Origin of the sequence: Sphingobacterium phlebotomi, assembly GCF_008180195.1 — a bacterium.
Classification (GTDB): Bacteria; Bacteroidota; Bacteroidia; order Sphingobacteriales; family Sphingobacteriaceae; genus Sphingobacterium; species Sphingobacterium phlebotomi.
Genome location: NZ_VTAV01000010.1, coordinates 70,172 through 165,426 on the forward strand (window position 1 = coordinate 70,172; position 95,255 = coordinate 165,426).

The 95,255-nt window shown below is 41.9% G+C and carries 84 protein-coding genes (1 of these 84 cut by a window edge); 53 read left to right on the forward strand and 31 right to left on the reverse strand.

Annotation, left to right across the window (positions count from 1 at the left end):
• The 4 genes in view from FXV77_RS14095 to FXV77_RS14110 are tightly spaced (at most 9 nt apart) and all read left to right on the forward strand, a layout consistent with a single transcriptional unit that may run on beyond the window.
• On the forward strand, positions 1-206 hold the 3' portion of the coding sequence (locus FXV77_RS14095; RefSeq protein ID WP_394344149.1) for a DUF2089 family protein. It extends 67 nt beyond the left edge of the window; only the last 206 of its 273 coding nucleotides appear in the window; its start codon lies beyond the left edge, outside the window; the stop codon is at positions 204-206.
• On the forward strand, positions 196-675 hold the full coding sequence (locus FXV77_RS14100; RefSeq protein ID WP_148919870.1) for a hypothetical protein: 480 nt from the start codon (positions 196-198) through the stop codon (positions 673-675). The genes FXV77_RS14095 and FXV77_RS14100 overlap by 11 nt, the downstream gene beginning before the upstream one ends.
• Positions 676-684: 9 nt before the next feature.
• Entirely contained in the window at positions 685-1,269 is a 585-nt protein-coding gene (locus FXV77_RS14105; RefSeq protein WP_148919871.1) for a YIP1 family protein, read from the forward strand.
• Positions 1,266-2,618 carry an alpha/beta hydrolase family protein gene (locus FXV77_RS14110; RefSeq protein ID WP_148919872.1) on the forward strand — a complete coding sequence of 451 codons (1,353 nt, stop codon included), beginning with the start codon at positions 1,266-1,268 and terminating at the stop codon, positions 2,616-2,618. Before FXV77_RS14105 ends, FXV77_RS14110 begins: the two co-directional genes overlap by 4 nt.
• 23 nt (positions 2,619-2,641) lie before the next feature.
• On the opposite strand, the gene FXV77_RS14115 is transcribed toward FXV77_RS14110, so the two are convergent.
• Both FXV77_RS14115 and FXV77_RS14120 read right to left on the reverse strand, forming a co-directional pair.
• Positions 2,642-3,352 (reverse strand): SDR family NAD(P)-dependent oxidoreductase, encoded by a 711-nt coding sequence (locus tag FXV77_RS14115; RefSeq protein ID WP_148919873.1) that lies wholly within the window; start codon positions 3,350-3,352, stop codon positions 2,642-2,644.
• A gap of 5 nt (positions 3,353-3,357) precedes the next feature.
• Entirely contained in the window at positions 3,358-4,272 is a 915-nt protein-coding gene (locus tag FXV77_RS14120; RefSeq protein WP_148919874.1) for a lysylphosphatidylglycerol synthase transmembrane domain-containing protein, read from the reverse strand.
• Positions 4,273-4,488: 216 nt separating this feature from the next.
• Between FXV77_RS14120 and FXV77_RS22560 the strand changes: the two genes are divergently transcribed.
• The 4 genes from FXV77_RS22560 (at position 4,489) to FXV77_RS14135 (ending at position 7,496) form a co-directional block, all read left to right on the forward strand.
• Positions 4,489-4,623, forward strand: coding sequence for a hypothetical protein (locus FXV77_RS22560; protein ID WP_262713629.1), 135 nt, complete (start codon positions 4,489-4,491; stop codon positions 4,621-4,623).
• 64 nt (positions 4,624-4,687) lie between these two features.
• Positions 4,688-5,242 carry a hypothetical protein gene (locus FXV77_RS14125; protein ID WP_148919875.1) on the forward strand — a complete coding sequence of 185 codons (555 nt, stop codon included), beginning with the start codon at positions 4,688-4,690 and terminating at the stop codon, positions 5,240-5,242.
• Positions 5,243-5,297: 55 nt separating this feature from the next.
• Positions 5,298-6,449 carry a GDP-mannose 4,6-dehydratase gene (gene gmd, locus FXV77_RS14130; RefSeq protein ID WP_148919876.1) on the forward strand — a complete coding sequence of 384 codons (1,152 nt, stop codon included), beginning with the start codon at positions 5,298-5,300 and terminating at the stop codon, positions 6,447-6,449.
• A gap of 93 nt (positions 6,450-6,542) precedes the next feature.
• The gene (locus tag FXV77_RS14135) at positions 6,543-7,496 is read left to right on the forward strand and encodes an ATG16 family protein (RefSeq protein ID WP_246162474.1); all 954 of its coding nucleotides are present in this window, start codon (positions 6,543-6,545) and stop codon (positions 7,494-7,496) included.
• A gap of 41 nt (positions 7,497-7,537) precedes the next feature.
• Here the strand turns inward: FXV77_RS14135 and FXV77_RS14140 are convergent, their stop codons facing one another.
• From FXV77_RS14140 to FXV77_RS14160, 5 genes are all read right to left on the reverse strand, one after another.
• A complete protein-coding gene (locus tag FXV77_RS14140) occupies positions 7,538-11,239 on the reverse strand; it encodes an ATP-binding protein (protein WP_187444135.1) in 3,702 nt (1,233 codons plus the stop codon).
• Positions 11,240-11,385: 146 nt separating this feature from the next.
• Complete coding sequence (locus tag FXV77_RS14145; RefSeq protein ID WP_187444136.1) at positions 11,386-12,165, reverse strand: succinate dehydrogenase/fumarate reductase iron-sulfur subunit; 780 nt, start codon at positions 12,163-12,165, stop codon at positions 11,386-11,388.
• A gap of 20 nt (positions 12,166-12,185) precedes the next feature.
• On the reverse strand, positions 12,186-14,120 hold the full coding sequence (locus FXV77_RS14150) for a fumarate reductase/succinate dehydrogenase flavoprotein subunit (RefSeq protein WP_148919879.1): 1,935 nt from the start codon (positions 14,118-14,120) through the stop codon (positions 12,186-12,188).
• 47 nt (positions 14,121-14,167) lie between these two features.
• A complete protein-coding gene (locus FXV77_RS14155) occupies positions 14,168-14,941 on the reverse strand; it encodes a succinate dehydrogenase cytochrome b subunit (protein WP_148919880.1) in 774 nt (257 codons plus the stop codon).
• A 173-nt stretch (positions 14,942-15,114) separates the two neighbouring features.
• Positions 15,115-15,690, reverse strand: coding sequence for an outer membrane beta-barrel protein (locus FXV77_RS14160; protein WP_148919881.1), 576 nt, complete (start codon positions 15,688-15,690; stop codon positions 15,115-15,117).
• A gap of 63 nt (positions 15,691-15,753) precedes the next feature.
• Between FXV77_RS14160 and FXV77_RS14165 the strand changes: the two genes are divergently transcribed.
• The 4 genes from FXV77_RS14165 (at position 15,754) to FXV77_RS14180 (ending at position 17,514) form a co-directional block, all read left to right on the forward strand.
• Positions 15,754-15,969, forward strand: a complete 216-nt coding sequence (locus FXV77_RS14165) for a CsbD family protein (RefSeq protein WP_148919882.1) — start codon at positions 15,754-15,756, stop codon at positions 15,967-15,969.
• 2 nt (positions 15,970-15,971) lie between these two features.
• A complete protein-coding gene (locus FXV77_RS14170; RefSeq protein ID WP_148919883.1) occupies positions 15,972-16,310 on the forward strand; it encodes a tRNA-binding protein in 339 nt (112 codons plus the stop codon).
• A 27-nt stretch (positions 16,311-16,337) separates the two neighbouring features.
• A complete protein-coding gene (locus FXV77_RS14175; protein WP_148919884.1) occupies positions 16,338-16,808 on the forward strand; it encodes a nucleoside deaminase in 471 nt (156 codons plus the stop codon).
• 97 nt (positions 16,809-16,905) lie between these two features.
• Positions 16,906-17,514: a superoxide dismutase gene (locus tag FXV77_RS14180; protein ID WP_148919885.1), complete on the forward strand. Its 609-nt coding sequence runs from the start codon at positions 16,906-16,908 to the stop codon at positions 17,512-17,514.
• Between the two features lie 42 nt (positions 17,515-17,556).
• Here the strand turns inward: FXV77_RS14180 and recA are convergent, their stop codons facing one another.
• The 4 genes from recA to FXV77_RS14200 all read right to left on the reverse strand — a co-directional run bounded on the left by recA (position 17,557) and on the right by FXV77_RS14200 (position 21,270).
• A complete protein-coding gene (gene recA, locus FXV77_RS14185) occupies positions 17,557-18,582 on the reverse strand; it encodes a recombinase RecA (protein WP_148919886.1) in 1,026 nt (341 codons plus the stop codon).
• Between the two features lie 77 nt (positions 18,583-18,659).
• Positions 18,660-19,334 (reverse strand): endonuclease III, encoded by a 675-nt coding sequence (gene nth / locus FXV77_RS14190; RefSeq protein WP_148919887.1) that lies wholly within the window; start codon positions 19,332-19,334, stop codon positions 18,660-18,662.
• A 55-nt stretch (positions 19,335-19,389) separates the two neighbouring features.
• Complete coding sequence (locus FXV77_RS14195; protein ID WP_148919888.1) at positions 19,390-19,572, reverse strand: hypothetical protein; 183 nt, start codon at positions 19,570-19,572, stop codon at positions 19,390-19,392.
• A 72-nt stretch (positions 19,573-19,644) separates the two neighbouring features.
• A complete protein-coding gene (locus FXV77_RS14200; protein WP_148919889.1) occupies positions 19,645-21,270 on the reverse strand; it encodes a S8 family peptidase in 1,626 nt (541 codons plus the stop codon).
• Positions 21,271-21,383: 113 nt separating this feature from the next.
• Here FXV77_RS14200 and FXV77_RS14205 point away from each other — a divergent pair, with 113 nt between their 5' ends.
• Positions 21,384-23,534 (forward strand): S9 family peptidase, encoded by a 2,151-nt coding sequence (locus tag FXV77_RS14205; protein WP_148919890.1) that lies wholly within the window; start codon positions 21,384-21,386, stop codon positions 23,532-23,534.
• Here FXV77_RS14205 and FXV77_RS14210 read toward each other — a convergent pair.
• Positions 23,524-23,700, reverse strand: a complete 177-nt coding sequence (locus FXV77_RS14210) for a hypothetical protein (RefSeq protein WP_246162475.1) — start codon at positions 23,698-23,700, stop codon at positions 23,524-23,526. The genes FXV77_RS14205 and FXV77_RS14210 overlap by 11 nt on opposite strands.
• A 218-nt stretch (positions 23,701-23,918) precedes the next feature.
• On the opposite strand from FXV77_RS14210, the gene FXV77_RS14215 reads away from it, so the two are divergent.
• The 9 genes from FXV77_RS14215 to argC all read left to right on the forward strand — a co-directional run bounded on the left by FXV77_RS14215 (position 23,919) and on the right by argC (position 36,504).
• Positions 23,919-24,521, forward strand: a complete 603-nt coding sequence (locus FXV77_RS14215; protein WP_148919892.1) for an RNA polymerase sigma factor — start codon at positions 23,919-23,921, stop codon at positions 24,519-24,521.
• Between the two features lie 71 nt (positions 24,522-24,592).
• A complete protein-coding gene (locus FXV77_RS14220) occupies positions 24,593-25,681 on the forward strand; it encodes a FecR family protein (protein ID WP_148919893.1) in 1,089 nt (362 codons plus the stop codon).
• 81 nt (positions 25,682-25,762) lie between these two features.
• Positions 25,763-29,116, forward strand: a complete 3,354-nt coding sequence (locus tag FXV77_RS14225; RefSeq protein ID WP_148919894.1) for a TonB-dependent receptor — start codon at positions 25,763-25,765, stop codon at positions 29,114-29,116.
• Positions 29,117-29,125: 9 nt separating this feature from the next.
• Positions 29,126-30,709, forward strand: coding sequence for a RagB/SusD family nutrient uptake outer membrane protein (locus tag FXV77_RS14230; protein WP_148919895.1), 1,584 nt, complete (start codon positions 29,126-29,128; stop codon positions 30,707-30,709).
• A gap of 23 nt (positions 30,710-30,732) precedes the next feature.
• Positions 30,733-31,752 carry a DUF6528 family protein gene (locus FXV77_RS14235; protein WP_148919896.1) on the forward strand — a complete coding sequence of 340 codons (1,020 nt, stop codon included), beginning with the start codon at positions 30,733-30,735 and terminating at the stop codon, positions 31,750-31,752.
• A gap of 2 nt (positions 31,753-31,754) precedes the next feature.
• A complete protein-coding gene (locus FXV77_RS14240; RefSeq protein WP_148919897.1) occupies positions 31,755-32,960 on the forward strand; it encodes an FISUMP domain-containing protein in 1,206 nt (401 codons plus the stop codon).
• Between the two features lie 482 nt (positions 32,961-33,442).
• A complete protein-coding gene (locus FXV77_RS14245; protein WP_148919952.1) occupies positions 33,443-34,159 on the forward strand; it encodes a GNAT family N-acetyltransferase in 717 nt (238 codons plus the stop codon).
• A gap of 141 nt (positions 34,160-34,300) precedes the next feature.
• Positions 34,301-35,494, forward strand: coding sequence for an argininosuccinate synthase (gene argG / locus FXV77_RS14250; protein WP_148919898.1), 1,194 nt, complete (start codon positions 34,301-34,303; stop codon positions 35,492-35,494).
• The gene (gene argC, locus FXV77_RS14255) at positions 35,491-36,504 is read left to right on the forward strand and encodes an N-acetyl-gamma-glutamyl-phosphate reductase (RefSeq protein ID WP_148919899.1); all 1,014 of its coding nucleotides are present in this window, start codon (positions 35,491-35,493) and stop codon (positions 36,502-36,504) included. Before argG ends, argC begins: the two co-directional genes overlap by 4 nt.
• A 197-nt stretch (positions 36,505-36,701) precedes the next feature.
• Here argC and FXV77_RS14260 read toward each other — a convergent pair whose 3' ends face one another.
• Complete coding sequence (locus tag FXV77_RS14260) at positions 36,702-37,667, reverse strand: GntR family transcriptional regulator (protein WP_148919900.1); 966 nt, start codon at positions 37,665-37,667, stop codon at positions 36,702-36,704.
• A 264-nt stretch (positions 37,668-37,931) separates the two neighbouring features.
• Here FXV77_RS14260 and FXV77_RS14265 point away from each other — a divergent pair, with 264 nt between their 5' ends.
• Together FXV77_RS14265 and FXV77_RS14270 are read left to right on the forward strand one after the other, a co-directional pair.
• A complete protein-coding gene (locus FXV77_RS14265; RefSeq protein ID WP_148919901.1) occupies positions 37,932-38,507 on the forward strand; it encodes an RNA polymerase sigma factor in 576 nt (191 codons plus the stop codon).
• Positions 38,497-39,252: a hypothetical protein gene (locus FXV77_RS14270; protein ID WP_148919902.1), complete on the forward strand. Its 756-nt coding sequence runs from the start codon at positions 38,497-38,499 to the stop codon at positions 39,250-39,252. Before FXV77_RS14265 ends, FXV77_RS14270 begins: the two co-directional genes overlap by 11 nt.
• Here the strand turns inward: FXV77_RS14270 and FXV77_RS14275 are convergent.
• Complete coding sequence (locus FXV77_RS14275) at positions 39,249-42,269, reverse strand: CHAT domain-containing protein (protein ID WP_187444138.1); 3,021 nt, start codon at positions 42,267-42,269, stop codon at positions 39,249-39,251. The genes FXV77_RS14270 and FXV77_RS14275 overlap by 4 nt on opposite strands.
• 274 nt (positions 42,270-42,543) lie before the next feature.
• Here FXV77_RS14275 and FXV77_RS14280 point away from each other — a divergent pair, with 274 nt between their 5' ends.
• The 8 genes from FXV77_RS14280 (at position 42,544) to FXV77_RS14315 (ending at position 49,685) form a co-directional block, all read left to right on the forward strand.
• On the forward strand, positions 42,544-43,926 hold the full coding sequence (locus FXV77_RS14280) for an OmpA family protein (RefSeq protein ID WP_148919904.1): 1,383 nt from the start codon (positions 42,544-42,546) through the stop codon (positions 43,924-43,926).
• 6 nt (positions 43,927-43,932) lie between these two features.
• Complete coding sequence (locus FXV77_RS14285; RefSeq protein WP_148919905.1) at positions 43,933-44,388, forward strand: lipocalin-like domain-containing protein; 456 nt, start codon at positions 43,933-43,935, stop codon at positions 44,386-44,388.
• 1 nt (position 44,389) lies between these two features.
• Positions 44,390-45,088 (forward strand): hypothetical protein, encoded by a 699-nt coding sequence (locus FXV77_RS14290; protein WP_148919906.1) that lies wholly within the window; start codon positions 44,390-44,392, stop codon positions 45,086-45,088.
• Between the two features lie 46 nt (positions 45,089-45,134).
• Positions 45,135-45,911, forward strand: a complete 777-nt coding sequence (locus tag FXV77_RS14295) for a hypothetical protein (RefSeq protein WP_148919907.1) — start codon at positions 45,135-45,137, stop codon at positions 45,909-45,911.
• A 39-nt stretch (positions 45,912-45,950) separates the two neighbouring features.
• Positions 45,951-46,913, forward strand: a complete 963-nt coding sequence (locus FXV77_RS14300; protein WP_148919908.1) for a hypothetical protein — start codon at positions 45,951-45,953, stop codon at positions 46,911-46,913.
• A gap of 127 nt (positions 46,914-47,040) precedes the next feature.
• Complete coding sequence (locus FXV77_RS14305; protein ID WP_148919909.1) at positions 47,041-48,159, forward strand: DUF4252 domain-containing protein; 1,119 nt, start codon at positions 47,041-47,043, stop codon at positions 48,157-48,159.
• A 5-nt stretch (positions 48,160-48,164) separates the two neighbouring features.
• Positions 48,165-49,073, forward strand: coding sequence for a collagen-like domain-containing protein (locus FXV77_RS14310; RefSeq protein ID WP_148919910.1), 909 nt, complete (start codon positions 48,165-48,167; stop codon positions 49,071-49,073).
• 45 nt (positions 49,074-49,118) lie between these two features.
• A complete protein-coding gene (locus FXV77_RS14315) occupies positions 49,119-49,685 on the forward strand; it encodes a hypothetical protein (RefSeq protein WP_148919911.1) in 567 nt (188 codons plus the stop codon).
• 246 nt (positions 49,686-49,931) lie between these two features.
• Here the strand turns inward: FXV77_RS14315 and FXV77_RS14320 are convergent, their stop codons facing one another.
• Positions 49,932-50,426 (reverse strand): helix-turn-helix domain-containing protein, encoded by a 495-nt coding sequence (locus tag FXV77_RS14320; RefSeq protein WP_148919912.1) that lies wholly within the window; start codon positions 50,424-50,426, stop codon positions 49,932-49,934.
• 765 nt (positions 50,427-51,191) lie between these two features.
• Between FXV77_RS14320 and FXV77_RS14325 the strand changes: the two genes are divergently transcribed.
• The 4 genes from FXV77_RS14325 to FXV77_RS14340 are packed head-to-tail and all read left to right on the forward strand — an operon-like array spanning position 51,192 to position 56,875.
• Positions 51,192-52,277: a TlpA family protein disulfide reductase gene (locus FXV77_RS14325; protein ID WP_148919913.1), complete on the forward strand. Its 1,086-nt coding sequence runs from the start codon at positions 51,192-51,194 to the stop codon at positions 52,275-52,277.
• On the forward strand, positions 52,274-55,486 hold the full coding sequence (locus tag FXV77_RS14330; RefSeq protein ID WP_148919914.1) for a SusC/RagA family TonB-linked outer membrane protein: 3,213 nt from the start codon (positions 52,274-52,276) through the stop codon (positions 55,484-55,486). The genes FXV77_RS14325 and FXV77_RS14330 overlap by 4 nt, the downstream gene beginning before the upstream one ends.
• A gap of 10 nt (positions 55,487-55,496) precedes the next feature.
• Positions 55,497-56,516, forward strand: a complete 1,020-nt coding sequence (locus tag FXV77_RS14335) for a RagB/SusD family nutrient uptake outer membrane protein (RefSeq protein WP_148919915.1) — start codon at positions 55,497-55,499, stop codon at positions 56,514-56,516.
• Positions 56,513-56,875, forward strand: a complete 363-nt coding sequence (locus FXV77_RS14340) for a RagB/SusD family nutrient uptake outer membrane protein (RefSeq protein WP_187444139.1) — start codon at positions 56,513-56,515, stop codon at positions 56,873-56,875. Before FXV77_RS14335 ends, FXV77_RS14340 begins: the two co-directional genes overlap by 4 nt.
• Before the next feature lie 40 nt (positions 56,876-56,915).
• Here the strand turns inward: FXV77_RS14340 and FXV77_RS14345 are convergent, their stop codons facing one another.
• Positions 56,916-57,335 (reverse strand): hypothetical protein, encoded by a 420-nt coding sequence (locus FXV77_RS14345; protein ID WP_148919917.1) that lies wholly within the window; start codon positions 57,333-57,335, stop codon positions 56,916-56,918.
• A 376-nt stretch (positions 57,336-57,711) separates the two neighbouring features.
• On the opposite strand from FXV77_RS14345, the gene FXV77_RS14350 reads away from it, so the two are divergent.
• Positions 57,712-58,005 carry a VOC family protein gene (locus FXV77_RS14350; protein WP_246162476.1) on the forward strand — a complete coding sequence of 98 codons (294 nt, stop codon included), beginning with the start codon at positions 57,712-57,714 and terminating at the stop codon, positions 58,003-58,005.
• Here the strand turns inward: FXV77_RS14350 and FXV77_RS14355 are convergent.
• The gene (locus FXV77_RS14355) at positions 58,000-59,022 is read right to left on the reverse strand and encodes a helix-turn-helix transcriptional regulator (RefSeq protein WP_148919918.1); all 1,023 of its coding nucleotides are present in this window, start codon (positions 59,020-59,022) and stop codon (positions 58,000-58,002) included. The genes FXV77_RS14350 and FXV77_RS14355 overlap by 6 nt on opposite strands.
• Positions 59,023-59,181: 159 nt before the next feature.
• Between FXV77_RS14355 and FXV77_RS22165 the strand changes: the two genes are divergently transcribed.
• Complete coding sequence (locus FXV77_RS22165; protein WP_187444140.1) at positions 59,182-59,349, forward strand: hypothetical protein; 168 nt, start codon at positions 59,182-59,184, stop codon at positions 59,347-59,349.
• 66 nt (positions 59,350-59,415) lie between these two features.
• Positions 59,416-59,640 (forward strand): helix-turn-helix domain-containing protein, encoded by a 225-nt coding sequence (locus FXV77_RS14360; RefSeq protein ID WP_148919919.1) that lies wholly within the window; start codon positions 59,416-59,418, stop codon positions 59,638-59,640.
• A 99-nt stretch (positions 59,641-59,739) separates the two neighbouring features.
• On the opposite strand, the gene FXV77_RS22170 is transcribed toward FXV77_RS14360, so the two are convergent.
• On the reverse strand, positions 59,740-59,892 hold the full coding sequence (locus tag FXV77_RS22170; RefSeq protein WP_187444141.1) for a hypothetical protein: 153 nt from the start codon (positions 59,890-59,892) through the stop codon (positions 59,740-59,742).
• Between the two features lie 64 nt (positions 59,893-59,956).
• Between FXV77_RS22170 and FXV77_RS14365 the strand changes: the two genes are divergently transcribed.
• The 9 genes from FXV77_RS14365 (at position 59,957) to FXV77_RS14405 (ending at position 75,342) form a co-directional block, all read left to right on the forward strand.
• A complete protein-coding gene (locus FXV77_RS14365) occupies positions 59,957-60,241 on the forward strand; it encodes a hypothetical protein (RefSeq protein ID WP_148919920.1) in 285 nt (94 codons plus the stop codon).
• Positions 60,242-60,363: 122 nt separating this feature from the next.
• Positions 60,364-61,929 carry a DUF4832 domain-containing protein gene (locus tag FXV77_RS14370; protein WP_148919921.1) on the forward strand — a complete coding sequence of 522 codons (1,566 nt, stop codon included), beginning with the start codon at positions 60,364-60,366 and terminating at the stop codon, positions 61,927-61,929.
• Positions 61,930-61,975: 46 nt separating this feature from the next.
• Positions 61,976-65,041 (forward strand): SusC/RagA family TonB-linked outer membrane protein, encoded by a 3,066-nt coding sequence (locus FXV77_RS14375; protein WP_148919922.1) that lies wholly within the window; start codon positions 61,976-61,978, stop codon positions 65,039-65,041.
• 11 nt (positions 65,042-65,052) lie between these two features.
• A complete protein-coding gene (locus FXV77_RS14380; RefSeq protein WP_148919923.1) occupies positions 65,053-66,774 on the forward strand; it encodes a RagB/SusD family nutrient uptake outer membrane protein in 1,722 nt (573 codons plus the stop codon).
• Between the two features lie 37 nt (positions 66,775-66,811).
• Positions 66,812-68,449, forward strand: a complete 1,638-nt coding sequence (locus FXV77_RS14385; RefSeq protein WP_187444143.1) for a SusE domain-containing protein — start codon at positions 66,812-66,814, stop codon at positions 68,447-68,449.
• Between the two features lie 42 nt (positions 68,450-68,491).
• On the forward strand, positions 68,492-70,096 hold the full coding sequence (locus tag FXV77_RS14390) for a DUF4832 domain-containing protein (RefSeq protein WP_222867799.1): 1,605 nt from the start codon (positions 68,492-68,494) through the stop codon (positions 70,094-70,096).
• Positions 70,097-70,135: 39 nt separating this feature from the next.
• Positions 70,136-71,338 (forward strand): glycoside hydrolase family protein, encoded by a 1,203-nt coding sequence (locus FXV77_RS14395; protein ID WP_148919926.1) that lies wholly within the window; start codon positions 70,136-70,138, stop codon positions 71,336-71,338.
• Between the two features lie 30 nt (positions 71,339-71,368).
• Positions 71,369-73,648, forward strand: a complete 2,280-nt coding sequence (locus FXV77_RS14400; RefSeq protein ID WP_148919927.1) for an FAD-dependent oxidoreductase — start codon at positions 71,369-71,371, stop codon at positions 73,646-73,648.
• 8 nt (positions 73,649-73,656) lie between these two features.
• Positions 73,657-75,342, forward strand: coding sequence for a sodium:solute symporter family protein (locus FXV77_RS14405; protein ID WP_148919928.1), 1,686 nt, complete (start codon positions 73,657-73,659; stop codon positions 75,340-75,342).
• Between the two features lie 33 nt (positions 75,343-75,375).
• Here the strand turns inward: FXV77_RS14405 and FXV77_RS14410 are convergent, their stop codons facing one another.
• From FXV77_RS14410 to rbfA, 8 genes are all read right to left on the reverse strand, one after another.
• Positions 75,376-76,194, reverse strand: coding sequence for a hypothetical protein (locus tag FXV77_RS14410; protein WP_148919929.1), 819 nt, complete (start codon positions 76,192-76,194; stop codon positions 75,376-75,378).
• A 71-nt stretch (positions 76,195-76,265) separates the two neighbouring features.
• On the reverse strand, positions 76,266-77,576 hold the full coding sequence (gene hemL / locus FXV77_RS14415) for a glutamate-1-semialdehyde 2,1-aminomutase (protein WP_246162477.1): 1,311 nt from the start codon (positions 77,574-77,576) through the stop codon (positions 76,266-76,268).
• Positions 77,577-77,578: 2 nt separating this feature from the next.
• Positions 77,579-78,556 carry a porphobilinogen synthase gene (gene hemB / locus FXV77_RS14420; protein WP_148919931.1) on the reverse strand — a complete coding sequence of 326 codons (978 nt, stop codon included), beginning with the start codon at positions 78,554-78,556 and terminating at the stop codon, positions 77,579-77,581.
• Positions 78,557-78,581: 25 nt separating this feature from the next.
• Positions 78,582-80,174 (reverse strand): hydroxymethylbilane synthase, encoded by a 1,593-nt coding sequence (gene hemC, locus FXV77_RS14425; protein WP_148919932.1) that lies wholly within the window; start codon positions 80,172-80,174, stop codon positions 78,582-78,584.
• A gap of 110 nt (positions 80,175-80,284) precedes the next feature.
• Complete coding sequence (gene hemA, locus FXV77_RS14430; RefSeq protein ID WP_148919933.1) at positions 80,285-81,526, reverse strand: glutamyl-tRNA reductase; 1,242 nt, start codon at positions 81,524-81,526, stop codon at positions 80,285-80,287.
• 241 nt (positions 81,527-81,767) lie between these two features.
• Positions 81,768-82,415 (reverse strand): hypothetical protein, encoded by a 648-nt coding sequence (locus FXV77_RS14435; RefSeq protein WP_148919934.1) that lies wholly within the window; start codon positions 82,413-82,415, stop codon positions 81,768-81,770.
• A gap of 4 nt (positions 82,416-82,419) precedes the next feature.
• Complete coding sequence (gene aat / locus FXV77_RS14440) at positions 82,420-83,097, reverse strand: leucyl/phenylalanyl-tRNA--protein transferase (protein ID WP_148919935.1); 678 nt, start codon at positions 83,095-83,097, stop codon at positions 82,420-82,422.
• 24 nt (positions 83,098-83,121) lie between these two features.
• The gene (gene rbfA, locus FXV77_RS14445; protein ID WP_148919936.1) at positions 83,122-83,493 is read right to left on the reverse strand and encodes a 30S ribosome-binding factor RbfA; all 372 of its coding nucleotides are present in this window, start codon (positions 83,491-83,493) and stop codon (positions 83,122-83,124) included.
• A gap of 483 nt (positions 83,494-83,976) precedes the next feature.
• On the opposite strand from rbfA, the gene argH reads away from it, so the two are divergent.
• Complete coding sequence (argH, locus tag FXV77_RS14450; RefSeq protein ID WP_148919937.1) at positions 83,977-85,308, forward strand: argininosuccinate lyase; 1,332 nt, start codon at positions 83,977-83,979, stop codon at positions 85,306-85,308.
• Between the two features lie 13 nt (positions 85,309-85,321).
• Here argH and FXV77_RS14455 read toward each other — a convergent pair whose 3' ends face one another.
• Positions 85,322-86,392 carry an aldose epimerase family protein gene (locus tag FXV77_RS14455; protein WP_148919938.1) on the reverse strand — a complete coding sequence of 357 codons (1,071 nt, stop codon included), beginning with the start codon at positions 86,390-86,392 and terminating at the stop codon, positions 85,322-85,324.
• 114 nt (positions 86,393-86,506) lie between these two features.
• Here FXV77_RS14455 and FXV77_RS14460 point away from each other — a divergent pair, with 114 nt between their 5' ends.
• Together FXV77_RS14460 and FXV77_RS14465 are read left to right on the forward strand one after the other, a co-directional pair.
• On the forward strand, positions 86,507-87,853 hold the full coding sequence (locus tag FXV77_RS14460; RefSeq protein ID WP_148919939.1) for a deoxyguanosinetriphosphate triphosphohydrolase: 1,347 nt from the start codon (positions 86,507-86,509) through the stop codon (positions 87,851-87,853).
• Between the two features lie 39 nt (positions 87,854-87,892).
• Positions 87,893-90,004: a type IA DNA topoisomerase gene (locus tag FXV77_RS14465; protein ID WP_148919940.1), complete on the forward strand. Its 2,112-nt coding sequence runs from the start codon at positions 87,893-87,895 to the stop codon at positions 90,002-90,004.
• A gap of 118 nt (positions 90,005-90,122) precedes the next feature.
• Here FXV77_RS14465 and FXV77_RS14470 read toward each other — a convergent pair whose 3' ends face one another.
• The 4 genes from FXV77_RS14470 to dctA all read right to left on the reverse strand — a co-directional run bounded on the left by FXV77_RS14470 (position 90,123) and on the right by dctA (position 93,255).
• Positions 90,123-90,500, reverse strand: coding sequence for a hypothetical protein (locus tag FXV77_RS14470; protein WP_148919941.1), 378 nt, complete (start codon positions 90,498-90,500; stop codon positions 90,123-90,125).
• Positions 90,501-90,504: 4 nt separating this feature from the next.
• Entirely contained in the window at positions 90,505-90,870 is a 366-nt protein-coding gene (locus FXV77_RS14475; protein WP_148919942.1) for a hypothetical protein, read from the reverse strand.
• 2 nt (positions 90,871-90,872) lie between these two features.
• Complete coding sequence (locus FXV77_RS14480) at positions 90,873-91,379, reverse strand: GbsR/MarR family transcriptional regulator (protein WP_148919943.1); 507 nt, start codon at positions 91,377-91,379, stop codon at positions 90,873-90,875.
• Between the two features lie 622 nt (positions 91,380-92,001).
• On the reverse strand, positions 92,002-93,255 hold the full coding sequence (gene dctA, locus FXV77_RS14485; protein WP_148919944.1) for a C4-dicarboxylate transporter DctA: 1,254 nt from the start codon (positions 93,253-93,255) through the stop codon (positions 92,002-92,004).
• Positions 93,256-93,349: 94 nt separating this feature from the next.
• Here dctA and FXV77_RS14490 point away from each other — a divergent pair, with 94 nt between their 5' ends.
• Positions 93,350-94,333, forward strand: coding sequence for a hypothetical protein (locus FXV77_RS14490; RefSeq protein ID WP_148919945.1), 984 nt, complete (start codon positions 93,350-93,352; stop codon positions 94,331-94,333).
• 39 nt (positions 94,334-94,372) lie between these two features.
• The gene (locus tag FXV77_RS14495) at positions 94,373-94,789 is read left to right on the forward strand and encodes an energy transducer TonB (RefSeq protein WP_148919946.1); all 417 of its coding nucleotides are present in this window, start codon (positions 94,373-94,375) and stop codon (positions 94,787-94,789) included.
• Positions 94,790-95,255: the final 466 nt, after the last annotated feature.

Below are 95,255 nucleotides of genomic sequence, written 5' to 3' on the forward strand. Positions count from 1 at the left end.
ATTGTGAAACGGAAGTTTCCGGTAAATATCATTTGCCAGTGCTCATGCGGTTGAGTGTTGAAGAACAGGAATTTGTCTTACAGTTCTTAATAAATTCGGGAAGTCTGAAGGAAATGGCTAATCAAATGGAGAAGAGTTACCCGACGGTGCGGAACAAGCTGGATGATTTGATAAACAGGATAAAAATGCTGAAAAATGAAGAATAATCTAATCTACAGGGAAAGTCAAAGCTTTATAACTTGGTGGCTATGTCTATTATACTTGCTTATTTTGGGGGCAGGTGTCTACACAGCATGGAGTAATTCAAATCACGGGAAAATAGGAGAATTTTCCATAGGAGCCTTGATTGGTCTGGCAGTATTTGCTATCGTCTTTTTGACGAGACTTCGATCGCGTATAGATGAAGAAGGTATACATATCCGTTTTTTTCCATTTATATGGAAAGAAAAAACATGGCGTTGGGATGAGATAGGGGATGCGTACGTGAAGCGATATAGTCCCTGGGAATACGGTGGTTGGGGTTATCGGTTCGGTAGGGGAGGGACGGCTTTTACGACTAAGGGTTCACACGGAATTCAACTTGTGATTCGAAGAAACGGAGCTAAAACGCTCATTGGGACACAAAAGCCGGAAGAGGTAAACGAAATATTAAAATTATACCTTCAAATTAATTAAGGATAAAATATGAAGTATAATATGGAACGGCTGTTCTTAAACCCATTTGAAGATTACTCGGAGAAAAATCTATTATGGATAGGTATAGTTGGTTTTGTACTCGGGATAATAATTTCTTATTTTGGAAAAATTGTGTTTGATGGTATTATTCAAATACACATGGGCGTAACAAATATAACCGCTATTATATTAGGAAATCTGTCGAATATGGGGATTTTGACGTTAGGACTGTTCATGCTCGCGAAGGTTCTGTATAAAAAAACTCGTTTTGTTGATATATTAAACAATGTGCTGATAGCTAGAATACCAATGTTATTAGCCGGTTTGTTGGTTGTTTGGATGACAAAGCTAGTTCCAATGGGAAAGACAGCAGAAATTAATCTCGCTATGTCATTAGATCAGTCGGATATGATGTGGATAGCCCTTTTAGCTATTTTCCTCCTGTTCATGATAATTTATTTTTTCTATCTCCTCGTCATTGGAGTTCGGCATTCTATCAATAGTAAGAAATTTGGGCATGGTTTTTTGATAGTAATTGCGGTGTTCGTATTGGACAGCATGGCGTTATTGGTATATAGAGGATTTTTTATATGAAATATTATATTTTTTTAATTTTATTGCTTCAATCCTGTTTTGGGTATGGTCAAAAATTTGTGGGAACTTGGCAAGGGGAACTAAAAGTACAGGGTGTTGCCCTACCGCTCATTTTCCGTTTGGAGAAGACCTCGGCATGGAAAGGAACGATGGAGAGCCCGGCGCAGGGCGATGCTAAAATTCCCCTTAGCAAAGTTGTTGTAAACAATGATTCGATAACGATTGAGGTATCGTCGATACGTTTAACTTACAAAGGCAGATTATTCGAAACTAAAAAAATGGAGGGTACTATTTTCCAAAATGGAATGGAATTTCCGATGCAACTGTCGAAAGCGGACAATACCCTAACCAAACGACGAAGGCCACAACTTCCTGCGCCACCGTATAGTTATGATACACTAGATGTTACTTTTTACAGTGAATACGATAACGTTAAACTGGCGGGAACTATAACGACGCCTCGAGAAGGCGAGAAGCTGCCTGCTGTTGTGTTGGTCACCGGAAGCGGCCCGCAGGATAGAGACGAGACGATGATGGAGCATAAGCCATTTAAAGTAATAGCTGATTATCTAACAAAGCACGGTATTATCGTTTTACGGTATGATGAGCGCGGGGTAGGTGCATCTACGGGAAATTATCCGAAAAGTACGATCGGTGATTTTAGCCGTGACGTTATTGCTGCGATAGGCTTTCTACAAAAACAGGAAAAGGTAGACCTTGCGCGAGTAGGAGTTATCGGGCATAGTGAAGGAGCACTTATTGCAGAACTGATAGCCGGTGAATCTTCCGCAGATGTTGGTTTTATAGGACTGTTAGGGGCTCCTGCGATTCCCATTGATTCGTTAATGGTATTGCAGGCCTACGAGATTGGAAAACTTATGGGGATGTCTGATGCAGAACTCCGTGAAGCGAAAGAAGTGAATCGTCGGAATTTTGCGACGGTAAAGAGCGACTTGGGTGATGAGCATGCTTACCGCCAGATTTTAGAGAACATGTCATCACCATTGCCTGATCTTTCTGATAACCAAAAAAACGAAATAAAAATGATGGTATTACCGGCCTACCGGTACTTTATGCGTATTGATCCCATTCCATTCATAAAAAGAATTCATGTTCCGGTGTTTGCAGCCTTTGGAACAAAAGATGTGCAAGTACCTTTTGCACCTAATCTAGAGAGTTTGACTGACCACCTGCCCAGAAATGAAAAACAATTTCTAAAAGCATATGATGGATTGAATCACCTCTTCCAAAAAGCCGAAACAGGTTCGGTTTCCGAATATATCGATCTCGAAGAAACTTTTAATGAACAGGTGCTTTCTGATTTAGCCCAATGGATAAATGACCTGTAGAGACGCATAGCTAACATATGTCTTTATGGTGTCGTATTCGCGACAGGCAATACTTTTCCATTATAGTATTTATGGCCGTTTTGAGCAAAATCAGCAATATACCGTCCCATTTCAAAGGCGAGGGTACCCGCTTCTAAACTAGGGAAAGCCTCTTCAAACATCTCAGTTTGTGAAGAACCCAATGCCAAACAATTGACCTTAATACCCTGTTCTTTAAATTCTTCTGCAAGGCATTCGGTTAATGTAGCCAATGCCCCTTTGCTTGTTGAATAAGCGGAAAGTCCTGCAAATTTGGAAGAACCTTGGAAACCACCCATACTTCCTATATTGACAATGTGTCCTCCGTTTTTCATTAACGGAGCAATATGCTTAATCATATTGATGTGTCCCAACAGATTGGTCTGTAGAACCTGGGCAAATTCTTCCAGTGAAGTATCAAGAAACGGTTTGTTAATTAGTATTCCCGCATTATTGACCAAGATATCTACTGATTCGAATTTCGATTGTATAAACGGGATTAAAGAATCCGGATAATTGTCGTACACAATGTCAAATTGGGCAGGATAGAGCTTCCCACCCTCCGGGTTGAGCGAAGTGGAAATTTCATGAAGTTTGCGTAGCTTATCGGCCGAGCGAGCTAATGCAATAACCTTGTTTTCTTTGTTTGCGGTGAGATCTAAAACTGCTTCGAACCCAATTCCGCTACTTGCTCCCGTAATAATGATATTTGCCATAATATTTATTCTTCGTTTTCTAATTCTTGTTCCACTTCCTCTGCCGAAGGTAATTTATTGATGCCGAGACGTTGAGGTCTTAAAATATAATAAATACCCGAAGATGCCACCAACAGTGAAATCATTAAGAAAATTAAACTGACCAACACGGCAAGGTGTGGGTCGAGTTGAAAATACGTTGCTCCAAAAGCCGCGAGTGATTCGCGTAAACCTGCTCCTCCAAGGATCGAAGGTACAATAGCAACCAGTGATGAGGTCAGAAAAATCAATAGATACGGAGAAAATTTACCATCAAATCCTAACGCATACAGGATAGCAATAGCACTCAAGGTTTGAAAGCTTTGTACCGCCAGTGCTTTGGTATGTGTAATGATGAATTTCGATAAAAACTCTTTGAAGAATAGTTGTAAAAAATAGATGTAAGTCACCGTCCCTACCACAAGCACGCCAAATGTGAGGCTATTCGGTATAGCAAGGCGAGGCATAAACATAATAAGACATCCCGTAATAATGCCTAATGCCCACAAACCGCTTAACCGATCAAAAAATACTGCGGTCAATACTCTTCTTCCCCTAACGGCATAATGCTTTTTTAGAAAATATATTTTGTAGCCATCCCCTCCAATACCTCCCGGTAAAAAGAAATTATAGAGCAGACCAACTTGATAGAGTCTTAAATTATAGTGTTCACTGATATGTAGTCCAATTACTTTTAAAAAACTGTTTAATCGAGATGACGCGATCAGTTGCGATGTGGCATAAGACAATAAAGCCAGTAAAAGGTATAGTGGGTTGCATTTTTCCAATGCACTCTTCAGTTCGGTGAAAGATATTTTTTGAGATACCCAATAGATAGCCGCTACTGTAATGAGTATCTTAAAGATGTTTTTAACGTACGTCCAGAATTTACTTTTCTTCATGTTACAAGCTATGGGCAAGGATAATGTATGATCTGTATATCATCATAAGATAGACAAAATGCGTGTATAGAACAAAACAAGATATAAACATACAAAGACACCGGTCAATGAAAAGAGCCAATTATATTCTATTTTCGTATATTTATCTCTTAATACAAGTATTAAAAGTGTGGTAAATACCAAAAGTAATAAGACCGGAGCTATAACCGCCCAGCGATGTGGAAAGAAAACCTGCTGCGACATGACCTCGGTATTCGTGAAATAGACGATTATAGGAAATGCGATCAGGATAATAGTAATCCGCAGGACGGCCTTTGCAACTATTTTGCTTATGGTATGATTTTTGGATAAATTCATTCAATGCAAAGTTATATCTTTGCGAAGATACTCAATTAAGAAAACTAATTTTTACATTATGCGAAAACATATCTTATCCGTATGCACAATCTTTACACTGGTAATGCTAATGGCCTCATGTGGAGCCCAACGGAAATCCTCGGCCGTGGGTAGTTCATCTCTAGGCAATGACGGTCCCTCTGCTCGTGAGTGGCGAAATGGGCTAAAGGGTAAATGGGTGTTAAATTCGGTAGACCGGGAGGATATTCCCGCAGCTTACACCATTAAGAACATTTTTGATGAGGCACCGGTTGATTGTTTCATTGGTAGTGTGTGGACTCTTCCAGGGGGAAACAATCAAGGAAGTATTGTTTTCAACGCTTCAGGAACATTATGTGCCGATGGTGCCGTGCGCAACGTAGTATGGTCTGTGTATGATATTCCGAATGATAACTTACATCCACAATTCCAATTTAAGAAAATATACTCGGGAGAGAAAGCCAGAAATGTAACGACAGGTTATCGTTTGGATCTTTCTTATTCCGACGGGCAGTCATTGGTAATGCGTATGCCTATCCCATTGGATAATGGAACAGGTAATCTTGTGTTTAATTTCTCGCGTGTACAAGACTAAGAAGTGACCGGTAACGAGTATCGATTACTCTTCACTCGTTACTTCTAACTAAAATATGGATACAAATAAAACCAAAATAGCCTTAATTACCGGTATTACAGGCCAAGACGGAGCTTACTTAGCTGAATTTCTATTAAAAAAAGGCTACGTTGTACATGGCTTGAAGAGACGTTCTTCTCTATTCAATACCGACCGTATTGATCATCTTTATCAAGATCCGCACGCGAGCAAACGTAATTTTATTCTGCATTATGGTGATTTAACGGATTCTAGTAATTTGATCCGTATTATTCAAGAAATTCAGCCGGATGAAATATATAATTTAGCTGCGCAATCACATGTTAAAGTGAGTTTCGATACGCCGGAATATACCGCTAATGCAGACGGTATCGGCGCCCTCCGGATTTTGGATGCGGTTCGTTTATTAGGATTGACAAAAAAAACAAGGATATACCAAGCATCTACATCGGAGCTGTATGGTTTAGTACAAGAAGTTCCGCAGAGCGAAAAAACTCCATTTTATCCACGTAGCCCTTATGCGGTTGCAAAGTTATATGGTTATTGGATTACCGTAAACTACCGAGAAGCATACAATATGTTTGCCTGCAACGGTATTTTGTTTAACCACGAAAGTCCGGTGCGCGGAGAAACGTTTGTCACACGCAAAATAACGCGGGCAGTTGCTAAGATAGCGCTGGGCTTGCAGGATAAGTTATTTTTGGGTAATCTGTCGGCACAGCGAGATTGGGGGCATGCTAAAGACTATGTGGAAGCGATGTGGTTGATTTTGCAGCAGGCGCAACCAGAAGATTATGTGATTGCAACAGGTGTAACGACTACGGTTAGGGATTTCGTGCGTATGGCATTTGCAGAAGTCGGAATAGAGGTGGAATTTAGTGGTAAAGATGTTATGGAAAAAGGTGTAATCATTGACTGTGACGAAGAAATATTGAACCGGTTGAATATTCCCGTAGAACACATAAAATTGGGGCAAACTGTTGTGAAAGTTGATTCGCAGTATTTTCGCCCTACCGAGGTAGATTTGCTAGTTGGCGATCCATCCAAAGCAAAAAATAAACTTGGCTGGACCCCCCAATATACCTTGCCCATGTTGGTGAAAGAGATGGTAGAGAGTGATTTGCAATTGATGCGTAAAGAAGAATACTTGAAAAAAGGAGGGTTCACGATTCTGAATTATTTTGAATAGGTGCATGTTATGTTGGAACTTTAATTGGAATAGTTTTTGTTACGCTAATGGATAGATAACAATGATTTTACGGCATTTTATGTGAAAAAGAGGATGTACAAACAACAAGATATGGATAAAGCGGATGTGCTTGACACAGCCAAAAGATATCCGGAAGAGCCGTCTAAAAGAAGTAATTCTAAGATTTATTTTTTCATTATAGCGATTACAGCACTACTTGGAACTAACGTTTATTTTTATGTAAAATTCAAGTCATCGGGAGAGAAACTTTATACGATGGCTATTCAAAAACAGGATTTACAGATTGAGATAGATCGTATCGAGGCGGAATTGGATAATCTTGTTGCGTTAAAAATCGCGGGAGTAGATTCAGTGATGCAAGCTTCCGAATTGCGCGCAAGAAGTGCCATCAGTGAATTGCGGACTAAACTTGAAAATCAAACCATTTCAGAAGAAGATATGCTATTAGCAACTAGAGAGGTTTCCCGATTAAAGGGAGATGTATCTGAACTGCGCCTTGCACTTAACGAATTAAAAGCTAGAAATGAGATTCTTCAGAAAGAAAACCAAACGCTGACCAGACAAGTATCTACAACAGATAAACGAGTGACCGCTCTTTCAGAAGAGAATACGGAGTTAAAAGATAAAGTCAGTGTTGCCTCTGCTTTAAAAGTTTCCAATATCCAAGTGAATGGTATTTCTGTATCGAAAAGAGGGAAAATCGAGACAGAATCTCGATCCCGTAGAGTCGATCAATTGCAGGTTCTTTTTTCTGTAGCGGATAATTCCCTGACACCAAAAGGCAATAAAGAAGTGTTCGTACGTGTTATCGACCCTTCGGGTAATTTATTCGGTGACGCTAGTAACATGTTTTATGTGCATGGGGAGAAATTACAATATACATTCAAGGAAACAATTAACTTCACTAACAATGGTGAGGAATATCAATTTCTTTGGTCACAAGATAAATTTAAAAAGGGAGCTTATACGGTATTGCTTTATAACGACAATGCCATCATGGGTCGTGCTAGTGCAGTGCTGAAATAAAGATGGCGTAAGAGGGGTGAGCGTAACGAGTATAAAGAGAATCACTTCTTATAAATAGGTAACGTTAAAACAAACGTTGTTCCGATATTCGTTTGAGTCATAAATTCAATTTTTCCTCCGATTCCTGTTACCGTCTGTTTTACAAAAGCTAACCCCAATCCCGTTCCAGAACTTTTCGTGGTGAAATTAGGCTTAAATATTTTGGGAATAACCTCTTGCGGAATACCAAAACCATTGTCTTGAATCAGAATTTCTACCGAATCTGAATCGGTATAACGCAAAATGATATTAATTTTGATTTTTTTTCTGCCTAAACTCGCTTCAATAGCATTTTTAAATAGATTGTTAAACGTCCGCAAGAATTGGTCACGGTCGCCGAGCACAAATACCGATTTATCCGGTGTTTCATTAAGTAAAATGATGGAGGTATTGCTTGTATTGCTAAAGAGGTTGATAGCCTTTCGGATTTTTTCAATAAGATCGATTTTCACAAGGCTTGTTTCCGGCAATTTCGCAAAAGCGGAAAACTCCGTTGCGATTTTGGATAGAATGTCAATCTGTTCGATAATAGACGTAGATATACGTTGAAAACGCTCTTCAAAACGATTATCATTTTCTTGATAAGAACGGATCAGCTGCTGGATACCTAGTTTCATCGGCGTGAGTGGGTTTTTAATCTCATGTGCTACCTGTTTTGCCATTTCGCGCCACGCCGTTTCCCGTTCTACGTCTCGCAATTGTTTGGCACTCTCTTCCAGTTTAATCAGCATGTGATTATATTCCTTAATGAGCATCCCGATTTCGTCATTTCTATCCCAATACAGTGGCTCATTGATCTTGTTGGATAATTGCGTCTCTGCCAACTTCATCCGCACAATATCCAAAGGTTTGGTTATTTTCCGAGACAGTGTTACAGCAATAAAGCCAAATAGAATAATAATGAATGTATAGATATTTAAAATAGTATTTAGCAACAAATTCTTATTGTTCGCCGCATCTTTCTCCGTGGTATAGTAAGGTATATTTAAGTAAGCAGCTGTGGTGTAATCTTCATATTTGATGGTAGCGTATACAGAAGAGAACCAAAAATTGGAAATATGTTCCCGTTCATACGCTTCAGATTTCCGCAGCACCGCTAGTTTATTCAACGCTGCAGGATTTATAAATTCTGATATAAGTTTGAGGTCAAAAATACGTTGCTGTGAGGAGTAAAGTAGCTTCCCGGACCTATCGTATAAGTTGAAATTTGTCATAGTAGAAGGGGCCATTTCTTTGAGCATCTCCACGATTTTCTCATTAAATCCTTCACGGCTTTGGCTACTGGCCATATAGTTTTCAATCTTTTTGGTGATTTCGGCGATTTCCTTTAATCGGTTATTGGTTGTTGTTTCTTCCAGCTGCCTGTTTAAACTTATAAAGGCAATAGCTCCTGATATCAATGTTCCTAATAAGACCGATGCACTAACCAATGCTTGAATACGCGTACTGTACTGGATATTATTGAGTAGGATACGAAAATGGTATTGAATCCTATTCCATCGAAAAGATATACTAAAAAAAGTCTTGATAAGATAGTTAGCAAAATTAAATAAACCAAACGAGATCAGTAGAAGGATGAAGATAATAGATGCTAATGCCAGATATTCCCAAAAGGATACCTTTTGCGTACTCAGAACAATGGTCGTATATTGATCGGGTTTATACGCCAGATGGTAATAATGACCATTCTCCTCCAATGGTATGTATTCCCTTAGTTTATTCGGAATGCTTAAATCGTTTTCGGTATAGTTGTAGTTACCGTATTGTGTAACCAGATTATTCCCCTTATATAATGCATAAGAGTTGTCCTCAAAGGAATTAAATTGCCAGGTTGTTGCATTGTTGTCTGCTAATACCTCCGGATAAGGAAGTGAAGTGCTGTAAGATAGATTTTTAAGATTTATATAAATATGGTGAAACTTGTCGGGATTATCCTCGTAAGGAATCGAAAGGTGAGTGAAATATTCATGCGTTCCCAGCTCGCTACGTAGGCGGTAGAAGTTCGTCGTGAAGGGGATTTTGATGGCACTCTTGATGACATTTTCGCGATATTCTGCAGGTTTGTTCACCGTATAGTTCGCTAGAGGTACTCCTTCGTTGTTGTAAAAGAAAGCTTGAAATTCAAATCTTGACAAATAACCACTCATATATCTTGTTTTGATATAGTCCGTGATATAAGGAATATCGGGAACACTATCATGCAGACTAAAGAGCTTACTCAATCGATAATCATTTATAATATTCTTTTCCAGATCAATAAAAAGCGAAACCGCATTTACATCATCCTCTGCCAAGAGATGAGCGATCGCCTGTTCCATTCTGTTCGTTTTTTTTATCTCATTGTAATGGTTGTAGGAGATGACCGATATGGCGGAAAATAATAATATCGTTAAAATAAAAGTAGAGAGTTGGTAGGGTGACGAAAAATGGTATGCTTTGTATGTCCGGAGAAAAACTAAGATACCAAAGAGAATACCGAAGAGAATATTAAAACCAACAAGAGCTGTAGCAATAAGGGCGAAAACCAAGCAAATCAATTCGATATTCAGTATGGCAGTGATATTATTTAATAATTGACGTACCATTTGCACGACCCGATCAATATATAACACTAATGTGAGCAGATTGATGCAGAATAACAGGATACACAGCCAGCCGTAGAAGCCAAGGTTTAGTATTTTCGTAAAGTCATTTTCATAGACGGGGGAATTTGTAATAAGTGTTCCCAGGAAATAGTAGATGATCTGACCGAAGAAATATATCGAGAAAATACCGATAATGGAAGCGGCAATAGCATAGTTTTTTTTTGTCAAAAAAGCAGGAACTTGAAGATACTTTTGAATGGCCATAATAAAACACATAAACCAAAACATGGCGCATGTGGTTACTAAAAAGGACCAAATGTTTGGCAAAAATTGGTTATAGGCGTAATGTTTAGGGTCAAATAGTTCTAAATTGGAATGGATGAACAGCCAGTTAGATTTTAGGTCTATGTATCGTACGGCAATCAATATACTTGCAAATAAGATAATCCCTAACCATGTTTTCCCTTTTTTAGCAAAATAGACAGCGATACTATTGGTTAATATAATCAAACACACGAGCGCAGCCACCCAACAAAAGAATTGTAAGTTGATGTACAGATTATCTTTCTTCCCTTCAATTAATTTGATTGAAAATAGATAACCACCATCTTTGCTATAAATATTACGTATGTTTTTATTATCGTCATACCCTGCGATTTCAAGATTTTTGACTCCGATAGTAGAAAGAAAATTATTTTTCAAAAATTGATTTGTATTTTCGAAATTCCGCTTAATAGGAACTAAAGCGAGCACCGAAATTCCATTGGTGAGCTCTTTTTTCTTTGCTAAAAATGAACGATTTTCCGTTTGAATGACAGAAGTGTTTTTGCGTAACCCGACATCACTGAAAGGGACGTAGATATACGTAGACCAGTGAACAATCTGGTTGTCGTTGTATATATAAAAATAAATGTGTTCTTTGGCGAGCTCTGTCGTGATGTTTGCGAGCTGCACGGGATATTTGTCAGCATGCTGAAATGTTTTGGTGATGAGACTGTCGCTCAAAATCTCATCAATTCTATCTTCGTACCAATGGATTTTTCGGGTAAGCTTTTTCTCATCCAACTCGAGCATGTCTTCGTCCGTGATGGTGAAGTGTATGGTGAGCGCTGTCCCCATCAGGGAAAGCGTTAAAACCAAAAGCAAAAACCGAATCTTAGTAAGCATCTCCATTCTTCTCCGTACGATGGATGTAAATATAAAAAAAAGTCCCCGTTATGCGCGCATAACGGGGACACCTTGTTTTTTCTATTATTAGGATATGCCTAAGAATGGGTGTGAACATCTTCTTCACGGAAGAATTTTGCCGTGAAATATTCGCGATTCATCCGAGCTATATTAGATAATTTGATACCTTTAGGACACTCCGCTTCACAGGCGCCTGTATTCGTACAGCTGCCAAAACCTTCCGCATCCATTTGGTCAATCATGGCTTGCGCTCTTTCATAACGCTCTGTTTGTCCTTGCGGTAATAATGCAAATTGGGAAATCTTTGCCGATACGAATAGCATGGCGGAAGCATTTTTACATGCTGCGACACAAGCACCACAGCCAATACATGTTGCTGACTCAAATGCTTCATCAGCAATACGTTTTGGGATAGGAATAACATTCGCATCTGGAACACCACCGGTATTAACATTCACATAACCACCCGCTTGTTGGATGCGATCAAAAGACGTACGGTCAACGGCTAAATCTTTTAATACAGGGAATGCCGCCGCTCTCCACGGTTCGATTACGATAGTCTGTCCGTCGTGGAAAGAACGCATGTGTAACTGACAGGTGGTGATGCCGTATTTAGGACCGTGTGGGCGGCCGTTAATAACCAACGAGCACATCCCGCAAATACCTTCACGACAGTCATGATCAAAATATATAGGGTCTTCTCCCTTGCGTGTAAGGTCTTCGTTTACCACATCAAGCATTTCCAAGAAAGACATGTCATCTGCTATATCTTTCGCTTGAATGGTAACGAATTTCCCTTTGGATTTATCATTTTTCTGACGCCAAACTTTCAGCGTTAAATTCATATGTTGTGCCATGATAATATTACCTCCGTCTACTATTTATAACTTCTTTGTGTTAACTTAACGTTTTCGAAAACTAACTCTTCCTTGTGCAAAACTTCCGGTTGGTTTTCTCCTTTGAATTCCCAGGCCGCAACATACGTGAAGTTTTCATCGTCGCGTTTAGCCTCTCCTTCTTCCGTTTGTGATTCCAGACGGAAGTGTCCTCCACAGGATTCGCTGCGGTTCAATGCATCATCTACCATCAACTCACCTAATTCCAGGAAGTCTGCTACACGCCCTGCTTTTTCCAAAGACATGTTCAGTTCTTCGTTGTCACCTAACACTTTCACGTCAGACCAAAATTCTTTTTTCAGTTCCTGAATCAGGCCTTTGGCCTTTGTCAAGCCTTCCGCCGTGCGCGCCATACCGCAGTATTCCCACATGATATTTCCCAGTTTCTTGTGAATATCATCTACGGTTTTGGAACCTTTCAAGCTTAGTAAGGCGTTGATTTTATCTTCCACCTCTTTGCGTGTTTGTTCGAAAGCAAGGTTGTTTTTATCAACCGGAGCAAAACTTCCCAAATTTGCCAGATAGTCGCCTACTGTATAAGGAATAACAAAATATCCATCGGATAGTCCTTGCATGAGTGCAGATGCACCTAAACGGTTAGCGCCGTGATCCGAGAAATTACATTCGCCCAGCGCATACAAGCCCGGTACGGTAGTCATCAAATTGTAATCAACCCAGACTCCTCCCATTGTATAGTGCACCGCAGGGTATATACGCATCGGTTGCTCGTATGGATTTTCATCTGTAATTTGGTAATACATATCGAACAAGTTACCGTATTTAGCTTCCACCGTATCTTTACCTAGACGTTTGATAGCATCCGCAAAATCCAAGAATACAGCCACACCAGATTTCCCCACCCCACGACTATCATCTACCATTTCTTTCGCATTACGAGATGCCACATCACGAGGTACCAAGTTACCGAAAGAAGGATATTTTCTTTCCAAGAAGTAATCCCGATCCTCTTCTTTTATATCTACAGGCTTTAACTGCCCTTGACGTAATTTTTCAGCAAGTTCTTGTGTCTTCGGAACCCAGACCCGCCCGTCGTTACGAAGCGATTCTGACATCAATGTTAACTTAGATTGATGATCGCCGGTTACCGGGATACAAGTAGGGTGGATCTGTGTATAACATGGATTGGCGAAGAAAGCACCGCGTTTGTGCGCTCTCCAAGCAGCGGTGACGTTACAACCCATGGCATTGGTGGAAAGGAAGAAGACGTTTCCATAACCGCCTGTACATAATAATACCGCATGTCCTTCGTGGGCTTCTATTTTACCTGTTACCATGTCACGCGTGATGATACCGCGTGCGTGCCCGTCGATTTTTACCAAATCCAACATCTCATGGCGTGTATAAGAAGTTACTTTTCCCTTTCTGATCTGACGGTTTAATGCAGAATAGGCACCTAACAACAACTGTTGTCCTGTTTGTCCACGTGCATAAAACGTACGGGATACTTGTGCTCCTCCAAAAGAACGGTTATCCAATAGCCCGCCATATTCGCGTGCAAAAGGAACACCCTGTGCAACACATTGGTCAATGATATTTACCGAGACTTCCGCTAAACGGTATACATTGGCTTCACGTGCTCGGTAGTCTCCTCCTTTAATGGTGTCGTAGAATAAACGAAAAACAGAGTCACCATCATTTTGATAGTTTTTAGCGGCATTTATACCTCCTTGTGCAGCAATAGAGTGTGCACGGCGCGGAGAATCTTGATAACAAAATGTTTTGACGTTATAACCAAGTTCCGCTAATGAAGCAGCAGCTGAAGCTCCCGCCAAACCGGTACCTACCACGATGATCGTGAATTTACGTTTGTTGGCTGGATTAACCAGCTTCATGTTGAATTTATGTTTTGACCATTTCTCGGCTAAAGGGCCTACAGGTACTTTAGAATCTAACATATTTTAAATAATTTATATTTAACAGATATGGATATATCCTACAAATATTATTTAACGAAATAAAAATATAATGGCATCAATGCAAAACCAATAGGAATGATGATACCAAACACCCAAACACCTAAAAACTCGATAATAGGTACGTATTTCTTATGAGAAACACCTAACGTTTGGAAAGCCGACTTGAATCCGTGAATTAAGTGAAAAGACAAAGCCGCCATGGCTAGGACATAGAAGATGACTATGCCAATATTCTGGAAAGCAAAGTCAACTTGCTTGTAGAGATCACGTGCTTTTATGATTTCCACATTGTTTTCAACTGTAACTTGATAATCGTTGAATTCCGCGGCTTGTATCTCCTGTACCGTGGTTTCGCCTGTTGCCAGATCTGTGCGGTATTCTACATACGGAACTTGATCATTATGGTATTTCCACCAGAAGTTGTACATGTGTGTTGCTAAGAAAACCAAGATAATTGTCCCTAAGATCCCCATGTTACGGGAATTCCACTTGCTATTTGCGGAACCATTGAATTGTGCGTAACCAACTGGACGAGCAGCCTTGTTTTTCATCGTTAAGACTAAGGCATAAATAGCATGTAAAATGATAGAAGCATAAAGTAAGTATGATACTACTTTAATAGGGGTGAAATGGGTCATGAAATACGCATATTGGTTGAAAGCGTATCCCGCATCGTTTTTAAATAGTTGCAAGTTACCAATCAAGTGAACGACCAAGAACGTACATAAAAAAATCCCCGTCAAGCTCATGATTAGTTTTCTTCCGAGCGAAGAATTTAAAACTGGCTTTGAATTACTCATTATCCTAGATGTTTATATATTATTTTCGCAAATCTATTTATTTGCTAACACAAATATGACAAAGTTGTAGGGAAAACAAATAATTTAGAACGTTTCTAAGCAATAAAACGAGAGACAGCCCGTTACGACTGTCTCTCGTTTTATAAAAAATACTATTCGCTTTTTCTGTCAGTTTACAGAAAGGAGAAGCCAACACCTATCGTCCACATTCTTATTTTCTGATTACCGGTTGCGTTCAGGTTGCTCAACCCATGTTCATAGCGAAGATCGACTGTAAAGCTGCTAATGTCGGCACCAATACCGCCGATGATACCGGTGGAGCTTTTCTTATAGTTTGTCCATTCTGCCGGCTTCGTGAAGCTTATGTCTTCGTTTTGCCCAAAAGAGAATACGGGACCCGCTTGGATACGGGCGCCTATGGGACCAAGTCCAACCCTAGTTCCTAATAAAATAGGCACATCAAAGCTTTTGAAGGTGGCATCACCACTTTGATCTCCGGTTTCGATGCCTACTTTTTTGCTGGCATAATAAGCTTCAGGTTGTACATGGAATCCGGCTATTCCCACACGGCCCCAGGCACCCAATTGGAAACCTGTTTTCGTATCTGAATTAAGAAATCTACCTTCCGAACTTAAACTAGAAAAGCCAAGGCCGGCTTTTAATCCTACTTTAAATGTTGGGAATAGTTGTGCTTGTGAGATGCCGATAGCAGCAATCAAACAAATTAAAGTAAGTATAGATTTTTTCATGTGAAAAATATTTGTTTATTTTAATACACTACAATAATAACGTATTTATTTCAATATTTATATATGAGCATACTAAAAATAACTGCTTCGGACTGGGAAGTTTTGAAGATAAAATTAAGTCGAAAATACAATCACCTCACAGATGATGATTTACTTTATACACCTGGGGAAGAGGATGCCTTAGTGGCTCGTCTAGCGAAAAGACTTCGACGCGATAAGGAATATATTACATTTACGTTGGCAAAAGAATTGTCAAATTTGGAATCAAATCGTTTGTAGGAATGGCAGACTTGATTACATGGGGGGATTTTGAAAAAGTGGATTTACGCGCCGGAACCATATTAGAAGTGGAGGATTTTCCGAAGGCACGTAAACCAGCCTATCAATTGCATATAGACTTTGGAGAATTGGGTGTATTGAAATCTAGCGCACAGATTACAGTACATTATAAAAAAGAGGATTTGATAGGGCGGCAAATCATGGCGGTCGTCAATTTTCCAAAAAAACAGATTGCCAACTTTATGTCGGAATGTTTGGTCACGGGATTTCCGGATGAGAATGGAAATATCGTCTTGAGTTCGATAGAAAGACAGGTGCCAAATGGAACGAAATTAATGTAGATGGGGAAAACTGTAAATGGATGCTAAATGAAAATATATAATTTTGAGCCTACGGACTTCGATCCCATAGCAACGGATGAAGCTTACATGCGGGAAGCATTAAAGCTGGCGCAAAAAGCTTTTGAAGAGCAAGAAATTCCTATTGGGGCTATAATCGTTAGCCAAGGTAAGATTATAGGAAAGGGGTATAACCTCACCGAACGATTGAATGATGTGACAGCTCACGCAGAAATGCAGGCATTTACAGCGGCTTCAAATTATATGGGAGGAAAATACTTAAAAGATTGCACGTTATATGTTACTGTAGAACCTTGCGTGATGTGTGCGGGAGCTTCTTATTGGACGCAAATAACCAAAATCGTCTATGGAGCATCGGACGAAAAAAGGGGTGCTTCCCGATATGGTAATCTTTATCATCCTAAGACAATGGTGACATCCGGTGTGCTGGCTGCGGAATGCACCGATTTGATAAAATCATTTTTTCGTAATAAAAGATAAAGAAAAGAAGATTTTGGAGGTTAATTAAAACCTAAGCCAAGTTGAAATTGTTATATTCGTGTTCTTATTTAATAATAATCAAAAAAACAGAAATATTATGGCATTTGAATTAGAAGCTTTACCATACGCAAGCAATGCGTTGGAACCGCACATTGACAAAGAAACCATGGAAATCCACCATGACCGTCACCACCAAGCCTATGTAGACAATTTAAACAAAGCGATTGCAGGGACAGATGCTGAAAATCTATCGTTAGAAGAAATTAACAAAAACATCTCTAAATATCCTGCTGCTGTTCGCAATAATGGTGGAGGGCATTTTAACCATAAACTTTTTTGGACTGTTTTGAGTGCGAATGGCGGTGGTGAACCTACAGGTGAGTTAGCAGAAGCTATTGACAAAACTTTTGGCTCATTTTCAGAATTGAAAACACAATTGCAAAATGCAGGTGCTACTCGTTTTGGCTCCGGTTGGGCTTGGTTAGTAGTAAAATCAGATGGACAACTTGCTGTGACATCGACTCCAAATCAAGATAACCCGTTAATGGATGTAGCAGAAGTACAGGGCACACCTATTTTGGGTATCGATGTATGGGAACATGCATACTATTTGAAATATCAAAATAAGCGCCCTGCTTATCTTGACGCAATCTTCAACGTTATCGATTGGGATGCCGTTGCGAAACGCTATCAAGAAGCAAAGTAAGGGTTGAAAAAGAAAAACCTGAGACATTGTCTCAGGTTTTTTTTATTCTTCTGTTGCAGCGGCGTGTTCATCCAGATCACTTCCACCGACTTCTGCTCTGATTTTAGCTTCTAGTTCGTCACTTAAATCGGGGTTGTCCAGTAGTAAGCTCTTTACAGCGTCACGTCCTTGGCCTAATTTGGTATCGCCGTAGCTAAACCATGAGCCAGACTTTTTGACGATACCATATTCCACACCGAGGTCAATGATTTCGCCCACCTTGGAGATTCCTTCGCCGAACATAATGTCAAACTCTGCCAGACGAAACGGTGGTGCTACTTTATTTTTTACAATTTTTACTTTAACACGGTTACCGGCTACTTCATCGCTATCTTTAATTTGGGAAGTTCTACGAATATCCAGGCGAACGGAAGCATAGAATTTTAGCGCATTTCCACCTGTGGTTGTTTCTGGATTTCCAAACATAACACCAATTTTCTCCCGCAACTGGTTAATAAAGATACAACAACAGTTGGTTTTAGAGATTGTACCCGTCAATTTCCGTAAAGCCTGTGACATCAAACGTGCTTGGAGTCCCATTTTGGAATCACCCATTTCCCCTTCAATTTCTCCTTTAGGTACCAGCGCCGCGACAGAGTCGATAACGATAACGTCTATAGCACCGGAGCGAATAAGGTTGTCCGCAATCTCTAAAGCTTGCTCGCCATTGTCAGGTTGGGAGATAAGTAGATTTTCTACGTCCACCCCCAGCTTTTGTGCGTAGTACTTATCAAAAGCGTGTTCCGCATCGATGATCGCTGCTATTCCTCCTTTTTTCTGTGCTTCGGCAACAATATGGGTAGCGAGTGTCGTTTTACCTGATGATTCTGGGCCATAAATTTCGACGATACGTCCTTTGGGTACGCCTCCAATACCTAATGCTATATCCAAACCAAGCGATCCCGTAGAAATAGCTTCAATACGTTCTACTGCCGAATCTCCCAGTTTCATAATCGTTCCTTTACCGTACGATTTCTCCAATTTATCTAAAGTCAGCTGTAAAGCTTTTAATTTATCTGAGTTGCTCATATTTTTAGTATTATCTAGTCAAAAGTAAAATTAAAATTTATAATTACAAAATTAATATACTAATATTTTTAGTTTATTTATTGGTTGGTTGTTTTGGACTTCGTTGTCGTTTTGGTATAATGTGTTTCAAAATATTTGCAGAAATACGTAATCGGGCATACCTCACATTTTGGTCGCCTTGCCACACAAATATATCGTCCATGGAGGATCAACCAATGATGTGCGATGGCAATTGTATCCTCTGGGAGATATTTGACCAATTGCTTTTCCACAGCTAATGGTGTCGTTGCACGGCTTGTTAACCCTAAACGATTGCTCACACGAAATACGTGTGTGTCCACCGCCATTGCAGGCTTGTTGTATACGACTGAAGAAATGACATTGGCGGTTTTTCTTCCTACGCCAGGCAATTTGATGAGATCTTCCACTTTTTCGGGTACTTCGCCATGAAACTCTTCGATCAATTTTTTTGCCATCCCCACCAAGTGCTTTGCCTTGTTATTCGGATAACTAACCGAACGGATATAGGTAAATACTTCATCCGGAGTGCTGGCAGCTAATGACGGAGCGTCCGGAAAATGTTCGAAGAGACTCGGAGTTACTTGATTGATACGCTTGTCCGTACACTGTGCGGATAAAATGACCGCAACCAGAAGTTCATATGGATTACTATAGTTTAATTCCGTTTGCGCATCAGGGCTGTGTGTCGAAAAATACCGCACAAATTCCCGATACCGTTCTTTTTTTAGCATGAACAAAGATATTCAAAAAAACAAAGTCTCTAAATTTATTAGAGACTTTGCCATTTTACTTTCTTAAGCTGCGAGAATAGTTCAATATATTCTCGATGGTTTTGGGGCTTGGGTCTTTTGCCAATTCTTGTAAATTGGATTTTAGATTTTGTTCAAATGTTTCATCAACTATCTCGACCATGCTCACCCTCTCCTCGCTTAATTCAGTATCATGTTCCTTTGTAAAGAATTCTACCATAAGCGTTTTGTTTATCTAAGTACATATTAAACGCAAGATAGAAGTTTATAGTATATGAAATTTAACATTTTTTCACTTTTTTTCTCGAATATGGCGTTCTGCCTCTTCAATAGCTGCTTTCGCGTTCACAATTCCGCCAGACACACTAATTTCATCCAAATAAACTTTTTTGGTAGATCCGTCTACTTTTATCCTTACTTTTTCGTCTACCTTTGTTACCGAATTCAAAATAATGTCTTTGACCTCTTTCGCTGTTAATTCGGGGTAGTAAGAGCGCAATAATGCCGCTAATCCGGATACCACCGGAGCGGCCATACTTGTTCCGTTTTGTTCTTTATATTCAGATTCGGGCATAGTGGAGTTAATTTTGACGCCGGGCGCAAATACGTCTACTGAACGATAGCCAAAATTGGAGAACTCCGCCAATAAATCGCTTTCGAGACCGGATGATGTAGCTCCTACTGTAATCCAGTTGGAAGCTTCACCTAGTATAGCATCAAGGCTATCCGTATAATACTTCATTGGGTAGTTTTTGATGATATCAATGTCTTTTGCGTCATTACCTGCGGCATGTACAAGGAGTACATCTTTTTCCTCGGCGTATTTTACAGCCTCATCAACGGTCTTTTTGTTAAATACATATCCCTTCCCGAAACTCATATTGATCACTTTTGCACCGTTGTCTACCGCGTAGCGTATGCCGTTTGCAACGTCCTTATCCCGTTCATCCCCATCGGGAACCATACGCACACCCATAATCTGTACGTTATCTGCAACGCCATCAATTCCGATTCCATTGTGTCGTTTAGCACCGATAATACCTGCAACATGGGTGCCATGATCAGCATCCGGACCTTTAATATCAGCATTCCCATAAAAACGTTCATCTGCATCTTCATAGTTGTCGCCGACAATATGGCGTGAATCGTACGTTTTGTTTAGGTGATAGTCCACTTGCGCTCGATAGTATTCAACACCTTCTTCCAATTCTTTATAAAAATCTTCAAAGTTTTTGTCATCACTGAGTTCTCTTTTTGTCATGCGAATAGCCAGCTTCTGACGGTCTGTCTTCGGTTTATATGCATCAATATCGGCTTTGGTCATGTCCTTGATGTCCTTACCGATACTTTTCGTGATGGCATCGATTTCTTCTTTTAGCCTCCCGTAGTTTAGGTTCCCAAAATTTGCTTGGTCAAGCTTGCTGGTATATTCGCTTATCATACGCTGGTAAGCCACAAATTCCCGACGCTCTACTTCACTAAGTGGTGTTGAGGGTAACACAGATATATACTTGGGCTCATAAAGACGAATTAGTCGCGTCATCTCTAAATTATCGTAGTGTACGTTTTCGCCATTGGTGTTTCCCATAAAGTTCCATCCATGGACATCGTCAATATAGCCGTTGCCATCATCATCTTCACTATTTCCGGCGATTTCTTTGGAGTTCGTCCACATGACATCTTTCAGATCTTCGTGCATATAATCTATCCCACCATCTAACACACCTACGACGACCGGTGTTGATTTTCTGCCTGTCAAAAGCTCATACGCTTTTTCGGTACTGATTCCGCGTACACCGTCTGTTTCGTAATCAAGATTATACCAATTAGGGGGATTCGTGGCTTTTGATTGTGCATTTCCCCATAATGGAAGTATGCTGATACCTAATAAAGCAACAAGTTTCGATGTTCTAGTCATATATTTCTGTTTCGTCAAGAGACAAATATAAGGGAACTCTAGAGTTGATGTTGTTAAAAAAATATAAATCCATATTCTTTTTACATTAACTTTATGATCAAAACTTGTTTTTTATGCATAAAAACTGGAACTATATGATTATTATTGGGGCTATGACAATAGCTTGTTCTGATAAAACGACTACAAATATGGTGACTTGGCCAGATGTTACGGCCCCGGTTGCAGAGAAGAAAGTACATGAGCGTATCATCCATAACGATACCATCGTGGACAATTATTATTGGATGAACGACTATTTTAAGAAAGGCCGGGATTCTGCTGAAGTTATTGCATATCTGGAAGCTGAAAATAGCTATACCGCAGCGATGATGAAAGACACCGAAAAGTTGCAGGAGACGCTTTTTCACGAAATGAAAGGAAGGATAAAGGAGAAGGATGAGTCCGTTCCCTATTTTAAGAATGGTTACTATTATTATAGCCGTACAGACGAAGGCAAACAATACTATAAATTCTGTCGGAAGAAGGGAAGTTTGGATGCTCCAGAGGAAGTACTGCTCGATGTGGATGATATGGCGGAGGGATATGCCTATTATGCTGCAGGAGGCTTTTCGATAAGTCCGGACAATAAGTTGCTTTCCTTTGGGGTGGATACGGTATCCAGAAGAGAATACACGATTTATGTGAAGAATCTGGAAACCGGTGCGTTATTGCCGGACAAGATCGATCGTACAACGGGTGGCGCCACTTGGGCGAATGACAATAAAACGCTCTTCTATACAGCAAAAAATCCAGTGACATTGCTAAGCGAGAAAATCCGACGGTATACGCTGGGCTCCGGATCTGCAGGTGATGTCGTTGTATATGAGGAGAAAGATAATACGAACTATATCGGCGTAGGAAAATCTAAAAACGGCAAACATATTATGATCTATTCGGGCGGAACATTATCGTCCGAAGTTCGCACGCTGGATGCAGATAACCCGAATGATACTTTTGAGGTGTTCCAACCTCGGATGAAAGAGGTTCTATATTCGGTGACCGCGTTAAACGACAAGTTCTTGATTCTGACCAATGATGGAGCCAAAAACTTCAAAGTGATGGAATGTCCATTGGACAGGACCGCCAAAGAACATTGGAAGGAATTTATTCCACATCGGGAAGATGTACTCGTTTCCGATATTGATGAATTTAAGGATTACATCGTGATTTCGGAGCGCAAAAATGGTTTAACACAGATGGCGGTACGTTCCTTAAAAGATGGAAGCCAGCATTATCTCGATTTTGGTGAGGCGGCGTATACCGTGTATCCAAGTACGAACGTCGAATATGATACCGATATGGTACGTTATGGTTATACGTCGCTTGTAACCCCATCTTCAACGTATGACTACCACATGAATACCAAAGAAAAGACGCTGCGGAAACAACAGGAAGTCGTGGGGGGCTATGATGTCGAAAACTATGTAACCGAGCGTTTATTTGCCACAGCGGCTGATGGTACGCAGGTTCCCATCTCATTAGTGTACAAAAAGGGTTTCCCTAAAAATGGGAAATCACCCTTGCTACTTTATGGATATGGTTCGTATGGGATGTCCATGGATCCTACATTTAATTCTTCAAGACTGAGCCTTTTGGATCGTGGTTTTGTATATGCTATTGCACATATACGTGGCGGAGAGGAGATGGGTAGGCAGTGGTATGAGGACGGTAAAATGATGAACAAGCAGAATACTTTTAGGGATTTTATCGATTGTGCCAAATATTTGATTTCCGAAAGGTATACCAGTTCCGATCATCTGTATGCACAGGGCGGTAGTGCGGGCGGTTTGTTAATGGGTGCTGTTATCAACATGGCCCCCGAATTATGGAATGGTGTTATTGCCCAAGTTCCTTTTGTCGATGTCGTGAATACGATGTTGGATGAGACGATTCCGTTGACCACAAATGAGTATGATGAATGGGGGAATCCGAATGATAAAGCTGCGTATGAATATATGAAGTCTTATTCACCGTATGAAAATATGGAAGCAAAAGAATATCCGAACCTATTGGTTACAACAGGGCTTCATGATAGTCAGGTGCAATATTTCGAGCCTGCAAAATGGGTGGCAAAATTACGTGAAATTAAAAAAGGTAATCAGGTTGTATTATTTAAAACAGATATGGAATATGGACATGGCGGAGCTTCTGGCCGGTTTGATTATCTGAAAGATGTCGCATTGAACTATGCTTTTCTTTTTAAATTGGAAGGGATTAGGGAGTAGAATTCTCCCGTTCAATCTCCCGGGCATCAATCTGATGCTGTTTGTAATTTTCTATTGCCACTTTGCTTGCCTTTTGGGAAACGATAATGCCGACTATAGCGATGACCGTTACAACGGCAAGCCCCCAGGCATATTTCTTTTTATCTTGTTTGACTAACCAATACATGAGGAAGATATAGGGGATTGCAAAAAAGATATAGAATATAATACTTGGACCAACCATCTTTAATAGAAATTTAAATCGATACAAAAGTAGGTAAAAAAAAGATAACCTAAAATTCATATTGTGTTATTCGAAGATTTGCCATATTTTCGCTAGGTTTGCTAACAAAGAATTATAAACATTAGCTCCTGAGGTTCTCATTTATCTTATCGGGAGAAACTATGAAAGCATCATACAGCAATACGAATGGATACTCAGATAAGGAACTTGTTATAAGGTTCCGAAATGCAGATACGTCAGCATTCCGTTGTTTTTATGAGCGGTACTATGATGTTATGTACTTAGCCGCATACCATTTGTTGCGCGACGAAGAAGATGCGCAAGACGCTGTACAGGAATTATTTAGTAATATCTGGCAACATGCAGACCGACTCGATCCAGACGGGAATATCAAAGGGTATTTGTATACTGTACTTCGTAACCGCATCATGACTTATATGAGCCGCAGCAAATATCTGGATGAATATATTAATTCATACATAGCTTATGAAAAACAAGAGATCTGTGTTACGGAAGAATCCGTTTTAGTCAGGGAGCTGGAACAACTACTTGAAGAGAAGATTAATCAATTACCACCTAAAATGAGGGAAGTTTATAGGCTCTCCAGCTACGAACATTTAAGCAATAAAGAAATTGCGCATCGCATGGATATTGCTGAGGGTACAGTAAAGCAACATAAGCATCAAGCTACGCAGATTTTACGACGAAAACTTCAGCATCTTGTAGGGTTTTGGTATTTTATTGTTGGTTTTTTTATAAATTGACTATAACTTTCTTTGTCGCTACTTGTATTAAAAGAAATGAGAACCTTGGAGAGAGCTGAATTGTCGTACCCATGCAAGAATCTGAAGAAATAAGAAAACTGTTTGAACGCTACCGTGACGGTAAGTGTACGCCGGATGAGGAGAAAAGACTGCATGCGTGGTTTAATCATTACGCTATGCAGGAAGCTTCAGGGTTGGACGAATTGCAAGAGGCACATGAAACGAATGCCTCTAATATACGAACACTGCGCCGACAGTGGTTGCGTTATGCAGCAGTTTTTCTATTTGTGGGCTTATCGGTTGCCGCTTGGTTTATAAAGGATGATATCGTTCAAACCACGACACCCGAAATGGCTGCTACACCGACTGAGGATATATTACCCGGAGGAAATAAAGCCATCTTAAAACTAGCTGATGGTCGTGCGATTTCGTTAAATGAAGATCAAGCGGAGATAGCTATTCGAGATGGTAGGATTGTATATGCGGCTACAGATATGATTGTGACCGACACGGAAGAAGATAATACAATGGAGTTGCGGACTCCAAACGGGGGTACTTATGCATTGACACTCTCCGATGGTACAAAAGTTTGGTTAAATGCTGCTTCAAGTTTAAAATATCCAATGAAATTTAGTGCTGAAAAGCGACAGGTAAAGGTAGAAGGAGAAGCCTTTTTTGATGTTGTCCATGATAGTAAACGCCCATTTACGGTGCTAAGTAGTGGACAGGAAATTGAAGTTCTCGGAACAGCATTTAATGTGTCTGCTTATGCTGACGATGGAGACGTTAAAACGACGTTGGTAGAAGGGGCAGTTCGATTGATAGCACAAGAAAGCGGGGCATATATTCAACTTCGCCCAAATGAACAAGCTATTTTGAAGGATGGAAAACTAAAAACAAGACGTGTGGATACACAACGTTTCACTGCGTGGAAAAATGGTGATTTTTATTTCCATGAAACACCACTTGAAGATATGATGAAAGAGCTATCGCGTTGGTATGATGTAGAGGTGACGTACGAGCAGACCGTTCCACAAGAGTTCTTCAATGGAGGCATGTCACGCAGTGTATCATTGAATACCGTCTTAGAATTTCTTCGCATTTCTGAAATTCCCTACGAAATAGAAGGTAGGACGATGAAAATTTATACCAAAAAATAATCTCCACACTATAACTTTCAGTTTACTCATTAGTATTATAGGTATATACGTTTGATTTTACATTTAAAACGAAAATAAACCATGTTGCTAAAAGAGTATCAGCGCGTACTACCCATTATGAAATTAACAGCTATTTTAATGTTGATAGGCTGTTTGCACTTGAGTGCAGCGTCCTTCTCACAGACGATAACCGTTGAAGCGAAAAAAACGGAATTACAGGAACTTTTCCTTTCCATTCAGAAACAAACGGGATATCAGGTTATCTACAATAAACGATTTCTACAGCATATTGAACCGATTAGTGTTTCAGCAAGTCGTATGCCATTGAAAAATTTTCTAGAATTGATTCTAAATCCACAGGGGCTGACCTATGAAATTCGAGAAAAGACCATTATGATTGGTCGAGCTCATGCAAGACCAGTCAACCGGAAGACTAAAACCGTACCCACGGCTCTTCAAGAGCGCGTTTATTCTGGGAAGGTGACAGACGAACAAGGAGCTCCGTTAGCAGGTATATCCGTTTCCATAAAGGGAACAAATGTTTCTACCGGGACAGATGAACAAGGAAATTATCAGCTAAAAATAGCAACAGAGAAACCCATGCTCGTATTTAATGGTGTAGGATATGAGCGGCAAGAAATTGCGGTAGACCAGCATCAGGTCATTAACATCGTGATGAAGGTTCTGGTAAGTGACTTAGACGAGGTTGTGGTCGTAGGATACGGTACGCAGCGGAGAGCTGATGTAACAGGATCTATTGCCGTTGTCAAGATGGAGGAAAAAGAAAAGCAAACCATTACACATGCTTCACAAGCTTTGTATGGTACAAGCGGTGTCTGGATCAATCAAGCCGGCGCTAAACCTGGGGGGGATGCGACCACGATACGTATCCGCGGTGTAAATACCTTGAGCAATGCGAATCCTCTGGTGCTCTTGGATGGAATAGAGTATAATATGAGTGAAGTCGATCCTGCTGATATAGAGAGTATTACTGTTTTGAAGGATGCGTCAGCTGCTATTTATGGTTCCAGAGCATCAAATGGCGTGGTCTTGATTACATCTAAAAAGGGTAAAGCTGGTAGAACAACAGTAGACGTGCGAAGTCACGGAGGAATGCAACAGGCTAGCTTCTTGCCGGATGTGGTGGACGACCCCATTCTATATATGCAGATGCGGAACAGAGCAGAAGTCAACTCTGGTAAAACAGCGATTACCTATACCCAAGAGCAGATCGATGAATATCGGGCGGGAATGGCGGAAGATCCGTCTATTTATCCGGTATCCAATTGGTTTGACATTGCGTTGGATAATGGTTGGTTACAACAACATAACGCTCGGATAACCGGAGGTAACGAACAGTTTAATTTTACGGTAGGAGGTGGTTACATGTACCAAAAAGGGGTATTTATTGATAATGACGACGCTAAACGCTATTCTTTTGATATTAAAGTATCTGCTCAGGCAACCCCTAAATTGAAAATCAATGCGGGTATTATCGGAAACCTTCGAGAATACAATGAAGTTGGGTATGGTACCGGCACGGTCATGAACACCATTATGCGTGGCTTGCCTATTATGTCGGACTATCACCGCAATAATTATTATGGTTCTACTTGGCTCTATACACCGGGACGTAATAATATTGAGAACCCACGAATGCAGGTTGAACAAGGGTTTACCTACCGTGATTATCAGGAAACATTGACTAATTTAAACCTGGAATATAAACTGCCTTTTAACATTACCTATCACAATACGATGGGCTATCGCCGAGTAGACCATTTTAGTAAAGACTTTTTGCCGCAAATGTACACGATCGATCCAAAGACGGGGGATGTAAGAAATTTCAACGCTTCTGCACCACGGTTGAAAGATTGGGACTCGTTGTTGAAGCAGTTCACCCTGTCACATCGATTGGATTATGAACAGCAATTCGGAGATCACCGTATACATGCCATGCTGGGGCAGGAATATCAAGTGAACGATGCTCGTAATTTTCAAGCCTATAATTGGGGGTTTTATGATAATACACTTTATGAACTCAATGCATTGTCAGACCAGACAAACGCGCAGGCGACAGGAACGTCAACCCTTGATAAATTGGCCTCTGTCTATTCACGTTTAGTGTATGATTATCAAGGGAAGTATATGCTGGAAGGGAGCTTACGATACGACGGTTCTTCCATGTTTGCACCGGGCAATCAATGGTCTTTTTTTCCGTCTGTATCGGCTGGATGGGTGATTAGTAACGAAAATTTCTTTAACAGCAATAACATTGATATGCTAAAGTTTAGAGCTTCTGTCGGAAAACTAGGTAATCAAGCAGTAAGTCGGTTTGCCTATAATAGTGTAGTTAACATCAGTAACAGCTATAATTATAGTTTTGGAGGAGCAATGGCTGGGGGGGCAGCTATTACGGCATTAACAGACCGAAATATACGCTGGGAATCCACACTTTCTTACAATGCCGGTGTGGATATGAGTTTGTTGAACAATAAATTAACTATTACAGCCGATTATTTTCATAAGCGTACGTTTGACATCCTGCGTGCTATTTCCATTCCAAGCCAGATTGGCGGCTTAACAGGACCTACAATTAACCTAGGAAAAGTGGACAACAAAGGTTGGGAATTGGGTTTTAATTTCAACGATAGCAAAGGAGATTTCCATTATGCTGCAAACGGATCTGTTAGCTATGTCAAGAACAAGGTCGTGGATATCGACGGACAGCAGGTTATCTCCGGTAGATATATTATTAAAGAAGGTCATTCTATCAATTCTTACTTCCTATACGATGCAGTAGGCTATTATCAAACGCAAGAAGAAATTGATAACGAGCAGGCGGTTTATGGTACGCGGTCTAAATTGCGGCCCGGTTATATCAAGTATGCGAATCACAACGGTGATAATTATATTGATGATGAGGACAAAGTTATTACTGGGAGTACAATTCCTGATTACACCTATGGATTTGGAGCGCGGCTAGGGTACAAGAATCTTATGTTAGAAGCTCAATTTCAAGGTGTAGCCAATGTCGACGTCTATCCAACGGGTAACGTGGCATTTCCGTTCAATAACGGCGCGGGCGTCACGTATGACTGGGCGCGTGAGTCATGGACACCAGATAATCGAAATTCGAAATTACCACTATTAACAACATACACCGATGCAAACGAAAATTTTATCAATTCGACTTTTTGGTTACAGGATGCTTCTTATCTACGAATGAAAAATATCTCATTAACATTTAATGTGCCCGATACTTGGTTGAAAACGTGGGGTAGTAGCAGATTATCCATATACGTGAGCGGACAAAATTTGTGGACGATTAGCAAGTTTAAGATGTGGGATCCAGAGATGACGATTACCCGAGGGGATTTGTATGAATACCCTAATTTAAAAAGCTATAGTGCAGGTTTGAATTTAACTTTTTAAGGAACAACGATGAACAAGATCTTTTTATATTCACTATTAGCCGTATCGTTATTTGCCTCATGTGATTTGACGGTAGCTCCCACTGATCGATATGATCAGGAAACCTTTTGGTTAGGGGATAAAACGGCGCGAGCAGGTTTGACCGGATGTTATGCCGTGCTTACGGAGGCATCCTTGTATGGTAATGCTTCTGTGTTATGGGAAGAAGCCGCTTCCCCAAATGCTTATAATTATGATAACCGGATGGGCTGGAATGCTATTGCCCTGGGAACACATACGACGGACCTATCCATCATTAACGGAAGGTGGACTGCTGCTTATCGAGGGATTGGTCGATGTAATGCCTTGTTAGATAATATCGATAGAAATACGGTATTATCAAGCACAGAAATCACCCAGATGAAAGCAGAGGCCAGATTTTTGCGTGCATTGTATTATCAGATACTGGTAACGTATTATAAAGATGTGCCTTTGATTCTGTCCGAACCGCAGCTGGAACAAAATGATCTGCCACGTGCAGCACACGCAGAAGTAGTTGATTTTATCATAAAGGAGCTGGATGAAATTACGCCATTGTTACCTATACGTAATAGTAATAATAGCGATTATGGGCGCCCGACCCGTGGTGCGGCATTAGCGTTGAAGGCTCGCCTTTTACTCTTTGAAGCGTCACCGTTGCTTAATGTAGAAGGTGCACGGCATAAATGGGAGACAGCAGCAAATGCAGCACAGGCAGTTATGGATTTAGGTGTTTACAGCTTGCAAGGTAATTATCGAAGCTTGTTTTCCGTATCGGCAGAAAATGGCGTCGAGAATATATTTGATATACAATTTATTAATGAACCCAATATGGGAAGCAGTTTTGATGTTACGTTAAGGCAATTTAATAATGCTGCTCCCATTAAGAATTTGATCGATAGCTACTGGATGATAGATGGTTTGCCACGTAGCCGTTCGACGTATGCTAATTCGCCCGCTTATGAAAATATGGACCCTCGTTTTAAAATGACGGTGGTTTATCCTGGATCTACTTTTATGGGGGAGATAGCGAGAGAAGATGGCAATAATACTGTTTTCAAAACGCCACAAACAGGCTTTACCTTCAAAAAATACAGTATCTATGATGAGGCCCCTGTATCCACTGCGGAAGCACAGATTGGAGAAAATCTGTCTGAAATCAATTATATGGTTTTACGCTATGCGGACGTCTTGTTGATGTATGCCGAAGCCAAAAATGAATTAGGCGAATTGACAGAAGATGTGTGGAATACCACCGTGCGCGAAATACGCAGACGTGCTGGATTTTCCGTTGCTTCTGCTTTAGAGTATCCCGGTGGCGATTCGGATTTGTTGCGTGAACATATTCGTTATGAACGGCGTGCAGAGTTTGCCGGCGAGGGATATTACTACAATGATATTCGCCGCTGGAAGATAGCGGAAACTGTGATGCAGGGACCTATTCAAAAGCATGATGGCACCAATATTATTACGCGCACATTTGACGCCGGCAGAGACTACTGGTGGCCGGTATCATCTACACAAATGGAATTGAATCCGAATCTTAGACCTAACAACCCTGGATGGGGTGAATAAATACCCAAGTAATCATGAATAAAATGCATATATTAAATAAAGGTTTTTTAATCATACTCTCTTTATTGTTGTTGTCCTGTAAAGGAGATGAACTACCTATATTGGATTTTTCGGACCCATTTGGGGATAGTGCAGATAATGAGCATCCCGTGCCCGACTTGAAAGATAGTAAGCGTCCTGTCCTCATTAGCGAGCAGTCTGAAAGTCAGGCGCTGATTGTAGATTCATTAAGTAAGGGTATCATGTGGCATTGGAAAGCCTACGAACACTTAAGCAGTAGCCAAGCAGCATGGTTTAAAGATATAGACGAAGCAAAAGCCGTATACAATCAAGAATATGTTTTGATTACGGCGTCGAGTGGTGGAGCAGCATTAATTCGTGTCTCCGATAAGAAAATCATGTTCTACACAAATGCGAAAGGTAGTCCGCACTCGGCAGAAATGTTGCCGGATGGCAATATTATTGTCGCATGCAGTACCACTGGGACGCCGGATGGCGATGCGTTGAAATTATATCGCGTAGACTCGGAAAATCCACACGTTGAACGGGAAGTCAAACGTTATAACCTGACCTTTGGACATAATGTGGTATGGGACAAAGAGCGCGAGGTTTTATGGGCAACAGATGATCAAAACCTGTATACGTATACCTACGATAATACAAATCCCGATGATCCGGAATTAACTAGGAATGCGGAGTTTTTTCCTTTGCCCGATGTGTCTCCCCACGACCTGTTTCCGGTATATGGTGAGGACAAATTGTACCTGACGACAGCCAGTCACATTTACATCTTTGATATTGCGACCAAAACCTTTGAACGGCATGCCTATTCAAAAGCAAATATTAAATCGGTGTCAGACGGACCGGCAGATTTTGGTACCTTGATTATCGAACCCAATAACTCGTATTGGACCAATCGGGTTACCAACGTAATGGGAAGTAGTGTTTTCTTCAAGGATACCTATAGAATGTACAAAGCCCGTTGGTTCATTGACAATCCTTTTAGTTATCCAAGTGATCATCCTTATAGACAAAGTAAATAATAATGAATACGCGAAAAATATGTTTAGGATTTATGGGATTAACGGTGTTTTTTGTTATTCTCTCCTGTAAAAAAGACAAAGAGACAGACGTTATGCAACCCGATTTTATTCAAACGTCTCTTCCGGCGTCTATGTCCATCGATGGTGGAATAGAATTTGACCTTTATATTCCAGATAATGAGGAGGGGGTACGGTACGATTGGGTTTTACCTGATTTATTAACACTAACAGCTGGGGAAGGAACCAATCGTATAACGGTGGTTGGAGGTGAAGAAGGTGGTGTTGTCCAAGAGAAAAGCATTGGCGTTACGGCGGATCGTGTAGGGAACAGAAGTTATACACGCTGGCTGTATAAAGAAATAGCTGTCTTAACACCGCCGCCAACGTTGCCCAATTATCGGACAAAGCGTTATGGTGCTAAAACTTGGATGATAGAGAATCTAAATGAGGCGGGTGAAGATGGCAATCTTGGATGGACATATAATAATGACCCCGGGAAAGCAGACATATATGGTCGGTTGTATACTTGGCACGAAGCGATGACGGGTGTTTCGAATGCCACCGAAGGACAGAACCCGTATACTTGGGGCAGTAGCGGAACAGACGACGTTGGGAATTCCTATATTCTGGACGGCACTTACGTCAATTCGTACAATATACAGATACAGGGGGCGTGCCCCGAGGGTTGGCACATCCCGAATATGAATGATTGGTACGACCTGCTGGTAGCGATTAAACAGGAGTATGGTATACCTGGAAACAGCCTCGCGGATGTGGCGAATAGCAAGGACGGGTATATTATTGCCTGGGGTAGAGAAACGGGTGTAGTAAACGCTATGAACCTCACTAATTGGGGTGTTATTGGGCCATATCTAAAAGGAAGTAATCCGATGAGTGTAGGCGGTTTGTGGCAAGGAGGGACCACCTTTAACTATGGCGGTAATGCGGTGTTTCCAAGTGGTGCTTACCCGCTATATAAAGATAAAAGCAGTGAGCTAGAATTTAATATCTTGCCGAGCGGTAGAAGAACGGCAGCGTCTGTCTTCAACGATGAAGGCCTATACTCTTATCATTGGGTAGCTTATCGCGGTGCAGCTAGTCCTAACAACCCGCTAAGGTTGACAATTGGTTCGAGCAATGCCAATTTTTCCAATGGATTGGCTAATCCACTCGACGCACATTGCTTACGCTGTGTCGCCAATTACTAAGGATAACGAAAACCTGCCAAAAGATTGTCCTTTAATTTTTGGCAGGTTTTCGTTTAATATTCTTTCTCCGGGAATGATTCGTTCTAAACCTTTCGCATGATGCCGAGTCTAATTTAAGAAATTGGTGAAAATATTATGTTTCTAATAATTTTTTAATAAAAAAACTATACTGCTATTGCATAAAAGAAAAAAATAATTTTTTACTTTTGTATTGTTAAAAACGGATAAATGAATTTTATAAAGCTATATATGTTTGTTCCTGCACAGCTTCCGAAGAAGTTTGTAAGGGATATGTTGTATACTTTGAAAGGGTTCAATTGTCCTATATTACGACTCCGACGACCTATTCTGCCTCGAGCTTGATTGGGAGGCAGGACAACATCCATTATGAACAATCACTCGGCTCGGTGGTTTCTCAATCGTTAATTAATAGAGTTTTGTTGAGAACACGTTATGTGTAATTTATTAGGTCGACATCTTTGATGACACTTTCAGATTTTTTAGTTATTCCCGCCACTTCCGCGCATATAGAATATGCAGAAACGATTTGTAACGAAATGTTTGAGTCTGCGAAAGCTCGTGGAACAGGCATTGCTCGTCGTAAGCCGGAATACATCGTTCGCAAGATTGAGGAGGGAAAAGCGGTCATTGCCTTGCACAAGGATGGGCGCTGGGCGGGGTTTTGTTATATCGAAACCTGGGGTCACGGTGACTATGTCGCCAATTCCGGATTGATTGTAGCACCCGATTTTAGAAAAGTAGGATTGGCAAAAGCGATTAAGAAGCGTGTCTTTGATCTATCGCGCGAAAAATATCCCAAAGCGAAAATATTTGGTTTAACCACTGGCTTGGCCGTTATGAAAATAAATTCGGATCTGGGCTATGAACCGGTAACCTATGGTGAACTGACTCAAGATGAAGAATTTTGGAAAGGCTGTCAATCCTGTGTGAACTTTGATATTTTGGTCAGTAAGGAACGTAAGAATTGTATGTGTACCGCAATGCTTTGGGATCCTATTGAGAAGGAACGCGAACTCAAAGAGAAAATTCAACGTCGTGCTGAAGCGAAGGAACGTTTGGATCGTATTGTGAAGAAACAATCACTTTTGAAACGTATTGAAGCAAAATTGTGGAAATCGTCCAAGAAGATAGTTGCTGCGGTATTCCCTGTGGGTACTGGCCTCGCGAAAAATATATAATGACTATATTTGACCTCATTGCATGATGGGTAACAAGTAAAAACAATTTAATCCAATGAAACCATCATGATTTATTCAGACGACACGGGAGGCTGATAAATCTGATAGCTTCATCACCTTTTAAGAACAAATTATATATAGATGAAAAAAGTAGTATTAGCGTTTAGTGGCGGTTTAGACACCTCCTTCTGTTGTATTTATCTATCGAAAGACTTAGGGTTGGAAATACATTCGGTAGTAGTCAATACGGGAGGTTTCTCTGAAAATGAATTGAAAGCTATAGAGGAACGTGCCTACGCCTTGGGCGTGAAATCCCATAGCACGATTGATGAAACCGAAAACTACTATCGCGACACTATAAAATACCTCATTTTTGGGAATGTATTAAAAAATGCCACCTATCCACTTTCTGTATCGGCGGAGCGGGTCTGTCAAGCCACGGCAATTGCCAATTACGCCAAGAACATTGGTGCCGCATGTGTAGCACACGGTTCGACGGGGGCTGGAAACGACCAAGTTCGTTTCGATATGATTTTTAATACACTTATCCCAGGCGTAGAGATTATCACACCTATCCGTGATCTTAAGCTGTCCAGAGAAGAAGAAATAGCTTATCTGGCTAAACACGGTGTAGAAATCAATGCCGAAAAAGCAAAGTATTCTATCAATAAAGGATTATGGGGTACATCCGTCGGTGGAGCAGAAACCTTGACTTCGAATAAATACCTGCCAGAGACTGCGTGGCCTACCCCGGTGACGTCCTCCGAACCCCAAACGGTAACCATCGACTTTGTTAAAGGGGAGCCGATGGCATTGAATGGTGAACAAACAAGTGCGGTTAAGGTTATTCAACGGCTGCAAGACTTAGCGCAACCGTATGGTATCGGACGCGATATACACGTAGGGGACACCATTATCGGAATCAAGGGACGTGTCGGTTTTGAGGCCGCCGGACCGCTTATCCTTATTAAAGCCCACCATACACTGGAAAAACATACCTTAACGAAATGGCAGTTGTCTTGGAAAGATCAGATTTCTGCTTTTTATGGTAATTATATGCACGAAGGACAGATGCACGACCCCGTCATGCGGGATATCGAGGCGTTCCTCCGTTCCGCACAGGAAACAGTGACAGGACGCGTTATTATCGAATTACACCCCTATCGGTTTATCGTTGTTGGAATCGAATCCGAACATGATTTGATGTCAACTAAATTTGGTAGCTACGGCGAAATGAATGAAGGGTATACCGGGGATGATGTAAAAGGTTTTGCTAAGATATTCGGTAACCAAGCATTGATTTGGCATAAAGTTAATAGTGGAGGAGCGGAATGATACGAGTAGGTATAGTAGGTTCTGCAGGATATACAGGAGGTGAGCTCCTCCGTGTGTTGATTTATCACCCCCACGTAGAAATTGTTTTTGCTAATTCGGCTTCAAATGCCGGAAATAAAATCTATGCGGTTCACAATGATTTGTTTGGTGACACGGAATTGGAATTTTCTTCTGATTTCCATTCGGATATCGATGTGCTATTTCTATGTGTCGGACATGGCGATGCGCGAAAGTTTCTGGATGCAAATCCAGTGGACCCGAATGTCAAGATTATCGACTTGTCACAAGATTACCGACTGAAAGCGAATACCGCCTACCAAGGTGGACATTTTGTATACGGTCTTCCCGAGCTCAACAGGGAAGCGATTAAATCGGCACAATATATCGCCAATCCGGGATGCTTTGCTACCAATATGCAATTGGCATTGCTGCCTTTAGCCGCTAAAGGATTGTTGCCGGAGCAGATTCATATCAATGCCACAACAGGTTCTACCGGGGCAGGGCAAAAACCTTCCCCTACTTCGCATTTTTCTTGGCGTAGTGGAAATCTTTCTGCTTATAAATCGTTCGAGCATCAACATCTGCAAGAGGTCTCCGAATCGTTGAACCAACTTCAGCCGGATTTTCTGCCACAATCTGACCTATCCTTGCTTGAGCGGGCCATGCAGCGGATCAATATGATTCCGCAACGTGGGGCATTTCCCAGAGGGATTTTTTCAGCGATATACGTGACTTCGGAATTGACCGAAGAAGAGGCTTATACCCTTTATGAGGAATATTATGGAAACCATCCGTTTACTTGGGTGAGCAAGGCGAATATTGATTTGAAACAAGTCGTAAATACCAACAAGAGCATCATGCATCTGGAAAAACATGGCGATCAATTGCTGATGCTAAATGCAACAGACAACTTGTTGAAAGGTGCGTCGGGTCAAGCCGTCCAGAATATGAATCTGATGTTCGGTCTGGATGAAAGAGCGGGGCTTAATTTGAAACCAATAGGGTTTTAGTTTGGTTCTTTTTCCCGTAAAAAGAACCAAACCGAACGAAGTGAGCTCATGGATACCAAAATAAACACTTATCCATAAAACCTCGTCGCTGCAGATATTTGCGAGGAGTGGATAGTACTAAGGATGGGTTTCTACATACCTCAAATATCTGGATGCGACATCAAATGTTAAGGATAGGATAGTACAATTCGTAACCTTTACAGAGAGTTTCTAATAATAACCTTGGCCGGATCGCGTAGGGTAACCGGATTTTCATTTAAAATCGCGTTAGCGGCTTCTTGGCCCATTTTACGGAAATCCGTACTAATGACCGTGATGCCTTCTTCCAGCACTTCTTTGACTGCCGTATCGTTATAAGAAATCAATCCAACGTCTTGGCCGAGCTTCCAGCTCTTTTCCCGGCAGAGTTTGATAATATCCACATCATCCTGATCATATCGGCTAAAGGTAATATAAGCATCACCTTTCTTAAAAGAATCAGCTTCGACCTGATGAATGATTTTGTGATTTTTCTTATGCTCTTTGGAAAATGCCTCAAATCCCTCAATCAAATCTTTGGCATGAAAAGCCTCTAAAGGGGCAACCAGTATTAAACGTTTGTATTTTTCCAATTGGGGTAACAAAGTTGTCAAGGAATCTACGATGTCCGATTGGTGATCTTGATAAATACAGCTATAAGTGCCGTTAAGACTACTCTCTTTGTGGTCAATGACAATACGTTTATGCGGCGGTATGCTATTCAGTACGTGGGAAGGGTCTTCCTTAAAAAAAGTCACAACCACAAAATGTGTGTAACTGTTAAGATTCTCTTCAACAAGTTTCTCAAATACTTTGAAGTTATGGTGATGAAAATAAACATCTACCTCAGCTTGGTCATCTATGGTTTCCAAAAAAGCTTGGTATACCCGATCCCTTAGAACATTCATTTTGTCGAGTATCAAACATATGCGGTAACGCTGTTCAAGCTTTAGTCGTTTTACGTAATAGCCTTTTCGGTATTCAGACTCGATAATTCCTTTTTCGGAAAGATATTGTAAACCTTTCAACGCTGTTTCCTTGCTGATACGTAACGCTGCGGTCAATTGATTGAGCGAAGGTAGCCGGTCGTTAATGGCCAATTCGTTTTGCGCTATCTGTGCCATGATATAATCTACTAGCTGCATGTACTTTAGACGTTGCTGCAAATTTGGGCTGCGTGTTTGGGAATCTAACAATTCTTTCAATTTTAGTAATGGACTCTTTTATATAAGTACAAAACTAGTAGGTTTGGTCGGTTTTTACAAGAAAAAAGAGCAGACCAGACCAGTGAGCGGACGAATAAGAAACTCAAGTGCTTTATTTATGGATACGTTTTCAGCGGTGTGCTCATGTTATGAAAGTGTAACAAATACCAAACCCATTAACACAATTTGTTTACTTTTGTTTCGATGCCTACACTAATAGATAAAGAGGTTCTGCTATTATCACGGATCAGAAATGGTGATGACAGTGCTATAGATGAAATTTATAGGACGAGCAAAATCCAGTTTTTGACTTTTGCAAGAAAACTATTGAATGATGAAAATAGTTTAGAAGACATCTATCAGGATACGGTCATTGCATTTTATGAAAATGTGCGCACCGGAAAAATAACAGCACTAAAAAGTAGTATAACGACTTATATCATCGGGATCGGTAAACATATACTTTATCGTCATCTAAAAAAAGCGAAAACGATGAGCAATCTGGATGAAATTGACGAGTTCGATTTAGGTGCCGTTACCAATACCTACATCGAACAAATAGCGGACAAGGAAACTACGATTATACTGCAACAGGCGATAGAGAAACTGGGAGAACCATGTGCCTCATTGTTACGGTTGTTTTATTACGAAGAGAAAGAAAATACAGAAATAGCGACTTTATTGGGATATGCGAACGCTGATGTAATCAAAAGCCAAAAATACAGATGTATGCAGACGTTGAAAGCTATAATGAAAAAAGTAGACAAGAATGACAGATAAATATCAAGACTTGATAGACGATTATCTAAGAGATAGGCTCAGCGAAGAACAGCGCAGGGAGGTAGAACGATTGGCCGAAGCGGATGAAGATTTTCGTGCTGAACTTGATTTTCATAGACAGACCAAATCTGCCTTTGCAAAACAAAAACACGATCAGTTGAAAAAACGGCTTCAATCACTATCCAGTGAGACACCAAAACCGTTAATTGCCGAACATTCCACAAATAGATTTGGAAGGTTATTTTGGTTAGTGGCTGCAACTGTATTACTGATTTGCAGTATCGGGTTTTATATGTGGTCTATGCGGCAAAGTGCCAAAAACCCAGCAGATTTGTACATGGCCTATTTTGAGCCTTATCCAAATGTCGTATTGCCTATCACACGTGATGAAGTCCAGTTGGACGATCGTGCATTGGCCTATTCCTATTATGAACAGGCAGACTATGCCAAAGCCTACGAACTGTTCGGAAGCCTGTCGGAAGACGTCCATGCAGATGATCCCGAAGTCTTGTTCTATAAAGGCATATCAGCTTTACAGCTCGATCTGAACGGTGAGGCAACTAGATTATTGAATACATACCAAAGTGACGGTACAGCAAAGCTTGGGCGTCAAGCAAAATGGTACGAAGCGTTGGCCCACCTTAAGCAAGGAGATAAAAAAGAAGCTCAAAAGCTATTGCAATCTTTGGCAGATCATCAAGGGTACAAACAGCAAGAAGCGACAAGTTTATTAAAGGAATATTAATTCGTCAAAATTTTATTTGTTCTTGCTTGTTTTCTTAGCCTTATTCCGAAGACGATCAGCAACAGGAGAACAGTTCCCACAGCGACGACCCAATACCAAAGGCTACTTTGCGAATGAATAGGCTCGATGTCACCGGATACCACCAGCCCGGCCCAATAAAAAGGGTGTTGCAATTCGCTTTCGTGCGCTACACGTTTGAGGTAATTGGTCTTTGCTGTCGCCAATGCCGTGTGCTTATGTTTTCTGTCTATCAATTGCCGATAATAATCCACCATGATACCACTGGTACTGGCATCCGGCAGTGACCAAAGCCCCATCACTAAACTCGGAACACCTGCATAAGTAAATGCCGTAGCCAAACTCTGTACACCCTCACCTTTTTGAAAAGTGCCGTATCCCGTATTACAGGCGCTTAGTACAGCCATATTGGCCTGCAACTTCATGCCGTACAATTCATAAGCATACAGTTTGCTACCATCGCCGAAATGAAAATTCGAGTGTTCGCTATCATCCTCTTGTACATCGGCGTGCATCGCTAAGTGGAGCAACGAATAATGGGGTGCTTCTTTCAAAAAATCCTGTTTACCGAAATGGTTTTGCTGATAGACGTAGCCGTCAAGCATCTTAGCGATCGTTTCGGCTTCGTTCGTTGCTCCACTTAGCCTTAATGGTGTTGCAGAACGTTCATCACCCGCTACTCCTGCATACGTTGGGGCGAATGCTACAAACGACCTCGTTCGGTTGTGCCGAAGCCCACGTTGCGCCAGCCAAAGAGAAGGACTGGTGGCGTAGCTGATCGTATGGTCGTGAAGCAGGAAACCCGAGGGGGCTGCCGTGTCGGTCAGTGCTTCAAAAGGAAACTGATGCAGCATGCCATCCGGTACGATGATCAGATTGCGGTGCAACCCATTCAACACATCCGATCCCAATAAACTTGCGTGAAGTTTCGTAGCCGTAGCGTAGTAGTCAGGGCTACGCGCACGCAATTGCGCCGTTGCTTCCCGAACAAGCGGTTCCAAAACATCCGTTTTGCCCAGCGAAAAGAGCTTTAAAGACGAACGATCAATACGAATGACATAAGCCCCCGAATCTGTCAGCATATAGCGCAACATAGACACGTGCTTCGGAAGTTCTTTCTGAAGGGTGCGGGTCGTCACCATTCCTTGGCTCAATAGCATATAGCGGTCGTTCAATGCCAGGATTTGTTCCTCTAAACTGGCCAACGCCACCTCACAAGTGTGTATTTTCGCCCGCCATTGGTTGGCTCGTTTGCCTTGCAAACTATCCTTTTCCACATTGGCCAACTGTTGCTTATAGAAAACGATGAGCTGGCGTTGTTCTTCTTCTGCATCACGTAGCGAATCCGGCACGGTTGCACTATTGGATGGAGCGTGTTTGATGAATTTTTTCCAGCGGTGTTGGCTCCGGTTGTTTTCCAATTTTTCAAACAATACGGCCAAAGAAGACGTGTCCTCTTGTTGCATCAATGTTTGGCATTCCAACAGGCCGAAATGAATAGCGGTCTGCATATCCGCCAAAACATCGGTATAAGGCCCACCAAGATAATAGATGTTCAGCATATCCAGTGCCAACGTAAAGAGGTGGTTGGCATTTTGGAGGTCATCGGTAAGGTTTGCGTTGCGGTATAGCCGTAGCAAGTGGTGTCCGTTCGCACTTAGGCTGGCAATATAATTCCGGTTCACTCTTCCCGAAAAAGAAGAAGAAGTAAGCTGTGTGAAGTCGTTGGTCAATTCATCGTTTCCGATCAACGAAGCCAATGTTTTACGTACATGATAGCGTACGCTGTCCGGCTGATGCCGTTTTTCCGCCAGTTCAGCCGAAAGGGTATGAAATGACGGGAGGTTTGCACGGTTCTTATTTTTGCTAAAGGCTTCCTGCAATTGCTTTCCCGCTTCATCCAGTTGACCGGTAGCCATCAATGACTTTGCGAGTTTGGCATGGCTATGTTCCAATGCACCACCATAGCCGTATTGCCCCATTTGGGAAAGACCTGATCGGAATGACCGAATAGCTTCCACGTGGTTGCCCATATCGGCATTGACCTCTCCGAGTACCGAATACGCATTGTTCCAATATTCCAATACCTCATCGTTCGGTTTTTTTGGAAGATTGCGGATAAACCGGCTTGTCGAATCCAGATAGTTCTGAATACCTTGTACATCTTTTTTAAGCAAATGATAATCGAGGCACGACTTCCAATAGGATAAAAGTAACGCCGGATTTTCATAATCATTTTTGTTCTGGATCAGGCGATTTTGACTTCCCCATCCCTTACTTTTGCTATCGACTACCTCTCTGATTTTGGCCAAAAGCCCTTCCATAGCCACGACGTCTCCATATTGCTTTTGCCAACGTAAAAGACTACCGTAAATCATCATCAGATAGCTGTTGTCGGCCAATTCGATACTGCTCCATATTTCTGATGCTTTCAAATAATATTCATATTGTTTGTTGCTCATGCCTACCAGTCCGTAATTAAAAGCGATATTGTTATAACCCAATGCTACATCATGATCCATCGGGCCGTTATACTTGATATATCCGTCTATAGACTGTTGATAGTATTCGATAGCTTCGGGATAGTTACCGATTTTGTTGTTGATGAAAGCCACATCGTGAATAGCGGATAGGTAAGCCAATGGAGGATCCTCATTCAGCGATGCACGCAACTTTGCACATTCGTGCGCTAAGGGCAAGGCTTCGTCCCACCGGTTGTTGTAGCCGAGGAAATGGTAATAGGTATTAAAGAATGTGGATTGCTCACTGGTATCAAGCCTTGAATAGAGCAACAGCGGATGGGCTTTTTCAAAGTAGGGAATACCCTCTTTTTCATAATTATGGCTTACGCCTTTGGCGTAAAGTGTCTTGAACAGAAGCCAGTTTTTGACGGAATCCGTCTCGTTTTTAGCGAGGCGGTATGCTTTTTCCCAATGTTGGAACGATTCGGTAAAGCGCCTTTCTTTTTGTAAGGAATCAGCTATATCGACCAATTTCATCCAAGAAGATTCTTCCCGTCCGGAAGTCGATGAAAGGTAGAGTAAACTGCATATTAGCAAGGAATATAGTAGTTTGTTGGATAGTAGCATAGACCAAATATACAACTTATAGTCAATTTCTCGCTACATAGCAATAGAAGAAAGCACTGAATAAGTGACTGTTATACTATTTATTTTCAGGAAAAATACTTTTTCTGTTTACCTCGCCCCAACGAGATGTCACTAACCTATTAACAACAAATTCAAAAAGTGAAAACAGTAAAAATTTAAAGCTATGAAAACTAGAGTGTTATTATTATCGGTTTTCCTGTTTAGCATATTCTCGGCAGAAGCCCAGATATGGAAGAATATGGGTAAGAAAATCGAAAAGAAAATCGAGGAGAAAGCTAGTCGTCGGGTCGAGCGACAGATTGATAAAGCCATCGACAAGGGACTGGACAAAATAGAAGAAGCCCCTAAAGAAGCAGGCAGATCAAGCAAGAAATCCAAAGGAAAAAGCGGCACGCAGACGGGAAATGATGCTTACGAGGAGAATACGATGAGTGAATTTGACATGGATCAAGAAAGTGGAGGTTCTAACGCCGGCCTGCAACGGTACAGCAAATTTACGTTCGTGCCGGGCGAGGAAATCATCGCCTTTGATGATTTTTCGCAAGATGCCGTAGGCGATTTACCTGCCTCATGGGTCAGCACGGGTACATCCGAAGTTGTCAATTTTGACCACGTAGAAGGCAATTGGGTCTGGTTCAACAAGACCAAAGGAAACTTTGTGCCCGAATACCTGCGAGACTTTCCGGAAAATTTCACCTTGGAATTTGACCTGATGTATGATTTTGAATTTGGTAAATACAGCCATGCCAGACTGTTTTCATTGGTGTTTTCGGATATTTCCAATCCCGAGGCGAAATTGGATTGGGATGGTGGGCCGACATACTTTTATCTGCAAAAACTTGCACCCAATTACCTGTCTATTTACTTCACTGGAAATTCTTCAGATGGCGGGCCATATATTACCGGTAAGAAAGCAGTTTCTGCCAACAAGGATTTGAACTTTAGCACGGATTATCTTGCCAAAGAATTTATTAATGCCAGCGGGGCAAACTCCCCTATCCATATTTCCATATCCCGAACAGGAAGAAGGATGCAGGTTTTTGCGAATGAGGAGAAAGTACTGGATATGACCAATGCCTTTGAAAAAGAGGTGAAGCTAACAAGCGCTCGTTTCTTTGTGAACAACCATACGGAGCAAGACAATTACTATATCAGCAATATCCGCTATGCCGTAGGCAAGCCCGACACCCGCAATAAGCTGTTGTCGTCCGGTACATTTACCACCTCAGCCATCACGTTCACTAGCGGTTCGGCGCAGATCAAGCCCGAGTCCTATGGTATCTTAAAAGAAATAGCCGATGCGCTCAAATCCGAAACCGGCAAATCTGTAATGATCATTGGGCATACCGATAGCGATGGTAGCGATGCGCTCAATCAGCAATTGTCCGAAAAACGTGCCGATGCGGTGCGCCAGGCTTTGGAGCAGGAATTTGGCGTGAGTAATGCGATGACCACCGAGGGCAAGGGAGAAAGTGCGCCCGTAGCGGACAATAGCACACCGTCCGGCAAAGCACAGAACAGAAGAGTAGAATTTATACTAAACTAAGAAACCATGAGAACTATCACTATATTATTGCTGCTCGTATGGCAGGTATTTGGCACTGTGGGATGCAGAAAAGACAACAACGAACCCGAAGATAAAGAAAAAACACAGGAAGAACTGATTATCGGCAAATGGCAACTTGTTCGAAGCTATGATCTCAATGGAGTAGATGTTGCAGATGATTGCGACAAAAAGAATCAATTGCAATTTTTTGCGGACAAAACCATGCACTGGTTTCAGTATCAGCACCATGCCGGAGATTGTGCCGAGTATTTTTACCATTTAAGAAATGATGTCACCTACAAGATAGAAGGCAAAAACCTTTCCTTTCATTGGGTGGTCAAACCGGAGGAGGGCACCGGAGGTGGAGACCTTACCGGAATGACCTTTGAGGTTAACGAAACAGAATTGACGATCCGTGTCACCCCTACACATAAAGGTACTATCTATCAACGAATAAACTGAGATGGGAACTGTTTTCATACGTTTGTTGTTTGTCTCCATCGGATTGTTGGGCATTGGAGGAAGTCAGTATGCGCAGACTTCTCCTGCCTTTCCGGCAAGGGGCGTACACAACCATTATTTTCCAGAGGCGTTTATTTATCAGTACACCGACTTACAGGGCGAATACCAATTCGTGTGGCTGTGCTACAACCCTGATACCCGTGAGATACTTTACATCCCTAATGACGATATGTTGAAGGCCGTAATTTCGTTTCCGAATGGTGATTATTTCGGTTACCTCATTGATGAGAATGGTAGAAAGCAGACTATTCGCCAGCACGTGCCCGAAGTAACAACGGAAGGCACAGAAGCCGACACCAGTTTTCACCGCTTGAATGCCCGAGCGCAGGACACGATTGTCCGGCATCGGGAGTTTCAGCACGATGAGCGGATTGTTTCCTCGGCCATCGACGTCAGCTACCTCAAGTCCGGCGAAAAAGAAACGGTCTACGTGACCGAAGATTTTGAGATCAATGCGTACCAGATATACGGGTTCAATCGCTTGGAAGGCGATATGCGTCTGCCCTTTGTATTGGACTATATCGGCATCCTAACAGAAAAACAGCTTGCAACCGATGTGAGAAACAATCCCTATCAAACCGCAAAATTTAACGGACATACGGCTACGGTGTATCACTTTGATACTGCGGGGTATCCTTAATAGATTATATAATAATAGAACATTCATTATACAAAAGAAATACGAGATGAAAACAACAACACATGTATTCGTAGCCGTGATGGCATTGACTACGCTTTTTTCCTGCGGACAAGGTCGGACCAGCGAACAGTCCACTGTCGGCAAAGAGATCGGCCGGTTGGAAAACGAGCTAAAAAACATCGATCCCGAAGCCAAAGGAGGCAATAGCTGCCTGTCGGGTTATGCTGAAAAATACGATGAACTACTGACCAAGGATATGGTAGCAGAGGCATCGGGCACTGCAGCTGATAAAATGACTTTTGGTCATCAGAAAATCCATACGGAGAGCAAGTATCATGATGTCACCTACAGTTGGAAAGGCTCATTAAAGAAGGATGTAGGCGGGATGACTTTTCCGATGGACGATAATGTGAAACTGACAGGCATAGAGGCAATCTCGCTCAATCAGTTTCAGATGTCTTACAGAGCAGTCTCCAAAGATGAAGCAACCCAAATCAAGAAAGATATGGACGAGGCACTGGATGGAAATGCCGAAAACGGTGTCGTCAACCAAGCCGTCAAAAAACTGGATGAAATGGGTTTTAGCAAAGAAGAGCAGCAAAAAATGGTAAAAGATCTTACCGAAAGTGCGCGGAAACTGACCGAAGGCTTTGCCAAAGTGGACAATCTCGGCGATGTCGCTGTATGGAATGCCAAAACCAATTCGATGTATGTGTTTAAAGACGGAACCAAGTTTGAACTTGTGGTCGAATTGAGCGATAGCGGACGTAATCTGGGCACCGCCACGAAATTAGCCCAACAGATTTTAGCAAAATGTAAGTAGACAATCTTGATTTAATTTACCCTTATAAACAAATTTGAAATGAAACCAACGATAAAATATTTCGCCAGTATAATACTATTAGTCGCTTTTACTTTTGGCAACAACGCCCATGCGCAACGTACAGCCGGAGTAGATAAAAACTATCGATTTTCTGGAGGGATATACAACCCCATTACGAATACCCTTAACAAAACACCAAATAGGGATTACGACATTACGATAACACCAAATGGCAACACCGTACAGGGTATTCTTAACATCAAAAGTGCTAACCAACGAGCGACTTTTACCGGTACCTTAAAAGATGGGATAATACACGGAACATTGAACTGGGTGAGTGCGCCCGAAAACCAAAAGGTGAACAAATATTTCTCTCTGTATAAAGAAACAAGGCTTGAATATCCGACACTCGCTGTCTACAAGAATAATGATTACATGACCAATAGCAGGACGAGGGCTTCTTTTTCCTACAATATCATAAAACAAGCAGGGACATCCAGCGGTGTTGCCCATATCAACAGTAATGAAAAGGATAAGGCGAAAAAAGCCGCAAAGAAAATGGCTGGTTTTTACCAAATCAAAGATTTGATGGATATAAATGGCACAAAGCACGATGTCTATGTAGAAATAAAGGACTATCCAAATCGGAATGATCCCAGAAAATCGGAAATAACTGCCTTTATCGTGGGCAATCGTTATGGACTGGGAACTGGGGGGAAGCTTTTTTCAGGGACAGTAGATCAAGATAATATTTCTCTTGTTATCGATGTGATTTATGAGCAAGCCAATAAAAAAACAAACTTGGCTAAAGGTCGTATTGTATGGGTTAGTAACAGAATGCTTCTTAATGCTCCAAAATTTAATTACCCGATGGAGAAAGTAACCAAAGCGGTAGCCGAGCGCGAGGGCAATATCGTAACGGTGGGCGAACGACAAGAAATGAAGCAAGCCGTTCCGGCCAAAAAGGGAAGACGTATAACACCTATATCCAAACGAAATTAACTTTTTCTGTTTACCTCGGGCAACTTTGAGGGCACTAACTTATATAAAACATTTATAAACACTTGTCCTAGAATTTAAGCACACATAGTACTGGTTTATTAGTACAAGGATTACACACAAACGGAATATGATGAATAAAAAAGCAATTCTCCTTTCTGTCATAGTGCTCACCTGCACTTGTGGTTTTGCACAGAGTGAGCGGAACCAACCGGCAAGGGCGAACCCCAGGGTTATAGAAATAGATAACAAAATAAGTCTAGCGTCCTCATCCGGACAAGGTAAGGAACTCCCCGCCAATAGTGTGTTCAAGTTCGATTACCGTTTTTTTGTGTCGGTTCAGCACGAAGGTGAAGTTATCACAGGGCATTTTGACCTCGATAGTCGCTCCGGCACTATCCGTAGTACCCGGGACGATATGCCCGGAGGGACATACATCGTACGTACACCTGCCAACAAACTCTATACCTATGCCGAAGCAGATGGTCAAAAGATAGTCATGGAGATGAACCACGGCGACAATACTTTTGATATTTGGTTCAGTAATCAGGCCAACAGTAGCGCAATCAACTTCAATGCCGGCAGGCACTCGGGTATGTACCTCAAAAAAATATCCGGCGGACAATATTCCATTAGTGAGCAAACCATACCAACAGAAGAGGGTTTTGCAGTGCTCTATACCACTCCGCTGGACTTTGCAGTCCATACAGGAGGTTCTTTTGACCCCATGAGCGGATTGGGTGTGATGTACGACTTTAAAGCAAAAAAACATTACCTCGTCGCCAAAATAGAGAGTTCCGAAATGACTTCCATCATTGGTTCTATGCGAAAAATGAACACGATTTTAGATGGTAGCACCTATTTCAAAATGTCTGGAATGATGTCTTTTTCGGAAGCGGATATGCCGGCCGAAATGAAAAAAGATGTAGACACTTACCAAAAGAACAACAATATGGAAGATCTGCTGGGAGTCGCAAATATATACGGCGGTGGTGATATACAAATGCAGATAGACGAAGCGAACAATAAGCTCAAAGAACTGGATGAATATCTTGGTAAATCTGTAACACCAAAAAAGAAAAACCAGTTAATGGAAGAAAGAAGAAAGGTTGCTAAAGCAAAAGAAATACTCACTCGTCATTTAACTGAAATAAAAGAGAAAACACCGGCATACTGGCAGTCAAACATGAATAGGTTTATGGAACTGAAAAGTCGACAAGCACAGGAGCTGGTGGATATAAAACAATAACAACCATGAAAAAAATCTTATCAATTGTCTTGCTCGCCATCTTTATTAGCTGTGGCAAGGATGGCAGTATGGGGCCGCAAGGCGAACAAGGGATACAAGGTATTCGAGGTGAAAAGGGCGAAGATGGATCTACTATCTACAGCGGTGCGGTCATTCCACCAGCCGACTTAGGCAATATGGGCGATTTTTACTTCCGTACAGGCACATCCGATTTTTATGGCCCGAAAACATCATCCGGCTGGGGGGCACCGACTAACTTAAAGGGAGCCACAGGCGCTACGGGATCTGCCGGAACCGCCGGATCGAAGATATTGAGCGGAACTACCGTGCCTGCCGCTGGTATTGGAGTCAATGGCGACTTCTATTTCCGTACCACGACTGCTGATTTTTATGGGCCAAAGGTGTCTTCGGGCTGGGGAACACCGATTAATCTAAGAGGGCCGCAGGGGCCTACCGGGCCGGCTGGCAATGCTAACGTCAAACTTTTTACATTTGCAGGCTTTTATGGGCCATACCCCGGAAATTACGTAACCAAAACGTTTCCGCTAAATGGCGCTGATTTTGATCAAAGCATACTATATGCTTATGTAGGAATGTCTCCTGCTTTGTATCCACTACCAGGATCAGTGGGTTTGGGACATTCTTATAGAATTGTTTATCAAAGGGCAGCTACTAATACTTCTATTAGGATAATCAAGGAGGATGGTGCCGGACGACAATTTTTTGAAGTATTGCGTATTTATGTTGTAAGAGCCAATTCTACTATACATCTTTCGAGTACTAGCCGGGGCATAACTGCTCCCGATGGTAAAATCTATGTCGATGAAACATTGCGTAGCATGAGTGAGAGAGATTTTCGTAGTGCATTAGGCATTACTGGAAACTGGATTGAACGATCGGCACAAGGACGGTGACCACAAGGTAAAACACGGGAGAGAAATTACGTATTATGCAGAAAAATGCGATTTGTAACCAATGCAAGATCGTTGTATGTCGGTTTTATGTCAAATGGGAAATATAACGCGACGAAGAAAACAGATGATAAATATACACGCCGATCTTTTGTGATGGAATACGATAAAACCCGCCATATGCTGGGAGTCGACTCACAAAAGTTTGTTGAAGTTAGTTTGATCGATTTTGAGCAATTAATGCGGTTATTCTTGGATGATTTTGTGATTCCACGAGAATCTTTGGGAACACTATTGGATACGTTGCCATATCAAGGTGGTTTCAAGAATGTGAAAATTTCTTTGGGAGACATGGACACTAATCTACAGGATAAGATAAAAGCAACGAAGGGAAAATACGCTTATCCAGATTATTATTTCCGGGGAAAAATTAATAAGAATGGACATGTTTATGATATTAGAAAAGAAAACCTTGATAGAGAGGGGAATAGCGACAGCAAACTGATCGAAGGAATGGTGCTCAAATATTTGGCTGGACAACAATTCTTGATAGGGAAATTTCATCATTTACCGGTCAATTACGAATTGACTATCCGAGCGACTTTTGTAGACTAATTACGCATCTCTGTTTCTGATTTATTCAGAGTATGCTGTACATGTGTAAAGTGTTGGTGAGTTCAGTTGGAACATAAAACTCCTGGATAAAAGCAATCTCAAAAAAGTTTGACTCTCTCAAATAGCCGTATGCTAATAAACTAGTCAGCGCCATCAGCAATATAAGTAAATATTTCTTACCTCTCATGATTAGCTTTTAAATCCGTCATTTTCCTTCATGGTTCGTCTTGTCAACGATGATCTGAATCACTTCCTACTGTATACATTCGTATTCTTTTTAGTTGGATGAGGATCAACTTGAACATTCGGATGTTTTTTCAACTCATTTTGTAAAGACGTCCCTAGTATCTTCCAGCCCAAATCAGCGAAATAAGCAACTATTTCATTAATTTCTCTAGGCGATTTAAAAAAATCACTATTTATCAATCCTTTGTCTATAGCATCCAATATTTTAGGTCTCTTCATAAAATATTCTCTCTTTTCCAGATCTTTTTTGTGCACAAGAAACAATTGAGATTGGAGATCGGATGGGATTTTAAATTTTGACGAACTAACCTGCTCAACAGTAAATTTTGTAAAACCGATAAGACGCTCCATTGTTCCTATTTTCAAACCTGTGTGCCCTTGTTCAACATTTACTATTGTTGCTTGCGATACTCTGGTGAGTTCTGAAAATCGCTTAACTGAGAGGTTTAGGCTTTTTCTTATTGCCCTTAAATTCTTTCCAAAAAATGATTTCATGTGACAAATACACAAAACGAAATCATTTATGATTGACTAAAATTTTGTATATTTAAAAATAATTTACATCTTTGTTTTGAAATATAATTTAATGATAATTTAGAATATAAGATATATAAAGTAGATATAGGTAAAATAGACTATAAACGAACCTCGTAACGAAACCTGGCAGTTTTAGCAACGCGAGAGTGAGTAATGCGTCAATTTATCCTATCTTTGGAAATATTGATTTCTGAGGTAGGATTGGCGCTTGCTTTATCCACTGTGTTGCGTATCGAAATCGACCTCAGACGAGAGTAGGGGTTCTGCCAGGGCCTTCGTTACAGAAAGATGAGCAGGGAGTCAATCCATCTTTAATCTTTAGGGTTCGTTGAAATATAACGAACTATGGAGAATTTGATTAAAGAAGAAAAGCACGAAATAACATTACGAAATTGTAATGCTTTTCGTGCTTTTCTCATTTACAGGCAACTCTACAAGAACCTAATTTCTCCGCCCGATTAATTCGGCGGTAGAATAGCCATTTTGGCTTTCCTAAAGGATGCGATTATACTAACCGTTAAATGACCAATTCGTAACAGCGTTTTCGTCGCATTCCATTCCAAAACAATTTTACTAACTGTGTGGCCTAAGCTCGGTTTAGACACGATGGAGAAATAGCAAAGAATCACATCAGCCAGTCGCAATAGGTCACACCCTAAAACCTTAAAAACCGAGTGAAACGAGCTCTTCATTCCATTAAGGTTTAATTAAAACCATGAAAAAATGAACAATTTTTACAAGGGTGGGAGAGGACTGGCCTTTAGCCAACGCGAAGGAGAAGCCAGTTTCCGAAAAGAAAAACCACCGAGATTATCAAAAGTCTTAATCAACCAAGTAGAAGAGGAAGGGACAGAAGGGAGTCCGAACAGCACCCGAAGAAACAGGTGGGTTTTTCACCGTTTTTTTGACGTGTTTAAAGCGAGGATCAAGTATAGATGCAGTAAGGATGTAGTACCTTTTACGCAACGTTTGCGTAAAATAGCTGAGGTACCGTTAATGTACCGGGAGTGTACTGTTAGTGTACGGGGAGTGTACCGAAAAGGTACTGGAGATCTACTAAGAAGCTACTGGAGACCTACTAAAGATCCACTAAACGCATGTAGCTCTGGCGTAGATCAGCGGTACAGTAATCGTAGGAGGATAGTAGGGGTAGAGGCAATGACGAGCAAATCAATGCCTTTTGCGTTGGCATTGATTTGTTTTTCAAGGAGATTATTTTCTTTAACGGCATTGAAGAACATAAGAATCCTTTGTTTGGGATTCTTATGTTTCATGTTGTTTAATCTATCAGACGCCTGGGCGCAGTCCGCGGAATCGCGGACTGCCGAAGGGCAAACCGAAATCCAGCCTTTACAGATCGGACGTAGAGTTCCAGAAGATTTCTGGACAAAAGAACACCTTTTCTTTATTAACGGAGATACCATTCGAAAAACGCTGGAAGAACACCGCGGGAAAATGCTCGTACTGGATTTCTGGTTTTCAGGTTGTTCACCCTGTCTGATCCATCAAAAAGAGATAAGAGAATTTGTTTCGGAATATCCGGATGATCTCGCCGTGGTTATGGTCAATAGTATAAAGACAAAGGAAGATTATGACACCATAAAAAAGAGATACCAAAATGGTCGTTTCAAGCAATTCGGTGTTGATGAAGTGGAGTCGATAATAGAAGACGAATATCTTTCTGCACTTTTTCCATCAACATCTTATCCGCACTATATCTGGATTAACCACCTTGGACTGCTGCAGTTAAGGACTTATAGAAACCTATTGGACAAAAATTACGTAGCACCTTTTATCGAAAAACCATGAAGCTGAAGATAATATTTGGATTCTTGCTGTTTTTCTCGGTAGCCGATGTAATAGCACAAAGGTATTTGAAAGGGATCGTGACCGATATTGAGCACGAGCCGATCGAAGGCGTTCGGATAACTGTTGGAGGGCCTGAGGGCGAAGTAGTGATGTCGGATAAAGACGGCCGTTTTAATATTACGGTCGCTGATAAAGAAATGGAGGTGCACTTTTTTCATGTGGGGTATGCGGACAAGATGGAATCGATCGCTTCTCACCCTTTTAATGAAGATTTGCACGTGATGCTACTGACAAAAAATCAGGAAATCGAAGAAGTGGAAGTCGTGAGTACAGGTTATCAACAAATCCCTAAGGAACGGGTCACGGGTAGTTTCGAAGGCATAAGTAATGCAGATCTGACTAAACGTGTGTCTGCAAATATACTCGACAAATTAGAAGGACAAGTGCCGGGTCTGCAGTATGATAGAAGACGAACCGGTTCACTTGATATCAATGTCCGAGGTATCAATACAATGTCCGAAGGGTTGATGGGGCCGCTGATTGTCGTTGATAACTTCCCGTTTGAGGGAAACTTACAGGACATAAACCCAAACGATGTTGCCTCAGTCACTATTTTAAAAGATGCGGCAGCAGCTTCTATCTGGGGTGCACGCGCAGGTAACGGTGTTATCGTTATTAATCTAAAAAAGCCGATGGAAGGTAGATTTAACATTGACTTTTCCGCTAATTACACGGTTGTGGAGAAAGCTAGGTTAAAGGATGTCCCGCGGATCAGTTCTTCTGATTTTATCGATGTAGAGCGGATGCTATTTGAAAATGGGTATTTTGACGCCGCTTACAATAGTCCCTATGCAAAGCTTACTGTTTTCTCGCCTGTGATCGATATGTTGTTTGCGAATCGGAATGAAGCCTTATCCGATGTTGCCCTCGAGGAGAATATCGCAAGACTTAGGAATATAGATGTTCGGGATCAGTTGCAGAAGTACCTTTATAGAAACGAAACACTGCAACAGTATGCCCTGGCGGTCTCTGGCGGGAATAATATCAATGCTTATCGAATGTCTGTATCTTATAACGGGACGGAAGGGACAAAAATCGGGGACAGCGATCAGAACCTGTCTATAAACCTCCAAAATGAGTTGAAAATCAGCAATAAATTCGATCTGTCCGCTCGGCTAATGTTTTTGCAACATATAGGTAAGAGCGACGCAAATCCGATGGATTATAATTTCTCGCCCGGAGGTGGCCGGGGCCCTTTATATCCTTACGCTGAACTGAAGAACGAAAACGGTGAAAATCTCGTTGTGCCCTATGTATACAATCACCAATATATTGAAACGCTTGCTGGTGGGGAGTTACTGGATTGGCGGTTCGTTCCTTTAGATGAAGTTAGCCTTAATACAATAAATGCCAGCCGACAACATATCGATGCGCAGATCAACCTCAATTATGCACTGACACCATGGTTAAAAATAGATGGTTTATATAATTATCAGGGATCTCGCGCCGAAGATCAATTTCTACGTCAGCAAGAGTCTTTTTATGCCAGAGACTTGATAAACAGATTTACGCAGATCAATGAGGAGGGTGTTCAGCACATTGTGCCTTTAGGTGCAATTAATCAAATGGGAAATCAAAGAATGCAGGGTCAAAAGATCAGAGGGACTTTGCGTCTGAACAAAGATTTTCTGAACGGGGAGCATAGCATTAATATGGTGACAGGAGCGGAGCTTTCCGCTATGACACTTAATACAGCAGATTACACTGTTTTCGGTTATGACCCGTTATTAATGACGAATCAGCAGGTTGACTTACGGAATATCTACCCTACATTTGATGGCCTTGCCGGTAACGCTAGAATTCCGACGACGGAAGGCTTTCTCGAAACCACGCGCAGATACGTTTCGCTGTTCGCTAATGCAGCATATACATGGCGACAGAAATATACTGCTTCATTCTCAGCTAGAAGAGACGCTTCCAATTTGTTCGGTGTCAACATTAATGATAAGTGGAACCCACTTTGGTCGGCAGGCCTTGCGTGGTCCTTGGATAGGGAGGACTTTCTAAAGGAGGTTTCATGGGTCGATGGTCTAAGAATGAGAGCAACTTATGGCCATAGTGGAAATTCTGGTGGGGTAGCGACGAGTTTGCCGACTATCAGCTACGTATCCGGGTCAAGCGCCAATCTCACCTCATTCCCTCGCGCGATGGTCAGCTCGCTCCCCAACCCATATCTTAAGTGGGAAGATGTACGCATGATAAATCTTGCGTTATCTTTCGATATTTTTAAGCGTGCCCTTAGCGGATCTGTCGAATACTTTAACAAGAAATCGACCGACCTTCTGTCGCAGGATAATATTGATCCTACTGCTGGTTTATCAAGTGTACGTAGGAATGTTGGCGTGTTAAGAGGTAGTGGGTGGGATCTAAAACTGGCCGGTCGTGCCTCGATCGGTAATGTCCAATCGTCAACAACGGTATTTTTATCGATGGTGAAGGATGTTGTGAAGGAATACAGAGGTAATATCTCTAACGTAGGTACGTACGTAGCTAATGCTGGGGGTAGTTTGCGTCCGTTGCCTGACAGACAGTTGTATCCAGTTTTCGCGTTACGTTTTGAAGGACTTGATGGCGAAAACGGAGACCCACAAGGCTGGCGAAACGGTGAAGTGTCGAAAGAATACCAACAATTGCTTAGAGATTCTTTGCAGCATGCCGTTTACTATGGAACGGGGCTGCCACCTCGTCACGGATCGTTGAAACAATCTATATCATGGAAAGATTTGAGTTTATCGTTCTTGATAAGCTATAAGTTCGGCCATTATTTCCAAAAGCCTACGGTGCGATACCACGCGTTGTTCAACTCGTGGCTGGGACACAGTGATTTTGCTCATAGGTGGCAAAAGCCGGGGGACGAAAACTTCACAACAGTGCCATCCATGTCTTACCCCGCCAATAACATAAGGGATGACTTTTATGCCTACTCTGAAGCTAATATTGAAAAGGGGGATCTTATCAGGTTGCAGGATGTAAACCTTAGCTATAGATTCATGCGCTCTATCGGTGGCAAAAAATATACGTTTAATGTTTTTGGTGCAGTCAATAATGTAGCATTGCTTTGGACCGCCAGTGAATCGGGGTTGGATCCTGACTATTTTAACATTCCGCCCTCTCGCCGATATAGTATGGGTATTAGTTGTAAATTTTAAAAAGGTAATTATGAAGTTTATATGTTTTTTCCGTTGTTCACGGGTCTTATTATGGATTGTTTGTACCAGTGTATTTTTTTCGTGTACTGAGTTTTTGGAAAAGAAAGCGAGTAGTGCATTTGCTTTGCCTGAAACGTTAAAGGATCTTAGGGCAATGCTGGATAACGAAGCACAGATAAATATGTTCGCTCCATCCTTACTAGAAATGGGGACGGATGATATCTACGTGCGGCCTGAGGTATTAAAAGCGAGGCCACAGGCAGAACAACTTATATATTCATGGCAACAGAGTATATTAAGAAGCGAAATAGCAAGTTGGAATCTACCTTACAGGGTTATTATGATGAGCAATGTTATTTTTGAAGCTCTGGACCGAGGTGTGGAAGGTAGGGATGCCGAGAAAAACATTATCCGGGGCGAGGCTCTTTTTGTTAGGGCTTACGCGTATTTGGCATTAGCTCAGCTATATTGTAATACGTATGATGAAACAACAAGCTCGCATGATTTGGGTTTGCCTTTACGGGTCGTTTCGGATTTTAACACGATATATGCAAGATCGTCGGTGCAGGAAACATACGATCTGATAGTCAGCGATTTTAAAACAGCGACGGAAGCGCTACCCGAAAGCGTTGCCTTGCCAACACGTCCGTCGAAAGCAGCGGCATATGGTGCCCTGGCACGGACCTACCTCATTATGGGGCGCTACGATGATGCTAAGAATGCGGCAGAAAGTGCCTTAGCTATTAAGAACGACCTGTTGGATTATAATGATTTGGACGCTTCCAGTAATTTTCCGTTTGGTGTATTTCATGATGAAGTTATCTACAATGCTTATACAACCCAAGGTTTACTATTGGTCGCGTCCCGTGCGCTTATCCCGGATGATTTATACGCTTCTTACGATGAAAAGACCGTAGAAAGCAATTGTTTTTTAATAAATCAGCGAATGGCGACGTTGTTTTTAAAGGAAATTACGGCGGAAGGGTTGCTTCCTATTTTTCAGGTATCTGCACGGATGAACTATACTTGATAAGTGCAGAATGCGAAGCAAGGGTAGGAGACGTAGATAAGGCATCGTTGGCGCTTAATACACTACTTGAAAAACGATGGCAGCGAAATGAATATGTCCCTATCCTACAAAATGACCGTAATACTTTATTAGAGATTGTACTGCTCGAAAGGAGAAAACAGTTGTTGAAGAGAGGACTTCGTTGGAGTGATCTTAGGCGCTTGAACAAAGATTCGCGATTTGCAAAGGTTTTAACGAGGGAAATAGAGTTTGATGGAAATATAGAAACATATGAACTGCGACCCAATGATGTCCAGTATACATATCCTATACCTTTGGCGGTAATTGAGCAGCAAGCGTACGAACAAAACCCAATTTAAAAGGAGCTGGCAAACGGCCAGCTCCTTCTGATTGACAGCACTATAGCGATCTAAACGCTTGCACGGTTTCATTCAAAGTTGGCTCACGATCCTCGTTATTTAATGAGTCGTGTGCATCTTGAATCTGAGATAAAACGGTTTGTCCAGATGTGCCTGGGACAGGGGCAGCCATATCAGGTTTGCCTCCACTTGCGGGAGCTGAAATCTCACATATCTGTTCCGGAAGCTGATCGCAAGGTGTTGAAGGTGGCGTTGAGGTGTAGTTGTCTGGATCGGTAGGGTCATTACTTACCGAACCGTTGAAATACCAGGCTGAGAAGACGAGCGTTGCTGCAGGTTCAACCGCTTCTTCCGTATTTCCCTTATTCTTACCTTTTTTCTTGTCCATCACGCTCGCATTGGCACTCATCCCGATTGCCAAGAAAGCTAAGATTAGAGTGAAGAGTGACGGGGTCTTCACTATTTGTTTTGTACTCATATCAACGGTGATATCTTGTTTTTACTTGCATATCTTTATTTATCCTCGCGAAGCGCTTACGAGTACTTTTTATTTTCTGGGGCCGGCCAGTCAGCGTCTGCTAAGGGCATGGCCCTGATCGTGAACACCGCAAATTTTCGTCTGTACTGTTTTGTTTTCATGTTTACTTCATCAATCTGTGATACTTACAAAGCAAAACTAATACAGAATGCAGTGCAGGTGTTTGTCCGTTTTTGATATCTTGAATTATCCATTTTTGATTTGTAAATTGCAAAGACCTATTGAAGGAGCATGCCAAAGCAATCAGGTACTATGGAAGTAAAAAGAATAGTCGCTAATATCAGCACACAACAAATTGATGCTGCACAACATTTTTACGGAGAGGTGTATCTTGATGGATCATGGTTGGATAACGAGCTATGGCAATACGGAAACCATGCGTGTGCAGATAGCTGTTGCAACCGAAGGTGGATCAGGAACTGCCGTACCCGACCTATCCATCGAAGTGGATGATATCGAGGAAGCTTATGCGCGAATGAAAGAACATGGATACGAAATCGAATATGGTCTGGTCGATGAGCCGTGGGGCGTGCGTCGGTTTTATGTGAGAGATCCATTTGGAAAATTGATCAACATCCTGATGCATTTATAGCGAAACACGATAGTGTAAGCGATATAACTCATCCTTGTATGCACCCGGCGTTTGCCCGGTGTGCTTTTTAAAGAACCGGCTGAATGATGCGACGCTGGAAAATTGGCAACGCTCGGCAACATCGCCCAATTGCTGATAGTAGAGAAGCTCTTTTTTGCAACGCACAAGCAGAAAGCGATCTTTATAACTTCTGGGAGAAAGAAGCTTCTCGTCTTTAAATACACGACATAGATGAGCAGCAGTCACGCCCAGATCGTCGGCTACGTGCTGGATACTGAAGGCCTGCCCGTGGGTATGCACATAGGCTTTAACCAGCTCAATGGCATTATCGGCCAGATGTTGTACTGGGTTTATCTGTTCGTACTCCTCGTGGACCTTCAGTCTGGAAAGCTGTACCAGCCGGCTCAGTTCATCAAAAATGAAAGTCTCGTTATTGAAATCGCCTTTCGTTAAATTTTTACAGAGATGGGTAATATGGAGCCGGGTTTTCGGCCCAATGAGAAAATCGATGCTGTGGATCAGGCTTTTCGCGTTATTGCGATAGCCATCGATCACCTCATGTAAAAAACGAAAGCTGCGCTCATTGCCATCGCGAAAGATACCGCCATCGAAGTAAAACCCAAAGATTTGATGTTGCCCCCGAGAAAGTTCAACGTGATAATCGCCGGGAGGCACATACAGATAACGGGCGCGGCTTTGAGCAAGGGTGCAAACAAGATCAGCCCCAGCATCCCGGATCAGAATGTCGTCGTTTCCCTCGACGACATAGACCACATACAAATCCCCGATATCGACACGGACAGGAATAGTGACAACCTGCTCGAGCCATAGATCATAACCAAAGAGATAACCATGTTTGCCATCAAATTCTTGTGCAATGGCCCAATTTTCTTCTTTGGTATAGTACTGCTTGTCTGCGTGTCGGATGTTGAGCGAAGGTTTTGGCTGCTCGGACGCTTGATCGGTAATCGCTTGGCCAAAGTGAGCAAGGAAGTTGACGTGTAGGCCTTTTTTCATGATTTGGTGATGTAGATGTTTTACAAAAAAAATAGAAGCATAGATACCCGTCAAGTGACAGGGGTGACATGGAACAACAGGAAATCAGAAAGACTTTTAGCGAATGGTCGGCCAATGTTGGAATTGACCGGGTGACATCGGGATCCAAAAAAAGAAAAAATGAAAGAAAGAAAATTAACTAGCGCCCCCGCTGACGTACAGCGGATTCTAAAGCGGGCATCTAAAGGAAGGGCATATTCATTGGCGCAAGTAAGTGCGTTGGCAATAAGCATCATGAGAGAGGCTGGAAATTGTGAAATCGTGTTGCCGGGAATGGGACTGGTTTAGCGTAACATAACAGGGAGAACCTGCTGGACGGAAACCGTCTGCGCGGGCTCCCATTTATATATTGATGTGGAGTTACCGCAAAACTGTACGGCTGCTCCGAAACCGGACGAAATGCACACGTTGCTAACCCGAAAGGAAGTGATGCATAAGCTGAACATTAAAGATAGTACCTATACCCGTTGGGTAGACCGCGGTATCTTGGCGCCGCGGATTATGGGGACGCGGCATTTCTATACCGAAGATGATCTGGGAGGTGCTTTCGAGGAAAGCAAGCGCAAAGGCAAGCGTTGACATCATAGAGACTTTGTGCATCTGATTGGCGCAAGGGGAGGTACATCGATCATCGTGCTTCCCCTTTGTTTTTCCGTACGCCGGCGTCTTGACGGCGTACTACTTTGTTGGTGTGCCGGGCAAGGATGCGGTTCTTTTGTACGGGAAACGGATTTCGGCATACGCCGACACGGTGAAGATGACCATCTTGTTCATATCTCCATGCGGGGAAGCCGCACTTCCGTGTGCCGAGGTGATACTGTTGCCTTCCATAACCAATCTTCCGTCCTTCTAGGTAATTGCCTTGCCCAACGAAAATAAACTTCTGTGCAGCAAAGTGATTTCGGCATACGACAAGATGTTTGTCTTGGGCAAGGGATTTGTTGATCCATATGCCGACGTGAAAAAGATGGCCGGAAGTTTCATCGGGTTGGGCAACGAAGTGATTTCGGCGGACGACGACGTTACGCTCCTGCTCATCGATAGGGTACTTCCGTCCGCCGAAGCGATACTTCCGTCCGGGTTGCCGACGGAATTGTCGTCAGTTTCTGTTAAAATCTTCCTGCCGAGACCACTTTTATTGCTCGCTCCCCAATTTTTGAAAGGTGTATATAGATTTTAGAAAAAATATTTGGTATTTTATTTTTATTGCTTTATGTTTGCTTTATAGTTATAGACCACACCAGACCAGACTAATTTAAGGAAGGTTAGTCTAAGGGCCGGTATCTAAAAAATGAGGAATCAATGAAAGTACTATTACCACTGATAATAATTGTTTACAGCAGTTTTCTTTTCGGTCAATCGGCAGAGGAGCGTCTTTTTGAACTAGAACCTATAGCCACTCGTACGGTTGACGGCCGTATACCCATATCGCTAACTTACGATTCGACGTCGGTGCTCAGAAACCCTTTGAATGGTTGGGTGATGTACGCTGGCCGTACGGCAGAACCTACCTATTGGGACAAGGAATACTATGTAGATGAACTTCAAAAATTTGTTAAAGTAATTGATTACGCTTCTGCTTGTTATGTGAGAACCAGCTGGTCATCGTTGAACCCTAAGGAAGGAATATATACTTGGCGGGATACAACAACGCAAATAGGTCGGTTGATTCAAGGTGCAATGAAACGAGGAGTTCCAATTGCTTTCCGAATTGTAGTCGACGGACGCGACCAGGGAATGAATACGCCAAAGTTCGTGTTCGATGCCGGTGCGCGCTATTATATGGAAAATGATAAGCATCCGAATCGTTTGACACCACTGCCTCAAGACCCTATTTTTCAACGATATTATGAGCGGTTTATCAAAGCATTCGCGAAAGATTTCAACGATCCGGAGAGAGTCGCGTTTATTGATGCATATGGTTTAGGAAAGTGGGGAGAAGCGCATAATGTGGTATATGCGGAAACAGGAGAAGCTACCGAAGAGGAAGTGCAACAATGGAAGGAAGAGGTTTTTGGTTGGGTGACTGATGTGTACACAAAGTATTTTACAAAGGTTCCGCTAATTATCAATTATCATCGCTTGGTTGGGCATCCGCAGAGCTGGGGAGATCCAAATCCGAAAAGTGAAGAATTGTTGGAGAAAGCCATTGCAAAAGGTTACGGATTGCGGCAAGATGCTTTTGGAATGACTGAATACTACGCTGGTTGGGAGGAAGACTTTGCCGCCAAATGGAGGTACAAACGGCCTATTATTATGGAGGGGGGCTGGATTACCGCCGGACAGCACCGGTATTGGATTGATCCCAGCAAGAGATATCGTCAAGGGCATCCAGAGGATGTTCGGCAAGGAGAGTTTGATATCGCCGCTGCTGCGCATGTGAATATGATGGATTTTAGAGCGGGAGATACGGATTCATGGTTTGAATATGCTTTTCCGTTGGTCAAGCAGTTTACTGCTGAGGGCGGTTATAGGCTCTATCCGGAAGAAATTGTCTTGCCCAAAGTGATAAATAATAAAGGACTGGTTCATATCTCACATCGCTGGCAAAATAAAGGCTGGGGTTACTTCCCAAATAATATTCCGCAATGGAATTATAAATATAAGGTGGCTTTTGCGTTATTGGATGAGAATGGTTTGGCTAAGCAGGTATTTGTAGATGACAACTGTGAACCATCGGATTGGCGCCAAGGCGTTTCGGTAATATACGATTATAAGGCGCAGCTTAACGTGTCTAAAGGGCGATACAGCTGGGGATTGGCTATTGTCGATCGTACGAAAGCAGATCAACCGGCGATTCAACTTGCTGTTGATGGTGTATTAACCAGTGAGGGATGGTTAAAATTACAGGATGTTGAAGTACAATAATTTAAAAATCAAGTTAATCAATATAAACATTAATTAGTAATCCATTATGATAAAAAACAGAATACTTGTAACCCTACTGGGTGTGCTCTGCTCTATATGGGCTTTTGCACAACAGGGGGCGGAGGTACGTGGAACGGTTTCGAATAGTGAGGGACCGTTTCAAGGGGTGAGTGTTGTGGTGGCGGGAACGGATATAGCTACCGTAACCGATGAACAAGGGAGGTACAGCATTAAAGTCAAATCTACAGACGAATTGGTCTTTACGGCGATTGGCTATCTGGCTCAGCGTATCCGGGTTGCTGCGCAGACTACGGTCGATGTTTCATTAGTAGAAGAGGCCTCCGCATTGGATGAGGTCGTTGTTGTTGGTTACGGTGAGGTACGTAAGAAAGACTTAACCGGAGCGGTGAGCACAGCGAAAGGAGCCGATTTGGCGGAACGTAAAACGACAAACTTATCGTCTTCCTTGCAGGGGGCTATACCGGGTTTGATGGTTCGTCGTAGTAATAATGCGCCGGGTTCATCGGCGGGCAGCATGCATATTCGCGGGGTGACAACGATTGGAAACTCGGCGCCCTTGGTGATTATTGATGGTATCCCGGGAGATATTGATCACGTGAATCCTAACGATGTGGAAAGTGTTTCTGTATTAAAAGACGCGGCATCTTCGGCTATTTACGGCTCTCGTGCAGCAGCAGGGGTTATTTTAATTACCACCAAACGAGGTAGCCGAACGAATCTAAATCTAACCTATTCCGGTGAGTTTGGTGCAGAAATTCCTACCCTGCAGCCGGAGATGGTTGGTGTTACGCGATATCTTGAAATGTCAAACGAACTGCGCTATAATGACAATCAGGTTGGTGGATTCTATCAGGACTATAGCGCCGATCAAGTGAAAAATTGGATTAACAACAATATAACAGATCCTAATAATTATCCGCTTACCGATTGGCGAGGGCTGATTTTAGAAGACTATGCTCCAAGACAGACACATACTATTGGTGTATCGGGAGGAAATGATAAAGTGCGCAGTAAAGCGACATTGGCTTATGACGCTGTCGACGGTCTTTACGAGAAGCGATTTTTCAGACGTGTGATGCTTCGGGTAAATAATGATTTTACCATTAATGATATGATCAGTGCAACGCTGGATTTGAATGTGCGGAATGCGCGAAATCATACACCGCACTACACGCCACTATCCTTGCTACGACAGATGCCGGCTATCTATGCGGCAACTTGGGATGATGGTCGTATCGCCGAAGGAAAGTCAGGTGGAAATCCCTATGGATTGCTGCATTTGGGAGGTGATCGCGATTCCCGAAGCACACAATTTCGCGGTCGCGGCGTGATTGATATCAAACCTTTTGACGGATTTAAGGTATCGGCCATTGTTTCACCTTATATCAATTATGCGAAAAGTAAAGCGTTTCGCAAGGCAGCCTCATATACCTTGGCAACGGATCCGAGTGCTTTCGGTGGTTGGCTGGAAGATAATGCGAATCCCTATAGCACTACCAGCCTGAGCGAAGAACGCAATGATGATTATAACATCACCTCGCAGCTGATCGCAAACTACATGAAATCATTTGGTAAACACGACCTAACGGCGATGGTAGGGTATGAAAATTACTATCAGAAATGGGAAAATTTAGGTGCTTCAAGGGACCAGTATGTGTTGGATCAATATCCTTATCTGAATGTTGGCCCTTTAGACTATCGCGGAAATAGCGGTGATGCCGAAGCGTATGCCTACAATTCTTACTTCGGTCGACTGATTTATAGTTATGGGGATAGATACCTTTTGCAAGTGAATGCGCGTCGGGATGGTTCTTCACGCTTCCATAAGGATCATCGCTGGGGAACTTTTCCTTCATTTTCTGCAGGTTGGGTCATTAGTGAAGAATCTTTTTTGAAGAACGTGGACATCAATTGGTTGTCTTTTTTGAAATTGCGCGGATCTTGGGGCGCTCTTGGTAATGAGCGCATCGGTAGTTACTATCCGTATATGTCTTTACTGGCATTTGGTAACGCTCTATTTTATGAAAACGGAGCGACTGTAGCCAATACCACAGCGGCACAACGTACCTTGGCGGTGTCGGATATTTCTTGGGAGAAATCGCAATCGACTGATATTGGTCTTGACGTGGCATTTTTGGATAACCGGTTGACCGTTACGGCAGATTACTACTGGAAGCAAACGCAGGGTATGTTGCTGAATATTGATATTCCGGCTTCTGTGGGGCAAGGTATTTCAGAGATGAATGCTGGCGAAATGTCCACCAAAGGCTTTGATTTGGAACTCGGCTGGCGCGACCAAAAGGGGGATTGGAGCTATGGCGTGACGGCTAATTTATCCGACTTCTTATCGAAACTGGATGATATGAAAGATACGCGGGTCATCAGTGGAAATAAACTGAAAGAGGCCGGGGTTTACTTTAATGAATGGTATGGTTATAAAAGTGACGGACTTTTCCTGACGGAAGAAGAGGTAGCGAACTCGCCGAAATTGAATAATCAAATAAAAGTGGGCGATATCAAATACTTGGATATTTCAGGTCCAGAAGGGGTGCCGGATGGTATTATATCGGCGGAATATGATCGGGTGCCTCTGGGGAATTCATTGCCTCGTTACCAATATGGGGGAAGACTGTATGCTGGGTATAAGAACTTTAATCTCGCGATGACTTTTCAAGGCATTGGCAAACAAAGCGTGCGCTTGGAGCGCCAGATGGTTGAGCCACTGCGGGCAAATTTTGGTAATATTCCAGCGATTATTGATGGGAATTATTGGAGTCCGTTTAACACACCAGAAGAGAATGCAGCAGCGGCCTATCCTCGCTTGACACGCGCTAATGTGGAAGCGAATATGGCGATGTCGGATTATTGGTTATTCAACGGACGTTATTTCCGTTTGAAAAATATTACACTGGGTTATACCGTACCGAAGACTGTTACAGAGCGATTCAAGGTGCACAACTTGCAGGTTTACGCAAGTGCAAGTGATTTGTTTACCTGGAATAAATATCCTTCGGGCTGGGATCCGGAGATGGGGGTTAGTGATTACCCGATTACGACAACCGTGTTAATGGGGGTTTCCCTTGATTTCTAAACAATATAAATATGAAATACATAGTAAAAATATATGCACTAGGATTGTTGCTGATGCTGCAAGCCTGTCAGGACATGGATTTAGCACCACTTTCGGAAGGAAGTAGCGAAACCTGGTATTCAACCGAAACAGAATTGGATATGGCCGTAAATGAATTTTATATTCTCGGCTATTGGAATCAACCGTTGGAAAACTCAGACCAGTGGACGGATAATTTTTCGTATAGAAATACGCACCGCGTGGATATTCTCTACGGAACGCTAAACGGTGGTCAGTGGGAGGTGTACCGTCTTTGGGAACAGAGTTATAAATTGATAGCCCGTGCCAATGCGCTATTAGAGAGAATTGACGAAGCCGCTGCAGGCAACGTTAGTCCTGAAAAAATAGAGACATATAAGGCAGAAGCCTATTTCGCTCGGGCTTGTAAATACGCAGACTTGATCTGCTATTTCGGTGATGTAGTGTATTACGATCAGTCGCCTACATTGGAAGAGGCTTTTGAGAAAACGCGTACACCTAAAGATGAGGTCATCCCGTTGGTCTACGAGGATTTTGATCGAGCAGCAGCTGTTTTACCAGAGTCCTATCCAAACAGTGCGGTGCATTTTACGAAGGGAGCGGCTTATGCCATGAAAGCCAGGTTTGCGCTGTATATGGGCGACTGGGAGGTGGCTGCAACGGCGGCGAAAGCTTGTATCGATCTAGGGGTGTATGATTTACATCCAGATTTTGGGAACTTATTTTTGGCGGATACGAAATCGAATACTTCGGAAAAAATATTTGCTTTTCCGCGTTCCATTGCCAGCGGCGTTGTGCTGGATCAATGGGTTGTAAACAACGAACTCACGCGTAACCCTGGAGGCTATGGATCGTCTTGCCCTTCCTGGGATCTGATGGCGGCTTTCCTCTGTACGGACGGCTTGCCTATAGATGAGTCGCCATTGTTTGATCCACATAATCCTTTCGCGAATAGGGATCCGCGTTGTGCAAAGACTATCGTAGAGTTCGGGACGGTTCATGTTGGGTTTGATTATAACCCGCATCCGGAAGTGACACAGGTGATGAATTATAATACGGGCACCATGCAGGCGAATCAGGACAATCGAGCCATCAATCAGTATGCCTCGTATAACGCATTGAACTGGAAAAAAGGTATCAACGAACTATGGATCCAAAATGGCCGTACCGTGGAACGTGATTATGTGATGATGCGTTATGCGGATGTGTTATTGATGTATGCCGAGGCGAAGATTGAACTGAATCAAATTGACCAATCAGTATTGGACGCGATGAATGCGGTTCGTGCACGAGGATATGGCGTTCCTTTGACGGCGACAGACCAATATCCGGCCATTACGAGCATGGACCAAACAGCCTTGCGCAAAGAAGTCCGGTTGGAACGGCGGGTGGAACTAGCAAATGAAGGTTTGCGCTATATGGATCTAATTCGTTGGCGTTTGGCTACAAAGGCGTTGAATACGAAGAACTATGGTATTCTTTATCCTGCAGCAGATCTTATTAGTCAGGTAACTTCCAAAGGACATTGGTTTTGGGCATATACGCCTCAAATTGATGAAGATGGTATCGCTGATTTCTCTCAAATGGAAAATGCAGGATTGATTTCGGTATTGTCGCAACGTGTATGGGATGAACGTCAGTATCTATGGCCGCTACCTACACCTGAACTGGAAATATCACCAAATCTAAGAACGGATAATAACCCGGGATATTAGAATAAATATGCTAACAAATTCTATAAACCTTATGAATATGAAAATAAATAGAATAACGGAGAATGCTAAGCTTCTGGTGATGCTCATGGTGGGGATCGGCTTGGTGGCTTGCGAAAGATTAGATATTGACGATGCTTACTCTCGTCACGATTATACCTTGGCAATCGAGGCGTCCACTGATGAGGTGCTACTGGACGAAACTACGTCTGGTGATGTCGCATTGACCCTGAATTGGTCGGCTGCTGCAGATTTGGGGTTTGCGTATAGTACGTCCTATTATCTGGAAATGGAGCCATCGAGTGGGAGTGATAAGGGGGCAATTATTGAATATGTGGCGCAAGATGAAACATCGAAGAGCTTTACGCATGAAGAACTACAAGAGCTGCTGGTCGATTATTGGGAACGCCCTACCGGTGCTACAAGTACACTAAATGTGCGGATCACCTCGAATACGGAAGGACCGCGGGTGATTATCCCTGAAGTAGCGACGGTGCAAATTAAGATTAAAACCTTCGGTCCGAAACCTTTCTTGGCGGATCAGTTGTTTATGCGTGGAACAGCTGTGGGAGAGGAGGATATCGAGATGACTGCTGCTTCGGGGAATAGCAATCTCTTTATGTACACAGGAAATTTGTCTGCAGGAACCATCTTTTTCCCGATTATTTATGGCCTCGATGTAATGGAAAACGCAGTTGCTCCGTTGGAAGACGGTGGGCAGGTAACGACTTCACCGGCCGATATACAGGTGGTGGAATTAACGGAAGCGGGAGCTTGGCAGATCACAGAGGAAAATGAATATCGGGTGACGATTAATTTATCAACAAAGCAGCTTAGCATTGTGCCTGCCGGTGATGTGCTGGATTTGGATGCGCTATTTATTTCGGGCACGGCTGTGGATGGAGAAATGGAAATAAATCGAGCATTAGAAGACGAAAATGTGTATGCGTTTAGGGGGGAACTGAAAGCGGGTACACTCTATCTTCCTATAGAGTTTGAAGGCGAACGAATGCTCTCCATTGTTCCTGAATCGGGTGGCGTGCAAGCGATCTCAGATGGTGTGACGATCGGTTTTGGACAAGCAGAAACGGGCAGCGCACAAGCAGCTAACCACTGGGAGATTGCCTCGGCAGGGGTGTATCGTATTGTTGTCAATATACAGAATAAAGATGTTACCATTTACTCTCCGGAAACTGATCTCCAACCCAAAGTGGTTTCGTGGAACAACACGGTCATCGGACAAAATCCGTATACTGCACCGATAACAGAACTTTGGATGTATGGTGGATTTAATAGCTGGAGTGGAGATGGCAATGGTTTCAGTGGCTTCCACGATGATTTCAAAATGACCCAAAGTATGGCAAACCCGAATATCTTCGTGTATAATGGCGCTGCTTTGCCGAGGACTACAATCTCCGATGAACGTACTGGCGAAAGTCAAACCGGATCGCTGCGTTTCTCGGTATCCAATATTCATAACAATGTTTATGCGTTTGGTTCTACAGCGCCGGCACAGCGGAACGTGAGCAATGGTTATTTTACCGTGGATTCGAATACACCGCAAACGCTAGTCGAAGGACAAGGGGATAACCGCTATGCTTTCTTTAATATCCCATCAGGAACGAATTTCGTAGTCGTCGATGTGGAAAATCTAACGGTGGTTTTTGATACGAAATAGGTTGATCGGGATATAGTTTATAATAACATAAGGAGAATAATTATGAATACGATAAATAATAAAATACTTTCGATGGTGCTGGGATTGTTGCTCGTGTGTGGTCTCACGGCCTGTAGTGATAGTGAAAGCGTTTGGGGTGAACCATACGAAGATATAGATATATCGGGTAATATTTCGGTGAATGTCCTGCCGGAACGAAGGACCTTATTGCGAAATCCCATGAACGGTTGGGTAATATATGCAGGTTTAGGTGATGGCTTATCCGATACTTTCTGGGAGGACTATGATAATTTTCAGTCGACAAAAGGTCGTATAAAGGTTTCGGATTATGCAACGACGCTTTTTATTCGTGGTGCTTGGTCTGATTTTAATCCCGAGGAAGGCAGGTATGTATGGGATGAGGATTTGAATACGAAACCGGCTCAACGATTCAAGGATCTGGTGTCGGGCGCGCTGGAGCGAAACTTAAAGTTGGCATTTTCCTTTATCGTGGATAGCCGGGATAAACACTACAACTTCACGCCCCAGTATGTCATGGATTCCCCAGGCATCGAAGGGTACGAAACGACCACAGGTACCGCCAGTCATGTGTGGTCTCCCTACCCGGACAATGCGGTTTTTCAAAAACGCTATGCAGACTTTATAAATACTTTTGCGGAACGTTATGATGATCCTGATATGGTACAGTTTATCAGTGGAACCGGTTTAGGAAAATGGGGCGAGTCGCATAGTCTGCGTTACGCAACGGATGATGCCACGCCGCGGGAAGATGTGTTTGACTGGGTAACGAGTCTTTATGCGAGTGCCTTTAAACGTGTGCCCGTTATCGTGAATTATCACCGCACGATATTAGCACGCGGTGATTGGAGCGACGACCGGGATTTCCCAATTGCACAGCGTATGCTGGAAAGTGCAATTGAAAAGGGATTCTCCCTACGTCATGATGCTTTTGGTATGAAAAGTTACTACAAGGCTTGGGAACAAAATTTTGCGCGCAGGTATAATTATCAACGCCCTATTGTGGCCGAAGGCGGTTGGGTGAAAAATTCGCATGGTGGGTCGATTTCAGGTGACGGCTATAGCAGTTATGCGGATGTGCGTCGGGGTGAATTTGATGAGGCTAAAGGGGCAGCGGCCAATATGTTGGACCTTCGCTACAGTCGTGACATCGTTAACGGCGAAACGTTTTCTTGGTTCAATGAGGCTTTTTATTTGGTTGAGCAGTTTATCGCTGAAGGAGGCTATCGCCTGTACCCCGATCGGATATCCCTTCCAGAAAGAGTTCCCGCTGGCGCGAGCTTTCGTATCGGTCATCGTTGGCACAATCTAGGTTGGGGCTATTGTCCAACAAATATCCCGCAGTGGAACGATAAATATAAGGTGGCTTTTGCCCTGTTGGATAAGAATGATCTATTGCCTCAGACCATCATGGTTGATAACGCTCCAATGCTCTCGGAGTGGATCAAAGGTTATCCCAAAGGATATACTTTTTCCACCACGCTTACCAACGTAGGCCCCGGTGACTACTATTGGGCGATTGGTATTGTCGACGTGACCAAGAATAACGAGATTGGTATTCATATTGCGGCGAAAGAAAATATGACCGATGAAGGTTGGCTTCGCTTAAGTGAAGTAAATGTGCAATAACGTGACGAAACAATCGAGTAAAATCCCTAAAACAAGAATATGAATGTAACTAGAAAATACGTAGTAGCGGTGTTTTTGTCGCTTGTGACTTGGCTAGCGGTTTTTTCTCAAGAAGCCTACCTAACACCCAATCATTACCCCCAAGGTAGTCAGATTGAGCGGATACAGCAAGCCATTGACGAGGCGGTGAAAACGACAGGTAAGGTGATGATTCCGCGATACGATGTGGTAGAAGAGACAACTGTGTGGCGTATCGACGAAGCGATTTTACTTCCCTCCGATTTGGAACTGGAGCTCAACAATTGTACAATTAAACTGTCTGATTACTCTAGGGATAATTTTATCCGTTCTGCGAATGCCGGCTTAGGAATCAGCGATATCAAACCGCTTCGTAATATCCGCATTGTGGGCAAAGGGAATGTAGTGCTGGAAGGTGCCGACAATCCACGTTCAACCGGGGATCACAATAAGCGATTGTCCTTAAATCCAGGAAAAGGTTTTTCGCAGTCCTACGGCAGTGATGCCGGAAAACCCGGCGAAAATCAAAAAGGCGGTTGGCGAAATCACGGGATCATCCTGGCGCACGTTGATGGTTTTGAAATTACTGGAATTAAGCTGAAAGACTATCATGCGCATGGTATTGTTTTAGAACGGGCAAGAAATGGTTTGGTTCGCGATATTACTTTTGACGTGCGACAGGCTGTAAATATTGATGGAATGGATCGCACCGTGTTAAATCAGGACGGACTGGGCGTGCGGTTTGGTTGTCGGAACATCATCATAGATCGTTGCAAAGGTCGGAGTGGAGATGACTTTATCAATATTGGCTTGACGGATACGGGCGTTCCGGCCGGGAAGGAGAATGTTAATGTGGTGAGTGGCGCTGTCTATGCCGGGGCGCAGGATGATATCGCCAATATTTATTTGCAGAATTGGCAAGACTTCTATTCCATATCGCATAGGGCAATTCGGATCATGCCTATAGGAAACTTGAACATCCGCAACGTCTTTATCGAAAATATGACGATTAATCCGGCCTCAAAACAAGGGTTAGTCGTGGAACATACCCATAATATTAAAGGGCTGATGGTGCGAAATATGGTGACGTACTCGCCTGTGCTTGCACAAGGAATTGTGGAGGCCAGCTTTCGCGATATTTTTTATATCGGCGATGGTTCCCCGATTGACGTGGAATGCGGAGAAACGGTTGTCATAGATAACGTGAAGAATGTTCAAAATTAGGTTGGTCGTTGAATACAATAAAATAACGGAATGATAAAAGAAGGATTTGAAGCAAGTAGGGAATTAAAGAGAGAAACACACCACACCGAGCTTGCCATTGTTGGCGGAGGGCTTTCGGGCGTATGTACAGCGATAACAGCCGCTCGGAAGGGGGTCAAAGTTGTGTTGATACAGGATAGACCAGTTTTGGGAGGAAACGCTTCTAGTGAGGTGCGTCTATGGATATTGGGGGCGACTTCCCATCTCGGCAATAATAATAGATGGAGCCGCGAAGGAGGGGTGATAGATGAAATTTTGGTAGAAAATACCTACAGCAATAAAGAAGGAAATCCATTGTTATTTGATGCTATTCTACTCGATAAGGTCAAGGCAGAACCTAGTATTACGCTGTTATTAAATACGGCAGTGTATGAAGTGAATAAAAAGGATGACGATACGATCAATTCGATAAAAGGGTTTTGCAGTCAAAATTCGACGGAATATATCGTTTACGCACCATTATTTTGTGACGCCTCTGGAGACGGTATTGTGGGTTTTCTTTCGGGAGCTGCATTTAGAATGGGAGCGGAGAAAAAAGAAGAATTTGGAGAAAAATTTGCACCGACAGAGGAATATGGAGAACTGCTGGGACATAGCATGTATTTCTATACAAAAGATACCGGACGTCCGGTGAAATATAAAGCCCCTGGATTTGCGCTGGATGTGGCTAAAGAAGTGCCCAAGTTCCGAAAGTTCAATGCGAAAGAGCATGGCTGTCAGTTATGGTGGTTGGAGCATGGTGGACGGATGGATACCGTACATGATACGGAGCAGATCAAATGGGATCTGTGGAAAGTGATCTATGGTGCCTGGGATTATGTTAAGAATTCAGGCAATTTCCCCGAAGCGGAAACTATGACATTGGAATGGGTAGGGACGATTCCCGGAAAACGTGAAAGCCGTCGTTTCGAAGGGGATTATATGCTGCGCCAACAAGATATTGTTGAGCAGCGTGAACATGAAGATGCCGTGGCGTATGGGGGATGGTCTATCGATCTGCATCCCGCCGATGGTGTATTCAGTGAAAAACCGGGCTGTAACCAATGGCACGCCAAAGGAGTTTACCAGATTCCGTACCGTTGTCTTTACAGTAAGAACATTAAAAATCTATTTTTAGGAGGTCGGCTCATCAGTGCCACGCACGTTGCTTTTGCGTCTACACGCGTCATGGCTACAGCGGCACATATCGGCCAAGCTATTGGAATGGCCGCCTATATCGCTAAAGAAAAACAATACCTTTACCCCCGTGATATACTAACGAAAGGTTTCATCTCAGAGCTCCAGCAGGAACTTCTTAAATCTGGACAACATATTCCCAAATTGGCGTTGCAGGACGAAAAGGATCTTGTACAGCAGGCAATGCTTCATGCTTCGAGCATTTTTGAACTGGGGACATTGACTGCAGACTTTGCACTTCCGATAGAACCTGCGGTGGCGCAGATGCTACCCCTCGAAGCGGGAAGGGTACCGGAGATTACGGTGGAAGTTGATGCTGCAGAAAATACGGAATTGCAGGTAGCGCTGCGGACAAGCAGCCGAACGGGAAATTATACACCGGATGTTACATTAGAAACTAAATGTATTCCACTGGAGAAGGGCAGAAGAACAATTAAACTGTCGTTTTCGGCAACGATGCCGGAGTGTGCGTATGCGTTTGTGACTTTTCTGGAAAATACGGCGATATCCTTATATCGCACGAATACCCGTGTTACTGGTGTGCTTACGGCCTTCAACCTCATCAATAAAGCAGTCTCCAACTTTGGAAAACAAACACCACCTAGAGATATCGGTATGGAAGCATTTGAATTCTGGTGTCCACAACGTAGACCGGATGGGCACAATCTGGCTTTACAGATAGAACCGGCCTTGCGTTCATTTGGCGTCGAGCAGATAAGAACAGGCATTTATCGTCCGACTACTGCACCTAACGCATGGGTGGCTTCGCTGGAAGATACAACACCTCGATTGAAAATAAATTGGGAAAAACCCCAGGAAATCCGTCAGATAGACTTATTTTTCGACACAGATTACGACCATCCGATGGAAAGTGTGTTGATGGGGCATCCCGAAGATGTGATGCCATTCTGTGTGCGGAATTATAAAATAGTGGATGAGAAAGGACATATTGTCTTTGAAAAAGAGGGTAACTATCAAAGTATGAATAGCATTGAATTAGATCAGCCTATTGCAACAAGCGCATTGACCATTGTGATGGAGCGTCCTTCGGACAATGTTCCAGCTTCCTTATTTTCCGTTCGTTGCTATAAATAGATAGAAAGATGGATATTTTAGATTATGGCATTATGTTGCTGTTTACAGTTATTATTGTAGCAACAGGTTTGTCTTTCGGAAAAACGGGGAGCTCCATGAAGTCGTACTTTGCGGCAGGAGGAGCCGTACCTTGGAGAATCAGTTCTCTGTCGTTGTTCATGAGCTTTTTCTCGGCGGGTACGTTTGTCGTGTGGGGATCCATAGCTTATCAACATGGTTTTGTGGCGATTGCGATTCAAATGACCATGTGTTTGGCGGGATTCTTTGTGGGCATGTTTATTGCACCGGCTTGGCAGAAATCCCGTGCACTGACAGCAGCAGAATTTGTATCGCGCCGGTTGGGTGTCAGCGTCCAAAAATTCTATAGTTACCTTATTCTTTTAATTTCCTTGATGTATACAGGTGCTTTTCTTTATCCTGTCGCAAAAATTATTAATGTATCAACTGGTTTTTCTATTGAAGCTTGTATCGTGGTATTGGGTGTGCTCATTATCTTGTATACAGTAGTTGGGGGGCTGTGGGGCGTGATGATCACCGACGTTGTTCAATTTATTGTATTGACGGCTGCGGTTGTTATTGTTGTGCCGTTGGCTTTCGACCGTATAGGAGGTGTGGGGGAATTTTTTAAAAATGCGCCTCCCGACTTTTTCAATATAGTGAACGAGGAATATTCCTGGCTGTTTCTGTTGGCATTTGCTATTTACAATGGAATATTTATCGGAGGGAATTGGGCTTATGTGCAGCGCTACACGACTGTAGACAGTCCCAAATCGGCCAGTAAAGTGGGGTATTTGTTTGCCGGCCTTTATCTTATTAGTCCTTTTATATGGATGTTGCCTCCGATGATCTACAGGTTCGTAAACCCCGACCTGTCGGGCCTGGAAAATGAAGGGGCGTATTTAATGATGTGCAAGGAAGTTTTGCCCAAAGGGCTTATCGGATTGATGCTGGGCGGCATGGTTTTCGCAACGGCAAGTTCGGTTAATACGACGTTGAATTTGGCAGCAGCAGTGTTTACGAACGATTTGTATAAATCTGTTCGACCTACTACCAAACCGAAACAATTGATGTTTGTTGCTAAAACTGCAGTCATAATATTTGGCATTGTCACGATCTTGGTCGCTCTAATGGTGCCATCAGCCGGAGGGATTGTAGAGATTGTACTGAGTGTTGGCGCGGTAACAGGCTGTTCACTTTACGGACCACCGATATGGGCATTGTTTTCCAAGCACCACACGGGACGTTCCATTCTTTGGTGTACTATTTTAGGGCTGGCCATCAATGTATATTTTAAATTTCTACATCCTTTGTTGACCGGCATCTCGTTAGGTAGGGCAGAAGAGATGTTGGCAGGCGCAGTTACCCCTTTTGCGTTGTTAGTGGGATACGAGGTATGGGCAAGAAGCAGAAAGGGAATTGCTCGAGATTATATATATTATAAGGAAGAGCAACAGCGTATTGCAAATCGGCCAGAAGAGGAAGATACGGAACAGCAGAGCAGCGAAGAACAAAACCGCTATGGCCTAAAAGTTTTAGCGCGTACAATGGCTATTACAGCATTCATTTTTATGGTGCTGGCACTTATCGCAGATCATAAGGCATTATGGATTACCTTATCAATTGGTATTATCGTAGGGCTAGGGGCTTTGTCAATTTTTCGATACACAAACAAAAAAGTAAAGGCGGACCAATAGTCTGCCTTTACTTTTTCATTGATTTTATAATCCTTATTCTGCAGAAAGCGTAATTTTTCTTTCTACAGAAACATTATCACCGGTTACGGCATTTCCATCTTTGTCAACAAGAGTCAGTTTAAATGTATTTTCACCCATTGGAAGATTCAATACTTCGTAAGGCACCCATTGGTCCAATGTGAATTCTTGTCCGTTGATGTTGGCTTTAACCTTGTTGCCATCTGCACCTAAAGAACCATTAACAATGAAAAAGTCTAAGAGTAAAGATTTTGTATCTTCCCCTTTGTATTCACCTTTTGGACGGCTATAGAATAATGCAACTTCTCCTGGCTCTGGCAGTTCTTCAATTTTAGCATCTGCCGTAATTTTAAATTTCACAAGTTTGGAAGCATCGTTTGTTTTGATAGACTCATGGAACGAGCGTGATAAAAACGACATCAAATAGTGCTCGGAGTTAAGGGCGACCGTCACGCTATGTTCAGGCTTATACAACGCCGCATAAGGCGCATTATCTAAAATGAAATGGATATGCTGTCCGTCATGCGAGTTTGCCATGTGATGGTCATGCTCTGTCTGTGCGGTCAGTTCAAAATTGTCAACATTATATTTAACGGTAACTTTTGCGGAATCTGCGCCAACTTTTTCAGCTGTAATCGACGCGATTTCCAATGTTGCTCCCGGAAACTCCTTCGCATGCGCTAAAGGATTTACGGCAATACTTCCAACAGAGTCAGCTAAAGCTGTAGTATCCTGCGTTTCACCATCTGTATTTTTTGTCGTTGGATTACATGCCACAAGTGTTGCTGATGCAGCAACAAATGCTAAGGCAGTTTTCAAATTGGTCATTTTCATACCTTTTGATTTAATTATTTTTATGATTTACTATTTGTGTTAATGAACAAATATAATGGAAAAAAGTTTTATTATGCATAAACGGAATCTAGTGCGATCTTGATCGCTTCGATAGTCTGGTTGAGATCATCCTGCGTGTGTGCACTGGAAATGAACCCGACTTCGTATCCTGACGGACCGAAGTATATGCCTTGATTCAGGAGTGAACGGTGCATCACTTTATATTTTTCCATCGAAAGTGGATCGATTTCGTCTGCGCGTTTGATCGTTTTTTGATCTGTAAAGGCGAACCAAAAGATAGAGCCAACCGTGAAAATCTGAACGGCATAGTTTTTAAGATCTATATAAGCGCGTATGGCATCTACAAAACTTCTCGTTTTCTCTTCTTGTTTGGTGTAAAAATCTGGCTCTGCTAATATGCGGAGAGCTGCAATTCCTGCAGACATCGCTACGGGATTTCCAGATAGCGTGCCCGCTTGGTAGACACCTCCATCAGGTGAGATCTGTGCCATTAGTTCTTTAGAAGCTCCGTATGCGCCAACGGGCATACCTCCCCCAATAATCTTTCCGTAGGTAATAATATCGGGTTGTATATCATAGTAGCGTGCAGCTCCTTCAAATCCTAAGCGAAAGCCAGTGATTACTTCATCGAAAATGAGTAAAGTACCGTGTTCCTGTGTAATTTGGCGTAAGAAATGGATATAATCCTGATCTTGGATTAATAGACCGTTGTTCGCTGGAATACCTTCTATTATAATCGCTGCAATTTGATCGGGAAATGTAGAAAAAACTTCTTCCAGAGCTTGTTTGTCATTTAATGCAATGACAATAGTTTCATCAGCAAATGCTTTAGGCACACCTGCGGACGACGTTTCGCCAAAGGTAACTAATCCAGAGCCGGCTTTGACTAACAGCGAATCGGAGTGCCCATGATAACAGCCGTCGAATTTTACAATCTTATCTCTTTTAGTGGCTCCCCTAGCCAAACGGATAGCGGACATAACTGCTTCTGTACCCGAACTGACAAAGCGAATTTTTTCAATGTATTGGTTATTCGTTAAAATTAATTCAGCTAACTCGTTTTCCAATCGAGTAGGTGCACCAAAACTTAACCCTTTGTCTAACTGCTGAGCTACCGCTTCCCGTACCTTATCATGGTTGTGTCCTAAAATCAGCGGACCCCACGAACAGCAATAATCAATGAATTCATTACCATCGGCATCCCATATTCGGGATTTATCGCCCCGTTCAATAAAAAGCGGCGTACCATATACTGATTTAAATGCCCGTACGGGAGAATTTACACCTCCCGGGAAATAGTTTTTTGCCTGTTCAAAAAGTTCGGCGGATTTTTTACGTGAAATATCTTGTAATTGTGTCATTGTCATATTTTTAACCACCCCCTTTCTAGTACCTCTTTTGCATGGTAGGTGAGAATGGAGGTCGCGCCAGCGCGACGGAAACTCATTAATGTTTCCATAATAGCACGTTCCTCATCCAGCCAGCCATTGTTAATAGCGGCTTTCAGCATAGCGTACTCTCCTGAAACATTGTAGGCGGCAATAGGTAAGTCAAAATTATCGTGTAATAATTTAATGATGTCCAAATAAGGAAGTCCAGGTTTAACCATCAGGAAGTCGGCACCTTCTTGGGCATCCAATTGTGCTTCAATAAGTGCTTCCCGTGAGTTAGCAGGATTCATCTGATAAGTTTTTTTATCGCCTGCTTTTGGTGCGGAATTAAGGGCGTCCCGAAAAGGGCCATAAAAAGCCGAAGCATATTTTGCGGTGTAAGACATTAGTGAAACGTGCGAAAATCCATTCTCATCGAGCACTTGACGGATATAACCAATGCGGCCGTCCATCATGTCTGAAGGAGCGATAATGTCTGCGCCCGCTTCTGCATGAGCAAGCGCCATTTTCCCTAAAATAACTAAGGTTTCATCATTCAGAATAGTACCATTCTCGACAATTCCGTCGTGTCCGTCAGAGCTGTAAGGATCCATCGCTACATCCGTTACCACACAGGCGTCTGGGAAATTCTTCTTTACCTCATCGATAGCTGTTAAATATAGATTGCCCTTTTGATAACTTACAGTAGCATATTTATCTTTAAGCGAGTCGTTAATATTGGGAAAGAGGTCGAATGCATATAGCCCGAGTTTCATACAGCTTTCCACCTCGCGCAATAGGTTGTCAATAGAATACCGATAAATCCCCGGCATGGAAGAAACTTCCGTTTTCTGATTTTGTCCCTCTACAATGAATAGGGGGAAAATAAGATTGGCGGGCGTAATGTGATGCTCCTGAACCATATCCCGAATAACCGCGGATTTTCTATTTCTTCTTGGACGATGCAACATTTTGTAGATATTAATATTTAGATGATTATTCAAAGTCCAATCCGAAAATTGCTTCGGATAGGCCTATTTCATCAGGTGTGAAAGGAAGTGTGTAGTTTAATCCCATCATCTCTATTGCCTTAGCAGTAGAATGGCCAATACAAATAATTTTCTGTCCGGGGTCAATGAGATTTTCTTGGAAATAGGCTTCTACATTACTCGGACTTGTGAAAATTAGCACTTCTGCATTGGTTTTACCTACATTTTCTTGTAAAACTGTTTCATAGAAAGGCATATCAATAACTTTCGTATTGGGCGTAAGGGCATTTTGTATAGACATTAAAGAATCTTTCGCCCGGGGAATGAAGACCGTTTGGCCATCGACAAGTTTAGCAAATTCTTTTGCAATATCTTCTGTCTTGATGCCTAAGTTATCGCCGGAAAAATCAGCTATACGACCATATTTACGTAACGCATCTTCCGAACCTCTACCTAATACGGCGAGTTTTGTCTTTTTTAAAATCCAGGGATCTAATTTGAAGAAATGGTCAATAGCATTTTTGCTGTTAAAGAAAATCCAATCCGCACGTTTTAGGATAAAAGAATCCAACTTATTGATCGTTGGATATATCTTGATTAACGAACGTGCATCCACTTGAATGTTATGTTTTGACAAATAACGGCCTAAGTAAGAGTTTTCGTCTAAGTCGCGCGTGATGAAAACACTAGTGGGTAGTTTTCTTTCTTTTTGAAACTTAGCGAAAATCCGATCGGCCATACCACCTGTGGTTTCAGCTCGTATATATAGGCGATTCGGAAAATCTTCATTGTCTTCCGCGATGGACGTCCAGGCTTCGAACTGTCCATCTTCCGTTTCACGACAATAACAACCTAAAGGAGCATGGCAACCTGCGTCAAATAGATTCAGTACTTTTCGTTCTACTCCGATGATGTTTGCGACTTTTTTATCGTGTATTTTCTGTAAAAGATCAAACAATTCTTTATCTGCTTCACGAATCTGTACGGCCAACACACCCTGTGCGGGAGCAGGAATTACCTCGATAGGTGGTATCTCTTCCAGATGAAAGTCTGACAAATCCATCTCCAAGCGGGCGATGCCAGCTTTTGCTAAAACGATAGCATCATACTTTTCATCGCGCAGTTTCTGAATACGTGTTTGCAAGTTACCTCGTAGGTCGGTAAATTCTAAGTCTGGGCGTAACGATAATAATTGAGCTTTACGTCGATTGGATGATGTACCGACAGATGCATTGTGTTTCAGAGACAGTCTTTTTTTAATATCAACACAATCCTTGTGGACAATCAACAGTTCCGATGGATCTTCCCGCTCAGATACCGCCGCAATGACTAGTCCGGGAGGATTGACGGTTGGCAAGTCTTTGTGAGAGTGAACAGCCAAATCTATTTGCCCTGTAAATAATTCTTCTTCTAGTTCTTTGGTGAAGAATCCTTTCCCCTCTAACTTGTCCAGCCGTAAATGCTGAATGATATCCCCCTGGGTTTTGATGATTTTTAATTCGGATTCTACGCCAATTTCAGCCAACCTTGTTTTGATAAACTCTGCCTGCCATAATGCCAGTTGACTACCCCTAGTTCCAATGATAAGTTTTCTGTTCACTGTCTACTGCTGCTTTAATAGTTGAAGATGAGCACAAATTTAACCAAATAGCTATACAATCCCGACTGTCTTTGTCAGAATTATGGTATATTTTGTATCTTAAATGACTATTAGTTGATTTCTGTCTGAGAATTTTTAACCAAAATCTCTTTGGCCATGACCATAGGTACTTTGATATATTTTTTTTCCATGTAACTGATCACCTTTTCCAATACTTCGCGTGCTTGAGGATCGAGATTTTGAAGATCTTGCGCAAACACCTCATTTAGGGCAAAGGATCGAATCTCTTTGATTTTTTCAGGTACTTCGCGCATAGCAACTTCGACACGACGTTGCTTGACAATTGGTAAAAACTCTTGGATATTTTGTTGGATAATAGCATCGGCATTTTCCAACTCTGCGTAGCGGTCTTGCTTGTTTTTCTCAGCAATCGCTTGTAGACTGCTGACTTCGATATAATGTATAGGGAATTGTGCTACTACTTCCGCATCGATATCATTTGGAATCGCTAAATCAACAACTACTTTTTTGTCTGTCTCTCCATGGAGGAGAGATTTGTAAAGGTTTATATCAATGATCGCCTCAGGCGAACCTGTGCAAACAATCATCACATCGAATCCTTTTTTATAATGTGCTAATTCCGATAACGAATGGGCTTCAGCATTCAGTTCCCGGGCTAATTTCTGCGCATTTTTCAATGTGCGGTTAAAAACCACAAAATTTGAGTGTTGATGTTTTTTCAGATATTTAGCCAGGTTTTGGTTAGTTTCTCCTGAGCCGATAACTAAAATTCTAGGATTTGCCGGTAGTTTCGTCTCTTTAAGTTTGCGATAAGCTAATGAAACGACGGAAATTGGATTACGGGAAATATTTGTATAAGTGTATACTTCCTTAGCTGTTTTGACTAAACGATCCATAACCAAGCGCAAATAATCGCCTGTAAAACCTGCTGTTCGGCATCTTTCATATGCACGGCGTACTTGAGCCAAAATTTCCTTTTCGCCAACAACCAAACTTTCAAGTGAGCAAGACATACGGAAAAGATGGTTCAACGCATCCATACCAGAATAGCGTGTCACCTGCCCTAAATAGCATTGCAGACGCTCTGCAGGAACGCAGAAGTTCATCTTTTGCATGAAATTGGCAACAAACTCATCGCTCAGCTCATGGCCACCACAAAATACAAATTCCACACGGTTACAAGTTGCGATATAGAAAATCTCAGGAATATCCAACGTAGTCTTCAGATTAACTAAGCGATCTTCTAACTCTTCGTTGCAGATGACCAAATTCCCCAAGTCTTTTAATTCGACATGCTTGTGGGTAAATGCTATTACTTTTAAATTCTTCAAAGCCTAGATCTTGCTCAATATTTTTATCCTTGCAAATGTAGAGTAAAAGCCCTTGCTTTCTGTCAAAAATCTGTCAATACAATGAATTTAGAATGGTTTTAAATAGTGTTAATTTTTTGTTAAATATGTTGATTTATAGTTTGTTGTGTTTTTTTTGTTTTGCTGATGTGATTAGAATCATAAATTCGAATGGTGATAAGTGAGATAGGTCATTAATTTTTTCTCCGGAATTTTACTCCATTTAGGGTCGATTTGGACGGTGAGAAATAAAATGATCCTTTAATTTGTCTAGTCCAATGTTTTCTTCCGGTTTGTCTAGTTCATAACGCCACACTTTTGTTTCTAAAAGGTCATCATTTTCTTTGGAATGGATGAGGTCAAGCGGTTTCACACGAAACTCCTTATGTAAAGGGGGTGTTGCATTATGTAATGACATACTTGAACGAAGGACTTGTATTTCGAAGTTTGGCCATTTACCAACGTTCGCGAAATTTGCAGAATAAAACTGAACGAAATCTCTAGCCAATATCTTGTCCGCGAATATTCCTGTGCGCTTTGTGCCGTTAATTTCGTTTGCGACTATCAAAATATCATAGGAAGTATGGTTGATAAAATAGAATTTGGCAAGACCATCTTTTTGTTCTCCTGTTATGCCGAGGTAAATTCCACGTTCTACAAAAGGAGCATTAGGAATTGCTGTTTTTGTTTCTACCTCGTCATCATCGCGACGCATATTGCCATGCACCAATGTAATCTTATTCATAGGGACGGGGATTTCGAAACCAGAATCATCCGTTACACCCACAATATCGTTGTTATGAAAAGAAGTGATATGTCCTTCAATAGGTTCGTCAACAAAGCGAACAAAATCTCCAATTTTAAATTTCATCTAATTATTTATTGATAAGTGTTATGTTTTTAGCAAACGGTTTAACTTTTTGTTCTTGTAGAAGTTCATAATAAGCGAAACCGGAAATGAACTTTGCGCCCAAAGAAGTTAAATGTTCACTGTGTATTTGGCAATCAATTAATTCGAAATTAAATTGTTGACAAAGATAAATTAATGCCAGTTTAGAGGCATTGGAAGCAAGTGAAAACATACTTTCGCCACAAAATATCGACCCAATCTGTACACCGTAAAGTCCACCAACAAGCATCCCGTTTTCGTCGTATGTTTCTATGCTATGCGCATACCCCAATTTATGTAGACGGATATAGGCTGCCTGCATATCCATCGTAATCCATGTTCCTTGCTGATCCTTTCGCGTAGTGGTTGCACACATGCCGATGACTTCCGAGAAAGCTGTGTTATGTGTTGTGCGAAAGGGAGAATTGCGTATAAATTGGCGCATACTCTTTGTTATTTTCAGTTCCTTCGGATCGAGTATAAAACGTTCATGCGGTGCATACCACAAAATAGGTGTTTCATCAGAAAACCACGGAAAAATACCATGTTGATAGGCCAACAACAGTCGCTCAGCACTTAAATCCCCTCCAATGGCAAGTAAGCCATCATCATCTGCAAGAGAAGGATGAGGAAAGATGAGACGATCATCCAAAGAATAAGGCATAATGGATGTGTAATAAACAGTCGATTAATCTGGCTGTCTGGGTTCCTTACTTATTTTTTCAAATAATTTGTCCATGTGCTCAACGTATTCGTTGGTATCGTCTAGGAAGAATTCCAGTTCAGGAACGATGCGAACCTGATTTTTGATTCTTACGCCCAATTTATAACGTATTTCGCTGGTTCTGTTTTGGATCTGTTTTAAATCGTCTTTTGCTGTTTTTGTATTTAAGAAACTTAGATATATACGAGCGATTGCCAAATCCGGCGTAACCCGCACTTTCGTTACTGTTATAAAAGCTCCTGGCGCCCAGGAATTGCCATCTCGGTGGAATAGTGCCGCAAGATCTTCTTGAATGACCCCCGCAAACCGTTGTTGTCTTTTGCTCTCTGTTCCCATATCTATATTGATTTTAGCCCGCTACTATGTCATCACAAAGGTACTATATAATTTATAAAAAAAAGCGTATCACCCTCTCCGTGATACGCTTCAGAACAAAATTAGTTTATAAGTGGTCAGCCGGATTTCTTTTCAAGTTTTAAGACCTTCGTCTATCAAATTTAGTTTGTTAGCTTTGGTGAAATAAAGTGTGAGTATTAACTCACTTGTCTTTATTTTTGTTATTCCATTTCCCCTTTACGATTACAAACATATGGATATAAATTATTCACACAAAGAGTTTTTTTAAAAAAAAGTAAGTGATCACTTTTTTATAATAATATTTGCTGTTTTCTAGAAGTGGTAAATCGACCTTATGTTTATTGACGAAGATTCGATAAATTTGTGACTGGAACTAGTAAATGAAACCGTATGAGCTTCAATAGGAGAGCGATTTTATCTAAGAATAAATACGGTTATTACACTGATAAAAACAATAACTAAATGAAGATTTGGCAGAAGAACATTGATATAGATTCATTTGTAGAAGCGTTTACCGTCGGGAATGATCGCGCAATGGATTTACATTTGGCAGCTGCGGATGTATTAGGCTCATTGGCACATACCCTAATGTTAAGCAGTATAGACTTAATGAGTGATGAGGATTTGGGTGTCGTTCAAAAAGAATTAAAGCATATTTATCGTGATATTCTAGCGGGGAATTTTGTCATAGAGGATTCTGTAGAAGATGTGCATTCCCAAATTGAGATGTTGCTCACACAGCGCGTAGGAGAAGCTGGAAAGAAAATTCATTCTGGAAGATCCCGCAATGACCAGGTTCTGGTCGATCTCAAACTTTATTTTCGTTCCGAGATACAACGCTTAGTACAACAAACAGATATACTTTTTCATAAACTTATCCAATTGAGCGAACAATATAAACAGGTGTTAATTCCTGGTTATACGCACTTGCAGATAGCGATGCCTTCTTCTTTTGGTTTATGGTTTGGTGCTTATGCTGAAAGTCTGGTGGATGATCTGGAAATGTTAAAAGCGGCATGGAAAGTATGTAATAAAAACCCACTGGGTTCTGCTGCTGGATATGGCTCTTCATTCCCGTTGAACCGTAAGCTGACGACTGCATTATTAGGTTTTGAGGATTTGAATTATAACGTGGTCTACGCACAAATGGGGCGAGGAAAAACGGAACGGATATTGGCGCAGGGAATGAGTGCTATAGCGGCTACATTAGCCAAGTTTGCGATGGATGTATGTCTATTTATCAACCAAAATTTTGGCTTTATATCTTTCCCGGCTCATTTGACTACGGGATCCAGTATTATGCCGCATAAAAAGAATCCGGATGTGTTTGAATTGATACGGTCACGTTGTAATAAGATTCAGGCGCTACCTAACGAAATAGCATTAATGACGACAAACCTACCGTCAGGTTATCATCGGGATTTACAATTATTGAAAGAGAATCTCTTTCCTGCTTTCCAATCTTTGAATGACTGTTTGGAAATTACGACTTTTATGTTGGAACATATCTCCGTAAGAGAGCATATTTTGGACGATCCTAAATATGATTATTTGTTTAGTGTGGAAGTCGTAAATAACGCGGTATTACAAGGGATGCCATTTCGAGAAGCCTATCGTCAGATAGGGTTAGATATTGATAATGGAACATTCCGACCTTCAAAAGAGGTGCACCATACCCATGAGGGGAGTATAGGTAACCTTTGCAACGATGAAATTTCACGGATGTTTAATGAAGTGAAGGCCGGGTTTGGCTTCGAGAAAGTGGAGAAAGCTTTGGATTCACTTGTGAAGTAAGCCATCGCCGTCATTAAACCATCTGCTTTTTTATGGAAAATTTATATATCGTTTCCGATTCAAATACTTGACCTGGTTCCAATATTACGGATGGAAACTGTGGATGGTTTGGGCTATCCGGATAATGCTGTGTTTCAAAACAGAAAGCTGATCTCGAAGAATATTTACGGCCGGATTTTCCTGTGTCCTTGCCAGACAGGAAATTACCGGTGTAGAGCTGTATCCCCGGTTCTGTGGTGAATACCTCGAGACGAATTCCTGAATCAGGAGAATAGGCAGAGGCAGCTACTTGTGAAATCGGTTGATGATTCACCAATGTGTGATCATATCCGTTGCCTCGTCTTAATTGCTCTTCATCTTTATCGATGTCTGCTGATATTTTCTTAGGTATGCGAAAATCAAATGCAGTTCCGTCTACTGGTGCTTCGCTATCCAATGGTATCTGATTTTCGTCAATAGGCAAAAAATGGTTGGACGGGATATGTAAGATATGGCTGAGCACATCGCCTTGTCCTTCACCATCCAAGTTGAAATAAGCGTGATTAGTGAGATTGATGACCGTTTTTTTATCTGTCTCGGCTTGGTATTTTATGATAATTTCATTGTCTTCTGTCAATTCATAAGATACAGTGACTTTCAAGTTTCCCGGAAAGCCTTCTTCGCCATCTGGCGAGACATAGCAGAAATCTATTTTCTTTTTGAACGATATTCGTCTGTCCCAAACTTTGGAGTGGAATCCCGTTGGACCACCATGCAAACAGTTGTGACCGTTATTTTGCTGTAAAGTATATTTTTCGTCGTCCAAATAAAAGCAGCCATGGGCGATGCGGTTGGCAAAACGCCCTATCGTGGCACCGTGGTATTGTTCGTCAGCCTGCAAATAATCGTGGATAGAATTAAATCCCAGTACGACGTCCCGCAGATTTCCAGTCTTATCTGGAACCAAAACACTGACAATACGTGCACCATAATCTGTAAAGGCTACTTGCATCCCCATGCGGTTTTTTAAGATAAAAAGATGCGTTTTTTTGCCGTCGATCTTGTGTTCAAAATCTTGATAATCTGGAAGTGTATAGATAACCATGGTATATAGGATTTACGCGATAAATATACAGAATAAGCTTGATAAGCTCAAACAAAGTAACTATATACCCAATAAACCTTATCTTTGTTACCAAACGTAAAACGTATATTTTACATGAATTGGAAACAGTTATTGTCCGCAAAACGTTGGGGGTATGAGTATCGCGAAGTGAGTGACCAAATCGATGCGCGTTCGGAATTTCAACGGGATTACGATAGATTGATATTTTCTTCACCTTTTAGAAGATTGCAAAACAAAACGCAGGTCTTCCCTTTGCCGGGAGCGGTTTTTGTACACAATAGATTGACACACAGTTTGGAGGTGGCAAGCGTGGGGCGGTCGTTGGGACGTCTTTTTTATAATATTATGAAAAAAGAAAACCCAAACATTGATCAAGAGTATCCATTTTTGCAAGAAGTTGGCAACATCGTTTCTGCGGCTTGTTTATCACACGATTTGGGTAATCCTGCATTTGGACACTCGGGTGAGGCGGCCATTTCGTCCTATTTTACGGAGGGTAAAGGACAAGAATATAAACAGCTTGTCAGTGCTGAAGAATGGGCTGACTTAACACACTTTGAAGGTAATGCCAATGCGTTGCGCATACTAACACATGCTTTCAATGGGAAAGACGAGAAAGGATTTGCATTGACATATGCAACATTGGCTTCTATTGTTAAATACCCTTGTTCTGCTATTGAGGGGCATATTAAAAGCAATCATCATCGTAAAAAGTATGGTTATTTTGATACAGAGACGGCAGCGTTTAGAAAAATTGCCGATGAGCTCGGATTGAAAGAAGACCCGACTAATCCGAATGGGTATCTACGCCACCCTTTAGTGTACTTAGTGGAAGCAGCCGATGATATATGCTATAATATTATCGATTTGGAAGATGCCCATCATTTAAAGATACTTTCTTACGCAGAAGTAGAGGAACTCTTACTGCCTTTGTGTGGAGGAGAAGATTTGCGAAATCGTCTTGATGCACTGGCGGATACAGGAAGCCGCGTAGAGCTTCTGCGTGCTAAAGCAATTAATACGTTAATTCATGGTTGTGCAACCGTATTTGCGAAAAACCAGGGTAAGTTTTTGGCTGGCGCATTTGAGAAGTCGCTAATGGATGCGTTGGATGACGAGATTGTAGCGCAGATGAAGAAAATATCAAAAATATCGGTAGCGCGTATCTATAACGCGCCCACCGTAGTGCAGATTGAAATTGCCGGTTTTAAGGTAATGAACGCTTTATTGGAAGAATTTATTCCCGCTTATTTAAAAGAAGACAAAGGACATTTTGATAAAAAAATAGTGGCGATGATTCCCAACCAGTTCCATACTACACAATCCGATACATACACCAAAATCCGAACGGTATTGGACTATGTGTCGGGAATGACAGATATTTATGCTGTAGATTTGTATCGAAAGATAAAAGGCATATCCATCCCGTCGTTGACGTAATTTTAGATATATAATTAAAAAGAAGGATAGGGCATTGAAATGAAAGTTGTTATAGCAGAGAAACCATCTGTGGCTAGGGATTTGGCTCGTGTGATGGGTGCAAAGGAGGTGAAAGATGGGTACATTACAGGCAACGGCTATGCTTTTACATACGCCTTTGGACACCTGATACAGCTGTGTACACCTCAGGCGTACGGTTATCCTACATGGACGGTGTCTAATCTGCCTATTATACCATCTGAATTTCGTTTGGAAGTAAAAAAAGTAAAAAGAGATGGAAAGCAGATAGACGATGCTGGGGCGAGGAAGCAATTGAATACTATTAAGGAATTAATTACGCAGGCAGAAGAAATCATTGTGGCGACAGATGCAGGGCGTGAGGGAGAATTGATTTTTCGGAATATATATTATTACCTAAATGCCAAAGTACCATTTAGAAGACTTTGGATTTCTTCTCAAACAGACAAAGCTATAAAAGAGGGTTTTGCTAATTTAAAAGACGGAACAGCCTATGATAGTCTTTACATGTCTGCTAAATCACGGGCGGAATCTGATTGGTTGATTGGTATAAATGCTACACAAGCCTTGACGTTGGCTGCTGGAAATAAAGGACTGTTATCTTTAGGACGGGTGCAAACGCCGACATTGGCGATGATCTGTTCCCGTTACATGGAGAACAAGGATTTTAAGCCGCAAGCTTTCTACAAAATACAGGCAGGTTTCGAAAAAGATAATATCAGGTTTAAGGCAACGTCTCCTAAAATAGATAAAAAGGAAGAAGCAGAAGTAGCGGTAGCGAAACTCACCGTAGGAACGGACGCAAAAGTGGTGAGAGTAGAGGCTAAAGAAATAAAGGAACAACCACCTTTACTATTCGATTTGACATCCCTGCAGCAAGATGCTAACAAGAAATTTGGTTATTCGGCTGATCAAACATTAAGTATTGCGCAGACATTATACGAAAAGAAGGTTATTACATATCCGCGTACAGGATCTCGCTATATAGGAGAGGATGTCTTTGAAAAAATAGAGGAGCTTTTTCAGCATCTTGCAGATACTGCAGTGGAAGAAATCGCCGCGATAAGCCGTAACCTAATTGGTGCTAAATTAAATAAACGTTCCGTTGATGATAAGAAAGTGACGGATCACCACGCTTTGTTGGTCACAGATGAAAAACCCGGGCCGATGCCGAAAGAGCAACAGCATATATACAACATGATTGCGAAGCGTATGGTAGAAAGTTTTTCGGATGTGTGCTTGAAAGATATTACAACCGTAACAATTGATGCGCAAGGAGTGGAATTGATTGCTAAAGGAACTGTTATTAAGCAATATGGCTGGCGGCTGTCTGCTGAGCAGATTGATTTACCCGATGACGAAAAAAATACAGACGACCAAGATAACGAGAATGCTCAGCTACCTAAGTTGTCAGCTGAAGAATTGCTCGAAATTTTGTCCCTGGAATTAGCAGAACGTTTTACAAAAGCTAAACCTATCCATACCGAAGCATCGCTTTTAAAAGCGATGGAAACCTCTGGTAAGGAAATAGAAGACGACGAAATGCGCCAAGCTATGAAAGATTGTGGTCTAGGAACACCGGCTACACGAGCAGCGACTATTGAGACACTTTTTCAGCGGGAGTATATTAAACGAGATAAAAAGAAACTTATACCTACGGAAAAAGGGCTTGCGGTTTATCGATTAATCAAGGATCGCTCGATAGCGAAGGTGACGCTGACAGGAAAATGGGAGCAGAAGTTAGAAGAGATGCGTGCCAATAAAGTATCGTATGATGTTTTTATGAAGCATATTAAGGATTATACGGTGAAAATCACGAAAGAACTGCTTCAATTGCGCGTGGCTATTCAACAAGAAGAAATAAAACCTCAGCAAAAAGGAACGATAAAATGCCCGAAATGCGTCTCAGGAAATATGCTTTTGTATGATAAAGTAGCGCAATGTGATCATTACGCCAGAGGGTGTGATTTTAAAATCTGGCGTACATTAAATGGTGTGTTTCTAGAAGAGAAAGAGGTGAAAAGCCTTTTGGAGAAGGGGAGGACTTCTATGTTCAAAGACGTAAAAAATAGAGACGGTCAGCTGGTGGAAGCAGCATTGGTATTTCAGGATTTTAAGGTCGGGGTGGAGTAGGTGGTTTCTACTGACCTTATCCCGTACTCGACCCTCAGGCCTGCTTCGTCTCGCGTCAAGCGAGACGAGGCAACCTGTCTCGGCTTTGAAGAGATGACAGAAGAAGTGGACAATAATTTTACTGGATTGGTGGAGGAACTGTTTTTCTTTGTTTAGCAATCCGTTTGCCTCGGAAAAACAAAAACATATTTAAGAAGAGCATAACCCCCAGGTAGATGCTGAACCCACCAATTTTATAACTTAATTGTTCGATCAGTCCCTGTACCGTAGCTTTGTGTAAGTATATCTCCAGGATATACAGCGCAAAACCCAGATTTAATAGATAAAAACCAATGCGAAAAAGATTGTTGGTGGCCTTGGCAACATCAGGACGCCCTTCGAAGATATCGTTCATATACACGATACTATTTTTGAATAAGACAAAAGCGACATAGTAGGTCAAGCCAACTGCGATAGGCAGATAAATAGCATATGCGATAACGGTTAAATTTTCCATGACTTTATTGTTTAAGGGTTAAAGAATGTGTTTTATTTTTTGATAATAAATAGATGATGAACATATTGTTGAAATGAAGTCCAGCTAATAGTAAGACCAATAAGCCGGTTTTGACAGAAATACTGGAAATTAAAGAACTCCAATCGGAAATTTCACGCCAGGTGCTGAATTGTAAAATAGCATATCCTATATTAAATAGGTAATATCCGACAAGGAGAAGATTGTTTGTCGTATCCGTTATATCCTTCCGTTGTGCCAAAAGTGTAAGAATGAATATCCTTCCATTGCGATGAAACAGCTTCCCCACCCACAAAATAATGTAGATGGTGATTGTGCCGAAGATAAGGTATGCAAGGATATTGTAATTCATGGCTACACAATAAATTTGAACAGTTTTATCAGTAAATCTGCCCGATTAGACTGAAATATTTTGTTTGCTATAGTTTCTAGTTGGTCGGTGAGTTGCTGAATCTCTTTTACGGTTTGGTGGAAAGCCTTACCATCCTCTGTTTTGTCGTCTTCGGTTGCTTGCGTGATCTCTTTCAGGATATCCATCACCGGGTCTAACTCTTTTTTCTTGCGCATAACGGCGATTTTCATCGCCCATTTCAGCACATCTTTTTCGGCAACAAAATACTCTTTTCTGTCGCCCGCGATGTGTTTCTTATAGACTATGCCGTAATCAACTAGTTGACGGATACTCATATTGGCATTCCCCCGTGAAATAACCAGCTTTTCCATAATCTCGTCCGTTGAAAGCGGATCACTAGCCGAAAGCAGTAGTGCATGTACCTGCGCTACAGATTTGTTGATCCCCCATTCAGAGCCTAAAGCTCCCCAAGTGTCTATAAATTGTTGTTTTGCGTCGTGCAGTTCCATAATTGTTACTTTTTGTGATTTTGAATTTTGTTTATCCATCGGTCAACGAATAAATACAATAATATATTGACGTAAAGGGCAAAAGATAGTGGTAACAACAGTAATACTCCTAGTATGGTGTAAATATCTGCTGTGTATAGATAGGGCGCAAATACAAGGCACGCTAAACAAAATACTATGCCTAAGATAAACCATTGTCGCAGGAAAGAAATCGGTTGCCCTTTCTCGTATCTGTCCTCCTTATAAAAGCGGAGAGGTGTCAAAACTAACACGAGCAATATGAGAATCATTAAAATTTGAACATCGATTGGATCGGTATAGACATGTCTTAGTATATCGATAAAACTATCAATCGGGTAATCTGGATATCCGGTATACCCCTCGTTGTAATATCCGGTTTTTATCGCTCGCCAAATTTGTTTGTGTTTTAAAAGGAGGGCGAACGAGGGCGATAAAAATGCCGTGAGTATAGTTCCGAATATTTTAATGAGGGTACTTTTCATTTAATTTCTGTGTTACTACAATACAAATGTAATTGTAGTTTTTGAATTTTCAAAAAATAATGAAAGTAAAATATTCGTCTTTTGTTTTAGTAAATTATTTTATAGAAAATACTCCGTTACTACTTTTTAGACAGTGCTTGTTCCAGTTGTTCTTCGTCCACTTCTTTTTCCCATTTAGCCATAATGAATGCAGCGGAAGTATTCCCGATGATGTTGGTCAGCGCTCTGGCTTCACTCATAAAACGGTCTATACCAAATACAATAGCGATAGATTCTACCGGGATGTGTCCCACGATGGGCAACGTCGCCGCTAGAATAACAAATCCGCTTCCCGTAACACCGGCAGCCCCATTAGAGGTGAAGGTCAGTATAAAAAGCAAAAATAATTGTTCGTTCCAGGCCATAGGTTGACCAATTGCCTGTGATAGGAAAATCGCGGCCATGGTTAAATAAATCGCTGTTCCATCCAGATTGAACGAATAGCCTGTAGGGATGACCAGTCGCACGAGCGGTTTACTGCAGCCGGCTTGTTCGAGTTTTTCCATAATGGCAGGCAGGACGGATTCGGAAGATGAAGTACCTAGCACAATGAGGAGCTCTTCTTTGATATACACCAATACACGCCATATACTGATTTTATATCGCCACAACAACATGCCGAGAAAGATGAAAATATAAATCAAGCACGCCACATAAAACCACACCATCATCAAGCCCAATGATTTTAAAATGCCCACGCCGTATTGCCCCACCGTAAAACCAATAGCGCCCATAGCGCCTATAGGGGCTACTTTCATAATCATTTTAATCACGATGAAGATACCATCTAGAAAAGATTGCATTATGCGCTTAACGGGCTCGGCACGTTCTCCCATTTTGGCGAAAGCGAAGCCCAACAAGATGGCAAAGAAAAGGACTTGTAATATATTGCCTTCTGAAAGAGAGCCGATAACATTATTTGGGATAATATCGAGTAAAAACTGCACGACGCCTTTTTGTTTTTCTCCTTCTTGGATGTAGGTGTTAACTTCGGAGGTGTCGAGTTCGGAGACATTGATATTCATACCACCTCCTGGGTTAGCAAGGTTTACAACCGCCATAGCGATAAACATTGCGCCAAAGGTTGTCAGTTGGAAATAAATCATGGATTTGATACCCAATTTCCCTACTTTTTTGATATCCTCCATGCCGGCAATACCCAGCACAATGCTACAGAAGATCAATGGGGCGATGATCATCTTGATTAATTTGAGGAATCCATCACCAAATGGTTTTAGTGCAATACCGAGGTCAGGATAAAAATGACCTAGCGCAACACCGATAAGAATAGCTATAATTACTTGAAAATAAAGCAGGCTGAAAAGTTTTTTCATGCAGAGTTTAATTTGTGCATTTGATTAGCATCCGGCGCAAATATATATAAAAAAGACTAAAAACAAACTTCAAACCCCTACCTTTGTTCACACTATGGCATCAAGACTTTATAATCCTTTTATTACGTTTAAGTTCGACAACCAAACGTGTTTTTTGACAGGAGAAACGCTGCGGTCTCCGGAGGAACAAATTCAGGTGTTTCCTGTCTGGATGATGCGTGCCTTCGATTTGGAGGAAAAACCCTTTAAGATGTTGGACGAAAATATTGTTACCTATAAATCACTCAAATTACCTTGTTCTCTTCGGGTTGCCCAACTATTTGAACAGGTAGAAGACGAAGTGGAAAAAGCCATGAAAGCAGGTTATAATGAAGTGAAGAAGCTGGACGGGCATACGTTGTTTCAGTGGATAGGGAAAATTTTATATGGTGTTGTTTTCAATGAGATACAATCGGGGATTCGACAAGCGGTACTTAGTGGAGAGGAGATGAATTTTTCCCAGGCGTTGGTACATAAATTTCGGAATCTACACTTTATGTTACAATCACTTGTTGTGCCTATGGAATTTGAGCACGTCAATCCATTTAATATACAGGTGTTCCCTGTTGATAGCGCACCGGAGACCTTTTTATACCGGGATGAAATCAATACGTTGATTTTTTCTTTACGGATGAAGGATTTTGCTGTCATAGCCACTTTACAGGACAACGGCACAAATGCTATTTATCATGAAGATATTCTGAAACATGTAAAAGGACATATTTTACATCCTATACAATTCGAAGAAATTTGTGCGCGGTATTTTTATTCCGCTTATTTGTTTAATCGTTTGCCAGAATATACCTATATGGAAACTCCCGAAAAGGTTTATATAGAACCTATGCCTTTAAATGATTGGACATTGAAACCTATTTTCGATAATTGGCAGGCCAAAACATATGGGCAAGTGTTGGAGAATTTCTGGAAACCATGGGGCTATACGCTTTTTGAAATTATTAAGAATCCAGAGAAGCCTATGACGTTTCTCTATGATAATGAGGATGGGGTTCCAAAAATAACGGATTTGGCAAAGGCATAATTTTTATGTAATTTTAAGTGAACAAACAAAGGAGGAGTCATGAGGTATTGGTTGTTTGCTTTCCTGTTAAGTGTTACATTCGGAATGTTATCTGCGCAAGAGCCCAGAGATTCTCTCCTTGTCTATAATGTAGATACATATGCGCAATTTGAAGGAGGAGTTCCTGGGTGGAACCGTTTTGTTCGGGAAAATCTTGATATTCGTGATCTTATCAGCTCGATAGATAGTACAACGTATGTGGACTATGGACTTAAACAGACAGCGATAATGGAATTTACCGTCTGCGAAGATGGGATTGTTTGTGATATTGAGATCGTAAATAAGAATAAAATAAGTCCAGAGTTTGCCGAACAAGCATTACGTGTGATGAAGAAATCACCAAAATGGACGCCGGCATTGAAAAATGGAAAACCAGTTCGTACTCGGTTTAAGCAATCTATTGTTGCTGTTCTATAAGTTCTAATTCCTTCCAAGTACTATACTGCAATCGCTGTTTTATTCCTTAGCAAAAAAATATCTACCACTTTTCCAGTGATTTGTGTTTTTTGGGATGTGAAAGGTGGGGTATGTGTTGGATTATGTGATTAATTTTTCTAGCTTTGCCCCACTCCGCGAGGGAGGGGAGGATACCTTAGGGGTATCCATAAGGGGGGATTAAAAAGAAAATATTTTTTTTTGTTTTTCCGGAAAACTTTCCTATCTTTGCAGTCCCTTCGGGAACGGGGGGGTAAAAAATAAGGGATCGATTACCGCATAGCGGTATAGATATATAGGCCGAAGCGCGAAGCGGGGCCGAATAAGTTCTTTAAGGATATATGATCATGTAGCGCAGCAGGACCCTTTTAAAAGGGGGAGAGCTGTAGAAGATACAATTTTTTCGGTCCGGGCCGTACAGTACATATTACTGACGATCCGGTCAACA

Excerpts from the sequence above, each read along its gene's own strand:
- FXV77_RS14100 (WP_148919870.1), top strand. The coding sequence starts at position 196 with ATGAAGAATAATCTAATCTACAGGGAAAGTCAAAGCTTTATAACTTGG.
- FXV77_RS14105 (WP_148919871.1), top strand. The coding sequence starts at position 685 with ATGAAGTATAATATGGAACGGCTGTTCTTAAACCCATTTGAAGATTAC.
- FXV77_RS14110 (WP_148919872.1), top strand. The coding sequence starts at position 1,266 with ATGAAATATTATATTTTTTTAATTTTATTGCTTCAATCCTGTTTTGGG.
- FXV77_RS14115 (WP_148919873.1), bottom strand. The coding sequence starts at position 3,352 with ATGGCAAATATCATTATTACGGGAGCAAGTAGCGGAATTGGGTTCGAA.
- FXV77_RS14120 (WP_148919874.1), bottom strand. The coding sequence starts at position 4,272 with ATGAAGAAAAGTAAATTCTGGACGTACGTTAAAAACATCTTTAAGATA.
- FXV77_RS22560 (WP_262713629.1), top strand. The coding sequence starts at position 4,489 with ATGTGGAAAGAAAACCTGCTGCGACATGACCTCGGTATTCGTGAAATA.
- FXV77_RS14125 (WP_148919875.1), top strand. The coding sequence starts at position 4,688 with ATGCGAAAACATATCTTATCCGTATGCACAATCTTTACACTGGTAATG.
- gmd (WP_148919876.1), top strand. The coding sequence starts at position 5,298 with ATGGATACAAATAAAACCAAAATAGCCTTAATTACCGGTATTACAGGC.
- FXV77_RS14135 (WP_246162474.1), top strand. The coding sequence starts at position 6,543 with ATGTACAAACAACAAGATATGGATAAAGCGGATGTGCTTGACACAGCC.
- FXV77_RS14140 (WP_187444135.1), bottom strand. The coding sequence starts at position 11,239 with ATGGGGACAGCGCTCACCATACACTTCACCATCACGGACGAAGACATG.
- FXV77_RS14145 (WP_187444136.1), bottom strand. The coding sequence starts at position 12,165 with ATGGCACAACATATGAATTTAACGCTGAAAGTTTGGCGTCAGAAAAAT.
- FXV77_RS14150 (WP_148919879.1), bottom strand. The coding sequence starts at position 14,120 with ATGTTAGATTCTAAAGTACCTGTAGGCCCTTTAGCCGAGAAATGGTCA.
- FXV77_RS14155 (WP_148919880.1), bottom strand. The coding sequence starts at position 14,941 with ATGAGTAATTCAAAGCCAGTTTTAAATTCTTCGCTCGGAAGAAAACTA.
- FXV77_RS14160 (WP_148919881.1), bottom strand. The coding sequence starts at position 15,690 with ATGAAAAAATCTATACTTACTTTAATTTGTTTGATTGCTGCTATCGGC.
- FXV77_RS14165 (WP_148919882.1), top strand. The coding sequence starts at position 15,754 with ATGAGCATACTAAAAATAACTGCTTCGGACTGGGAAGTTTTGAAGATA.
- FXV77_RS14170 (WP_148919883.1), top strand. The coding sequence starts at position 15,972 with ATGGCAGACTTGATTACATGGGGGGATTTTGAAAAAGTGGATTTACGC.
- FXV77_RS14175 (WP_148919884.1), top strand. The coding sequence starts at position 16,338 with ATGAAAATATATAATTTTGAGCCTACGGACTTCGATCCCATAGCAACG.
- FXV77_RS14180 (WP_148919885.1), top strand. The coding sequence starts at position 16,906 with ATGGCATTTGAATTAGAAGCTTTACCATACGCAAGCAATGCGTTGGAA.
- recA (WP_148919886.1), bottom strand. The coding sequence starts at position 18,582 with ATGAGCAACTCAGATAAATTAAAAGCTTTACAGCTGACTTTAGATAAA.
- nth (WP_148919887.1), bottom strand. The coding sequence starts at position 19,334 with ATGCTAAAAAAAGAACGGTATCGGGAATTTGTGCGGTATTTTTCGACA.
- FXV77_RS14195 (WP_148919888.1), bottom strand. The coding sequence starts at position 19,572 with ATGGTAGAATTCTTTACAAAGGAACATGATACTGAATTAAGCGAGGAG.
- FXV77_RS14200 (WP_148919889.1), bottom strand. The coding sequence starts at position 21,270 with ATGACTAGAACATCGAAACTTGTTGCTTTATTAGGTATCAGCATACTT.
- FXV77_RS14205 (WP_148919890.1), top strand. The coding sequence starts at position 21,384 with ATGCATAAAAACTGGAACTATATGATTATTATTGGGGCTATGACAATA.
- FXV77_RS14210 (WP_246162475.1), bottom strand. The coding sequence starts at position 23,700 with ATGTATTGGTTAGTCAAACAAGATAAAAAGAAATATGCCTGGGGGCTT.
- FXV77_RS14215 (WP_148919892.1), top strand. The coding sequence starts at position 23,919 with ATGAAAGCATCATACAGCAATACGAATGGATACTCAGATAAGGAACTT.
- FXV77_RS14220 (WP_148919893.1), top strand. The coding sequence starts at position 24,593 with ATGCAAGAATCTGAAGAAATAAGAAAACTGTTTGAACGCTACCGTGAC.
- FXV77_RS14225 (WP_148919894.1), top strand. The coding sequence starts at position 25,763 with ATGTTGCTAAAAGAGTATCAGCGCGTACTACCCATTATGAAATTAACA.
- FXV77_RS14230 (WP_148919895.1), top strand. The coding sequence starts at position 29,126 with ATGAACAAGATCTTTTTATATTCACTATTAGCCGTATCGTTATTTGCC.
- FXV77_RS14235 (WP_148919896.1), top strand. The coding sequence starts at position 30,733 with ATGCATATATTAAATAAAGGTTTTTTAATCATACTCTCTTTATTGTTG.
- FXV77_RS14240 (WP_148919897.1), top strand. The coding sequence starts at position 31,755 with ATGAATACGCGAAAAATATGTTTAGGATTTATGGGATTAACGGTGTTT.
- FXV77_RS14245 (WP_148919952.1), top strand. The coding sequence starts at position 33,443 with ATGACACTTTCAGATTTTTTAGTTATTCCCGCCACTTCCGCGCATATA.
- argG (WP_148919898.1), top strand. The coding sequence starts at position 34,301 with ATGAAAAAAGTAGTATTAGCGTTTAGTGGCGGTTTAGACACCTCCTTC.
- argC (WP_148919899.1), top strand. The coding sequence starts at position 35,491 with ATGATACGAGTAGGTATAGTAGGTTCTGCAGGATATACAGGAGGTGAG.
- FXV77_RS14260 (WP_148919900.1), bottom strand. The coding sequence starts at position 37,667 with ATGCAGCTAGTAGATTATATCATGGCACAGATAGCGCAAAACGAATTG.
- FXV77_RS14265 (WP_148919901.1), top strand. The coding sequence starts at position 37,932 with ATGCCTACACTAATAGATAAAGAGGTTCTGCTATTATCACGGATCAGA.
- FXV77_RS14270 (WP_148919902.1), top strand. The coding sequence starts at position 38,497 with ATGACAGATAAATATCAAGACTTGATAGACGATTATCTAAGAGATAGG.
- FXV77_RS14275 (WP_187444138.1), bottom strand. The coding sequence starts at position 42,269 with ATGAAATTGGTCGATATAGCTGATTCCTTACAAAAAGAAAGGCGCTTT.
- FXV77_RS14280 (WP_148919904.1), top strand. The coding sequence starts at position 42,544 with ATGAAAACTAGAGTGTTATTATTATCGGTTTTCCTGTTTAGCATATTC.
- FXV77_RS14285 (WP_148919905.1), top strand. The coding sequence starts at position 43,933 with ATGAGAACTATCACTATATTATTGCTGCTCGTATGGCAGGTATTTGGC.
- FXV77_RS14290 (WP_148919906.1), top strand. The coding sequence starts at position 44,390 with ATGGGAACTGTTTTCATACGTTTGTTGTTTGTCTCCATCGGATTGTTG.
- FXV77_RS14295 (WP_148919907.1), top strand. The coding sequence starts at position 45,135 with ATGAAAACAACAACACATGTATTCGTAGCCGTGATGGCATTGACTACG.
- FXV77_RS14300 (WP_148919908.1), top strand. The coding sequence starts at position 45,951 with ATGAAACCAACGATAAAATATTTCGCCAGTATAATACTATTAGTCGCT.
- FXV77_RS14305 (WP_148919909.1), top strand. The coding sequence starts at position 47,041 with ATGATGAATAAAAAAGCAATTCTCCTTTCTGTCATAGTGCTCACCTGC.
- FXV77_RS14310 (WP_148919910.1), top strand. The coding sequence starts at position 48,165 with ATGAAAAAAATCTTATCAATTGTCTTGCTCGCCATCTTTATTAGCTGT.
- FXV77_RS14315 (WP_148919911.1), top strand. The coding sequence starts at position 49,119 with ATGCGATTTGTAACCAATGCAAGATCGTTGTATGTCGGTTTTATGTCA.
- FXV77_RS14320 (WP_148919912.1), bottom strand. The coding sequence starts at position 50,426 with ATGAAATCATTTTTTGGAAAGAATTTAAGGGCAATAAGAAAAAGCCTA.
- FXV77_RS14325 (WP_148919913.1), top strand. The coding sequence starts at position 51,192 with ATGAACAATTTTTACAAGGGTGGGAGAGGACTGGCCTTTAGCCAACGC.
- FXV77_RS14330 (WP_148919914.1), top strand. The coding sequence starts at position 52,274 with ATGAAGCTGAAGATAATATTTGGATTCTTGCTGTTTTTCTCGGTAGCC.
- FXV77_RS14335 (WP_148919915.1), top strand. The coding sequence starts at position 55,497 with ATGAAGTTTATATGTTTTTTCCGTTGTTCACGGGTCTTATTATGGATT.
- FXV77_RS14350 (WP_246162476.1), top strand. The coding sequence starts at position 57,712 with ATGCTGCACAACATTTTTACGGAGAGGTGTATCTTGATGGATCATGGT.
- FXV77_RS14355 (WP_148919918.1), bottom strand. The coding sequence starts at position 59,022 with ATGAAAAAAGGCCTACACGTCAACTTCCTTGCTCACTTTGGCCAAGCG.
- FXV77_RS22165 (WP_187444140.1), top strand. The coding sequence starts at position 59,182 with ATGAAAGAAAGAAAATTAACTAGCGCCCCCGCTGACGTACAGCGGATT.
- FXV77_RS22170 (WP_187444141.1), bottom strand. The coding sequence starts at position 59,892 with ATGGAAGGCAACAGTATCACCTCGGCACACGGAAGTGCGGCTTCCCCG.
- FXV77_RS14370 (WP_148919921.1), top strand. The coding sequence starts at position 60,364 with ATGAAAGTACTATTACCACTGATAATAATTGTTTACAGCAGTTTTCTT.
- FXV77_RS14375 (WP_148919922.1), top strand. The coding sequence starts at position 61,976 with ATGATAAAAAACAGAATACTTGTAACCCTACTGGGTGTGCTCTGCTCT.
- FXV77_RS14380 (WP_148919923.1), top strand. The coding sequence starts at position 65,053 with ATGAAATACATAGTAAAAATATATGCACTAGGATTGTTGCTGATGCTG.
- FXV77_RS14385 (WP_187444143.1), top strand. The coding sequence starts at position 66,812 with ATGAAAATAAATAGAATAACGGAGAATGCTAAGCTTCTGGTGATGCTC.
- FXV77_RS14390 (WP_222867799.1), top strand. The coding sequence starts at position 68,492 with ATGAATACGATAAATAATAAAATACTTTCGATGGTGCTGGGATTGTTG.
- FXV77_RS14395 (WP_148919926.1), top strand. The coding sequence starts at position 70,136 with ATGAATGTAACTAGAAAATACGTAGTAGCGGTGTTTTTGTCGCTTGTG.
- FXV77_RS14400 (WP_148919927.1), top strand. The coding sequence starts at position 71,369 with ATGATAAAAGAAGGATTTGAAGCAAGTAGGGAATTAAAGAGAGAAACA.
- FXV77_RS14405 (WP_148919928.1), top strand. The coding sequence starts at position 73,657 with ATGGATATTTTAGATTATGGCATTATGTTGCTGTTTACAGTTATTATT.
- FXV77_RS14410 (WP_148919929.1), bottom strand. The coding sequence starts at position 76,194 with ATGAAAATGACCAATTTGAAAACTGCCTTAGCATTTGTTGCTGCATCA.
- hemL (WP_246162477.1), bottom strand. The coding sequence starts at position 77,576 with ATGACACAATTACAAGATATTTCACGTAAAAAATCCGCCGAACTTTTT.
- hemB (WP_148919931.1), bottom strand. The coding sequence starts at position 78,556 with ATGTTGCATCGTCCAAGAAGAAATAGAAAATCCGCGGTTATTCGGGAT.
- FXV77_RS14435 (WP_148919934.1), bottom strand. The coding sequence starts at position 82,415 with ATGAAATTTAAAATTGGAGATTTTGTTCGCTTTGTTGACGAACCTATT.
- aat (WP_148919935.1), bottom strand. The coding sequence starts at position 83,097 with ATGCCTTATTCTTTGGATGATCGTCTCATCTTTCCTCATCCTTCTCTT.
- rbfA (WP_148919936.1), bottom strand. The coding sequence starts at position 83,493 with ATGGGAACAGAGAGCAAAAGACAACAACGGTTTGCGGGGGTCATTCAA.
- argH (WP_148919937.1), top strand. The coding sequence starts at position 83,977 with ATGAAGATTTGGCAGAAGAACATTGATATAGATTCATTTGTAGAAGCG.
- FXV77_RS14455 (WP_148919938.1), bottom strand. The coding sequence starts at position 86,392 with ATGGTTATCTATACACTTCCAGATTATCAAGATTTTGAACACAAGATC.
- FXV77_RS14460 (WP_148919939.1), top strand. The coding sequence starts at position 86,507 with ATGAATTGGAAACAGTTATTGTCCGCAAAACGTTGGGGGTATGAGTAT.
- FXV77_RS14465 (WP_148919940.1), top strand. The coding sequence starts at position 87,893 with ATGAAAGTTGTTATAGCAGAGAAACCATCTGTGGCTAGGGATTTGGCT.
- FXV77_RS14470 (WP_148919941.1), bottom strand. The coding sequence starts at position 90,500 with ATGGAAAATTTAACCGTTATCGCATATGCTATTTATCTGCCTATCGCA.
- FXV77_RS14475 (WP_148919942.1), bottom strand. The coding sequence starts at position 90,870 with ATGAATTACAATATCCTTGCATACCTTATCTTCGGCACAATCACCATC.
- FXV77_RS14480 (WP_148919943.1), bottom strand. The coding sequence starts at position 91,379 with ATGGAACTGCACGACGCAAAACAACAATTTATAGACACTTGGGGAGCT.
- dctA (WP_148919944.1), bottom strand. The coding sequence starts at position 93,255 with ATGAAAAAACTTTTCAGCCTGCTTTATTTTCAAGTAATTATAGCTATT.
- FXV77_RS14490 (WP_148919945.1), top strand. The coding sequence starts at position 93,350 with ATGGCATCAAGACTTTATAATCCTTTTATTACGTTTAAGTTCGACAAC.
- FXV77_RS14495 (WP_148919946.1), top strand. The coding sequence starts at position 94,373 with ATGAGGTATTGGTTGTTTGCTTTCCTGTTAAGTGTTACATTCGGAATG.